Here is a 112,526-nt window from a genome sequence, read left to right on the forward strand (position 1 = left end):
CGGCTTGCTGGCGATGGCGTCGGTGGGATCGCCATCGCCAGCAAGCCGGCTCCTACAGTGAATCGGGTACAGCCACGAGCGATCTTTGCTCTTTGCGTAACAGTCCTTTCATGAATCCGCTCTTTTTCCTTTCTCCCAAGCCCCTTATCTTTGCCCGCACCAAACAGCACTTGCCAAGCAAGAAGGTTTAAAAGATGTCCAACAGTATGGGTATTGCCAGCGCTTTCGTTCTGTCTTCTCTGTTCCTGTCTCCGTTCGCCATGGCCGAAGAGTCGCAGGCCTTCGTCGCGCAAAATGCCGCCCGAGCCGCCGCTTACGAAGAGCACCAGATCGAGATGACCGCCAAAGCCCAGGAGGCCACCCAAGCCCCACAAGCGTCGAGCATTCAGGCCAAGCAGGCTGAAAAAGACAGCTGATTTGCGCGCATCGCTCCAGTTTCCCTCGACACTTTCCATCGGCTCTTCCCAATGAAAAGTTGTCTTCAAAGCCGCTGCCATCAGCGGCTTTTTTTCGTTGTGGTTTTACAACCCGCTGCGTCCTCCCCGCTCCAAAAAAAACCGCTGCAACTGCAAGAACACTGATGTTCCCCCGCTGACCCAGGAGCTTTACCCCCCGTGCGTTTCCCACTCAGTTCCCCTGCGCTGTTCGTTGCAGTCGCTGCAACGATGGCCACAAATACTCACGCTGCCGATGCTGCCCAAGGTTTCACCGAAGACGCCAGCCTCACACTCAACGCACGCAACTACTACATGAACCGCAACCGCCTGCAGCAGGCAGACGACAACATTGAATGGGGCCAGGGTTTTCTCGGCATCTTCGAGTCGGGCTTCACCGAAGGCACGGTCGGGTTCGGCATCGATGCCCATGCCATGCTCGGGCTCAAGCTCGACGGTGGCGGCGGCACGGACAATTCGAGCATCCTCCCGGTCGGCGATGGCAACGGCAAAGCACCGCACTCGTTTTCCACCGCAGGCGGCACCTTGAAAATGCGCGCCTTCGATACCGAATTGAAGGCCGGCGACCTGTTCCTCACCAACCCGGTGATTGCCGGTGGTGAAACCCGCATGCTGCCCCAGACCTTTCGCGGCGTCAGCCTGAGCAACCACAGCCTTGATGGCTGGCTGATTGAAGGGGGTCAGGCGAGCTTCACCAAACCCTATAACCAAAGCGGCCACATCCGCATCGGCACTTCCTATGGCAGCCTGCCGGAGGGTGACGAGAGCCAGCATCTCAATTGGGCCGGCGTGGCCTGGAGCGGTTTTCCAGGCCTGACCAGCAGCCTGTATGCCGCCGAGCTCAAGGACATCTGGAACCAGTACTACTACGACCTCGATTACACCTATGCGCTCAACGAGGTTGTCAGCCTCAACCCGGGCCTGCACTTCTATCACACGCAAGACACCGGCGATGCGCTGCTCGGCCACATCGATAACAACACCTACAGCCTGCATTTCACTGTGGGCGTCGGCAATCACAGCGTCACTGCCGCTTACCAGCGGGTCAACGGCAATACGCCGTTCGACTACATCAGCCAGGGCGACAGCGTCTTTCTCGACAACTCCCAGCAATACTCGGACTTCAACGGCCCGAACGAACGCTCATGGAAACTCAAGTATGCCTATGACTTTGTCGGACTCGGCCTGCCGGGACTGACCTCGGCGCTGTCCTGGTCACGGGGCGAACTGGACCTGACCAAGGTCGATCCGGATAGCCCTGGCTATAGCGCGTGGTACAGCGCCGATGGCAAAAATGCCAGGCACTGGGAGCGCGACATCGAACTCAGGTATGTGGTCCAGGCCGGCCAGGCCAGGAACCTGGCACTGCGCCTGCAATGGGCAACCAACCGCGGCGGCAACGGCTATGGGGCACTGGACCAGGACACCGACGAGTACCGGGTGATTTTCGACTACCCGCTCAATGTCTTCTAAGCTTCTATAAACAAAAAGGCCGGCAGGTTTTGCTGGCCTTTTTTTTATCCGGGTGTCCGGGACGCTGCCCGATTCTTGTCAAAGAATGTCCCCGACGTCTAGACAGCAGAAGCCAGAACCATGAGCGAGCGCGCGACCACTCACCCAACAACCCGATCCAGGCAATCCGAGCGGCTGGTGATTCTCGGCAGCGTGTTGCTGGTGCTTGCGATCCTGAGCATCGTCGCGTTTCTGCTGGTGCGTGAACGCGCCAATGCCGAACTGTCAGCCAGCCGCTCCGCCTCCAACATCGTGCAATTGATCGAAGCCGACGTCCTGCGCAACGTCGAGCTCTACGACGTGTCCCTGCTGGGCTTGATCGCAGCCTCCCGACGTGAAGACCTCATGCAGGTTTCCCCGCAGATCCGTCATCTGGCCTTGTTCGATCGCGCCACCGCGGCCCCCTACAAGGGTGACATTCTGTTGCTCGATCGGGAGGGTAACGTGCTCGCCGACTCGGCTTCACGAGAACCCAGGGCAGGCAACTTTGCCGACCGCGAGTACTTTCAGTCCCACGTGAACAACAGCGACCCGGGCATGTTCATCAGCCGGCCTTTTCGCTCCCGGATGGCCAACAACGAATGGCGCATCAGCTTCAGTCGCCGGATCAGTGGCGCTCAAGGCGAGTTCCTTGGCGTCGCCGAGGCGGCCATGCGCCTGAGCTACTTCGAACAGCTTTTCAACAGCCTGAACATCGGTCCCGACAGCTCGATCAGCCTGATCAACAAGGATGGAATCCTGCTGGCCCAGGTCCCTCGCCTGGGCGAAGACCTGACCGGCACCGACTTCAGTAGCCGTCCCAACTTCCAGCGCATCGTCAAGGAAGGCAACGGCAGCTTCAGCAGTGTCTCCAGTCGTTATCAAGACCAGCGGCTCTACACTTTTTCCCAGGTGGGCAATCTGCCGCTGATTGTCATCGTGGCGCTGTCGGGCGCAGAAGTGTTCGATTCGTGGCAACGCACGGCGTTGGTGGTCAGCCTGGCGACCACTGCCCTGTGTGCGTGCCTGCTGTGGCTCACCTGGCTGCTCTGCCGCGAACTGCGCCTGCGCCACCATGCCGAACTGGAACTGGCGCAACTGGCCGCCACCGACGCGCTGACCGGCCTGGCCAATCGCCGGACGCTGGACCAGACGTTGCGCCATGAATGGTTTCGCGCCCAACGTTCCGGCAAGCCATTGTCGTTACTGATGATCGACGCCGATCACTTCAAGGCCTTCAACGACCGCCATGGCCATCAAGCCGGTGACGAGGCCTTGCGCACGGTGGCCCAGGTGTTGCGCAGCCACGTGCGGCGGCCGACCGACCTGGTCGCGCGCTACGGTGGCGAGGAGTTTTCGGTGGTCCTGGCGGAAACCGACATGGCGGGCGCGCAACTGATCGCCGAGCATATTCGAGAGGCTGTCGAGAAGCTTCCATTGATCGATGGCGCTGACTCGCCGATGACCGTGAGCATTGGCATCAGTACCTGGAACGCCTGCAGCGACATCAACCTGGAGGTGCTGATGTTTGCCGCGGACAAGGCGCTGTACCAGGCCAAGGAGACGGGACGCAATCGGGTGGTGGCGTTGTAGCGAGCGGCGAGCAAGATCGACAGACATAAAAAAAGGCCGCCCGAAGGCAGCCCTTAAAAAACTAGAGAGGTTTTTTACTTACACGGCCGCAACAGGGCGCATGTAAGAGATCGGTGCGGTGCTGGCATCTTCGAACGTCACGACTTCCCAGGCATCTGTCTGCTCAATCAACTTGCGCAGCAGCTGGTTGTTCAGTGCGTGGCCGGACTTGAAGCCCTTGAACTCGCCAATCAGGCTATTGCCCAGCAGGTAGAGGTCACCAATTGCATCGAGGATCTTGTGCTTCACGAACTCGTCTTCATAGCGAAGGCCGTCTTCGTTCAGTACACCATCAGCGTCGACCACAATGGCGTTTTCAACGCTGCCGCCGAGTGCGAGGTTGTGCTTGCGCAGGTACTCGATGTCACTCATGAAACCAAAGGTACGGGCGCGGCTGACTTCTTTTACGAACGAAGTGCTGGAAAAATCCACGCTTGCACTTTGTGTGCGGTCACGGAAAACCGGGTGATCAAAATCGATCTCGAAGCTCACCTTGAAACCTTCGAAAGGGACGAAAGTGGCGCGCTTGTCGCCGTCTTCCACAGTCACTTCGCGCAGGATGCGGATGAACTTCTTCGCGGCGTCCTGTTCTTCCAGGCCAGCCGACTGAATCAGGAATACGAAAGGTCCAGCGCTACCATCCATGATTGGCACTTCGGACGCGGAGAGCTCGACGTAGGCGTTATCGATGCCCAGGCCAGCCATGGCCGAGAGCAAGTGCTCCACCGTGTCCACTTTGACGTCACCGTTGACCAGCGTGGTCGACATGGTGGTTTCGCCAACGTTTTCCGCGCGTGCAGGGATCTGCACCACAGGATCGAGGTCGGCACGACAAAACACAATGCCGGTGTCGATCGGCGCAGGCTTGAGGGTCAGGTATACCTTCTCCCCGGAGTGCAGACCTACACCTGTGGCACGGATAATATTTTTCAGTGTGCGTTGTTTAATCATGGCTTGGGCCGCTTCAGCGCAAATTGCGAACTGGTATCAACAAAGGCTGGCGATGATAGCAGACCACGCCTTTGCTGAACACCAATCAACTTCATAGCCCTGATACATTTCATCAATCGGCCTGACGACGCAGGAAGGCCGGGATGTCCAGGTAGTCCAGATCATCTTGCGGATTCATCTTCGCGGCAGTCGCAGCACCGGCCTGGGCCTGGTTGCGCATGACGGTCGGACGGTCCAGGTCACGGTAGTTCACCGCTGGAGCTTCCTGACGAACAGGGGCCTGTTGTTGCGGCTGGGAAGCCATCGACGTGTGCACGGTATTGTCGATGATCTTCACCGGCTTCTCGATTTTAGCGCCCAAACCGGTCGCAACGACAGTCACGTGCAGCTCGTCGCGCATGTCCGGATCGATAACGGTACCGACCTTGACCATGGCGTGCTCGGAAGCGAAGGCTTCGATGATGCTACCCACGTCGGAGTACTCACCCAGGGACAGGTCAGGACCGGCGGTGATGTTCACCAGGATGCCGCGTGCACCTTGCAGGTTCACGTCTTCGAGCAACGGGTTGCGAATGGCCGCTTCGGTGGCCTCGCGTGCACGGTTCGGACCGCTGGCGCAGCCAGTGCCCATCATCGCCATGCCCATTTCGCTCATCACGGTACGTACGTCGGCAAAGTCGACGTTGATCATGCCCGGACGCTTGATGATGTCGGAGATACCGCGAACGGCACCGGCCAGAACATCGTCAGCCTTGGCGAAAGCCGACAAGAGGCTTGCGTCCTTGCCGAGGATGGTCAGCAGCTTCTCGTTGGGAATGGTGATCAACGAGTCGACGCTTTCCGACAGCAGGCGGATGCCTTCATCGGCGATCTGCATGCGCTTGCGACCTTCGAACGGGAACGGACGAGTCACCACCGCAACGGTGAGGATCCCCATTTCCTTGGCCACTTCGGCAATGATCGGCGCAGCACCGGTACCGGTACCACCGCCCATGCCCGTGGTGATGAACACCATGTTGGTGCCCTGCAGGACTTCGGCAATGCGCTCACGATCTTCGAGAGCGGCCTGACGACCTACTTCAGGGTTGGCGCCAGCGCCCAGACCTTTGGTCACGCCGGTACCCAGTTGCAGGATGGTCCGCGCGCCAATGCTCTTGAGCGCCTGGGCATCAGTGTTGGCGCAGATGAACTCAACGCCTTCAATGTTGCTCTTGACCATGTGATTCACGGCGTTGCCGCCGCCACCGCCAACACCGATAACTTTAATCACCGGGCTTGCGGGGATGTTGTCTACGAGTTCGAACATTTTCCCTCTCCTTTACGTTCTCTAGTTTTTTCGCCTACTGCCTGTATCTACAACGGTGTTGCGGTGTTGCGGTAAATCTTAGAAATTGCCCTGGACCCAGCTCTTGATGCGATCGAGCAAGGCGCCTTTGGGTTCTTCGTTGCTGAAGCTGTCGCGGCTGCCGATACCCGAGAACGAGATGCCGTCGGATTGCTTCTGCAAGCCGTACATCAACAGGCCAACGCCCGTGGAATAAATCGGGTTGCGCACCACGTCATCCAGGCCTTTCACGCCGTGAGGCACGCCCAGGCGCACCGGCATGTGGAAGATTTCCTCGGCCAGCTCGGTGGCGCCTTCCATCTTCGCCGTACCGCCGGTCAGCACGATGCCGGCCGGAATCAGGTCTTCGTAGCCACTGCGACGCAGCTCGGCCTGGATCAGCGTGAACAGCTCGTCGTAACGCGGCTCGACCACTTCGGCCAGGGCCTGGCGGGACAGCTCGCGCGGCGGACGGTCGCCAACACTTGGCACCTTGATGGTTTCACCGGCGCCGGCCAGTTTGGCCAGGGCACACGCGTAGCGGATCTTGATTTCTTCGGCGTACTGGGTCGGGGTGCGCAACGCCATGGCGATGTCGTTGGTCACCTGGTCGCCCGCGATCGGGATCACCGCGGTGTGACGGATCGCGCCTTCGGTAAAGATCGCGATGTCGGTGGTGCCGCCACCGATGTCCACCAGGCACACGCCCAGTTCTTTCTCGTCGTCGGTCAGCACCGAGTACGCGGACGCCAGTTGCTCGAGGATGATGTCGTCGATTTCCAGGCCGCAGCGACGCACGCATTTTTCAATGTTCTGTGCGGCGTTGACGGCGCAGGTGACCACGTGGACCTTGGCTTCCAGGCGTACACCGGACATGCCCAATGGTTCGCGGACGCCTTCCTGGTTATCGATCACGTAATCCTGCGGCAAGGTGTGCAGCACCCGCTGGTCAGCCGGGATCGCCACGGCCTGGGCGGCGTCGAGCACACGCTCGAGGTCGGCCGAGCTGACTTCGCGATCTCGAATCGCCACGATGCCGTGGGAGTTCAGGCTGCGGATGTGGTTGCCGGCCACGCCGACAAATGCCGAGTGGATGCGGCAGCCGGCCATCAGCTGCGCTTCTTCGATGGCGCGCTGGATCGACTGCACGGTGGACTCGATGTTCACCACCACGCCCTTCTTCAGGCCACGGGACGGGTGGGTGCCGATCCCGACGATTTCCAGCGTGCCGTCGTCCGCGACCTCGCCGACCAGCGCCACCACCTTGGAGGTGCCGATATCGAGACCGACGATCATTTTGCCGCTTTGCACGTTTGCCATGGTCCTGCCTCTCTTAATTCTTCGCGACAGCGGGTTGGGCTGTCGTAGGCGCTACTGGTTCCCGCCAGCCAACAGCGAGGCCGTTGGCGTAGCGCAGATCGATGCGCGCAATGTTCGTAATCTGTTCTTTGAGCGTCTTGTCATAGATGGCAATGAAACGGCGCATCTTCTCTACCAGGTTGCCGCGTCCCAGCAGCAGTTCGATCCCGGGCCCGGCACTGCCAGGGCCGGTCGTCAGGAACCAGCTGCCTCGTTCGCGCAACTCCAGGCGCGCAATCGAGAAGCCCAATGGCCTGAGCAGCTGGCTCAGTACCTGGTATTGCTGCATCACTTGCTGCTGGGCCCGCTGCGGACCGAACAACTGCGGCAAGTGTTCGTAATTGGCCAGCTCGCGCGGGGTAAACGCCTGCCCCTGGTTGTTCAATAGCGATTCGTCGCCCCAACGGGCCACCGGCAATTGTTCTTCCAGGCGAATCACCACCTGGTCCGGCCACACCCTGCGCACTTCGGCATGGGCAATCCATGGCATGGTTTCAAGCTCGGTGCGCATGCCCGCCAGGTCGATGGTGAAGAAGCTCGACGCCACGAACGGGGCGATTCTCTGCTGCACCGCTTGCTGGCTGATGTAGCTCAGGTCGCCCTGCACCGCGATTTTGGTGATCGGTCGGTCGGCGTACGGCAACAAACGCTGCGCGCCTTCGTAGGTACCGAACCCCAACGCGACCAGCAGCACCGGCCAGAACAAGGCTTTGAGAACACCGAAGTTGGCTTTCGGCAGGCGCGCGGACATCGGCTCTTTGGCCACCATTCGGCTGGCACCCCGCGGCACCGGCTTGCGGCCGGGTGCGGGTGGCTGATGTCTCAACTGTGCGCCTTGCATGGTCTTAACCTCGCGGCTCTTCGGTGCCGGCAGCGGGAATGCTGGCGGCCAGAATGGCCAGAACCAATTGCTGGAAATCCAGGCCGGCAGCACGGGCCGCCATCGGCACCAGGCTGTGATCGGTCATGCCCGGTGCCGTGTTGACTTCCAGGAACCAGAACTGCCCTTCGGCGTCCTGCATCACGTCCGCCCTGCCCCAACCGGCGATACCCAGCGCTTCACAGGCTTTCGCCGTGAGGTCCATGAGTTCCTTTTCCTTGGCGCTGTCCAGGCCGCACGGAATGCGGTACTGGGTATCGTTGGCGATGTACTTGGCGTCGTAGTCGTAGAAACTGTGCGTCGTGCCCAGGGCGATTGGCGGCAACACCTGGTCACGCAGGATGGCGATGGTGAACTCCGGACCGTGAATCCATTGCTCGACCAACACTTGCGAATCGTAGGTACTGGCCGCTTTCCAGGCGTCGATCAACTCAGACGCGGAACTCACTTTGGCCATCCCGATACTCGAACCTTCATGGGCCGGTTTGACGATCAAAGGGAAGCCCAGTTCCGTCGCCGCCGAAATACAATCGGCTTCGCTGCTCAGCACTGCGTGACGTGGCGTCGGAATGCCCAGGCTGTGCCAGACCTGCTTGGTACGCAGCTTGTCCATGGCCAGTGCCGAGGCGAGGATGCCGCTGCCGGTGTAGGGAATCCCCAGGCACTCGAGCAGGCCCTGCATGCTGCCGTCTTCACCGCCACGGCCGTGGAGGATGATGAAGGCGCGGTCGATCTTTTCGTTGAGCAGACGCTGCAGCAGGTCATCGCCGACGTCGAGGCCAAACGCGTCCACGCCTGCGCTTTGCAGCGCATCCAGAACGGCATTGCCCGACTTCAACGACACTTCGCGTTCGGCACTCTTGCCGCCGAACAGCACGGCGACGCGGCCGAAGTCTTTCGGCGCGACGGTGCTGACGAGGTTGGCGTAGGCAGCAGTCATTTCAACTTCCCCTTCTCCGGCGCAGCAACGGCACCGGCGAACAACTCACTTTTCAACAGTTTCGGTGCAAGACCGCCGATATCACCGGCGCCCTGGCACAGCAGGATGTCGCCGGCACGCAGCAGCGGCTTGACCAGCGGCGCGAGGTCGACTCCGCGCTCGATGTAGATCGGGTCGAGCTGGCCGCGCTGGCGGATGCTGTTGCACAGCTTGCGGCTGTCGGCGCCCGGAATCGGCTCTTCACCGGCCGGGTAGACTTCCATCAGCAGCAGGACGTTGGCGTCGGCCAGTACATTGACGAAATCGTCGTACAGGTCGCGGGTACGGCTGTAACGGTGCGGCTGGTAAACCATCACCAGTCGGCGCTCCGGCCAGCCACCGCGCACGGCCTTGATCACAGCCGCGACTTCGGTCGGGTGGTGACCGTAGTCGTCCACCAGCATCACATTGCCGCCGTCCACCGGCAGTTCGCCGTAGACCTGGAAGCGTCGGCCAACCCCCTGGAACCCGGACAGGCCCTGGACGATGGCTTCATCGCTGACGCCTTCGTCGGTGGCGATGCAGATGGTCGCCAGCGAGTTCAGTACGTTGTGGTTGCCCGGCATGTTCACCGAAACATCCAGCGGCTCGCGGTCGGGGCGCAGCACGGTGAAGAAGGTCTGCATGCCTTGCTGGCGCACATTGATGGCGCGCACGTCGCAGTCTTCGCCGAAGCCGTAGGTGACGGTCGGACGCTTGACCAGCGGCAGGATTTCACGCACCACGGGATCGTCCAGGCACACCACCGCCAAACCATAGAACGGCAGGTTGTGGAGGAACTCGACGAAGGTTTTCTTCAGTTTGTTGAAGTCACCGTCGTAGGTCGCCATGTGGTCGGCGTCGATATTGGTGACCACGGCCACCAGTGGCTGCAGGTGCAGGAAGCTGGCGTCGCTTTCGTCGGCTTCGGCGATCAGGTAGCGGCTGGTGCCGAGCTGGGCATTGGTGCCCGCGGCATTCAGGCGGCCACCGATGACGAACGTCGGGTCCAGGCCACCGGCGGCGAACACCGAGGCGATCAGGCTGGTGGTGGTGGTTTTGCCGTGGGTACCGGCGACGGCGATGCCGTGGCGGTAGCGCATCAGCTCAGCCAGCATTTCTGCACGCGGCACTACTGGAATACGACGCTCCAGCGCGGTGGCGACTTCCGGGTTGGAAACGTTCACGGCACTCGACACCACCAGCACATCGGCGGCGGCAGCGTTCTCGGCGCGGTGACCGATGAAAATCTGCGCACCGAACGATTCCAGGCGCTCGGTGACCGGCGAAGCCTTCAGGTCGGAACCGGACACTTCATAGCCCAGGTTCAGCAACACTTCGGCAATCCCGCACATGCCCACGCCGCCGATCCCGACGAAGTGGATGCGCCGGATGCGGCGCATTTCCGGTTGCGGCATGGCTTTCTGATTCTCAACCATGGGCCACCTCCAGGCAGGTATCGACCACGTTACGGGTGGCATCGGGTTTGGCCAGGCGGCGGGCCGCAGTGGCCATATCGTTGAGTCGTTGTGGTTGCATCAGGACCTCTGTCAGGCGCGCGGCAAGATCCGCTGCACCGGTCGTTCTTTGCGGCATCAGGAAGGCAGCGCCTTCACGGGCCAAATAATCGGCGTTGCGGGTCTGGTGATCGTCGATCGCGTGGGGCAACGGCACCAGCATCGAGGGCAGACCGGCGGCGGCCAGTTCACTGATGGTCAGCGCACCTGCGCGACATACCACCAGGTCGGCCCAGCCATAGGCTTGGGCCATGTCTTTGATGAACGGCTGCACTTGCGCCTCGACGCCAGCCGCGAAGTAGCGCTGCGCAGTCACTTCATCATGGTTTTTACCGGCCTGATGGAACACTTCCGGGCGCAGGTCGACGGCGACTTGCGACAGGGCTTCAGGCAGCAGCTTGTTCAACGGTTCTGCGCCCAGGCTTCCGCCCAGGATCAGCAAACGCGCCTTGCGACCGGCCAGGGCCGGGCGCGGTGTTTCGAGGAACAGCTCGGTGCGCACCGGGTTACCGGTGGTCCGTCGGCTGCTCGACAGGGTAAAGGTGTCGGGGAACGCTTCACAGACTCGGGCGGCCAACGGCACCAGCAACCGATTGGCGGTACCCGCCACGGCGTTCTGTTCGTGAACGATCACCGGCACACCGGCCAGTTTGGCTGCGACACCACCAGGGCCGGTCACATAACCGCCAAAGCCCACCACGCAAGCCGGCTGCAAACGACGAATGATCGCCCGCGCCTGCCAGACCGATTTGAGCAACATGAACGGCGCCTTGAGCAGCGACAGCTTGCCCTTGCCACGCAAACCGCTGGCGTTGATCCGGTGCAGTTCGATACCGGCCATCGGAACCAATTCGTTCTCGATACCGCGTGGCGTCCCGAGCCAGTGCACGGTGTAACCGCGGGCCTGGAATTCGCGGGCACAGGCCAGTGCCGGGAACACGTGGCCCCCGGTGCCGCCGGCCATGATCAATACGTTAGCGCCCATGGTTCGGCTCCTCGGCGAAGTCGCTCTCATGGAACTCCATCTCTTCGCTGCCCAGGTGGGTTCGACTCTCCCACTCGATGCGCAGCAACAAGCCGAGACAGGCACAGCAGATCACCAACGAACTGCCGCCATAGCTGAGGAACGGCAGCGTCAGGCCCTTGGTCGGCAGCAGGCCGACGTTCACACCAATGTTGATCAGGAACTGACCGATCCACAGGAACGACAGGCCGTAGGCGACATAGGCGGCGAAAAACTGCTTGGCCTTCTCGGCCCACAAGCCGATGTACATGCCACGAATACAAACGAAGACGAACAGCGCCACCGTGCACAGGGAACCCACGGCACCCAGCTCTTCGGCCAGGACCGAGAACACGAAGTCAGTGTGGGCTTCCGGCAGGTAGAACTGCTTCTGCACGCTGTTGCCCAGGCCAACGCCCAGCCATTCGCCGCGGCCGAAAGCGATCAATGCCTGGGACAGCTGGTAGCCGGCACCGAACTGGTCGGCCCACGGATCGGCAAAGTTGGTCAGACGCGCCATTCGATACGGCTGCATCTGAATCAGCAACACCACCGCCCCGACCGCCAGGACCACCATCAGGGAAAACCGGAACAGCCCGACCCCGCCGAGGAACAGCATCGCCGCCGCCGCACCCATCATCACCACGGTGGCACCAAAGTCCGGCTCCATCAGCAACAGGCCCGCCATCGGCAGCAGCACGATGAACGGCTTGAAGAAACCCATCCAGCTTTCACGCACTTCTTTCTGGCGACGCACCAGATAACCGGCGAGGTAGATCACCACGAACACCTTGGCGATCTCGGAAGGCTGGACGTTGAAAAAGCTGAAGCCGATCCAGCGCATCGAACCGTTCACTTCACGGCCGATCCCGGGAATGATCACCATCACCAGCAAACCGAATGCCCCCAGCAGCATCAACCAGCCCAGGCGTTGCCAGGTGGCGATCGGGATCATCATGGTGACGATGCAGGCAGCAAGGCCCAGCACCACGTAGATCAGGTGGCGAATCATGTAGTACAGGGCGCTGCCCGACTGCACCGCAGCCACTTCGGTGGAGGCCGATGCAATCATCACCAGCCCCAGGCCGAGCAACGTCAGGCAACCGACGAGCATCGGGAAGTCGAGGTCGATGCCGCGCCCGGTGATGAGCGGCGATGGGTACGGTTTGATGATGCCCCGAAGACTCATGCCAGTTCCTCCACGGCTTGGACGAACTGGTGACCACGGTCTTCGTAGTGCTTGAACATGTCGAAACTGGCGCACGCCGGCGACAGCAGCACCACGTCGCCCGGCTGGGCAGCGGCGCGGCATTGCTCGACGGCTTCGAGCAGGGAGCCTGCACGAATCAGCGGAACGGCATCGCCGATGGCCTGGCCGATCTTGTCGGAGTCGCGACCCATGAGGACCACGGCACGGCAGTTGGCCGCCACCGGATCACGCAGGTCCTTGAACTCGGCACCCTTGCCGTCGCCGCCGGCGATCAGCACGATCTTGCCGTCGATGTCCGCACCCAGGCCTTCGATGGCTGCCAGCGCGGCGCCGACGTTGGTGGCTTTGGAGTCGTTGTAGTAACCCACGCCATCCAGGTCGCGGACCCATTGGCAACGATGCTCGAGCCCGGCGAAGGTGCGCAGCGCCGAGAGCATTGCGTCGAACGGCAAGCCGACGGCGTGACCGAGTGCCAATGCCGCCAGGGCGTTGGATTGGTTATGGGCGCCGCGAACTTTCAATTCGCGCACCGGCATCAGGTTCTGGAATTCGAAGGCCAGGTACTTCTCGCCGCCTTCTTCGCGGATACCGAAGGCCTTGAAATCCGGTTTGGTCAGGCCAAAGGTCCAGCACGGCTGGCCCTCGCCCATCAACGGCCGGCTCAGGGCATCCTGACGGTTGACCACGAACTGTTTGGCCCCACGGAAGATCCGGTGCTTGGCCAGGTGATAGGCCGGCAGGCCGCTGTAGCGGTCCATGTGGTCTTCGCTGATATTGAGCACGGTCGCTACTTCGGCGTTGAGCTGATCGGTGGTTTCCAGCTGGAAACTCGACAACTCCATCACGTACAGCTCGACGTCGTCGCTGAGCAGGTCCAGCGCCGGCGTACCGAGGTTGCCGCCTACAGCGACACGTTTGCCCGCCGCCGCCGCCATCTCGCCGACCAGTGTGGTCACGGTGCTCTTCGCGTTGGAACCGCTGATGGCCACGATCGGCGCCTTCGCGTTACGCGCGAACAGCTCGATGTCGCCGGACAATTTCACGCCACGGGCAGCAGCGGCCTGCAGGGCCGGGGTCGCCAGTGCCAGGCCGGGGCTCACGTAGAGCTCGTCGGCACGGCACAGGAACTCGACGTCCAGCTCGCCGCAACGCACTTCCACCTGCGGGTAGTCACGCTTGAGCGTGGCCAGTTCCGGCGGGTTTTCCCGCGTATCGGCCACCGCAAACGCCACGCCCCGGTTCGCCAGGAAGCGAACCAGGGACATGCCGCTCTTGCCGAGGCCGACAACGATGCGGAAGTGGTCAGACGCGATCAGGGACACGGGTTTCTACCTCAGTTTCAGGGTGGCAAGACCGATCAGCACGAGAATCACGGTGATGATCCAGAAACGGACAATCACGCGTGGCTCGGGCCAGCCCTTGAGTTCAAAGTGGTGGTGAATCGGTGCCATGCGGAACACACGGCGACCGGTCAGCTTAAAGGACGCAACCTGAATGACGACTGACAGGGTTTCCATCACGAACACGCCGCCCATGATGAACAGGACGATTTCCTGACGGACGATCACGGCGATGGTGCCCAGGGCCGCGCCCAGCGCCAGCGCGCCGACGTCGCCCATGAAGACTTGTGCGGGATACGTGTTGAACCAAAGGAAGCCCAGGCCGGCACCGATCAGCGCGCCGCAGAACACGATCAGCTCACCCGCGCCCGGTACATAAGGGATCAGCAGGTATTCGGCGAATTTCACGTTACCCGACAGGTAGCAGAAGATCCCCAGGCCACCACCGACCATCACGGTCGGCATGATCGCCAGGCCGTCGAGGCCGTCGGTCAGGTTGACCGCGTTGCTCGAACCGACGATCACGAAATAGGTCAGGACGATGAAGCCTGCGCCCAGCGCAATGCTGTGATCCTTGAGCATCGGCAGGATCAGGGTGGTTTCCACCGGCGTCGCGGCGGTCATATAAAGGAAGATCGCAGCGCCCAGGCCGAACACCGACTGCCAGAAGTACTTCCAGCGACTCGGCAAGCCGCGGGAGTTCTTCTCGATCACCTTGCGGTAGTCATCGACCCAGCCGATGGCACCGAACAACAGGGTCACCAACAGGACGACCCAGACATAACGGTTGGTCAGGTCAGCCCACAGCAGGGTGCTGACACCGATCGAAGACAGAATCAGCGCACCGCCCATGGTCGGGGTGCCGGATTTGGACAGGTGCGATTGCGGGCCGTCGTTACGGACGGACTGGCCGATCTGACGGTTCTGCAGGGTGCGGATCATCCACGGGCCATAGCACAGCGACAAGACCAGCGCGGTCAGCACACCGAGAATCCCGCGCAGGGTCAGGTACTGGAAGACCGCGAAGCCTTTGTAGAACTGTTGCAGATACTCCGCTAGCAGCAGCAGCATTAATGTTTCTCCAGACTGGTCCCGCACAAAGCGGCAACGATGTTTTCCATCGCAGCGCTGCGCGAGCCCTTGATCAAAATGGTGGTGTTTGTATCCTGCTCGGCCCCCAGGGCCTTGATCAGTTCAGCCTGCGTGCTGAAGTGAAAGGCTTGTGGACCGAAAGCGTCGACGGCGTGAACCATCATCGGCCCGACGGCGTACAGCGCAGAAACCTTGCCACGGGCGTACTCGCCCACGTCGCGGTGCCCCTGCTGCGCCCAGTCGCCCAACTCGCCGATATCCCCGAGCACCAGAACGGTACGACCGGAAAAGCCGGCCAGTATATCAACGGCGGCGCACATGGAGGTGGGGTTTGCGTTGTAAGTGTCATCAATGACGCGCATGCCATTGCTGGCCAGTTGCGCAACGGTACGACCCTTGACCGGTTGCACCGCGCCGAGGCCGGTGGCGATGCCGAACAGCGACACCCCCAGGGCATGGGCGGCAGCCGCGGCAGCCATGGCGTTGGCGACGTTATGGGTGCCGAGCAGGTTCAGTTGAACGCGCTCCACACCTTCAGGACTGTGCAGGTTGAACGCCGGGCAGCCACGGGCATCGGTGGCCAGGTCGCTGGCGTAGAAATCGGCACTGACATTACTCAGGGCGAAGGTCAGCACCTTGCGCTCGCCAGCGCGGGTCTTCCAGATGTCGAACGCCTTGTCGTCGAGATTGAGCACGGCGACGCCATTGGCATCCAGCCCATCAATGATCTCGCCCTTGGCTTCGACGATTTTTTCCGGCCCGCCGAACTCGCCGACATGGGCGGTTCCGGCATTGTTGAGAATGGCCACATGGGGTTTGGTCAGGCCCACGGTGTAGGCAATTTCACCCAGGCGCGAAGCACCGAGCTCGATGACGGCGGCGGTGTGTTCCGGTGCCAGTTCGAGCAGGGTCAACGGCGCGCCGAGGTCGTTGTTCAGGTTGCCGCGGGTGGCCAGCACAGGGCCACGGGTGCGCAGGATGCTCGCGAGCATTTCCTTGACAGTGGTCTTGCCGCTGGAACCGGTGATGGCGGCGACTGGCTGGGTGAATGCCGCACGATTGAGCGCGCCCAGTTGGCCCAGGGCCTGGCGGGTATCGGCCACCAGCAATTGCGGCAGCGCGCTGTCGGCGACTTCACGCTCGACCAAGGCTGCCACGGCACCTTTGGCCGCGACTTCATTGAGGTAGTCATGGCCATCGAAGCGCGGACCGGCCAGGGCAATGAACAACTGGCCCGGCTTGATGGCGCGACTGTCGATGCTGACGCCGTCGAAGCTCGCATCTGCTGCGATCAAGCGTGCATTCAGCGCGCCGGTCAGTTCGCTCAGTTTCAAGGCTTTAAGCATGGGCCACCTCCCACGCGGTCAAGGCATGATCGGCCTCGACCAGATCGGAAAAGGCATGCCGTTCGCCGTTGATTTCCTGATAGTCCTCGTGACCTTTACCGGCCAGGACAATCACGTCATCAGCCGACGCACCGGCGATCAACTGGGCAATTGCCTGGCCACGGCCAGCCACGAAGGTCACTTTATCCACAGCGGTGAAGCCGGCACGGATGTCGTCGAAAATCACCGATGGATCTTCAGTGCGCGGGTTGTCGTCGGTGACCAGTACGCCATCGGCCAGACGCTCGACCACTTCGGCCATCAGCGGACGCTTGCCGCGATCGCGGTCGCCGCCACAGCCGAACAGGCACAGCAGCCGTCCTTTGACGTGAGGGCGCAGGGCCGTCAGGACTTTTTCCAGGGCGTCCGGGGTGTGGGCGTAATCGACCACCACCAACGGCTGGGTACCGCCGCCCAGGCGTTGCATGCGCCCGGCCGGGCCTTCGAGTTTGGGCAGCACCTTGAGAATTTCGTCCAGGGCATAGTCCAGACCGAGCAAGGCGCCGACCGCGGCCAGCACGTTGCTCAGGTTGAAACGACCCAGCAGCGTGCTGCGCAGGTGGTGTTCGCCCTGGGGCGTAACCAGCGTGGCGCGCACGCCGTGATCATCGAACTGCGCTTCGCGGCAATACAGGTAAGCGCTGCTGTCGAGCAGGCTGTAGGTGATCAGACGCGACTCGCGTTTTTCGGCAGCCAGTTGCCGGCCGAAATCATCGTCGAGGTTGACCACGCGGCACTTCAAGTCATTCCAGGCGAACAACCTGGACTTGGCTTCGCCATAGGCCTGCATGGTGCCGTGGTAGTCCAGATGGTCGCGGGACAGGTTGGTCATCACGGCCACATCGAATGCCAGCGCAGTGACCCGGCCCTGATCCAGGCCATGGGACGAGACTTCCATGGCAACCGCCTTGGCACCGGCCTTTTTCAGGTCGCCCAAGGTCGCTTGCACTGCAATCGGGTTTGGCGTGGTGTGCAGGCCGCTTTCCAGCGCGCCATGAAACCCGCTGCCGAGGGTGCCGACAATGCCGCAGTGCTGACCAAGCAGATCCAGTGCCTGGGCCACCAGTTGGGTCACACTGGTCTTGCCGTTGGTGCCAGTCACGCCCACCAGTTTCAGGTGATGGCTCGGCTCGCCATAAAAACGCCCGGCGATGTCCGACAGCTGCGCTGCCAGGCCCTTGACCGGAATCAGCGGCACGTCGGTGATCGGCAGCACGGTAGCGCCTTCCACTTCATAAGCCACGGCCGCAGCGCCTCGCGCAAGCGCATCGGCAATGTGCGCACGGCCATCGAATTTGCCGCCCGGCACCGCGAGGAACAGGTCACCCGCGCGTACGTTGCGACTGTCCAGCGCCAACTCACGGATCAACAGATCGTGGCCGGCGTGGGGGAAAATTTTGTTCAGGCTCAAAGACATCAGCCGCGCCCTCCATTGGCTTTCAGTGGAACGACCGGCGCTGCGTTCGCTTGTTGGGTAGGTGGCAGGTTGTCCGGGGTAACGTTCATCAGGCGCAGGGTGCCGGACATCACACGGCTGAACACCGGCGCAGACACCAGGCCACCGAAGTAACCGGCCTTGGTCGGCTCGTCGATCACCACCACGATGGCGTAGCGCGGATCGCTCATCGGGCCGAAACCGGCGAACAGCGAGCGGTAGGAGTTCTCTGCATAGCCTTTGGTGCCGACCGATGTTTTACGCGCAGTACCGGACTTGCCGCCCACGTGATAAGCCGGCACCTGCGCACGGAATACCCCGCGCGGCGCTTCGATCACCTGCTGCAGCATGCCTTGCATGGTTTTCGCGACGGCTTCCGGCAACACCTGGGTGGTCTGCGGCGCCTTGTCGGTCTTGATCAGTGTCAGCGGCGCCAGGCGACCGTTGTTGGCCAGGGCCGAGAAGGCGTGGACCAACTGGATCGCCGTCACGGAAACACCGTAGCCGTAGGACAGCGTGGCGGTTTCAGCCTTGCGCCATTCGCGGTAGTTCGGCAGGTTGCCGACACGCTCGCCCGGGAAGCCGAGGCCGGTATCCTGGCCGAGACCGACTTTCTGCGCCAGGCGGAAAATCGTCTCACCACCGATATCGAAGGCGATCTTGCTCATGCCGACGTTACTGGAATTGATCAGGATACCGGCAAGGTCAAGCACCGGACCTTCGCTCTTGGAGACGTCCTTGATGGTGTACTTGCCGATCTGCAGGGAGCCCGGGTACACCTCGACGGTGTCGCTCGGCTTCCAGCGTCCGGTTTCGATGGCGGCGCTCATCGAGATCGCCTTCATGGTCGAACCCGGTTCGAACACGTCGATCATCGCGCGGTTACGCATCATTGCCGGCTGCAGGTTGCGGCGGTTGTTCGGGTTGTAGGTCGGCTGGTTGACCATGGCGAGGATTTCGCCGGTCTTCACGTCCATGATCACCAGGCTGCCGGCCTTGGCGCCGTTCTCGATGATCGCGTTGCGCAATTCGCGGTTGGCCAGGTATTGCAGGCGCAGGTCAATGGACAACGCCAAGGGCTTTCCGGCCTTGGCGTTTTTGGTGACCTGGACATCCTTGATCAACCGGCCGCGCCGGTCCTTGATCACTTGCCGTTTGCCGGGGACCCCGGCCAGCCATTCATCGTAGGCGAGCTCGACCCCTTCTCGACCATGGTCGTCGATGTCGGTAAAGCCGACCATATGGGCGGTGACCTCACCGGCCGGGTAGAAACGGCGGAACTCTTCGATGCCGTAGACACCCGGCACTTTCAGGTCGAGTACGGCCTGGCCCTGCTCAGGCGTCAGCCCGCGCACCAGATAAATGAATTCCTTGTTGGCTTGTGCTTCAAGGCGCTCGGCCAGTGCCTTGGGGTCCTGCCCCAGCGCAGCAGCCAGTGCCGGCCACTTTTCCTTGGCCAGCTGCATTTCCTTGGCATTGGCCCACAAGGTGGTGACCGGGGTGCTGACGGCCAGGGGCTCGCCATTACGATCGGTGATCAGGCCTCGGTGAGCCGGAATCGGAATATGCCGAACGCTGCGCGCGTCGCCCTGGCCTTTGAGAAAGGCACGGTCGACCACTTGCAGGTCAATGATGCGCCAGGCGATCGCCGCCACCATGACGCCGAGCAGACCCAGTACCAGGCGGAAACGCCATGGAAAAAGAGCGCCTTCGAGTTTCATCATGGCGCCACCATCTGCACTTCGGCGGCGCCGGGAATGCGCATTTTCAGTTGTTCGGTGGCCAGCACTTCGATACGGCTGTGGGCGGTCCAGGTGCTTTGTTCAAGAATCAGGCGACCCCATTCGGCCTGCGCCTTGTCGCGCACGCTCAACTCGCCGTACAGCGTGTTCAGCAACTGACGGTTCCAGTGGGCGCTGTAGGACACGCCAATGGCCGACACGAGCACGCCCACGAACAACAGCAGCATGAAAAAGCTTCCGCCGGGAAGTGGCTTGGCGAAGAGCTTGCTCACCGCAGCTTCTCCGCCACGCGCATGACAGCACTACGGGAGCGTGGGTTGGCCTTCAGCTCGGCGTCGGAGGCCGTCTGCGCTTTGCCATGGATTTTGATTTTCGGTTCGAAAGCGACGTGCCGAACCGGCAGGTTGCGTGGCAGGTTGTCGGCTTCGCCTTTGACCAGCTTGCGCATGAACAGTTTGACGATGCGATCTTCCAGCGAATGGAAGCTGATCACCACCAGGCGACCGCCCACTTCCAGGCTCTCCAGCGCGGCTTCGAGACCGGCTTCCAGATCGCCCAGTTCGTTATTGACGTGAATGCGCAACCCCTGGAATGCACGGGTAGCCGGGTTCTTGCCCTTTTCCCACGCAGGGTTGGCGACCTTCAGCACTTCAGCCAGATCGGCGGTGCGCTCGAACGGTTTGATATCGCGACGTTCGGCCACGGCACGGGCCATGCGCCCGGAAAAACGCTCTTCGCCGTATTCCTTGAACACCCGGGCGATTTCTTCCACGGGCGCGGTGTTGACGAATTCGGCAGCGCTGATCCCGCGGGACGGGTCCATGCGCATGTCCAGCGGGCCATCGTTGAGGAAGCTGAAACCGCGCTCAGGGTCGTCCAGCTGTGGCGAAGAGACGCCCAGGTCAAGCAGCACGCCGCTGACCTTGCCGTTCATGCCGCGCGCGGCAACTTCCGCACCCAGCTCGGCAAAGCTGCGCTGTACAACGACAAAGCGGCCGTCTTCGGCCGCTAGCGTCTGCCCGGTGGCAATCGCTTGAGGGTCTTTGTCGAACCCGAGCAACCGACCATCGGGACCGAGCTGGCTGAGGATCAACCGGCTGTGTCCGCCCCGTCCGAACGTTCCGTCCAGATAGCAGCCATCAGGACGTACGGCGAGAGCCTCGACGGCTTCGTCAAGCAGTACGGTGATGTGGTTAAAGCCGCTATCTATAGTCACAGGATCAATTCACGCAGGTTATCAGGCATCGCGCCCGGTTCTTGAATAGCAGCCAGGTCAGCGGCAGCAACCGCATCCCAGGCATCTTCGTCCCACAATTGGAACTTGTTCAGTTGGCCTACCAGCATCGCGCGCTTATCCAACTTGGCATATTCACGAAGACGCGGTGGAACCAGAAAACGACCACTGCCATCGAGCTCGAGGTCGACGGCATTGCCAATCAGTAAACGTTGCAGACGGCGGTTCGCTTCGTGAAGCGAAGGCAGTGCGCGCAGTTTGGTTTCAATAATTTCCCACTCATCGAGGGGGTAAACACACAGACACGGATCAACGGCATCAATGGTGACGATCAACTGACCGGAACTACGCGAAACCAGCTCGTCACGGTACCGACTCGGCATAGCGAGACGGCCCTTTGCATCGAGACTGATTGCGTTGGCTCCGCGAAACACGTCAGCGTTTCTCCAAATTCTAGCGTTTTACGTTCAGAAAACCCACTTTACGCCACTTTCCGCCACTTGCGCACACTATAGGAATGCGCCCACCACACCGTCAAGGCGCGGATTACAGGAAAACCCTTACAGAACTGAGATTTAGGAGCATAAAGAGAGGAGCAATCAGAATCAGACGGATGAAACCGCCCAACAACTTGAATCAGCACAGGAGGCTGCGTTCAGAAGTTAAAGTGATTTATTAAGAGTAAGATTTTTTTGATATTACGAAAGTGATAATGAGGACGAATGTGAAAGGAGGGAAATTGCCATCATCGGACCCCTGCTCAATGATTTAAGCAGAGGGGAGAAAAAAGGTGGAGAGTCGATCTGTAAGCCGGGTTCTGTCTTGAACAGTCATTCGTCTACGATGGCCATCACTGGACATCTTTAGCAACCTACCCGGTCCCAGCGCGGGCCACGCCTTGGGACCCTATTTGGTCTTGCTCCAAGTGGGGTTTACCTAGCCACGAACTGTTGCCAGACGTGCGGTGCGCTCTTACCGCACCTTTTCACCCTTACCGGCGCCGAAGCGCTTAGGCGGTTATTTTCTGTGGCACTTTCCGTAGGCTCACGCCTCCCAGGCATTACCTGGCACTTCGCCCTATGGAGCCCGGACTTTCCTCCCCCCCCTAATTTTCATAGAGGGCAGCGACTGTCCGATCGACTCTCCGCCGCGAAGGTTACCGGCAGAGCGCCCGAAGAACAAGCGTTAAGCGCCGTTGCGCACGCCGGTGCGTCGGGTTTTACTCGCCCTTCTGTTTATCCAGCGCAATCTGATACAGCACATTCTTGCGTTCGCCGGTAATTTGCGCCGCCAACGCCGCGGCACGCTTGAGCGGCATTTCTTCGAGCAACAGATCGAGGATACGCATCGCTTCACTGCTGACCGCGCCCTCCTCCTCGGGGGCCGTCCAACCCGCCACCAACACCACGCACTCGCCGCGCTGTTGATTACTGTCCGACTCGACGAACTCGCGCAACTCGGCCAGCGGCAAGCCCTTGAGCGTTTCGAACGTCTTGGTCAGCTCCCGCGCCAGCAACGCCGGGCGCTCGGCACCGAACACCAGCTCCATGTCCTGCAGGCATTCGAGGATACGGTGCGGCGCCTCGTAGAAAATCAGCGTACGCGGCTCTTCCTTGACGAGTTCAAGACGCGCGCGTCGCCCCACCGCCTTGGCCGGCAGGAAGCCTTCGAAGATGAAACGGTCCGACGGCAAACCCGCCGCCGACAGGGCCGCAATCAACGCACAGGCCCCCGGCACAGGCACAACATTGATGCCCGCCGCACGCGCCTGGCGGACCAGGTGATAACCCGGATCGGAGATCAGCGGCGTACCGGCATCGGAAATCAACGCGACATCGTCACCCGCGAGCAGGCGGGTGATAAAGCGGCTACCTTCATCGCGCTCGTTGTGTTCATGACAGGCAGCCAGGGGCGTGGGAATGCCGAAATGCTGCATCAGGCGCTGGGAGTGGCGGGTGTCTTCAGCGGCAATCAAGGCCACCTCACGCAATATTTTCAGCGCCCGGGCACTGATATCGTCCAGGTTGCCGATGGGCGTCGCCACCACATAAAGCGAGCCAGCAGCGGAATTCAAAGCACCTGGAGCAGTCAAAGCGCACACCTCATGATCGATAAAACGGCCATTGTAGCGCGTAGCGACGTTCGCGATACGGGCAAGCAACACCCGCTTTTGCAGGCTTTTGTAGCGCACGGCAACATTTACACCAGCTAAATTGATCGTTTCTTACCAGCAACATCGCGCCCCGGCCAGTGCTTGGGTACAATTCCACGCTAATTTGATCGAGTATCAGGAACACTACATGATCGCTTGCCTGCGGCTGTTCTCTGCCCTATGCCTCGCTGCCTTGCTGGCGGCTTGCGCCAGCTCGCCCTCCTCCAGCCTTGGCGAACTTCCACGGACCCCGGATGCCAGCATCGAGCAACTGCTCGAAAAGGCCGCCCAAAGCAAAACGCCGGAAGACGCGGCACTGCTACGCCTGAGCGCAGCCGACCTGGCCTATCATCAGGGCAATGCCGGCCAGTCCGCGCAGATCCTGCAACAGGTCCCCGTTGAAACACTCAAGCCAGGCCAACAGATCTTCGCCAACACCCTGGCGGCTGAACTGGCCATGACCCGCAACCAGCCGAAAGCCGCGCTGACCGCCTTGAGCCACCCGAGCTTCCAGCGCCTGGGCGAAATGCCGGAAGAGCAACAGGTCCGCACCGGCACCGTTCGCGCCCGCGCCCTTGAAGCCGATGGCCAGACCCTGGCCGCGGCAAAGGAACGCATTTTTATCGCACCGATGCTGAGCGGTGAAGCGGCGAGCAAAAACCACGAGGCCATCTGGACCCTGATCGCTTCGCTGCCGACCGAGCAATTGCAGCCGACCACCGACGACGATCTTGGCGGCTGGATGGCCCTGGCACTGGCGGTAAAAACCGCTGGCACTCTTGAACAGCAGCAGGCGGCCATCGACAACTGGCGCGCCCAGAACCCGAAACACCCGGCCGCCCGCCAGCTGCCACTGCCATTGACCAACCTCAAGGAGCTAGCCAGTCAGCCCTTGGGTAAAATCGCCCTGTTGCTGCCGCAGGACGGCCAGCTGGCTTCAGTCGGCAAAGCATTGCGCGAAGGCTTCATGGCCGCCCACTACCAGGCACAACAGTCCGGACAGAAACCGCCGGCCATCGAGTTCTACGACAGCTCGCGCCTGACCTCGCTCGACGAGTTCTATCGCAAGGCCCAGGCCGATGGCGTGCAACTGGTGGTAGGCCCGCTGGAAAAACCACTGGTCAAACAGCTCAGCGCCCGCCCGCAACTGCCGATCACCACACTGGCCCTGAACTACAGCGAAGGTGCTCAAGGTCCGGCCCAGCTGTTCCAGTTTGGCCTGGCCGCTGAAGACGAAGCCCGCGAAGTCTCCCGCCGCGCTCGCGCCGACGGCCTGCACCGCGCCGCCATCATGGTGCCGAAAGGCGAATGGGGCGACCGCGTACTCAAGGCGTTCAGCCAGGACTGGCAAGCCAATGGCGGCAGCATCGTCGCCACCGAGCGTGTCGACCAGCCGGTGCAACTGGCCCAGCAGATCGCCGACATGTTCCAGCTGCGCCAGAGCGAAGGTCGCGCCAAGAGCCTGCAAAGCACCGTTGGCTCGCAGGTAGCCGCCCAGCCGTCGCGTCGCCAGGACATCGAGTTCATTTTCCTCGCTGCCACGCCGCAACAGGCCCAGCAGATCAAGCCGACCCTGAACTTCCAGTACGCCGGTGACGTTCCGGTCTACGCCACGTCCCACGTCTTCAGCGCCAGCGGCGACGTCAACCAGTACAACGACATGAATGGCGTGCGCTTCTGCGAAACCCCATGGCTGCTGGACGCCAACGATCCGTTGCGCCGCCAGGTCACCGCGCAATGGCCTCAAGCGGGCGGCAGCCTGGGCCGTTTGTACGCCATGGGCGTGGACGCCTACAGCCTGGCACCCCGCCTGGGCCAGCTCAAGGCCCTGCCGGACAGCCGTATCGAAGGTCAATCGGGCAGCCTGAGCATGACCCAGAACCAGCGCGTAGTGCGCGAGCTGCCGTGGGCGCAGTTCGTCAATGGTCAGGTTCAGCGCTTGCCGAACACCCCACGCTGATGCCTCAAAGGTCACGCCAGCAATGCGGTAAAGATGCCGAGCGCCATGCGCTCGAGCATCTTCAGCGACAAGGCCTGCAGCTACTGGCGCAGAACTGGTTGTGTAAACGCGGCGAGCTTGATCTGGTCATGCTGGAGGGCGATACAGTAGTATTCGTTGAAGTTCGCTACAGAAAAAACACTCAATGGGGTGGCGCGCTCGATAGCATCGATGAGCGCAAACGGCAAAAACTGATTTTTGCCGCGCAGTATTTTCTTCAGCGTGAGTCGCGCTGGGCCAACGCCCCTTGCCGCTTCGACGTGGTTGCGATCGACAGCGACCTCGATCAGTTGAACTGGTTGCAAAATGCCTTCGACAGCTGATTGCCTACGCCCCGAACCGGACACCACCACTCAACAATTTTGCTCTTTGCTTTGCGGGCTGCACATTCACGTGCCGGACAGCCGCGCTCATTAAGGTCACACAGATGGACATGCAATCCCGAATTCGCCAGCTTTTTCAGGCCAGTATCGACACCAAGCAACAGGCGATGGAAGTACTTGCACCGCACATCGAGCAAGCCAGCCAGGTGATGGTCAACGCCTTGCTCAACGAGGGCAAGATGCTTTCCTGCGGCAACGGCGGCTCTGCCGGTGACGCACAGCACTTCTCGTCCGAGCTGCTCAACCGCTTCGAACGTGAACGCCCGAGCCTGCCAGCCATTGCGCTGACCACCGACAGCTCGACGATCACCTCGATCGCCAACGACTACAGCTACAACGAAATCTTCTCCAAACAGATCCGCGCACTCGGCCAGCCGGGCGACGTACTGCTGGCGATTTCCACCAGCGGCAACTCGGCCAACATAATTCAAGCGATCCAGGCCGCACATGATCGCGAAATGATTGTCGTAGCATTGACCGGTCGCGATGGCGGCGGCATGGCGTCGCTGCTTTTGCCCGAGGACGTCGAGATTCGCGTTCCGGCCAACGTCACCGCACGTATCCAGGAAGTCCACCTGCTGGCGATCCATTGCCTTTGCGATTTGATCGACAGCCAACTGTTCGGGAGTGAAGAATGACCCCTAATCGCCTCGGCCTACTGGCCCTGACCCTATACCTCGGCATCAGCGGCTGCACCTCGGTGGTCAATGCCAGCCGTGAAGCACCGATTGAAGATGACCGTGGCACCCGCACTTTCGGCAGCAAGATCGACGACTCATTGATCGACACCAAGGTCGGCGTGAACATCGCCAAGGCCGATCCGGCCCTGGACAACGACTCGCACATCGTCGTCACCAGCTTCAACGGCGTCGTACTGCTCGCCGGGCAAACCCCGCGTGCGGACCTCAAGGCCAAGGCCGAACAGGCTGCTGCCGCTGTTCAGCGGGTCAAGACGGTGCATAACGAACTGCAGGTGCTGCCACCTTCCGGCTTCCTTGCCCGCCAGAACGACACCTGGCTGACCTCCAAGATCAAGACCCAGATGCTCACCGACCCGAACATCCCCGGCTCGCGCATCAAGGTGGTGACCGAGAACGGCATCGTTTACCTGCTGGGGTTGTTGACCAAGCAGGAAGCAGCCCAGGCGACCAACCTGGTGCAGGGGGTTTCCGGGGTGCAGAAGATTGTGAAGCTGTTTGAGTACATCGACTGATATTTGTTTGTCGGGGATGGCGACGCTGGAACGCCATCGACCTGTAGGAGCCGGCTTGCCGGCGAAGGCGTCATTGAACATTGCGCTGGTCTTTCGACCGCTTTCGCCGGCAAGCCGGCTCCTACAGTGAAATAAAAAGGGCGATCCTTGCGGATCGCCCTTTTTTTATTTCACCACCTTCAAGCTCGGTCGACCGCTTGGCCGCGGCGGCTCGCTGTCCGGAGGCGGGATATCGTCATCCGGCTCGATCTCTTCCTCGTCCTCCAGGGGCGACTCCAGATCGAACACCATGCCCTGACCATTCTCCCGGGCGTAGATGCCCAAGATCGATGCGATAGGCACGTACAGGGTATGCGGTACCCCACCGAAGCGGCCTTCGAAGCTCACCGCCTCGTTGTCCATGTGCAAATGACGCACGGCCTGGGGCGATACGTTCAGGACGATCTGGCCATCACTGGCAAAACCTTGCGGCACCTGCACCGAGGGATACTCGGAATTGACCAGCATGTGCGGGGTGCAATCGTTATCAACAATCCACTCGTAGAGCGCACGGACCAGATAAGGTCGACTGGAGTTCATAGCGGCTCCTTAAGCCTTAGCGCATGTCGCGTTCGACACCAGACAGACTCGCCTGGAAAGCCTCACGCGCAAACTGGCGCTCCATGTAATCAAGCAGCGGCTTGGCTGGCCGCGGCAGTTCTATACCCAGAATCGGCAATCGCCAGAGTATTGGCAATAGGCAGCAATCCACCAGGCTTTGTTCCTCACTGAGGAAAAATGGCTTGTCGGCAAACAGCGGCGACACGCCTGTCAGGCTTTCACGCAGCTCTTTACGCGCGACGGCGCGCGCTGCTTCCTTGGTCCGCGAATCCAGGATCAGATCCACCAGACCACACCAGTCACGCTGAATACGATGAATCAGCAAACGACTGTTGGCACGCGCCACCGGATAGACCGGCAACAGCGGCGGATGTGGGTAACGCTCATCCAGATATTCCATCACCACCGTAGACTCCCACAACGCCAGGTCACGATCGACCAGCGTCGGCAAGCTGCCGTAAGGGTTCACTTCGATCAGTTTAGGCGGCTGGCGACCAGCCTCAACGTAAATGATCTCAGCGCTGACACCCTTCTCTGCCAGTACGATTCGCACCCGGTGGGAATAGTGGTCGGCGGGGTCGGAGTAACAGGCCAACCGATTGGTCACGCCCATGGCGATCCTCCTCGCTTGTTGAAATTATCGGAAGCGGAAAAACGAGCGCGCCCAGAGGGCGCCTCCCGTAACGCCTGGTTCACCAGGCTCGTTACACCTTCAGAGGCGCCCTTGGGCGCGCGCGATTAACAGCAATTGCTTGAAGCTTTATCAGTGCACATCTTTCCAGTATTCGCGCTTGAGCAGATAAGCGAATACGAAGAAGAACGCCAGGTACAGCAATACGTACGTACCGATGCGCTGATGTTGCAACTTAACCGGGTTAGCCGAGTAAGCCAGGAAGGTTACCAGATTCTTGACCTTCTCATCGAACTGCTCTTCGGTCAGGGCGCCACTCTTCGGCACGATGGTCAGCTGATCGCACGCTTCATGGGTCAGCGGCGTACCGGTCAGCGGATCATATTGCTTCTTGCCGTCCTCGACGATCTGCACCTGCTTGCAACCGACGACCTGACGACCCTGCAGGCCGACCAGTACGTTAGGCATGCCCACGTTCGGGAAGACCTTGTTGTTCACACCCCAAGGGCGCGACGGGTCTTCATAGAACGACTTCAGGTAACCGTAGAGCCAATCGGTGCCACGAACACGAGCGACCAGAGTCAGGTCGGGCGGCGCCGCACCGAACCAGGTCTTGGCGTCAGCCGGCTGCATGCCGATGTTCATGTGATCGCCAATCTTGGCGCCGGTGAACACCAGCTTGTCGAGCATCAACTCGTGCGGAATGCCAAGGTCATCAGCAACACGCTCGTAACGCTGGAACTTGGCGCTGTGGCAGCCCATGCAATAGTTGGCGAACGTACGCGCGCCATCCTGCATCGCCGCCTTGTCAGCCACGTCGATGTCGACTTTTTCCAGCTCGGGACCGCCGTGTGGCGCCGCGAAGGACAACGCCGGCAGGGCAGCAAGCATCAATACAGCAAATAGTTTTTTCATCAGCCAGTCACCCTTTCCGGAACCGGTTTGGTCTTCTCGAGCCTGGTGTAGAACGGCATCAGAATGAAGTAGGCAAAGTACAGGAAGGTACATACCTGCGACAGCAGCGTACGGCCCGGAGTCGGCGCCAGAACACCCAGCACGCCCAGGATCACGAACGAAATGCAGAATACCCAGAGCCAGATCTTGCTCATCCAGCCCTTGTAGCGCATCGACTTGACCGGGCTACGGTCCAGCCACGGCAGGACGAACAGCACGGCGATGGCCGCACCCATGGCGATTACACCCAGGAGCTTGTCCGGAACCGCACGCAAGATCGCGTAGAAGGGCGTGAAGTACCAGACCGGAGCGATGTGCTCTGGGGTCTTGAACGCGTTCGCCACTTCGAAGTTCGGCTTCTCGAGGAAGTAGCCGCCCATTTCCGGGAAGAAGAACACGATCGAGCAGAAGATGAACAGGAACACCACCACGCCGACGATATCTTTCACGGTGTAGTAAGGGTGGAACGCGATACCGTCCAGCGGCACGCCGTTTTCATCCTTGTATTTCTTGATGTCGACGCCGTCCGGGTTGTTCGAACCGACTTCGTGCAAGGCCAGGACGTGCAGCACCACCAGGCCGAGAATCACGATCGGCAAGGCCACCACGTGCAGGGCGAAGAAGCGGTTCAGGGTGATCCCGGAAATCAGGTAGTCACCACGGATCCACTGGGTCAGGTCGTTGCCGATGACCGGGATCGCACCGAACAGCGAGATGATCACCTGGGCGCCCCAGTAGGACATCTGGCCCCAAGGCAGCAGGTAGCCCATGAAGGCCTCGGCCATCAGCGCCAGGTAGATCAGCATGCCGAACACCCACACCAGCTCGCGCGGCTTCTGGTACGAACCGTAGAGCAAGCCACGGAACATGTGCAGATAGACCACGATGAAGAACGCCGAAGCGCCGGTGGAGTGCAGCAGGCGCAGGATCGAGCCGTACTCGACGTCGCGCATGATGTACTCGACGGAAGCAAAGGCCTCTTCCGCCGAAGGGGTGTAGCTCATGGTCAGCCAGACACCGGTAACGATCTGGTTGACCAGGACGAGCAGCGCCAGGGAGCCAAAGAAATAGAAGAAGTTGAAGTTTTTCGGAGCGTAATACTTGCTGAGATGGTCTTCCCACATCTTGGTAGCGGGAAAGCGCGCATCAACCCAATCCATGAACTTGCTCATCACGCTTTCTCCGTATCGACGCCAACGACGATGATGTCATCGGTCTCATAGGAATGCGGGGGAACTGGCAGGTTCAAAGGCGCAGGTTGCGACTTGTAGACGCGGCCAGCCAGGTCGTAGTGGGAGCCGTGGCAAGGACAGAAATAGCCACCTACCCAGTCCTTGCCCAAGTCGGCGGGAGCGACTTCGGGACGGAAGGTCGGCGAGCACCCCAGGTGCGTGCAGATACCGATCAGCAGCAGGACCTCAGGCTTGATCGAACGGGTTTCCGGATCAACATAGGTTGGTTGAGTCGAGTTCTTGGAGGTCGGGTCAGACAACTGGCCCTCGATCTTCTTCAGATTCCCCAGGATTTCCGGCGTACGGCGGACGATGAATACCGGCTGGCCGCGCCACTCAGCAATCATCTGCTGGCCTGGCTCGATCTTGCTGACATTCACTTTCACCGGTGCACCTGCGGCTTTCGCCTTGGCACTGGGAAACCATGACCCCACGAACGGGACCGCAGCCCCCACCGCTCCTGCAGCACCCACCACGGATGTGGCTGCTACCAAGAAGCGACGCCGGCCTGCATTCACGCCGTCATTGCTCATTCAGTCCTCTCCCATCAGCTTTGTGGCCTGTTAAATCAGGCATCTACTAAGTAAAACTCTGTACTTATAAAAATTTTGCCGAATGGTAATGAAAAGCCCCAATTCTGACAAGGTAATTACCCCGGGGCACCACTGCCAAGCCTTGGAGTATAGGGGCTCTGCTGATGTGGCAAGTTGTCACAGCGCAATTCTTTGAGAAAATCACAGGCACAAAAAAACGCCCAGCTCCGTGAGGAAACTGGGCGTTCTTTTTTGAACGTGGAAGCGAATTAACGCTTCGAGTACTGCGGACGCTTACGCGCTTTACGCAGACCAACTTTCTTACGTTCAACTTCACGTGCATCGCGGGTTACGAAGCCGGCTTTACGCAGAGCGCTGCGCAGAGTTTCGTCGTAGTCCATCAGAGCGCGGGTGATGCCGTGGCGGATTGCGCCAGCTTGACCACTCACACCACCGCCGATCACGGTGACGTAGATGTCGAACTTCTCGACAGTCTCAGTCAATTCCAGCGGCTGACGAACTACCATGCGGGCAGTTTCGCGGCCGAAGAAATTATCCAGCGAACGGTTGTTGATGGAGATGTTACCAGTACCCGGACGCAGGAAAACGCGTGCGGTTGCGGTCTTGCGACGGCCAGTGCCGTAATTTTGAGTCGCCGACATAATGAACTATTCCGTTAAATCTTCAGTTCTTGGGGCTGCTGAGCAGTATGAGGGTGTGCAGCGCCCGCATAGACTTTCAGCTTACGGTACATGTCGCGACCCAGCGGGTTCTTAGGCAGCATGCCTTTGACCGCGGTCTCGATCACGCGCTCAGGGGCCTTGGCGATCAGCTTTTCAAAGTTGATCGACTTGATGCCGCCCGGGAAACCGGAGTGGGAGTAGTACATTTTGTCAGTGGTTTTAGCGCCGGTAACACGGATCTGCTCGGCGTTGATTACGACGATGTAGTCGCCGGTGTCAACGTGAGGAGTGTACTCAGGCTTGTGCTTGCCACGCAGACGGCTCGCGATTTCGGTGGCCAGACGACCCAGGGTCTGACCAGCAGCGTCGACGACAAACCAGTCGCGCTTTACTGTTTCCGGTTTAGCAGTAAAAGTTTTCATTCTTTATAGCCTCAGGGGCCGCCCTGTAAATTAGACGGCGGATCTTACTGAATAGTGCGTACTTTGACAAGTCAAAGGCAGCCGGATACAGACGCTTTCGGGGGCTCGGGTCGGCGCGTCCGTTCAACGGCAAGATTCTTCGGCGGCGGCGCATCACTTCCACTGCAGAAAGAGGTGCGCAATTATGCAGATTGCGAAAAATAATTCAACCTGCTTTTATGATTGTTTTGCCCAGGGGAGCACCCGATGGACTATCGCCAGCTAGGCCGAACCAACCTGAACGTGAGCGCAATCTGCCTCGGCACCATGACCTGGGGCGAGCAAAACAGCGAGGCAGACGCCTTCGCCCAAATCGAGCGAGCCAAGGACGCCGGGATCAACTTCATCGATACCGCCGAAATGTACCCGGTGCCGCCCAAGGCCGAAACCTATGCCACCACCGAGCGCTACATCGGCAATTACTTCAAAAGTCGCGGTGACCGTGCCGACTGGATCCTCGCCAGCAAGATCGCCGGCCCGGGCAACACCATCGACTACATCCGCGACAAGAACCTGCGACACAATCGCCAGCACATCACCGAGGCCGTGGATGCCAGCCTCCAGCGCCTGCAGACCGACTACATTGACCTGTACCAGCTGCACTGGCCGGAGCGCAGCACCAATTTCTTCGGGCAGTTGGGCTACAAGCACCAGACCGAAGCCAACCTGACGCCCCTGGAGGACACCCTCGAGGCGCTGGACGAACAGGTCCGGGCCGGCAAGATCCGCCACATCGGCCTGTCCAACGAAACGCCGTGGGGCACCATGCGGTTCCTGGCCCTGGCCGAGCAACGCGGCTGGCCGCGCGCGGTGTCGATCCAGAACCCCTACAACCTGCTCAACCGCAGCTTCGAGGTCGGCCTGGCGGAAATCGCCATCCGCGAACAGTGCGGCCTGCTCGCCTATTCGCCGCTGGCGTTCGGTTTCCTGTCAGGCAAGTACGAAGGTGGGGCGCGCCCGCCAAAAGGCCGTCTGAGCCTCTACAGCCGCTTCAGCCGCTATTTCAACCCACAGTCGGAAGCGGCCTGCAGCCGTTACGTCGCTCTGGCCCGTGAGCACGGCCTGGACCCGGCGCAAATGGCCCTGGCATTTGTGACGCAACAGCCGTTCGTGACCAGCAACATTATCGGCGCCACGACACTGGAGCAACTGGACAGCAACATTGCCAGTTTTGATCTGAAGTTGTCGGAGGAAGTACTGGAAGGGATCGAGGCGATCCACAAGGATCACCCGAATCCTGCGCCATAACCCGCACCTGTAGGAGCGAGCTTGCTCGCGAAAAACCTGAGCACACCGCAGGGTGTCAGGCTTTCAGCGTTATCGTTGACGCCCATCGCGAGCAAGCTCGCTCCTACAATGACCTGGCAATTATCTCCTTCATGATTTCATTGGTCCCCGCATAAATCCGCTGCACCCGCGCATCCGCCCACGCCCGGGCGATCGGGTACTCCCACATGAAACCGTAGCCGCCATGCAACTGCACGCACTCGTCGAGCACCTTGCATTGCAGGTCCGTGCCCCAATACTTGGCCATCGCAGCCGTCGGCACATCGAGCTTGCCTTGCAGGTGCAACTCCAGGCAGCGGTCGACAAAGACCCGGCCGATCTGGATCTCGGTCGCCATCTCGGCGAGCTTGAACCGGGTGTTCTGGAAGTCGGCAATCGCCTTGCCGAACGCCTTGCGCTCGCGGGTGTAGTCCAGTGTCCATTGCAACGCCGCCTCGGCTGAAGCCAGGCCGCCGATGGCGACGGTGAGGCGCTCCTGCGGCAACTCCTGCATCAAATACGCGAAGCCCATCCCGGCCTGACCCAGCAGGTTTTCCTTGGGCACCCGCACATCCTGGAAGAACAGCTCAGAGGTGTCCTGGGCTTTCATGCCGACCTTTTCCAGACGCTTGCCCTTGTCGAAGCCCGGCGTATCGGCCTCCACCAGGAACAGGCTGGTGCCTTTCGCCCCCGCCTTCGGATCGGTCTTGGCGACGACGATCACCAGGTCGGCGAGGAAGCCGTTGGTGATGAAGGTCTTCGAGCCGTTGATTACGTACTCGTCGCCATCGAGCACGGCGGTGGTCTTCACCCCTTGCAGGTCGGAACCGGCGCCGGGCTCGGTCATGGCGATGGCACTGACCATCTCGCCAGACACCAGTTTCGGCAGGTATTTGTGTTTCAGCGTTTCACTGCCGTAATGCAGGATGTAGGGCGCAACGATGTCCGAATGCAGGGAGAAACCGATACCGGTCAGCCCCAGGCGCCCCACCTCTTCGATGACCACCGCGCTGTACAGGAAGTCTGCCCCCAGCCCGCCGTACTGCTCCGGCAGATGCGAGCACAACATCCCCGCCTCCCCTGCCTTGTTCCAGAGTTGACGATCGATATAGCCCTGTTTTTCCCATTGCCCGTGGTACGGCACTGCTTCTTTTTCGAGGAACGTTCGCACACTGTCGCGAAAAAGTTCGTGCTCGGAACTGAACAAGGTTCTGGGAATCATGCGGCACCCTTTTCTTTGTTGTTAGAAGGATTGGACCTTCAGAGACTATGCCTCGTGTCCGATACAGGACACTGGACACATCCGACAAAAAATAAGACGATCCAGCCGTCTGGTGACCACTTTCCCCTATAAGAATAAAGTTGAATTATGTCTAACCAAGCCTCCACGCCTCTACGGCGCGTCAGCATCCTGGCCATTGACCGGGTTTTCGCTTCCACCCTCATGCAGGCCAAGGACTTCTTCCACCTCGCCAGCCTGCGCTACGGCAAACAACTGGGCCACGGCCTGACTCCCGCGTTCGAAACCCGACTGGTCAGCCCCGACGGCAAACCGGTCAACACCTTCAGCGACGTGATGATCCCGGTGGATGGTGGCCTGGAAAATGCCGACATCATCGTCATCCCCGCGTTCTGGGACGATTTCGATACCCTGAGCAAACGTTATCCACAGGTCCTGCCCTGGCTGCGCCAGCAACATGCGCGGGGCGCCGTACTGTGCGGCGAGGCCACCGGCGTGTTCTGGCTTGCCGAAGCCGGCCTGCTCAATGGCAAGGAGGCGACCACCTACTGGCGCTTCTTCAATGCCTTTGCAGAGCGTTTCCCGAAGGTCCAGCTCAATCAGGACAAGCACCTGACCGACGCCGACAACCTGTATTGCGCCGGCGGCACCACCTCGGCATGCGACCTGTACATCTACCTGATCGAACGCTTCTGCGGCGCCAACGTTTCCCAGGCCGTGGCGCGCGACATCCTCTATGAAGTGCAACGCAGCTACTCGCCGGGAAGAATCGGCTTCGGCGGGCAAAAGCTGCACCAGGACGTGATCATCCTGCAGATCCAGCACTGGCTCGAGGAACACTTCGCCGACAAATTCCGCTTCGAAGACGTCGCCCGCGAACACGGCATGAGCATCCGCAACTTCATGCGTCGCTTTCAGACCGCAACCGGCGACAAGCCGCTGCACTACCTGCAGCGACTGCGCATCGAAACCGCCAAAGGCCTGCTGTCCGGCAGCCGCAAGAGCATCAAGACCATCAGTTACGAAGTCGGCTACGACGACGCGAGTTTCTTCGCACGCCTGTTCCGCCAGCACACGGAGTTGTCGCCGAACCAGTATCGGCAGCAGTTTCAGCAAGCAGCTTGAGCCAATGTAGGAGCTGCCGCAGGCTGCGATCTTTTGATTTTCAAGATCAAAAGATCGCAGCCTGCGGCAGCTCCTACAGAGGGATCTTCAGTGCATAAAAAAGGCCTGCATTTGCAGGCCTTTTCAATTTTACGAATCGCCTTACGGCTTGTGCGCGCGCGCGAGGAATTCGTGGGATTGCATTTCCAGCAGGCGACTCAGGGTTCGCTGGAACTCGAAGTTCAGGCGGCCGCCGGTGTACAGATCCTTGAGTTCGACTTCGGCAGAAATGATCAGCTTGACGTTGCGATCGTAGAACTCGTCGACCATGTTGATGAAGCGTCGGGCGATGTCGTCGGTGGTGACGCTCATCTGCTCGACACCGCTGAGCAACACGGCGTGGAAGATCTTGCCCAGTTCGATGTAGTCGTTCTGGCTGCGCGGGCCGTCGCACAGTTCGCGGAAGTCGAACCAGGCCACGTCATCACAAGTACGCAGGGCACGGATCTCGCGATTCTCGATCATCAGCACGTCGTTTTCGATCGCTGCCGTGCATTCCGGCGTCAGTGCGCGGAAGCTCTTGCGCAGGCTTTCGTGGGACGCTTCGTCGAGCGGGAAGTGGAACAGTTCCGCCTGCTCGAGGTGACGCAGGCGATAGTCGACGCCGCTATCGACGTTGACGATCTCGGTGTTCTGCTTGATCAGGGCGATGGCCGGCAGGAAGCGCGCACGTTGCAGGCCATCCTTGTACAGGCCGTCCGGCACGATGTTCGACGTTGCGACCAGGGTCACGCCGTTCTTGAACAGCTCTTCCATCAAGGTGCCGAGAATCATGGCGTCGGTGATGTCGGAGACGAAGAACTCATCGAAGCAGATCACCCGGGCTTCGGTAGAGAAGCGCTTGGCAATGATGGTCAGCGGGTTTTTCTCGCCGCCCAGGGTCTTCATTTCTTCGTGCACGCGCTTCATGAAGCGGTGGAAGTGGGTGCGGGACTTTTCCTTGAACGGCAGCGCTTCGAAGAAGGTGTCGACCAGGTACGTCTTGCCGCGACCCACGCCGCCCCAGAAGTACAGGCCCTTGACCGGTGCCTGATCCTTCTTGCCAAACAGTTTGCCCAGCAGGCCCGGCTTGTTCTGCTCGGCCGCGACCAGATCGTCGTACAGGCGCTGCAGATGGCGCACGGCAGTTTCCTGCGCGGCATCATGGAAGAATTCCGGGCGTTTCAGATCAGCTTGATATCGTTCTAGGGGCGTCATAATTCGTTAGCAAGGCAACAAAAACGGGCCGTCACTGTAGCGATGGCCCGTGGGAATGGCAATCAGCCCTTGGTCGGGCCGAGCCGTTGATTATTCCTGAACTGGCGTCAGCGCGATGCGCAATGCCTCGATCGCCGCATCGCGCGCGGCGCTGTCAGCGAACGCCGGGCTGTCGCCCACGCACTGGCCTTCAAGCCAGACGCTGAAGCCCAGGTCTTCACCGCGCACGTCCAATGGCTGGCCCGATTGCAGCTGCTTGGTCACCTGACCGGCGGTTTTACCATCGGCAAAGTGACGCGACAGCAACAGTTGCTCGCCATCGGCCGCCAGCAGACGGAAGCGGAAACTGCCGTCGTCTTCGCGGAAGCTGACAAAACGTGCAGCCTTCGCCGCTTTCTTCTTCGTGGTCGCTGCCACTTGAGCCTGGGCAACGAAAGAACGCAGACCCACCGCTTCACGCAACTCGTTGAGGAAAGGGGTCGCGACTGCGCGAGCCTTTTTCGCACCGTGCTGCAGGATGTCTTCAAGGTCCGCCGGACGCTCGATCAGCTGGTTGTAACGCTCGCGAGATTCGCCCAATTCGCTGTCCAGCAGTTGGAACAGGCGATTCTTGGCCTCGCCCCAACCCAGGCCCTGCAGCAGATCGTTGCGGAACTCGTCAGCCTGCGCCGGGGTGGCAAAGGCCTGGAACAGGGTGAACAGGTGCGAGTTGTCCGGATCCTTTGCCTCGCCCGGTGCACGGGAGTCGGTGACGATACGGGAAATCGCGTCCTTCATTTCCTTGGCGCTGCTGAACAACGGAATGGTGTTGTCGTAGCTCTTCGACATCTTGCGGCCATCCAGGCCCGGCAGCGTGGCCACGCTTTCCTCGATCAGCGCCTCGGGCATGGTGAAGAATTCCTTGCCCTGGCCAAACAGATGGTTGAAGCGCTGGCCGATGTCCCGGGCCATTTCCACGTGCTGGATCTGGTCGCGGCCGACCGGCACCTTGTGCGCGTTGAACATCAGGATGTCCGCGGCCATCAGCACCGGGTAGCTGTACAGGCCCATGGTGATGCCGGCGTCCGGGTCTTCACCGGTCTCGACGTTCTTGTCCACCGAGGCCTTGTAGGCGTGGGCGCGATTGAGCAGGCCCTTGGCGGCCACGCAGGTCAGCAGCCAGGTCAGCTCAGGGATTTCCGGGATGTCGGACTGACGATAGAAGGTCACGCGGTCCACATCCAGGCCACCGGCCAGCCAGGTCGCGGCGATTTCCAGGCGCGAGCGCTGGATGCGCAGCGGGTCATCGCACTTGATCAGGGCGTGGTAGTCGGCCAGGAAGTAGAACGAATCGGCATTGCTGTCACGGCTGGCAAGGATCGCCGGGCGGATGGCGCCGGCGTAGTTGCCCAGGTGCGGCGTGCCGGTGGTGGTGATGCCGGTGAGGATACGGGTACGAGTCGTCATGGGTAATCGCTTGTCAGACTGCAATCAATTCGAGAGACGCGGCAGGATCAGATCCTTGAGATCGGTCAGCTTGCCATGAAAAAAGTGTCCGCATTCTGCCACTTTCAGCAGCTCATGGGGACGTTCAAGCTGGTCGGACCATTGGTAAACCAGCTGTGGATCGATCACTTCGTCGGTTTCCGGCTGGATCAGGGTCAGTTCGCCGTGTTGCGGCAGTGGGTCCTGAGCACCCAGGCGCATGACCGCCGGTGCGACCATGAACAGATGCTTGAGCTGCTCGCCCTGCGCTTCCAGGCGGCCGCCGAGACTTGCTGCAACAAATCCGCCGAAGGAAAACCCGAACAGGGTCAACGGCAATTCCGGGTGTTTGGCGCGAAACCATTCGGCGACAGATTGGGCATCGTCGACTTCACCGGTGCCCATATCGTGAGAGCCTTCGCTGGCACCGACACCACGGTAATTGAAACGCAAGGTGATCAAACCGGCATCGCGCGCAGTGCGCTGCAGGGTCGAGACCACTTTATTGAGCATGGTGCCGCCCTGCACAGGGTTCGGATGGCAGATAAGCGCCAGGCCGCGCGGCTGCTCATTGTCCAGGTACAGCGCTTCCAGTTGGCCGACCGGGCCATCAATCACTACAGGGGTTTCACGCATAAGCAAGGAAGGAACTCCGTGACCTCGAATCGGGTCGACTCGTCTAGCAAATTGTCTGCAACTGTCTATTGCGAGCGAATCGCGGTATACAGCGCAGGTTCGAGCCGTTAACGTAAAGCAAAGCCGTTTATAGAGGAAGGACTCGTGGAACACTCGCTCTTAGTTTGGTTGTTGCCGACTCTTGCCCTGGTTGTGGGTGTCGCCATTGGTTTCCTGATCGCTCGCCTGGCGCCGAATGCCGCGCCTAGCAGCACGCAACGTCAGCTGGACGATATTCAGGAACGTTTCGACAGTTATCAGAACGAGGTGGTGACCCACTTCAACAGCACTGCAACATTGGTCAAGAAACTGACTGCGAGCTATCAGGAAGTGCAGGATCATCTCGCCGAGGGTGCCAACCGCCTGGCCCTGGACGAGCAGACCCGTCAACGCTTGCTGGCCTCCCTGCACGCCGACGCAACGCAGGCTCCACGGGAACGCCTGACACCGCCGCGCAATCAGGAACCGCCGCGCGACTACGCACCCAAAGCCCCGAACGCGCCGGGCATGCTCGATGAGCATTACGGCCTGAAGAAGTAATCAGGTCACAGGTGTGAAAAAGCCCCTGTAGGAGCTGTCGAGTGCAACGAGGCTGCGATCTTTTGATTTTCAGAAGCAAGATCAAAAGATCGCAGCCTGCGGCAGCTCCTACAAAAAAACCGCCCGACCTGTGAAGATCGGGCGGTTTTTTTTACGCCTGACGCTTATGGGTACTGCTGAACGTTGCCTTGTTGCTGGGCACCATACTGCTGGCCTGGAATCGCCTTCAGGTTGACCTCTACCCGGCGGTTCTGCGCCCGGCCATTGACGTCACCGTTGCTGGCGACCGGGTTATCCGGGCCGGCGCCACGGGCGCTCAGGTTGGCACCGCTGACGCCTTGCGAGGTCAGGTAGGTCGCCACGCTCTGGGCGCGACGCTGGGACAGGTCCATGTTGTGCTGGCGGGCACCAGTGCTGTCGGTGTAGCCGACGATTTCGATCTGGTTCTGGTTGAACTCTTTCAGCGAACCGGCCAGGTTGTTCAGCGGCTGATAGAAGCTCGGTGCGATATTCGCCGAATCGGTGGCGAACGTGATGTTGCCTGGCATGATCAGCTTGATCTGGTCGCCTTGACGTTGCACTTCGACACCGGTGTTGGCCATGCTGGCACGCAGCTTTTTCTCCTGCTGGTCGGCGTAGTAGCCGTAACCGGCGGCGGAAGCACCCACGACGGCAGCACCGATCAGCGCGCCCTTGCCACGGTTGTCGTGGTTGATGGCAGCACCGGCCAGTGCGCCTGCGAGAGCTCCGAGGCCACCGTACTTGGCGGTTTTGCTCATGCCCGTGGAGCCGCTATCGGCCTGGCCCTGGCCCTGGCCGTCGTAGGGGTTGGGCGATGCGCAACCGGCCAACAGTGCCACGGCAGTAGCGACAATAATCAAACGAGGCGTGGTGAACATGTAGAGCTCCTACTTTTTGCATTCTGTGGTGCAACGGACTCAGCATCGGACCCTTGCGGGCGTTGGATCATTTCGACCCGTGAAAATTCCACTTGTTACAAATCAGGCTCGAACAAAAGGGTTCTCGCGCATTTCATCGCCCAACCGGGTGTCCGGACCATGCCCGGTGACCACGGTTGCCGCTTCGTCGAGGGCATAGAGACGCTGTTTGATCGAACGCACGATGGTCGCCTGATCGCCTCCCCACAAATCCGTGCGCCCCACCCCGCGCCGGAACAAGGTGTCCCCGGCAATCAGCAGCTTCGCGTCGGCAAACCAGAAACTCATGGAGCCCGGCGTATGACCCGGTGTGTGCAAGGCCACGCCACAGCCACAGGCCAGCTCTTCATCGTCGGCCAGCCAGCGGTCCGGCGACGGTACCGGCGTGTAGGGCACACCGAACATCTGACATTGCATCTCCAGGTTGTCCCAGAGAAATTGGTCTTCCTTGTGCAAATGCAGGGTGGCGCCAGTTTTTTCCTTCAACTGGCCGGAGGCCAGGAAGTGATCGAGGTGCGCATGGGTGTGAATGATGCTGACCACCTTCAGGCCCAGGGCATCGAGCCGCGCGAGGATCAGTTCGTGATTGCCACCCGGGTCGACCACGATGGCCTTTTTGGTGATCGGGTCGCCGATGATCGTGCAGTTGCACTGCAAGGGACCGACGGGGAAGGTTTCGCGGATCAACGCAGGTTTGGCAGCGTCCATGGGTGTTCCTGGAAAAAATGGATGGCATATTCTCGCACAGCTCGACGACATCGCCGATGCCACCCATTGCCACTGCCTGATTGCGGAAGCGGACTACAACAAACAAGGAAACGTCTGACTTACGTCTGACAGCCCCGTATAGAACCCTGTTCACGGCATTTTGCCACTCCTCCGTTCCATCGGGAGCAGAAGCAATTTGATCGTAAACAAGGAGTTCTAGCAATGGCAAAGGGATATTTCATTCGCAAGGGTGACAAGACCACCTGCGGTGGCGAGGTGCTGGAGACCGATACCCGCATCATGATGTTTGGCTTCGCCCATGCTCGCGCAGGGGATCCGGTGTCCTGCGGCAAAAACGACGAAACCTACGAAATCGAGGGTGGCATCTCGTTCATGGACAGTCACGGCAGGCTAATGGCGGGCTCGTTGGACAGCCGCAGCAGCTGCCCCTGCAAGGCCGGGTTCATCCCCTCGTTTACCACCGCCACCTACGACTCCAGACAGGATGCTGCGCCGCCAGTGGCAAGGAGTGCCACTCAACAGGCGGCCGCGCCCGTTGCACCCAGCAATCCGGTGACGCCACGACAATCCACTTTCACTTCAGCGCGGGCGCCCACACCAACGCTCAGCGAACGGCCAGGGACGGTCTGCGAGAACCTTTGGCGCGGCTACCAGCAGCGGGTCGAAAACGTCGTAGCACCGGGCGGTAAGCTGATCGCCGACCCGAAGGCGCGCAACAAGGCGATCAATGCCGCCTACGCCCAGCTGTGGCGCCATGACCCGCGTTTCCAGTGGGCTGGTCTTGCGGCGTTCGCTTCGAAACAGGTGGGCTGTGGTCTGCTGCACGCGGCTGATTCGGTCGAGAAAATTCAGGCGGAAGAAGAGGCGATACAGCAATTGAGGGACAGTGCCAGACAAGGACTGAGAGGCTTGCTCAGTCCCAGTGAGCGGGAAAAGCGCGCGACCATTCGGGCGTTTGAGCAGCGCCAGCACGAGTACGAAGAGGCCAACCGTGACAACCCGGTATGGGGCTTCACCCACTGGGGTGCCGACCTTCCCTTGTCGCTCTCGCAACGGATGTACCGGTTTGTGTACGAGATGCTGGCGATGGGCAATACCACGCTGTTCCTGGATGTGTATCCGCTGCATGTGTTTTACAAGGAACGGGGGTTGGAGGCGCTGAAGGATTGCCTGGCTGCACGGAAAAACATCTATGGGAGTGGTGAGTACCCGGTGTTGTGGCCGGTCGGGCAGGAAACGCTGAAGTTCGGGACTGACCACAAGGAAATCCTCCTGGCCTTCGAGGCGATCGAGGCGGGCAATATTGCCAAGAGTGTTGAGCATCTAGCCAAGCACGAACAGGTCAACATCCTGCAACCGGCGATGTACGACGACAGCGGTCTGAAATGGTTATTGCGCGGTAACCATGCCTCCTACGTCACTAACATCCCCTCCGGTGCCGCCCAGGCCATCGAGCTGACGCTGGCCAGCCAGTGCCGTCCCATCGAGGACGGACGCACCATTGGTTTTGGCAGTAATCCCTTTGCCAACCTGGCTGACATCGAACGGCGCATGATCTTTGTGCTCAAAGCCGCGGCGCAGTTTGACGATTTGCTGCACAGCGACCAGCGCGACCAAATTGAGCAATCGATTCGGGACATCGCCTGGGGTGGAGGCGTGCGATGAGCCTGCTGCAGCGCATAGGCTGGCGACGCGGTGCGTTGGCACTGGCGATCGCGGCCCTCCTGACGTCCGCCGCGATTCAAGTACTCTCGGAAGAGCCGGAAATCGCCCTGTTGATCGGCGAGCCGTACGAAGCCATGCGCCAGCGCTCCAGCGCAAGCATTGGCCCGGCCGTTCCCGGGCACTCATGGTTCAGTATTCCGAAATCAGATGCACGCCTGCGTTTCATTGATCCCAAGTACGGTTTTGTAACGCCTCTGGCCCGTTTTTTCACGGTGATGTTTGATGATGAACATATCCACGGTGTCCGCATGTCCCCACAAATCGAGCCGCTATTACTCGACGACGCTCTCAAGGTCGTGCTGGATTTGCAGGAGCAATGGCGCAACGCTGGCTGGACCCCAATCAAGGTCGATTACTTCCCTTCATTCGCCGACACTCCTGAGTGGCGAGCCCAATTACGGGACGTTAACAAAGGCGGCACATCCTATTGGCACGCGTCCAACCGGTATCAAGTGATGTTGATTGTGAATCGATTCAAGGACCAGAAACGGCCCACAGAGGAGCGCTATCTCATCACGCTGTCACTGGCCACGCCATGGACGAACCCTTGACCATACTTCATAACGACGAACGTGCGATTTGCACTGGCGACGCGACCACGGCCTAGGACGCCAGCAAGAAAACCCGCGCAACGCTACACCAACACCCCCAACTCCTTCGCCCGCGCCACGGCCTGCGTGCGCCGCTCTACCCCCAGCTTGCTGTTGATATGGCTGGCATGGGTTTTCACCGTGTGCAGGGAAATGAACAGCTGGTCGCTGATTTCCTGATTCGAGCAGCCTTGGGCAATCAGGCGCAGGACGGCCATTTCCCGGGTGCTGAGTTGTTCCGAGGCGGGAGTGGGTTCCGGTGTCGGGCGAGAGGCCACGGCTGGAAGTTTTTCTGAGAGGTCCCGGGAAACCGTGGTCGGCGTGCAGAGTAGAAGTTGTCCGCGCAGCCAGTCCGGGTGCTCGGCCAATAGCCCTTCGAAGGGTTGCAACACGCCCCCGGCGGCGGCATCCAAGGCCTGGACCAGCGCCTTGCGGGCCTCGGGTTCGCGTCCGCTGCCCAGCAACAACGAAATCTTTTGCGTCAGCGCCATGGCACTGAGCATCTGCCGACCGGTTTGCTGACCGTTTTCGAGCAGTGTATTCAAACGCCCTTCGGCCAGCATCGGCTGGTTCTGGATTGCCTCCAGCAACGCTTGCTGCAATTCGATATGCAGCGGCAGTTGCGGATGGAATTCCGGGGGTGCGGCCGGCTGCTCACCGTTGTAGGTCTGGCCCAATCGGGTCAACCAGGCTTGCGCCAGGTCGGTACGCCCCTGGGCCAGCCAGAGTTCGCATTTGACCAGGGTAATCATCGCCAGGTAGTAGATCGGCGGCACGTCCCAGATGTGCATCAGCCGTTCCGCTTCGGCGAGTTCGGCAAAGGCCTTGGCGAACTCGCCGCTGCTGCCCTCAAGCCGGGCGATCACGCAATGACCAATCAGCACGCTGATGTCGCGACAGGCACGGGCCTCGCTCAAGCCGGCCTGCAAGCGCAACCGTGCGGCTTGGGGTTGCAGGCGCACGGCCAACAGAAAACCCTCGTACAGCGTCAGTCGGGCGCGTACTGCGAAGAGCCTCTGCGCAGGCAAGCCCTGCAGGCGTTGCAGCCCTTGGCGGACTTCATCCAGCGAACGCAGCACTTCACCCCGCGCCTGCAATACTCGAGCGCGGTCGTAGTGCGCCAACGCCTCGAACAGCGGATTGCCAACCCGTTGCGCCAGCTCCAGGGACTCGCGGTTCAAATTCCTCGCACGCCACATATCGCCATCGGCAATGGCCAGGTTGGACAGGGTCGAGAGGCACACCAATCGCTGGCCATAGCGCTTGCACGGCAGGCTCTCCAGCGCTTCGGTGCAATATCGTATGGTCAGTTCGCGGTTACCGCGCCCGCGCGCGATGATCCCGCTCAAGGCCAGCCATTGCGCCAGCATCGACTTTTGCGCGGTGGCCGACGGCGCCGGCAGGAAGCGGCTCAGGTGGCTGGCCAGTTCCTCGGCGGCGTCCAGCTGGCAGGCCAGCCCCAACGCCCAGCTGTAGAGCACGATCAAGCGCGGCGTGCTGATCAACAGGCTATCGGGCAAGTCCATTTTCCAGCGCAGCAACATGCCGACGTTCTGTTCGGCCAGCAGTTGTTCTTCGGAAAGGTTCTGCACCAGGTTGGCCGCAACGTCCAAATGTCCTGCCCGCAACGCCTGCTCGACCGCCTCATCGAGCAGGCCCTGGGCATTGAACCAGCGACAGGCGCGCAGGTGCAGGCTCGCGGCCGGCACCATCGACTGCGCGCCGGGCCGGGTGCGCAGCAGATCGGAAAACAGATGGTGGTAACGATACCAGTGGCCGTGCTCGTCCAGCGGCACCAGGAACACCTGGTGGGCGGCCAGGAAGCTGAGGATCGCGGCGCTGTCATGGGCGTCGCGCACGGCGTCGCATAGCTCACTGCAAAAGCGTTCCTGGGGGGCGGTGTCGTAGAGGAAGGCTTGTACTTCGGCCGGCAGGCAATCGATCACCTCTTCGAGCAGGTAGTCGCGGATCAGCCCTTCCCCGCCGTGCAGCGCCTGGGGCAACGCGCCTTGGGTGCCCGCCTCGGAGGCGGCGAGCAACCAGAAGCGCAACCCGGCTACCCAGCCTTCGCTGCGCTGGATCAGGTTTTCCAGCGCCTCGCCACGCAAGGAACTGCTGTGCCGATCGAGCAGGCTCAAGGCTTCATCGTGGGTCAGACGCAGGTCCTGCTCATGCAGTTCCAGCAACTGGCGCGACAGGCGCAATCTCGCCAGGTGCCAGTCGGGACGCTGGCGGCTGGTGACCATCACCAGCAAGCCGTCGGGCAGGTGATTGAGGAAAAACTGCAGGCAGCGATCGAGTACGGGGCCCTGGGCCAGGTGATAGTCATCGAGCACCAGCAAGAGCGGGGTGGCCGTCGACAGGTGCACGGCCAGTTCGTCGAGCAGCCCGTCCAGCCATTCTTCGAAGGCGAACGGCTGATGCCGCTGGCGCATTTTCAACAAGCCGAGGGACTGCCTGCCCAATTGCGGAAAAAAGTCCTGCAGGCCTTCCAGCAATCGCTCGAGGAATCGACCGGGGTCGCTGTCTCGCGGGCTCAACCCCAGCCAGAGGCTTTGCCAGTGACCCGGCAGCGCCTGGCAGAACTCCACCGCCAACGAACTCTTGCCGAACCCGGCCGGTGCGCTGACCAGCAGCAACCTGCCACCCAGACCTGCGCTCAAGCGCTCGCACAGGCGTGGGCGCAACACATGGCCGTCGGGCAATGGCGGTCGGAAAAAGCGCCCGTCCAGCGCGGCGACAGCGACGCTTGCAGGACCGGGTGGTGGGGACAGATCAGTCATGGCCGGCTCTTGTTTGAATTGCGGGTGGCGGCGTTGCAGATGTCCGCAGACTAGCGGTAAACGATGAGGGAATGAAGGTTATTGCTACAAATGGCTACAAAAACTCTAAACACTGTAGGAGCGAGCTTGCTCCGGGCGGCGTTCCGACGAGAAACCAGAGAGCGCCGCGGGCTGCCTGGTTTCAAGCGTTATCGTTGACGACCATCGCGAGCAAGCTCGCTCCTACAGAAAAAAAACGCCCCGAACCAGTCGGGGCGTTTTTCCAGAGGATGCGGCCTCAGGTCAGTGCACGTTAGCGAACACCATCCTGGCGCAACGCCGCCGGGGTGAAGTCGCTGGTGGTGGCGGTGAAGCCGAAGTCATACGCCGACTTCTCTTCGTTCTTCATGCCCAGCGCCAGGTAGCGACCCGATTGCAGGTCGTACAGGGCTTCCAGCGCGTACCACGGCACTTGCTTGTCGTAGTAGTTCTCGGCATGCGCCTCGGCAACGCGCCACAGTTGGTTGCGACCGTCGTAATGGTCGATCACTGCGGCCTGCCAGGTGTCTTCGTCGATGTAGAAGTCACGCTTGGCGTAGATGTGACGCTGGCCTTCCTTCAGGGTTGCAACCACATGCCAGACCCGGCGCAGCTCGTAGCGAGCCAGGTCCTGGTTGATATGGCCGGCCTTGATGATGTCGGTGTACTTGAGCTTCGGATCGTCGAGCTTGTAGGCGTCGGAGGCGATGTACATCTCTTTCTTGCCTTCGAGTTTCCAGTCGTAACGATCCGGCGCACCGTTGTACATGTCCAGGTTGTCGGAGGTACGCAAGCCATCGGCAGCGGTACCCGGCCCGTCATAGGACACTTGTGGCGCACGACGCACACGACGCTGACCGGCGTTGTAGACCCACGCCGAACGCGGTTCCTTGACCTGGTCGAGGGTTTCGTGAACCAGCAGCACACCACCGGCCAGACGTGCCGGCGCGGTCACTTTCTGCTTGAAGTAGAACAGGATGTTGCCCGGGTTCGCCGGATCGTAGTCCTTCATCTTGTCACGGAACACGAACTGGTCCTGGAAGTACACCAGGCTGAACGAGCCGTTCGGCTGTGGCGTGGCCTGGGTCACCAGACGGGTCACGCTGCCGCCGCGATAGCGGGTGATGTGGTTCCAGATCACTTCGACGCCGCTTTTCGGAATCGGGAACGGTATGGCGGTTTCGAAGTTCTCCAGGCCGTTACCACCGGACACCAGGTTGGTCTTGGTGGCGTTGCGCTTGATGGCGGCGAACACGTCATCCGGCACGGTTGCACCGCGATGGGAGGTGTAGACCGGCATCTTGAAGGTTTCCGGGTAGCGCTTGAACATCGCGTACTGACCCGGGGCGAGCTTGTCCTTGTACTGGTCGACGTTCTGCGCCGTGATGGTGAACAACGGTTTTTCGCTGGCGTACGGATTGGACAGGAAACCCTTGCTGTCGACAGTACCGGCGTTTTTCGGCATGGGCTTCCAGGCCGGGATCGAACCATCGGCATTACCGGCCATTTCGGCGCCCATCGGGGTCAGGCTCTTGCCCAGCTTGTCCGCTTCGGCCGCCGGGACCGCTGCCATGACACCGGTCGCCAGCAGCGAAAGCCCCAGGACACCGGCGTGGAACAGACTCTTGGTTATTTTCATGTGTATGTGCTCGTCCTGAAAATAGAGTGCTTAGAAGTTCACGCCGAAGCTGAGCGCAACGAAGTCGCGGTCATCCACGGTGGTGTACTTGCCGTCGAAGAAGTTGGTGTACGCCAGGCTTGCGGTGTAGGTGTTCTGGTACTCGGCATCGACACCCAGGCTGACCGCTTTGCGACCTTCCTCGAAGTTGCCGCCAGGACCAGGCGAGTAACCTTCCACGTCGTGGGACCAGGCCACGTTCGGCTTGAGGTTCACACCGGCGAATACGTCGTTGTATTCCCAGATGGCACGACCGCGGTAACCCCAGGAGTTGGCCGTGGTGAAGCCGTCGTTTTCGCAGTAGCGACTGACGTTGTTTTGCGGGCCGCCTGCCAAGGTACCGCTGTTCAAGGTCACGCACTGGTTGTTTGGCAATGGGCCAGGGCCATAGCTCGGGTCACGGCCGTAACGTGCCTTGGAATTGCTTTCCAGGCCGCCAACGTGGGTCCAGCCGACTTCACCCACCAGGGTCAGACGCTCGGCGCCCATCACCTGGTCGAAGAAGTGGGTCAGGGTCGTTTGCAGCTGGGTCACTTCCTTGCGGCGATAACCTTGCTGATCCTGCCCTGGGGTGCCCTGGAGCACGGACACGTTAGGGTTCAGCGGCGTCAGGCCGGAGAAGAGGATGTCGGTGGTGTTGAGCTGGACCGGAGCGTTCGGACGGTAGCTGAGTTCACCACTCCACGCGGTGCCTGTCGGCAGGGTGGTGGAGAAGCTCAAGCCGTACAGGCGGATATCTTCAGGGTATTCGACGTAGTAGCTGGAGTTACCGGCCACCACCAACGGCAGCAAGGTCGGTGCCAGGCCCGCCGCGACACCCAGGGGTACGCCGTTGCCCACCAGGCCGCCCACCAGGCCTGCGCCACTGTAGGCGCTCGCCGGGGCCCCGTGACCACTGAAAATCGGCGCACGGCTGTGGTAGTTCATGAAGTAGGCACCGAATTCGGTGTCCAGCGGATCGAACATGTACTTGAAGGAAACACCGAATTGACCGCTGTCACGGGCATCGCGATCCGGGCCACGACGCACGATCACGCCTTCATCCGGGTTACCCCAGGTCACGCCCCGGGCGCCGAGGGTGTTGATCGCGGCATTGCGCAATCCGGCTGGCAGCCCAGCCGCCGCCAGGGCGCTGTTGAGGCCGTTCTGGGTGCGCAGTACCGCCAGGTTATTGTCGCAACCATCGGCGATCACGTCCGGTTGCGAGAAGAAGGTGCCGCAGTTGTCGGCGACCGTCTGGTCCCATTCGATCTGGTAGAAGGCTTCGGTGGAGAGGTTCTCGGTCAGGCTCTGGGACACGTAGAACATGTTGACCGGAATCAGGCCTTCCTTGATCTCGGCACCGGGACGACGGAATGCGGACACATCGATCGGGTTGATCGAGTTGATGCCGCCGCCGATGAAGGTACTTTCACCCCAGCTCACCACTTGCTTGCCCAGACGTACCGAACCTGGCTGATCGGCAATGGCGTAGTTGTGGTAGACGAAGGCGTCGAGGATCTGGCCGCCAGATGACTTGGCGCCTTCCTTGCGATTGTCGTCGCTGATGTCCTTGAACGGGCGGCTCTCGTCCTTGAGCTCGAAGTCGTACCAGTATTTGCCACGGACGAAAATGCCGGTGTCGCCATACTTCAACTCAAGGTCATGGATACCCTTGAAGATTTTCGAGAAGGTTTCACCGCTTTTGAAGTTCAGGTGACCGTCATCGGAAGTCTGGGACAGGCCGCGGCCGCCGTTGTTGACGCCGATGAGGTTTTTGTTGGCGCTTTCAGTAGACCAACTCGCGCCGATCGACAGGGAAGAGTCGAACTGACCTTCGATTTCACCGATGTTGAAACTGACGCCGAATGCAGGCCCGGCGAGCGTAGAGGCAAGGCTGACGGCCAGAGGCAGTTTAGCCCGGCGCCAGAACTGGTTTACTGATGTCATCGACGCTACTCCATGTGCATTTTATTGTTATGGCAAATAGCACTTCTAAAAACGCTTGGATAACAGGGAGCCATGGCTTCCCAAAGTCACTCCAAAGTTGCATCGCCCCGGTTTGTGCGTTTGCTCCGTTCTTAAAAATCCTTGAGCGGACTATAGCCAGCAGGTAGTACTGCTTGATCCCTCTAAAGTGTGATTTGAGCCTGCCGACCACTCTGGAACAGTCCTTTGCCAAGCCGACAGGTGTCGGCACGGCAAGAATGGCTGAAAATACGGATTTGACAAGCCAAGCGCTTGCTTGGTGGGGCTGGCGTGCCCTTTTGGGCACGCCAAGGGACGCTTAAAGCGTCGAGAGGAAGGTGCTGTTGTTGGCCTGCCATTCGGTGATGTCGACGCGAATTCGCTTCTTGTCGAGCTTGCCGACACTGGTCTTGGGAATTTCAGTAACAAGGGCGATCTGACTCGGAATCGCCCACTTGCTCAGGTGCCCCAATTCCACGAACGGCTTGAGGTGCTCCTTGAGTTCCCGGGCGCCGATGGCATGGCCCTCGCGCAGCACCAGCAAGGCAAACGGCCGCTCGCCCCACTGCGGATCGGCAATCCCCACCACTGCTACTTCGCGTACCGCCGCGTGGCGACTGATCAGGTCTTCGAGGTCCAGGGAGGAGATCCATTCGCCGCCGGTCTTGATCACGTCCTTGATCCGGTCGCGAATATCGATCACCCCCATGCTGTCCAGCGTCGCCACGTCGCCGGTGTGCAGCCAGCCACCGGCCCAGAGTTCGGCGCCCTTCTGCGGCTCGTTGAAATAGCCCTCGGTCAGCCACGGCGCGCGCAACACCAGTTCGCCTTGGGTTTCGCCATCGGCCGGCAGGAAGTTGCCTTCGGTGTCGACGATCGCCGCTTCCACCAACGGCCCTGGCACACCGGCCTTGATACGGTAGGTAGTGCGTTCGTCCTCGGAACCGGCCATCAGTTCGTCATTGAGGTGCGCGCAGGACACCAGCGGCCCGGTCTCCGACATGCCGTAGGCGGCGGTCAGCTGGATGCCCTTGGCTTTCGCGGCTTCGTACAGCGCACGGTTGAGCGCACTGCCGCCTATGACGATTTTCCAGCCACCGAAGTCGATGTCCTGGGCCGCTTTGGCGTTGAGGACCATTTGCAGGATGGTCGGCACGCAGTGCGAGAAAGTGACCTTTTCCTTGCGCCACAGCTCCACCAGGTACTCCGGATCGTAGCGCCCCGGATACACCTGCTTGAGCCCGAGCATGGTCGCCACATAGGGCAGGCCCCAGGCATGCACGTGGAACATCGGCGTGATGGGCATGTACACGTCGCTGGTACCCAACAGGCGCACGCTGTCGATCGAACCCATGATCGTCGAGACACCCATGGTGTGCAGAACCAGTTGGCGATGGGTGAAGTACACGCCCTTGGGGTTGCCGGTGGTGCCCGTGGTGTAGAACGTGGTCGCCACCGAGTTTTCGTCGAAGTCCTGGAAGTCGTACTGCGGGCTTGCCGCGGCCAGCAATTGCTCGTACTCACCGATGAGGTTCGGCAGGTCGGCGGTCTTTTCCGGCAGGTCGGTCAGGAGCAGGGTTTTCTCGACCGTGGTCAGGTTCCCGGCGATCGCGTTGTACAGGCCGACGAATTCGCTGTTGACCAGGACAAAGCGGTCTTCGGCGTGATTCATGGTGTAGAGGATCTGCTCCGGCGACAGGCGCACGTTGATGGTGTGGATCACCGCGCCGATCATCGGAATGGCAAACATGCATTCCAGGTATCGGTGGCTGTCCCAATCCATCACCGCCACGGTATCCCCGGGCTTGACCCCGGCGGCCGTCAGCACGTTGGCCAGGCGTGCGACCCGTTCGATCAGGGTCGGATAGCTATAGCGCAACTGATCGCGGTAAACGATCTCGCGGGTTTTCTCATAACGCGCGCCGGACATCAGCAGCCGTTTGATCAGCAGCGGAAACTGGTAAGCGCCTTCGGCTGGGGGGATAACGCGAGTCTGCAACATAAGAATCCCTTTTCTGACTACTCGGTCGAGGCTGTAGAGAGTAAGCACTGTAGTGCCCCTGATCGCCAGCCAAATCAGCCAAAGGGATGATTTGCAGAGCCGCACGGATGCTAGCGTTGCGCCAGCATCCATGGGGAATTGTGAACGGTTACGCTCAATGCATTTCGGTAAACGCCAGTTTCACGCCAATGGCGATCAACACCGCGCCCATGGTCCGGTCGAACCAATGCCCCATGCGGGCGAAACCGGCGCGCACGCGCTGCTGGCTGAACAGCATGGCCACCAGGCAGAACCAGATCGCCGTGGCCACCGCCAGGTACACCCCGTAACCGGCCTGCACGGCTAGCGGTGTATGCGGATTGATCACCACGGTGAACAGTGACAGGAAAAACAGCGTGGCTTTCGGGTTCAGGCCATTGGTCACGAACCCCGAAGTGAAGGCGCCGCGCGCGGTGCGCTCGCCGGCTTCCTGGTGCAGATCATCTGTCACGGCCTTGGCCGGTTGCGCCCGCAGTGCCTTGAAGCCGATGTACAGCAGGTAAGCGGCGGCGGCCCACTTCAATGCGTTGAACAAGACGATCGACTGGGACACGATCAGGCCGATGCCCAGCAGCGAGTAGCCAACGTGCAGGAAAATCGCCGAACCGACGCCAAGGGCTGTCCAGGTGCCAGCGCGACGGCCATGGGTCACGCTTTCCCGTACCACCACGGCAAAGTCCGGGCCGGGGCTGGCCACGGCCAGCAGGTGAATCAGCGCAACGGTCAAGAACTCGGTCCAGTACATTGGGGCTCCTTAAGGTCAAGCGTAACTATTTATTTCATCTGGTAGGCTCGGCAGATTACGCCTTCAGTTCATTGCACAAAAGGTACAGTTGATGACGAACATTCACCGCGCTGTTTTCCTCGACCACCCCTCCCTGGACCTGGGCGATCTCGATCTCAGCCCGCTGCGCGAAGCTTTCAGCGAACTGCAGTTGTTCAACCAGACCCTGCCCGACCAAGTGATCGAGCACCTCAAGGGCGCCAGCGTCGCCATCACCAACAAGATCCAGATCAACGCGGCCGCCATCGCTGCCAGCCCCGAGCTGAAACTGATCCTGATCGCCGCCACCGGCACCAACAACGTCGACCTCGCGGCCGCCCGCGCCCACGGGATCACCGTGTGCAACTGCCAGGGGTACGGCACGCCATCGGTGGCGCAACACACGATCATGCTGCTGCTCAACCTGGCCACGCGCCTGGCCGACTACCAGAAAGCCGTCGGTGAAGGGCGCTGGCAACAGGCCAAACAGTTCTGCCTGCTGGATTATCCAATCGTCGAACTGCAAGGCAAAACCCTCGGCCTGCTCGGTCACGGCGAATTGGGCGGCGCCGTCGCGCGCCTGGCCGAGGCGTTTGGCATGCGCGTGCTGCTGGGCCAGATCCCGGGTCGCCCTGCCCGCCCAGACCGCTTGCCGCTGGATCAACTGCTGCCGCAAATCGACGCATTGACCCTGCACTGCCCGCTCAACGAACACACCCGTCACCTCATCGGCGCCCGTGAACTGGCCTCCATGAAGCCCGGCGCGTTCGTGGTCAACACCGCCCGCGGCGGCCTGATCGACGAGCAGGCACTGGCCGATGCCTTGCGCAACGGCCACCTGGGCGGTGCCGCCACCGACGTACTGAGCGTTGAGCCGCCGGTCAACGGCAATCCCCTGCTGGCCCAGGACATCCCACGCCTGATCGTCACCCCGCACAACGCCTGGGGCAGTCGCGAAGCGCGGCAACGAATTGTTGGCCAATTGACCGAAAACGCCCAGGGCTACATCAGCGGTAAGGCGCTGCGGGTCGTCAGTTGATAAACTGCGGCACTTTTTTTCACAGGAGCAGTTATGGATCCGCGCAGTGAAGTACTGCTTCGTCAGGCTGAATTATTCCAGGGCTCGGTGTTGTTGGCCGGCCTGCCCGCCGACGACTTGCTGGGCCGCCTGCCCGACGCCCACGGCTGGAGTTGGCACGCCGGCGATCAGGCCGCGCTGGATGCGCGCTTCGCCGAGCGCAGCCATTTTGGCGTTGACGCGCCTGAGCGCGCGTTCGATAGCGCCGTGGTGTTTCTGCCCAAGTCCAAGGACCTGACCGATTACATCCTCAACGCCCTCGCCTCTCGGCTGGCCGGCCGCGAGTTGTACCTGGTCGGTGAGAAAAAAAGCGGCATCGAAGGCGCCGCCAAGCAGTTGAACCCGTTTGGCAAGCCACGCAAGCTCGACAGCGCGCGGCATTGCCAGCTGTGGCTGGTCACCGTAGCCAACGCGCCAGAGGCCAAATCCCTGGAAAGCCTGGCCCAGACGTACGAGTTGCCGTTGGCCGAGGGCCCGTTGAAAGTCATCAGCCTGCCAGGCGTGTTCAGCCACGGTCGACTGGATCGCGGCAGTGCGCTGTTGCTGGAACACCTGGATAAACTGCCCAGCGGCCACTTGCTGGACTTCGGTTGCGGCGCCGGGGTGTTGGGTGCGGCGGTAAAACGCCGTTATCCGCACAACCAGGTCACCTTGCTCGATGTCGATGCCTTTGCCGCTGCCAGCAGTCGCCTGACCCTGGCGGCCAATGGTCTTGAAGCGGAGGTCATTACCGGTGACGGTATCGACGCGGCACCCATGGGTTTGAGCGCAATCCTGAGCAACCCACCCTTCCATGTCGGTGTGCATACCGATTACTACGCGACGGAAAACCTGCTACGAAAAGCGGCCAAACATCTGAAAAACGGTGGCGAACTACGGCTCGTAGCCAACAGTTTCCTGAAGTACCAACCGCTGATCGAAGAGCACCTCGGGGTCTGCGCGATCAAGGCCGAAGGACAGGGTTTTCGCATCTACCGCGCAAAACGCGGATAGAAATTTGCACTTGCCTAATGGATTTTGCCTAGGCAGAATCCGCTCCGTCCTAGGGGAGTAGTCTCCCACGAGCGCCATGCTCGTCCGGCATGCGTCAACATACTTGGTCCTCAGGCCATGGCGCATGCGACCCAAGCATCCACATCAGATGGATCGCAGGGTTTGACAAGACCTATGACACGAACACCTTACCCGGGGCGGGAAGGCTGTACGTGTCATAGCCGTGTCGACCCGCCCCTTAGGAAAACCCCTGATGCTGGATTCACTACTGGTACCCACCGCAATCGTTGCCTTGGCCGAAATCGGCGACAAGACGCAACTGCTCGCGCTCATTCTCGCTGCCCGCTTTCGCAAACCCTGGCCGATCATCGCCGGCATCGTCGCCGCGACCCTGGCCAACCATGCGGCAGCCGGTGCGGTAGGCGCCTGGGTGGGCAGTTTCTTCTCGGATACGATGCTGCACTGGATCCTCGCGGCGAGCTTCGCCGCCACCGCCCTGTGGACCCTGGTGCCGGACAAGATGGACGATGACGAAGCCAGCACTGCGCGCAAGTTCGGACCGTTCCTGACCACGTTGATCGCGTTCTTCCTCGCCGAAATCGGCGACAAGACCCAGATCGCGACCGTGATGCTCGCCGCGCAATACCCGGAGCTGTGGCTGGTGATCATCGGCACCACCCTGGGCATGCTGATTGCCAACGTGCCGGTGGTTCTGGCGGGTAATTTTGCGGCGGACAAACTGCCATTGACGCTGATCCGTCGACTGGCGGCGTCGGCGTTTTTCATCCTGGCGATTGTCGCGGTGTACAAGGCGATGCAAAGCAGCGGGTGGGTTTGACGCAGTAGGTCGATACACCGCGTTATCGTTCATCGCCAGCAGGCTGGCTCCCACAATTGGAATGCATTCCCCTGTGGGAGCCAGCCTGCTGGCGATGAGGCCCTTACAGACGATGAATCAACATCAGGATTTCTTGGCCTGCTCATAAAGCGGCATGACTTTCGGAATCGCCGCCTGCAACGATGCAATCCGGCTCGAGGACGCCGGGTGAGTGCTCATGAATTCCGGCGGCGAACCTTCCGACGCCTTGGCCATCTTGTTCCACAAGGTGATCGCGGCGTTCGGGTTGTAGCCAGCACGCGCGGCCAGTTCGAGGCCTATCAGGTCCGCCTCGTTTTCATTGGCCCGGCTGTTCGGCAAGGTCATGCCGTAGTTGGCCACGGTATCCGCCAGCGCCAGGCTGTCCTGACCCAGGCCGAACAAGGCACCAGCGCCCTGCTTGGCCATTTCGATGCCATAGGCCTTGGACATCGCTTCACGACCGTGCTCGCGCAGGGCGTGGGCGATTTCGTGGCCGAGGATGGCGGCGATTTCGTCGTCGGTCAGCTTCAGGCTGTCCATCAGGCCGGTGTAGAAAATGATCTTGCCGCCAGGCCCGCAGTTGGCGTTGAGTTCATCGCTCTTGATCAGATTGACTTCCCATTTCCACTGGGCCGAATCCGGGCGGAAGACCGGCGCCTGGGCAATCAGTCGATCGGAAATCACCTGGATGCGCTTGGCATCGCTACTGGTCTTGTCCAGCACGCCCTGGCCGCTCGCCTCACCCACCGTCTTTTGATAGGACTGGGCGTACATCTGATTGACCTCATCCGTGGACAGCATGCTGAACATGTATTGCTTGCGCTCGACACCGACGGCGCCACCGCTGGTGGTGTTGACCGACTGACAGCCGGCGAGCAGCAGCGCTGCGCCCAGTGCACCTACAACGAAAATCTTGCTCATCGAAAAACTCCATGAAAACTGCCGCCTATCCTAGGCGTGGAAATGTATCGACGCCAGATACACAGGAGATAAGACGCCTTTTTCAGGCAAAGCTCTCATCGACTCAGGAAAAAATTCAGAGACGCCCGGGCACCCTCTCTCAACCGGGCGTCAAACACTCCGGCCCATTGAGCTTCGGGTCATTGACCATGTTGGCCAGCACCCGTTCGCGCAACGCCGCCGGCTCGCTGGCGAGCAGGGCTTGCAGGGCATGCAGCGGCGTCTCGGGGTCGAGCCACGCGGCCTGCCCCGCCTCATCGAGAATCAACGGCCGGCGCTGACTGGCCGCCGGTTGCGTGATCACCGCCGTGCTCAGCCACACCTGCTCCTGCACCGGGTACGCCTCCCAGATGGCGGCGAAAAACAGCGACGAACCCTCACCGGGCGTCAGCCAGTACGGACGCTTGCGCGTGGTGCCGCGCCATTCGTAGAAACCGTTGGCCGGCAGCAGGCAACGGCGCTGACGCAGGGCCTCGCGAAACATGGGTTGCTCGGCAACGGTTTCGGCCCGGGCATGGGCCGGGGTGCGGGACAGGTCGGTCAGCCATGGTGGTGTCAGGCCCCAGCGGGCACGGGCCAGCTCACGCTGGCCGTCCTGGCCTGCGCGCAGCATCAGCACCGAATCGTTGGGTGAAATGTTCCACTGGGCCTGTTGATCGGCCGGAAAACCTGGCAGGGTCGCGAAGTCGCGATTCCAGCGAAACAGGGCATAACGTCCACACATGGGGTAGCACGACTCTTGATCAAACGAACGCCAGCCTAACAGACCAGCGTGCCGGGAAAGCTCTCCGGTTCATCGCCGGACAGCGGCAGCGCAGCATTGTACGCGGTGATCAGCTCACGGGCGTATTCGGCCTGGTCATTCTCCACCGCCAGGCCCAGCAGGCCGAAGATCGGCAATTCCCCTGTGGCGCCCACCAGGTCGCGGCCCACCAGATGCGCTTCGACGCCCTCGCTGGCGAGCATGCCTTGCAGCAACTCGCCTTCCATCAGGTTTTCCGGTTCGTAGATGCGCTGCATGGGTGCCCCTCACTCGTTTTCGCTGAAGACTTCCAGAAACCAGTCCTCTCCATGAACCTGCAACACGAACGTGATCGGCCGACAACAGACCTGGCAGTCCTCGATATAGGTCTGATCGCCAGCGGACAAGTCCACAGTCGTCTCGACGGCTTCACCACAATACGGGCATTCATACTGCGCAGTTTCCAGCATCGCGGTCTCCCAGGTGACTTGTGCGTATAATCGCCGGTCTATTTGCAGGGCTATTTTTGTCTGGACTACTTTTTCAGACCGTACCCTGCTGGTTTTCGATCAAAACCTTTACTTACCCTAGCCGTTTCTAACAAGAGAGCATGATGGGCGAATTCGATGCCATCCGACCTTACGACGATAGCGAAGTCCCAGCGGTGCTGGCGCGACTGCTCGGCGACAAGGCGTTTCTAGATATCCTCACCCACTTCCGCTTCCCGCGTTTCGCTGGCGCCTTGGGCTGGGCGCTCAAACCTCTTATAGCTCATCGGCTGCGCCGCGAGTTCGCTGGGATCACCTCGGTGGCCACTTTGCAGGACAAGGTCGAGTACTACGTCGACCACACCATCGAGCGAGCCACGGACGGTGTGACGTACACCGGCGTGGAGCAGTTCAAGTCCGGCAGCGCCTATCTGTTCATCGCCAACCACCGTGACATCGTGATGGACCCGGCCTTCGTCAATTACGCCGTGTACCACGCCGGCCTGCCGACCCCGCGCATCGCCATCGGCGACAATCTGCTGCAAAAGCCCTTTGTCAGCGACCTGATGCGCCTGAACAAGAGCTTTATCGTGCACCGCTCGATCACCGGTCGGCGCGAGAAGATGGCGGCGTACCAACTGCTGTCGGCGTACATCAACCATTCGATCCGCAACGATTGCGCCTCGATCTGGATCGCCCAGGCCGAAGGCCGGGCCAAGGATGGTGACGACCGCACCGAGTCGGCGATCCTCAAGATGTTCCACATGAGCCGCAAGGACGAGCCGTTCGGTGAAGTCATCCGCTCGCTGAACCTGACCCCCGTGTCGATCAGCTACGAGTACGATCCATGCGACCAGGCCAAGGCCCGCGAACTCTACATCCGCGCCACCACCGGCAGCTACACCAAGGCTGCGGGCGAGGATGACGTGAGCATCGCCAAGGGCATCACCGGCTACAAGGGTCGGGTGCACGTGAACTTTGCGGCGCCCATCACTGAGCTGTTCGAAGACACCAAGCAATTGGCGGTCGAGATGGACAAGCAGATCCTCGGCGGTTACCGCCTGTTCCCGGTGCACTACCTGGCCTACGCCCAATGGCAGGATGCCGACCCGCAACTGCAGGTGCCAAGGGCCAGCGAGATATTCCCGGCCGAGGAACTGGCCAAGGCCCAGGAACAATGGCAGCAACGTCTGGACGCCTGCCCCGAGGAGCATCGCCCGTTCCTGGTGCTGCAATACGCGACGCCGGTGCGCAATCAGTATCGGGTCAAGGCTGGATTGCCGCTTTAACCGCGGATACGACAACGGCGCCCTCGGGCGCCGTTTTTTATTGCTTTGACCTGTAGGAGCTGCCGCAGGCTGCGATCTTTTGCTTCTAGACCTGGGTGCTGATCCACGACACCAGCAACGCCAGCCCCATGCAGGCAAAGCCGAAGCGGTAGAAAAACCGGTTCATGCGCAGGGTGGCCCAATCCAGCGTCGGCTCCTGGTTTGGACTGCTCTGGCGCTGCGACTGCAGACTGGCCATCGCGCGCTGTTCGCGGCGGCGGGTGGCGTGCAGCAACCAACTGCCCGGAAAGGCCAGCAGCAAGGCCAACAGATTGATCAATTTGGCGGGATGGGCGGTAAACAGCGTCATCAAATGCAGCGACATCACAAACCTCAAACGTAACCGGGGCGGCAGGCACCGGACAGGTGACCGCGGGCGAATTCTACCGAAAGCCTGGGCGCCTGCCCCTGCCTTTGCGACAAATAACGAATCAAATGACCAATGGCCATGAAAAAGCCCGGGACCATTGCTGGCGCCGGGCTTTCGGCATCAGGCGAACCTTTACTCGCCGAGCACCTGACCCACGGTCGGGTCCTTGAACAAGCGGGTCAAGGCATCGCTCAACACGTCGCTGACCAGCTTGGTGTTGGTTTCCTGGTTCGGCGCCATGCCGAAACGCTGGTCCAGGGAGGCGCCATAACGGCCGCTGTAGCGACGGTTGGCATTTTGCACATCGGAGCGGAAGGTCGCGCCAATGGTTGCCTCGGTCACGTACATGCCTTCTTTGGGCGACTGGTACTTCAACTCGGCCAGGGTCACGGTGATCTGTGGCGCGTTCGCCGCATTGGCGGTCGGGGTGAAGCCCAGCAAGCGCACGGCCGCTTCGGCCTGCGCCTGCAGTTTCGGCAGGATCTGCGCGCCCTGCACGGTAATCGCGCTGGTTTCCGGGTACAGGCCGCCACGGGTACCCAGGGTTGGCGACGGACGTCCGTCGACCACGCGCACCACCACCGGCTGGCCGTGGCCGACCGGCGCCAGTTGCGCCGTCAGCTTGGGTTCCGGGTTCAGTTGTTGCGGGCTGTGGGCGCAGCCGACCAACGTCAAGCTGGTCACAGTGATCAAACCGAACAACAGGCGTTGCAACATACTCTTCTCTCCAGAATCAGGCACTAACAGGCCCGCAGTATAGCGGTGCGCCGCTGCAGCGAACCAGCGCAACCATTGAGGAAAGTTCTGACAAATCTTTCAGAATCGGCTGCCTGTCACGCATCTGTCATCGCCCATACACTTGCGCGTCACGGCTCACTGCCATTCTCCACCGCAGTCACCCACAAGGTACTTCGCCATGCGCTTTCTCGTTTCGCTGTTCGCCCCACGCCCACGGCACCGCAGCTTTGCCCTGCTCGACAGCAACGGCCATTGCCAGGCATTCAAGCAGTGCAGCCTACAGCCCATGGGCGATGGTTGGGTCGAAATCGAGGAAATTCGCCTCAACTGGCTGCAGCAACCCCTGCCCGCCAGTGCCCGCGTCAGCCAGCATCCACCTCGCTCACGGGTGCAACAGTTGCTGGCGACCTGACCAGACGCCTAATAAAAGTCATTAAACACGACCAATTCCCTGCGTTTCTTCGCTACAATCTCCCCCCGATTATAAGGACGTCTCCTGATCGGGCCTCGCAGCATCGTCAATGCTTCGGTTTTGGCACCCCGCACCGCCCACAGAGAGCCGCCCACACAGATCGAGTGAAGCTGGCGCGCTTGCTGTTCCTCAAGCACAACCACCGCTTTTCGCGAATCTGCAGAGCTGTCATTACGCTCGGTCACTGAGCTGTTTGCCCGTATTGCCCGCCATGAATGTCCTGGCGGCAGACGTTCCGGGCACGGTGCCAGGCTGGGACAGCCCTTTTTTGAGGTTCACGTCTTCAAAAGAGCGTGAAAAAAACGGGTTTTCACAACTTCACAAGAGTGTGGCGAGCAAATGAATAGTTTTGCGTCTGAATATGCACCATTAGCGTCCAGTACAGCCCAACGACACAGGACCGAGTACACCTCGAATACCGGAGCCTGAAGCCTGTCCGCTACGGATTTGGTTGCACAAGCGGATGTATCGACCATAAGTCGAATTGCCAGTCGCCCGTTGAAATGAGTTCATAGGACTCTTAGTAGACCCGGCCGGTAGCATCCGTCGAAGTTGCGAAAAATTGCGAAGATTCGGACATGGCGATACTGCCATGAGTTTGAGGGGCATCACTGACTCGCCCCGGAACGCCTGGCAGCCATGCCGACAATTTGGTGCTGCAGATTTTGGAGACGCGTTAAATGGCGCATAACGAAGCAGTCGACGTAGTACTGGTTGGGGCCGGCATCATGAGTGCCACCCTTGCAGTACTGCTCAAAGAGCTCGACCCCGCGATCAAGCTGGAAGTCGTCGAGCTGATGGATTCCGGTGCCGCGGAGAGTTCCAACCCGTGGAACAACGCCGGTACCGGTCACGCCGGCCTGTGCGAGCTGAACTACACGCCGCAGGCTGCCGATGGCACCGTCGACATCAAGAAAGCCGTGCACATCAACACCCAGTTCGAGGTGTCGAAGCAGTTCTGGTCGTACCTGACCAAGAAAGGCACGTTCGGCTCGTGCAAATCGTTTATCAGCCCGGTGCCACACCTGAGTTTCGTGCAGGGCGAGAGCGGCGTGTCCTTCCTTAAGGAACGCTTCAACGTGCTGCATAAGCACCACGCCTTCGCCGACATGGAATACACCGAAGACAAGGCGACAATGGCAGAGTGGATGCCATTGATGATGCCTGGGCGCGACCCTGGCGAAACCCTCGCCGCCACCCGCGTGATCAACGGTACCGACGTCAACTTCGGCGCCCTGACCAACCAGTTGCTCAAGCACCTGACCAGCGCCCCCGATGCCCAGGTCAAGTACTGCAAGCGCGTGACCGGCCTCAAGCGCAACAACGGCGGCTGGACGGTTAGCATCAAGGACGTCAACAGCGGCAATACCCGTGAAGTTGACGCCAAGTTCGTCTTCCTCGGCGCCGGTGGTGCGGCATTGCCGCTGCTGCAGGCTTCGGGCATCGAAGAGAGCAAAGGCTTCGGCGGTTTCCCGATCAGTGGCCAATGGCTGCGCTGCGACAACCCGGAAGTGGTCAAGCACCACCAGGCCAAGGTCTACAGCCAGGCGGCCGTAGGCTCGCCACCGATGTCCGTACCGCACCTGGACACCCGTGTCGTCGATGGCAAGAAATCCCTGCTGTTCGGACCTTACGCCGGCTTCACCACCAAGTTCCTCAAGCACGGCTCTTTCATGGACCTGCCGCTGTCGGTTCGCGCCGGCAACATCGGCCCGATGCTGGCGGTGGCGAAAAACAACATGGACCTGACCAAGTACCTGGTCAGCGAAGTGATGCAGTCGATGGAGCAGCGCCTGGATTCCCTGCGTCGCTTCTACCCTGAAGCGAAAGCCGAAGACTGGCGCCTGGAAGTGGCCGGCCAACGGGTACAGATCATCAAGAAAGACCCGAAAAAAGGCGGCGTCCTGCAATTCGGTACCGAACTGGTCGCGGCCAAGGACGGCTCCCTTGCCGCCCTGCTCGGCGCCTCGCCAGGTGCTTCGGTGACGGTTTCGATCATGCTCGAGCTGATCGAAAAATGCTTCCCGGGCAAAGCCAAGGGTGAGTGGGCTGCCAAATTGGCAGAGATCTTCCCGGCCCGCGAGAAAGTCCTGGAAACCGACGCTGCGCTGTATCGCAAGATCAACTCGCAGAACAACGTTGCCCTGGAACTGGTTGAAGAAAGCAGCGAGACCCCAAGCTTCGCTTGATTCGGCCGCATAAAAAACGCCCCGTCCATCCATGATGGCGGGGCGTTTTTTTATGCCTTTTTGTAGGAGCTGGCTTGCCAGCGAAAGGAGACGCCGCGGTATGCCAGAGACACCGCCTTCGCCGGCAAGCCGGCTCCTACAAGGGGCCCGATGTTTTACAGACGGTCAGCCGCGAGCCTTGTTGATCAACTCGATGTATTCCGGCGCATTGCGCTGATCCTGGATCAAGGCAACGAAATCATTGCCGTGCTCATCCTTGCCATTCACGTCATAACCTGCCTCGACGAAGAACGTCAGGAAACGCTCGAAGTCGTCGATCCGCAGGCCACGATAGGCCTTGATCAGCTTGTGCAGGGACGGAGAAGTCGCGTCGACCGGCTCGAAATCGAGGAACAACTTGATCTGCTCATCGCCGATCTCGTCACCAATCACTTGTTTCTTATCTTTACGCATTGCCGACTCCAGCTCGCAGACATTTCACGGGGCGGGCAGTTTACCCCTGCGCGGGCGCCGGGCTCAACGCGGACGAACAGCCCCGGTGTGCAGATCGGCCCAGATGTGGCCGTTGGCGTAGCTGAGAAACTGGCAATACACCGTGTCGTTGCGCAACAAGTCGATGACCACCCGGTACTGGGCCAGCGGGTAATAAAGCGTCAGGGTCTTGCTCTTGTCGTCGTACAGCGGCTTCTTCAGGCTTTTGCTTTCGCCATCGAAATTGACCAGTACCTGATTGATGGTCGCGCCCTTGTTCAAGGGTTTGCCCTTGAGGCGAATCATCAGCGGCGAGGTGACAGGGATCGGCTGCTGGCTGGACTGGCGCTGACTGCCGACCACCACCGAATATTCGGTGACTTGCAGCAGTTGTTGCTGCTCGGGTTCGGCATCACGCAGGGTCAGGTCGTCCGGCGGTAAAAATTGACTGTGCATCGGTGCCGGGGCGGCGGCCAAGGGCAGGCTGAGGGACAGCAACAGGGCGGCACAGCAGCGGATCGAACGGCTCATGACAGGCTCCGGAATCGGGGCCGTGCACTCTAGCATGGGCGGATGAAAGTGAGTCTGTGAACACAACCCCCTGTGGGAGCGGGCTTGCTCGCGAAGACGGCGTGTCAGTCGACATCAACGCAGCTTACACACCGCTTTCGCGAGCAAGCTCGCTCCTACAGTTGGAGAATCAATCGAATTGCGCGCGCATCCAGGCCTGATACTCGGCAACACCGGGTTCGCCTTCACGCGGTGCCCAGTGCGCCAGCTCACCTTCGCCCACCGGACGATAGGGACCCGCCTTGCACTCGAACATCAGGCTGTCGGCTTCGAGCACCACCAGGCCATGGAACACACCGGTCGGCAAATCGACGCCGACGCACTCACCGCCAGCCTGCAGGATCTGCTTTTTCACCACTGCGCCAGCCTCGTCGAAAATCAACAGCCCAAGCCGTCCCTTAAGGACCAGCAAGGTCTCGGCCTTGTTTTCACCCAGGTGGCGGTGCGGCGGAATATAGGTGCTCGGTTGCAGACCCACCGCCATCCGGTGGCAGGCGTCTTCCATCTGGTGGAAGTTGTGATGCTGGCGCCCACGGGGATTGGCCACGGCTTTCTCGGCCAATTCAGTGAACAGCGTTTGATCAAGAAAGCTCGGTGTGGCCATTACTTACATTCCTTTAACGGCAAAAATCCCGTTGGCGTTACGCCAGTAGCCTTTGTAGTCCATGCCGTAGCCAAAGATGTAACGGTCGATGCACGGCAAACCGACGAAATCGGCCTTCAGGTCCGGACGAGCCTTGCGGTCGTGGTCCTTGTCGATCAGCACGGCGGTGTGCACTTTACGCGCGCCGGCGTGCTTGCAGAAGTCAATGATAGCGCCGAGGGTATGACCTTCGTCGAGGATGTCGTCAATGATCAGCACATCACGGTCGATGAACGAAATTTCCGGCTTGGCTTTCCAGAACAGCTCGCCGCCGCTGGTTTCGTTGCGATAGCGGGTGGCGTGCAGGTAGGACGCTTCCAGCGGAAATTGCAGGTGAGTGAGCAGTTTGCCGGCGAAAATCAGGCCGCCGTTCATCACGCAGAACACCACCGGGTTGCTGTCCGCCAGTTGATCGTTGATGTGTGCACCGACGCGGGCGATGGCTGCCTCGACTTCAGCTTCGGTGTACAGGCAGTCAGCCTCTCGCATGATTTGACGGATATGCTCGAGATCAGCGGACATGGCGCTCTCCTGGGGGGTGGTATCGGGGGGACTAAGTGCGGAAAAGCGGGCAAAGGTACGCATCCTGCGAGGCCAGATCAAGCGTTTGTGGACTAACGTACTTTATGTCTATAGGACATCACCCTCGGATAGATTAATCTAGGCCGGTTTTTTTGCCCGCCGCCGGAGCCTTTCCCATGCCCATCCTCGAGATCCGCCACCCGCTGATCCGCCACAAACTCGGCCTGATGCGCCGCGCAGACATCAGCACCAAGAATTTCCGCGAGCTCGCTCAGGAAGTCGGTGCCCTGCTGACCTATGAAGCCACCAAGGACCTGCCGCTGGAAACCTACGACATCGAAGGTTGGTGCGGCACTGTGTCGGTGGAGAAAATCGCCGGCAAGAAGATTACCGTCGTACCGATCCTGCGCGCCGGTATCGGCATGCTCGAAGGCGTGCTCAGCCTGATCCCGGGCGCCAAGGTCAGCGCCGTGGGCGTGGCCCGCAACGAGGAAACCCTCGAAGCCCACACCTACCTCGAGAAACTGGTGCCGGAAATCGACGAACGCCTGGCCATGATCATCGACCCGATGCTCGCCACCGGCGGCTCGATGGTTGCCACCATCGACCTGTTGAAAAAGGCCGGCTGCAAGGACATCCGCGCCATGGTGCTGGTCGCTGCACCCGAAGGTATCGCCGTGGTCGAGAAAGCTCACCCGGACGTGATCATCTACACCGCTTCGATCGACCAGAAACTCAACGAACACGGTTACATCATCCCGGGCCTGGGCGATGCTGGCGACAAGATCTTCGGCACCAAGCAGAAGGACGCGTAAGCATGCAGCAAGAGTTCAACGATCCGCTCTGGCGCACGGTGCTGTCTGGCGCCCAGATGCTGTTCGTGGCCTTCGGCGCCCTGGTGTTGATGCCGCTGATCACGGGGCTCGACCCCAACGTGGCACTGTTTACCGCAGGCCTGGGGACAATTCTGTTCCAGGTCGTCACCGGGCGCCAGGTGCCGGTATTCCTGGCGTCGAGCTTCGCCTTCATCACCCCGATCATTCTCGCCAAGGGCCAGTTCGGCCTCGCCGCGACCATGGGCGGCGTGATGGCAGCCGGTTTTGTCTATACCTTCCTCGGCCTGGCCGTGAAAATCAAAGGCACCGGCTTCATCGACCGCCTGCTGCCGCCGGTGGTGATTGGCCCGGTGATCATCTCCATTGGCCTGGCCATGGCGCCGATCGCCGCCAACATGGCGATGGGCAAGGCCGGTGACGGCAGTGAACTGATTCATTACCAGACGGCAATGCTGATCTCGATGCCAGCCTTGCTGACCACCCTGATCGTCGCGGTGTTCGGCAAAGGCATTTTCCGCCTGGTGCCGATCATCTCCGGCGTGCTGGTGGGCTTTGGCATGGCGTTCTACTTTGGCGTGGTTGATACCGCAAAGATTGCGGCGGCCCCCTGGTTCGCCATTCCGCACTTCACCGCTCCGGAATTCAACTGGCAGGCGATCCTGTTCATCGTTCCGGTGGCCCTGGCCCCGGCCATCGAGCATATCGGCGGCGTGATCGCCGTGGGTAGCGTGACCGGTCGCGATTACCTGAAAAAACCCGGCCTGCACCGCACCCTGCTGGGCGATGGCATTGCCACCACTGCCGCGGGCCTGTTCGGCGGTCCACCCAACACCACGTACGCCGAAGTCACCGGCGCGGTGATGCTGACCAAGAACTACAACCCGAAAATCATGACCTGGGCAGCGATCTTCGCCATCAGCCTGGCGTTCATCGGCAAATTCGGTGCGCTGCTGCAAAGCATTCCGGTGCCGGTGATGGGCGGGATTCTCTGCCTGTTGTTCGGCTCGATCGCGGCCGTGGGGATGAACACGCTGATTCGTCACAAGATCGACCTGGGCGAAGCGCGCAACCTGGTGATCGTCTCGGTGACCCTGGTGTTCGGTATTGGCGGCGTACTGGTCGGTACGGGCACAGGCCCGGACGACTTCGGCCTCAAAGGCATCGCGCTGTGCGCGGTTGTGGCGATTGCGCTGAACCTGATCCTGCCGGGCAATGACAGCTGGAAGCACAAGAAGGCGGATGAGCCGCTGATCTAAGGCAGCCTTGAGGACGCCATCGCGGGCAAGCCACGCTCCTACAAGAGCGTGGCTTGCTGGCGATGGATGCTTTTAAAGCACCAACGGCGCCCTTTCGCACAACGCACTCAACGCCTTCGCCCACTGCGGGTCATCGTTGAGGCACGGCACCAGCACCAACTCCTCTCCCCCCGCTTCGCGGAACTGCTCCAGCCCGCGATCGCCGATCTCTTCCAGGGTCTCGATGCAATCGGCCACGAAGGCCGGGCACATCACCAGCACTTTCTTCACGCCGCTTTTGCCGAGCTCGTCCAGGCGCGCTTCGGTATAGGGCTCGATCCATTTGGCTCGCCCCAGGCGCGACTGGAACGACACCGACCATTTGCCATCCGGCAACCCCAGGCGCTTGGCGAACTCGGATGCCGTGCGCAGGCATTGGGCGCGGTAGCAGGTCATCAATACTGCTGGCGAAGCGTTCAGGCAGCAATTCTCGCCTCGCAAGCAATGGTGACCGGTAGGGTCGATCTTGGTCAGGTGCCGCTCCGGTAAACCGTGGAAACTCAACAGCAGGTGATCGTAATCCTGCAGCAAATACGGCTTGGCGCTGGCCACCAGGGCATCGAGGTATTCCGGTTGATCGTAGAACGGCTGGAGCACCGACAGTTGCACGTCGAGGTTTTTCTCACGCAGCACGCGCTTGGCTTCCTCGATCACCGTGGTGGTGGTGCTGTCGGCGAACTGTGGATAAAGCGGTGCCAGGGTGATCCGCTTATGCCCTTGGGCTGCCAGGCGCACCAGTGCCGACTCGATCGACGGCTCACCGTAACGCATCGCCAACTCCACCGGGCCATGGTGCCACTGCGCAGTCATTGCCTGTTGCAGGCGACGGCTTAGCACCACCAGCGGCGAACCCTCGTCCCACCAGATCGACGCGTAGGCATGCGCCGACTGCTCGGGACGCTTGATCAGGATCAGCGACACCAGCAAGCGCCGCAGCGGCCACGGCAGGTCGATGACGTACGGGTCCATCAGAAACTGATTGAGGTAGCGGCGCACGTCCGCCACCGAAGTGGAGGCCGGTGAGCCCAGGTTGACCAGAAGCAACGGGTGATCGGTCATGCAACGTCCTATTTCAAAGGCGGCTGGATAAATCGTCCAGGGCCGCGCGCAAATCAGTGAACTGGAAAGTGAAACCCGCTTCCAGCAAGCGAGCCGGTACGGCCTTCTGGCCGCCCAGCAAAAGCAATGACAACTCGCCCAGGCACACCTTCAACGCCAGGGTTGGCAAGGGCATGAACGACGGGCGATTCAGCACGCTGCCCAATGTCTTGGCAAACTCGCGATTGCGCACCGGGTTCGGCGCACAGGCATTATAAGGACCACTGGCGCTTTGCCGATGCAGAAGAAAATCAATCAGGGCGATTTGGTCGTTGATATGAATCCACGGCATCCACTGCCGGCCGCTGCCGATAGGCCCGCCCAGCCCCAGTTTGAAGGGCAGCAACAGGCGCGACAAAAAGCCGCCGTCCGCCGACAACACCAGCCCGGTGCGAATGAAGATCACGCGAATGCCCAAACCCTCGGCACGCTGGGCGGTTTCCTCCCAGGCGATGCATAACTGGCTGGCGAAGTCATCGATGACCGGCGGCGAATCCTCGCTCAGTTCACGCTCACCCCCATCGCCGTACCAGCCGACCGCGGACCCCGAAATCAATACCTGCGGTTTCTGTTCACGGCTTTCGAGCCAGGCGAGCAGGGCTTCAGTCAGGGTGATGCGGCTACTCCACAGCAGGGCCTTGCGCTTGTGGGTCCACGGGCGATCGGCAATCGGCGCGCCGGCCAGATTGACGATGGCGTCCACCGGCTCTTGCCCGAGCTCTTCAAGCCGTGCGATACCACGCACCTGGGCACCGCAGATTTTCGCGACTTTTGCAGGGGTCCGACTCCAGACGGTAAGGCGGTGTCCCTGGCTCAACCAGTGTCGGCAGAGCTGACGTCCTATCAAACCAGTACCGCCGGTCAGCAATATGTGCATGACTTCTTCCTCGCGTGGCGTTTTACCCTGATCACTAGTCTATTTTTATAAGCAAGGGATCTTTTGGTATCGGGCAGGCTCTGTGTTTAACAATAGGCCAAGCTGTCAGAACGAGAACGCTGAAAGTTATACCAAAAAACAATATTGTACAGGTTTCAACCCCGGCGTAGTCTGTACAGACAGGTAAACGAGGCCCTTATGACTGTACCTATCGCAATCATCGGCACCGGCATTGCCGGACTCTCAGCCGCACAAGCCCTGACCGACCTGGGGCATGTCGTGCAACTTTTCGATAAAAGCCGCGGCAGTGGCGGACGCATGTCGAGCAAGCGCAGCGATGCGGGTGCCCTGGACATGGGCGCGCAATATTTCACCGCCCGCGACCGCCGTTTTGTCACCGAAGTCCAGCGCTGGCAAGCCAATGGCTGGGTCGCGGAATGGACGCCGCAGCTGTATACCTACCATGGCGGCCGGCTCGATCTGTCGCCGGACGAACAGACACGCTGGGTCGGCACCCCGCGCATGAGCGCCATCACCCGTGCCCTGCTGGGCGACCTGGAAGTGCATTTCGCCTGCCGGATCACCGAGGTGTATCGCGGCGAAGAACACTGGCATCTGCAGGATGCCGAAGGTTTCACCCACGGCCCGTTCAGTCACGTGATCATCGCCACTCCGGCACCCCAGGCCACCGCGCTGCTGGCCTCCGCGCCGAAGCTCGCGGGCGCCGCCGCCGGTGTAAAAATGGACCCTACCTGGGCCGTTGCCCTGGCCTTCGAGACACCGCTGGAAACGCCCATCGAGGGCTGCTTCGTGCAAGACAGTCCGCTTGACTGGCTGGCTCGCAACCGCAGCAAACCGGGGCGCGACAACACCCTCGACACCTGGGTGCTGCACGCCACCAGTGCCTGGAGCCGCCAGCATATCGACCTGCCGAAAGAAGCGGTGATCGAGCAATTGCATGGCGCGTTCGCCGAGCTGTTGCACGACGCCATGCCCGCACCCAGCTTCAGCCTGGCCCACCGCTGGCTCTACGCCCGCCCCGCCAGCAGTCATGAATGGGCCACCCTGGCCGATGCCGACCTGGGCCTGTATGCGTGTGGCGACTGGTGCCTGTCCGGCCGCGTGGAAGGTGCATGGCTCAGCGGCCAGGAAGCCGCCCGCCGCCTGCATGCACACTTGCAATAACGCAACACCGCGACACTGGCTTGCCAGCGATGAACGATAACGTGGTGTGCTGAACACCGCCGTACCTGGATCGCTGGCAACGTCGCTGAGACCAAGCCACGCAAAAACCTATACAAGAAATTTGACTTGTACACCTTTGAATCTATGATGAACCTATGTTGTACAGCCTTTTAGCTCTGTACAGGTTTAGATTCCGAGGTACTCGATGCCCCTGCCCTCCGCCAAACCAAAAATTGCCATCAGCGCCTGCCTGATGGGTTTTGACGTGCGCTACAACGGCGGCCACAAGGCATCACCGCTGTGCCGCCAGGCCCTCGGCGAATACTTCGATTTTGTCCCCATCTGCCCGGAAGTCGCCATCGGCCTGGGCATTCCGCGCCAGCCCATCCGGCTGGTGGGCGATGCTCAGGCTCCCCAGGCCGTCGGCACGGTCGATCGCGACCTCGATGTCACCCAGCCGCTGGCGGACTATGGCCGCCATATGGCGGCGGAGCTAGGCGATATCTGCGGTTACATCTTCATGCAGCAATCCCCTTCCTGCGGCCTGGAGCGGGTCAAGGTCTACCACGCCAACGGCGCCCCGGTGACTGGCGGTGGCCGGGGCATCTACGCCCGGGCGTTCTGCGCCCTGCAAGCGGATCTGCCGGTGGAAGAGGACGGTCGGCTCAACGACCCGGTGCTGCGCGAAAACTTTCTCACCCGCGTATTCGCCTACAGCGCCTGGCAACAATTGTTACAGGAGGGCCTGAGCCGCCGCGGCCTGACAACATTTCACTCACGCTACAAATACCTGCTGATGGCCCACAACCCGATGCAATACAAAATCCTCGGCAATCTGCTGGGCAACATGGGCCAGACCGACCCGCAGGAACTCGGGCCGCGCTACTTCAGCCAACTGATGGCCGCCCTGAAGAAATGTGCCACCCGCCGCACCCACACCAATGTGTTGCATCACCTGAGCGGTTACCTGAAAAAAACCCTCAGCGCCGAGGACAAGCAGGAAATGCAACACCTCATCGGTCAATACCGCCAAGGCATCGTGCCGCTGGTGGTCCCGCTGACGTTGCTCAAGCATCACTTTCGCCAACACCCGGACCCGTACATCGACCAGCAGGTGTACCTGCAACCCCATCCGGAAAATCTCAGCCTGCGAAACGCCATCTGATGAAACCCCTACTCGACAGCAGCGCCAGCGAAGACCTCGGTGCCGACTTCAAGAAGGCCCTGGACGAAGGCTGGCTGCCGATCCGCGAAGTCGCCCGGCAGACCGGGGTGAATGCCGTGACGCTGCGAGCCTGGGAACGTCGCTATGGCTTGATCGTGCCGCAACGCACACCCAAGGGGCACCGGCTGTTCTCGGCTGAACATGTACAGCGCATTTTGGCGATACTCACCTGGATCAACCGCGGCGTGGCCGTCAGCCAGGTCAAGCAATTGCTCGACACCCCACAGGCCTTCAGCGGGTTCGTTGAAAACGATTGGCAGGTGTTGCGCCATACCTTGCTGCACGCCGTCTCGCAGCTGAGCGAACGAACCCTGGACGACACCGTCAACCAGGCCATGGCGCTGTACCCTCCGCGCACCCTGTGCGAGCAGTTGCTCCTGCCCCTGCTGGCGGAACTTGAACAGCGCTGGCAAGGGCAGTTCGGCACGCAGATGGAACGGGTATTTTTTTACTCCTGGCTGCGTAGCAAGTTTGGCGCGCGCATCTACCATGACAATCGTCAGTTACACAGCGCGCCACTGCTGTTGATCAACCACTCGGACCTGCCACTTGAACCTCACCTGTGGCTCACCGCGTGGTTGATCAGCAGCGCCGATTGCCCGGTGCAAGTGTTTGACTGGCCACTCCCGGCCAGCGAACTGGCAATGGCTGTCGATCTACTGCAACCACGGGGCGTCTTGCTGTATTCCAGCAAAGCGATAAACCTTTCACAGGTGGTGAAACTTTTAAACGGCACCAGTTGCCCAAAAATGATCGCCGGACCCACGGTGTGCATTCACAACACCGAGTTGTCCGCAATAACGTCAGGGATCGCTGATCTGTACCTGGCCGACAATCCGTTGGCGGCGCACCAGGTACTGGTTCAATGCGGGCTCGTTTAATGGCATTTCAACGGTTCGAGCGGACACCCACATGCAATTGATCTGGCTGCGCAGCGACCTGCGCCTGCATGACAACACCGCCCTCGCGGCCGCGGCAACCCGTGGCCCGACTGTGGCGGTGTTTTTGCTGAGTCCGGAGCAATGGCGTGAACATGACGACGCCGCCTGCAAAGTGGACTTCTGGCTGCGCAACCTGCAGGCGTTGAGTCGTGTGTTGGGCCAGTTGAACATTCCCCTGCTGATCCGCAATGCTCCCCGCTGGGATGACGCTCCGACCGTGCTGCTCGAGCTGTGCCGGCAATTGCAGATCGACACGGTGCATCTCAACGAGGAATACGGCATCCATGAAACCCGTCGCGATGCCGCGGTGGCCCGGGCCCTGAAGACCGAAGGCATCGAGGTCCGCCGCTACCTCGATCAGTTGCTGTTCAAGCCCGGCAGTGTGCTGAGCAAAACCGGTACTTACTTTCAGGTCTTCAGTCAGTTCCGCAAGGTCTGTCATGAACGGCTGCGTCACTCGCTGCCGGGCCTGCTACCTGCACCGGTGGCGCAAGCGCCGCTGAATATAGCCAGCGACGCCATCGCGACGCAGGTCGAAGGCTTCGACGTGCCCCCTGACCGCCTGCGCGCCCTGTGGCCGGCCGGTGAAGACGAAGCCCGGCGCCGTCTCGACAGCTTTGCCGAGGTGCAGATCGACTACTACCAGAGCGAGCGCGACTTTCCGGCAAAACCCGGCACCAGCCAACTCTCGGCCTATCTGGCCGCCGGGGTGATTTCGCCCCGCCAGTGCCTGCATGCCGCGCTGCAAAGCAATCAAGGCGAGCTCGAAAGCGGCAAGGTCGGCGCCGTCACCTGGATCAATGAACTGCTGTGGCGCGAGTTCTACAAACACATTCTGGTGGGCTACCCGCGAGTCTCCCGTCACCGTGCCTTTCGCCCGGAAACCGAAGCCTTGGCGTGGCGCAATGCTCCCGAGGAGCTCGCCGCCTGGCAGCAAGGCCGTACCGGCTTTCCGATCATCGACGCGGCCATGCGCCAGTTGCTGGAAACCGGCTGGATGCACAATCGCCTGCGTATGGTGGTGGCGATGTTCCTGACCAAGAACCTGTTGATCGACTGGCGCGAGGGCGAACGTTTTTTCATGCGCCACCTGATCGATGGCGACCTGGCAGCGAACAACGGCGGCTGGCAGTGGAGTTCGTCCACCGGCACCGACTCGGCGCCTTACTTCCGGATTTTCAACCCGCTGAGCCAGTCGCTAAAATTCGACGCCGATGGCCGGTTCATCAAGCACTGGCTACCCCAGTTGTCGGAGCTCGATAACAAGGCTGTGCACAACCCGGCGCAACTTGGCGGACTGTTCGGTGTGACCGGTTATCCTGCTCCGATCGTCGACTTGAACACCTCCCGTGCTCGCGCCTTGGCCGCGTTCAAGAATCTGCCGTCGCGGCAAACTGCCGGGAGCCACCATGAATAGCCGAATGCTACGTTTTTATGAACATCTACCGGTATGGGGCCGGGCGATTGCCTGGCTGCAAAGGAGAACGGGATGAGCCTTACACCTCCACGTCGATACTGGTTGACCGGTGCGAGCAGCGGCATTGGCGCCGCGCTGGCCGAAGAAATACTCAAGACCGGCGCCCACCTGGCCGTCAGCTCCCGCTCGCTGGCGCCGCTGAGAGTCCTGTCCCTGCGCTATCCCGGGCAGGTATTGGTGGTGGCTGGCGACTTGACCAACAGCCAGACGGTACGTGAAATCGGCGAGCAGATTGCCCAGGACTGGGGATATCTGGACACCGTGATCCTCAACGCCGGCACCTGCGAATACGTGGATGCCAAGCAGTTCGACGCCTCGATCATCGAGCATGTGGTGCGCACCAACCTGCTCGCCAGCAGCTACTGCATCGAAGCGGCGCTGCCACTGCTGCGCGCTGGCACGGCGCCGCACCTGGTAGGCCTGGCCAGTTCGGTGACTTACCTGCCACTGCCCCGCGCAGAGGCCTATAGCGCCTCGAAAGCCGGGATGCGTCACCTGTTCGAATCCCTGCGCATTGACCTGGCACCGGAAGGGATCGAAGTCACGGTGGTCAGCCCCGGCTTCGTCGAGACCTCACTGACATCGAAAAACGCCTGGCCAACGGGGAAAGCTGCCCAGCACATTTTCCACGAAATGAAGAACCGGCCTGTGGATATCCCGTTGCCGGGAACGCTCATGGCAACCCTCTGGCCGCTGTCGAAAACGACCGACCGGACCCGGTTGGCGATTGGCAAACGCATGGTTCGCAGCAGCCCGCCGATCATGGATCAGTTGTGATCAACAAACTTGCAGTGCACGCCAGCCACTGAGCGTCCGTCAGAGCTTTCACACGGCGCCGGCTGACTGCCTTACACTGCGCGCCATGAAAACCATCCCTCACACACAAATCGCCACGCCGACGGTGACCTGCTCGACCTGTGCAGCCTGCTGCTGCCAGCTCGAAGTCATGCTGATCACCGATACCGGCGTGCCCGAGCGATTCATCGACACCGATGATTGGGGTGGGGAAGTCATGCTGCGCCTGGATGACGGCTGGTGCGCCGCGCTGGATCGCAACACGATGATGTGCACCATCTACGAAAAACGCCCGCTGATCTGCCGGGAATTCGAGATGGGGGCACCGGAATGCATTGAGGAACGCCAAGGCATTTCGACGGCGTATCGCTGAAACTCATTGTGGGAGCCAGCCTGCTGGCGATGGCGGTGTTTCAGTCAACACTAATGTTGAACCTGAAATCGCAATCGCCAGCAGGCTGGCTCCCACAGGGTATGTTGCTCAGGCAGTGATCCTTACAACGGCATCGTGTAATGCAGCGCGTAACTTTCTACGCCTTGGTTGGGACTGGCGATCCCGGCATTGGAATAGTGCGTGGCGCGAACTCCGACTTCATGCCCGCCAGCAAAACGCAGGCCGACACCTAAACGGTCTTCGAACTGAAACGCGCTGCCCAGGTCGTTGTTTTCCACTTCGGTAGTGGCGAACACCGCCACGCCAACCCCGAGTTCCACATAGGGTTTAACGCTCTCACCGGCGAACTCATAAACAAACACTGGGGAGAACGAAAGGCTGTGGTTGCTGGATTTCTCGTCGCCATCCCAGTAGGTGTAGGCGCCGCTCCAGTAACCGGTCAAACGACCGACGTCGCTTTGCCACCAGCTCTTGTCCCAATCGAATTGCATGCCCAGCCGATAAGTCATGGTCGACTCGGGGGTCTGGCCGATCCCGAACTCCACGCCTGCCGCCTGTGCAGTGAAACTGTGCCCCATCAGTGCAGCCGCAATCGCGGCCAAGCAAAATAGTCGCTTCATAGAAACATCCTTTTCCGAACGATTACGTTTGGTGTTTTTTTTGCTCTACGTACCCAGCTATAGAAGTCGACGGTTATTCAGAAGTTCCACCCCAATTGTGCCCCTGCCCCACAACTTGTTTACCCTTCGAAGCTTCGCACAACCCCAGCGTTATTCCACAAGATTGGCAATATATTTGTGAAATGAACAGGATCGGCACTGGTCCAGAACTGCGCAGCACGCGCAGGCCCGGCGGCGAGTAGTTCGCGCTCGGCCAGCAGGCGTTGAAGCTGGCGCGCGACCGCCGCGCCGGTGTCGATCAGGCTGATGTCATCGGGGATCATCTGCTTGAGCAGCGGCTTGAGAAACGGGTAATGGGTGCAGCCCAGGATGATGGTGTCGGCGCCTTCGGCAAGCAGCGGCTCGACGTAACCCTGCAGCAACTGACGCAGGGTGGGGCTGTGCAGATCGCCTTGTTCGATCAAATCGACCAACCCGGGGCAGGGCTGGGTGATCACTCGAACGTCGGTGGCGAATCGGTCGAGCAGCGCGGCGAACTTGGCGCTCTGCAGGGTGCCCGTGGTGGCCAGCACGCCGACCACGCCGCTGCGGGTCGCGGCGGCCGCCGGCTTGACGGCAGGTTCCATGCCGACGATGGGCCACTGCGGGTAATCGCGACGCAGGTCGGCGACCCCCGCGACCGTCGCGGTGTTACAGGCCAATACCAGGGCCTTGGCGCCCTGGCCTTGAAAAAACTCGGCCATGACGCTGCAACGCTGGCGGATGAATTCCGGGGTTTTCTCGCCGTAGGGAATGTTCCCACAGTCGCCGAAGTACAACAGGGATTCGTCAGGCAACAAACGCTGGATCTCGGCCAGCACCGAAAGCCCACCGACGCCGGAGTCGAACACGCCGATCGGCGCCTCACGCATGCTTGGGCCCACAGACGCTGCACCCCGGATCACGCTTGACCCGCAATTCGCGAAAGCGCGTACCCAAGGCGTCGATCAACAACAGGCGCCCCACCAGCGGCTCGCCAAAGCCGGCCAGCAACTTCAGCGCTTCGAGGGCTTGCAGGCTGCCGACCAGCCCCACCAGCGGACCGACCACCCCGGCCTCGCTGCAGGTCAATTCGGCTTCGCTGCCGTGCCCATACAAACAGTGATAGCAAGGGCTTTCTGCGCGACGCGGGTCGAACACCGACAATTGCCCTTCCAGGCGAATCGCCGCACCGCTGACCAGCGGCTTGCCGGCGCTCACGCAAGCGGCGTTGACCGCTTCACGGGTGGAAAAATTATCGGAGCAGTCGAGGACCAGATCCACACCGGCCACGACCGCCGCCAGCGAGTCTTCATCCAGCGCCGCGCGATGGGCGACCAGCGCGATCTGCGGGTTGATGGCCGTCAGGCGCTTGATCGCCGAGTCGACCTTGCTCATGCCGACGCTGTCGGTGTCGTGAATGATCTGGCGTTGCAGGTTGGTCAGGTCGACCGTATCGAAGTCCGCCAGATGCAACTCACCCACGCCGGCCGCCGCCAGGTACAGCGCCACCGGCGCGCCAAGCCCGCCGAGGCCGACGATCAGCACGCGGCTTTCCTTGAGCCGCAACTGGCCGTCGATATCAATGTGCTGCAACAGAATCTGCCGGCTGTAACGCAGCAATTCCTGATCATTCAGCATGGCAGGCACCCCAGGCTTATGCGTTGATGACCGCCCAGGTCGGTGCGGCTGTGCACCTGTTCGAAACCATGGGTCAGCAGTAGATCGCGCACCGCCTCGGCCTGATCGTAACCGTGCTCGAGCATCAGCCAGCCGCCCGCGTCCAGATGGTCCGGCGCCTGGGCAATGATCAAGCGCAAATCGTCGAGCCCGTCGACACCGGCCACCAGGGCGCTGGCCGGTTCGAAACGCACGTCGCCTTCCACCAGGTGCGGATCGGCGGACGCAATATAGGGCGGATTGCTGATGATCAGTTGAAAACGTTGACCTTGCAGGGCGCTGAACCAATGACTGCTCAGCACCGTGGCATTGCTCAGGTGCAAGCGCTGGCGATTGCGCTCGGCCAGGGCCACGGCTTCCAGCACACGATCCACAGCGGTGACCTTCCATGCCGGACGTTCGCTGGCCAAGGCCAGGGCAATCGCGCCGCTGCCAGTGCCCAGATCGAGAACTTTGGCGGGCGTGGCGGGCAACAGTTCCAGCGCGGCTTCCACCAGCAACTCAGTGTCCGGGCGCGGAATCAGGGTGTGCGGTGCGACTTCCAGGTCGAGTTTCCAGAAACCTTGCTGGCCAAGAATGTACGCCACCGGCTCACCGCTGCGGCGACGCTGCAAATACTCCGCAAACGTTAACGCCGCTTCGCTCGGCACGATACGTTCCGGCCAGGTGTGCAGGAAGCTGCGGGACTTGCCCAGCGCCGCCGCCAGCAACAACTCGGCATCCAGGCGCGCCGTGGGCGAGTCGGGCAGATCGGCCGCGCGCAACAGACTGGCAATGATCGTCATTTACTCACCTATGGCGGCCAGTTGATCGGCCTGGTACTCGGCCAGCAACGGCTCGATCACTGCATCGACGCCCCCGGCGAGGATTTCGTCGAGGGAATACAGGGTCAGGTTGACCCGGTGGTCGGTGACCCGGCCCTGGGCGAAGTTGTAGGTGCGGATGCGTTCCGAGCGATCCCCCGAACCCACCAGCAATTTACGCTCGCTGGCGATGGCATTGGCGGCGGCACTGGTCTGCTGGTCGTTGAGCTTGGCCGACAGCCAGGACATCGCCCGGGCGCGGTTCTTGTGCTGCGAACGTTCTTCCTGGCACTCGACCACGATGCCGGACGGCAAGTGGGTGATGCGAATCGCCGAATCGGTCTTGTTCACGTGCTGACCGCCCGCACCGGAGGAGCGATAGGTATCGATGCGCAAGTCCGCCGGGTTGATCTCGATCGCTTCCTGTTCGTCCGGCTCGGGCAATACCGCCACGGTGCAGGCCGAGGTGTGGATGCGTCCCTGGGACTCGGTCGCCGGTACGCGTTGCACGCGGTGGGCGCCGGACTCGAACTTCAGCTTGCCGTAGACGTTGTCGCCCTCTACTCGCGCGATGACTTCCTTGTAGCCGCCGTGTTCACCCTCGTTTTCCGAGAGGATCTCCACCCGCCAGCCGCGCCGCTCGGCGTAACGCGAATACATGCGGAACAGGTCGCCGGAGAAAATCGCCGCTTCGTCACCGCCGGTGCCCGCGCGGATTTCGAGGAACACGTTGCGCCCGTCGTTCGGGTCCTTGGGCAGCAACATGCGTTGCAGATTGGCTTCCAGTTCGACCAGGCGTTCCTTGGCCTCGCGGACTTCTTCCACGGCCATTTCGCGCATGTCCGGGTCGCTGTCCTTGAGCAAGGCCTGGGCGCCTTCGAGGTCGCCCTGCACTTTAAGCAGCTGTTTATAGGTTTCGACGATCGGCTCGACTTCCGCGTACTCCTTGGAATAGGCGCGGAACTTGTTCTGATCGGAAATGACCTCGCCATCGCCAAGCAAGGCGGTCAATTCCTCGAAACGGTCCTGGAGGATGTCCAGCTTATTGAGCAGTGACGCTTTCATTGCGGTTTCTTATCCGAAAAGCTATCCGATGAGCCCTCACCGAGGGCAAAGAGTTCCTGGGCCATCGCCAGCGCATCGAGGCGACCTTCGGCAGAGAGCTTTTTCAACTGCACGCTCGGTGCGTGCAAGAGTTTATTGGTCAAGCCGCGTGCCAATTGCACCAGCACCTCTTCGGCGCTGCTGCCGTTGGCCAGCAGGCGCTGGGCCTTTTGCAATTCTTCGTCGCGCAGGCGTTCGCTCTGTTGACGATAGGCCTTGAGCACGTCGACCGCCGCCAGTTCGCGCAGGCGTACCATGAAATCTTCGGCGCCGACCGAGACCATCTCTTCCGCGGCCTGGGCTGCACCCTGGCGACTCTTGAGGTTCTCGGCGACCACTTCGTGGAGATCGTCGACGCTATACAGGTAGACGTCGTCCAATTCGCCGACTTCTGGCTCGATATCACGCGGTACGGCGATATCGACCATGAAGATCGGCTTGTGCTTGCGCAGCTTCAGGGCGCTTTCGACAGCGCCCTTGCCAAGGATCGGCAACTGGCTGGCGGTGGAACTGATGACGATGTCGCTGCGCACCAGCTCCGCCGGGATGTCCGACAGCAGCACCGCATGGGCGCCGAACTGCTCGGCCAGGATGCTCGCGCGCTCCAGTGTACGGTTGGCGACCACGATACGCTTTACGCCCAGGTCATGCAGGTGGCGGGCGACCAGGGTGATGGTCTCGCCGGCGCCGATCAGCAAGGCCTGGCTGCGTTGCAGGTCACTGAAAATCTGTTTGGCCAGGCTGACCGCGGCAAACGCCACGGACACCGGGTTCTCGCCAATGGCGGTGTCGGTGCGCACTTGCTTGGCCGCATTGAACGTGGCCTGGAACAGGCGCCCGAGCAACGGTCCGATGGTCCCGGCCTCCCGCGCGACGGCGTAGGCGGATTTCATCTGGCCGAGGATCTGCGGTTCGCCCAACACCAGCGAATCGAGCCCGGAGGCGACCCGCATCATGTGACGAACTGCCGCATCGTCTTCGTGCACATAAGCGCTCGCGCGCAGCTCATCCAGGCTCAAATGATGATATTCGGCCAGCCAGCGCAGCACGGTATCGGCCGACAGGTGATCCTGTTCTATATAGAGTTCACTGCGATTGCAGGTGGAGAGGATCGCAGCTTCGCGGCTGTCGGTGAGTCGGCAGAGCTGCTGCAAGGCCTCAACCAGCTGCTCAGGGGTAAAGGCCACGCGCTCGCGGACGTCTACTGAAGCAGTCTTGTGGTTAATACCGAGTGCAAGGAAGGCCATTCAAGGTCGCTGGTGGTGACGTGAAGCCGGCAATTGTCCTACTTCGACACATGGAGAACAACTACTCGATATCTATTGACCTGGTAGGTGATGCCGCGAATTGCGAGCGGTTCTCGTTTACACAGATTTTGATCCGCACACCGCTCGCTGCAGGCGCCGGCTTGCTGGCGATGGACTTGCAGGCGCCGCGTCCTTTCCAGAATAAATGCGTCATCGTTCACCACCATCGCCAGCAAGCCGGCTCCTACAGGGGAGCGCGCTCACTTGAAATCAGTTCGGCGGTTATGTTTGACGTAAGGCTTGTGTCATGATGATCCGACCGCAGGTTAGTCGTCCTCTTCCTATATGAATAGATCTTCCGCGTTGCTCCTTGCCCTTGTCTTTCTCAGCGGCTGCCAGGCCCTGGCCCCCGCGTCGACGGACGACCCGTCGCCGGTCGAAGACACCACGGTGGCCCCTGAAAAGCCCAAGGTCTACAGCTCGTTCAGCGAAGACACCGTCTTCAGTCTGTTGAGCGCGGAACTGGCTGGCCAGCGCAATCGTTTCGACATCGCCCTGGACAACTACGTGACCCAGGCCATCAACACCCAGGATCCGGGCATCTCCGAGCGGGCCTTCCGCATTGCCGAGTACCTGGGCGCCGACCAGGCCGCCCTGGACACGGCACTGATCTGGGCGAAAAACGCGCCGGACGACCTTGAGGCCCAGCGGGCCGCCGCCGTGCAACTGGCGCGCGCCGGGCGCTATGACGACTCCATGGTCTATATGGAGAAGGTGCTGCAGGGCAAGGGCGATACCCATTTCGACTTCCTCGCGCTGTCCGCGGCCGATACCGACCAGGACACGCGCAACGGCCTGATGAAAAGTTTCGACCGCTTGTTGCAGCGCCACCCGAACAACGGCCAGCTGATTTTCGGCAAGGCCTTGCTGCTGCAACAGGATGGCGACACAAAAGGCGCGCTGACCCTGCTGGAAGACAATCCACCGGACGACGGCGAAATCGCCCCGATCCTGCTGCGTGCGCGCCTGCTGCAATCCCTGGATCGCGGTGACGAAGCTTTGCCGCTGCTGCAAAAAAGCATCAGGAAATACCCGGACGACAAGCGCCTGCGCCTGACCTACGCGCGCATGCTGGTCGAACAGGACCGCATGGATGACGCCAAGGCCGAGTTCTCCAGCCTGGTGCAGCAATACCCGGATGACGACGACCTGCGTTATTCGCTGGCGCTGGTGTGCCTTGAGGCCAAGGCCTGGGACGAGGCCAAGGGCTACCTGGAAGACCTGATCGCCCGTGACAGCCACGTCGACTCGGCGCACCTGAACCTGGGGCGCATCGCCGAAGAACGCAACGATCCACAAGGTGCGCTGATCGAGTACGCCAAGGTCGGGCCGGGTAACGACTACCTGCCAGCGCAACTGCGCCAGGCCGATATCCTGATGGGCAACGGCAGGACCGCCGAAGCGCAAAAACGCCTCGCTGCCCAACGCGACGAGCAACCGGACTACGTGATCCAGTTGTATCTGATCGAAGCCGAAACCTTGTCCGCCAACAAACAGGGGGACAAGGCCTGGAAAGTCCTGGAACAGGCGCTGCAGCAATACCCGGATGACCTGAATCTGCTGTACACCCGGGCCATGCAGGCGGAAAAACGCAATGACCTGGCCCAGATGGAAAAAGACCTGCGCCTGATTATCAAGCGCGACCCGGACAACGCCATGGCATTGAACGCCCTCGGCTATACCCTGTCTGACCGCACGACGCGCTACGCCGAAGCCAAGGCGCTGATCGAGCAAGCGCACCAGATCAGTCCGGAAGACCCGGCGGTGCTCGACAGCCTCGGCTGGGTGAATTACCGCATGGGCAATCTCGACGAAGCCGAGCGCCTGCTGCGCCAGGCCCTGGAGCGTTTCCCCGACCAGGAAGTCGCCGCCCACCTGGGCGAAGTCCTGTGGGCCAATGGCAAGCAAACCGAAGCCCGGCAAATCTGGGGCAAATTCCTCAAGGAACAACCCGACAGCCCTACCCTGCGCAGTACCATCAAGCGCCTGACCGGATCAGAGACTCTTTAAGATTATGTTTTTGCGCCACTTCATCGTTTTCAGTTTCATTGCCCTGCTCGCCGGTTGTGCGGGCTTCGGTGCCCGCGAATCGGTCGAGGGCCACGGAGACCCCGCCCAATGGCGCCAGCACAAACAGCAGCTGGCGAGCCTTGATGGCTGGCAGATCGACGGCAAGATAGGCATCCGTGCGCCGAAAGATTCCGGCAGCGGCACGCTGTTCTGGCTGCAACGCCAGGATTACTACGACATTCGTCTCTCCGGCCCCTTGGGTCGCGGGGCGGCGCGCCTGACCGGGCGCCCGGGCAAGGTTTCCCTGGAAGTCGCCAACCAGGGTCGCTACGAAGCGGCGTCCCCGGATGCCCTGCTCGAAGAGCAGCTTGGCTGGAAGCTGCCGGTTTCCAACCTGGCCTGGTGGGTCCGCGGACTGCCGGCGCCGGACAGCAAAAGCCGCTTGACCCTCGATGGCAATAGCCGCCTGGCCAGTCTCGAACAGGACGGCTGGCAGGTCGAATACACCGCCTACACCGAGCAAAACGGCTACTGGCTGCCTGAGCGGATCAAATTGCACGGCACCGACCTGGATGTCACGCTGGTGATCAAGGCCTGGCAACCGCGCAAGTTGGGGCAATGAAATGCCAGCCAAGCAACTGACCCTGCCCTCCCCGGCCAAGCTCAATTTGATGCTGCATATTCTGGGTCGCCGTGAAGACGGCTACCACGAGCTGCAGACGCTGTTTCAATTTCTCGACTACGGCGACGAAATCACCTTCGCCGTGCGCGACGACGGCGTCATTCGCCTGCACACCGAGTTCGAAGGCGTCCCTCACGACAGCAACCTGATCGTCAAGGCGGCGAAAAAACTCCAGGCGCAATCCGGCTGTTCGCTCGGCATCGATATCTGGATCGACAAGGTCCTGCCCATGGGCGGCGGCATCGGCGGCGGCAGTTCGAATGCCGCCACCACCCTGCTCGGCCTCAATCATCTGTGGCAATTGGGTTGGGATGAAGACCGGCTGGCTGCACTGGGCCTGACGCTGGGCGCTGACGTCCCGGTTTTCGTGCGCGGGCATGCGGCGTTCGCCGAGGGCGTGGGGGAAAAACTGACCCCTGTCGACCCGGAAGAACCCTGGTATCTCGTGCTCGTACCGCAAGTCTCTGTAAGTACGGCAGAAATTTTTTCAGATCCGTTGTTGACACGTAACACGCCGCCCATTAAAGTGCGCCCCGTTCCCAAGGGAAACAGTCGAAATGACTGCTTGCCGGTGGTAGCAAGGCGTTATCCAGAGGTACGTAACGCATTGAATTTGTTAGGTAAATTTACCGAAGCAAAACTCACCGGAACTGGAAGTTGTGTGTTTGGGGGCTTCCCAAGCAAAGCTGAAGCTGATAAAGTCTCGGCCCTTCTTACAGAGACCCTTCCAGGGTTTGTAGCAAAAGGAAGCAACATTTCGATGTTGCATCGCAAGCTGCAAGGTCTGCTCTAAAAGAACCGATTACTGGGTAATCGTTGCAACAGATACAGGGGCGTCGCCAAGCGGTAAGGCAGCAGGTTTTGATCCTGCCATGCGTTGGTTCGAATCCAGCCGCCCCTGCCATTTTCAATACTCATCCAGGTTACCCTCAGCCTCTAGGTACTGCGCGTGTCCAAGATGATGGTCTTTACGGGGAATGCTAACCCCGATCTGGCTCGGCGTGTCGTACGTCAGCTGCATATCCCTCTCGGTGACATCTCTGTCGGTAAATTTTCCGACGGCGAAATTACAGCCGAGATCAATGAAAACGTCCGCGGTAAAGATGTCTTCATTATTCAGCCGACTTGCGCTCCGACCAACGATAACCTGATGGAACTGGTAGTGATGGCTGATGCCTTCCGCCGCTCCTCGGCTACTCGTATCACTGCTGTTATTCCTTACTTTGGTTATGCCCGTCAGGATCGCCGTCCGCGTTCCGCACGTGTGGCTATCAGCGCGAAAGTCGTTGCTGACATGCTTACCGTAGTCGGCATCGACCGTGTTCTCACGGTTGATCTGCATGCTGACCAAATCCAGGGTTTCTTCGATATTCCGGTAGATAACATCTACGGCTCCCCGGTTCTGGTGGATGACATTGAAGATCAGCGCTTCGAAAACCTGATGATCGTGTCCCCGGACATTGGTGGCGTCGTGCGTGCACGTGCCGTTGCCAAATCCCTGGGCGTGGATCTCGGGATCATCGACAAACGCCGTGAGAAAGCCAATCACTCTGAAGTGATGCATATCATCGGTGATGTCGAAGGGCGTACCTGTATTCTGGTCGATGACATGGTCGATACCGCCGGCACCCTGTGCCACGCGGCCAAGGCCTTGAAAGAGCATGGCGCTGCCAAGGTTTTCGCCTACTGCACGCACCCTGTGCTGTCGGGTCGGGCGATCGAAAACATTGAAAATTCCGTGCTGGACGAGCTGGTGGTGACCAACACCATCCCGCTGTCCGCTGCAGCACAAGCCTGTGCGCGTATCCGTCAACTGGATATCGCACCGGTTGTTGCCGAGGCGGTCCGCCGCATCAGCAATGAAGAATCGATCAGCGCGATGTTCCGCTAAGGGCCCTGCCCTTCTCGAAATGTCTCGTTGACGAAAAGCGCCCCGCCCCGGCATTCCTGTCGGGGCGGGGCTTTTTTGCCCATATCGCCTTTAGCGCTGGTCGCAAACGCTGGGGCGAGTGTGGTTATTTTGGAGATACAACATGAACGATTTTACTCTGAATGCTGAAGTGCGTTCCGACCTGGGGAAAGGTGCGAGCCGCCGCCTGCGTCGTCTCGCAAGCCTGGTTCCAGCTGTAGTTTACGGTGGCGAAAAAGCCCCTGAATCCATCAGCATGCTGGCCAAAGAAGTTGCCAAACTGCTCGAAAACGAAGCGGCTTACAGCCACATCATCGAGCTGAACGTTGGTGGCACCAAGCAAAACGTAATCATCAAGGCTCTGCAGCGTCACCCGGCCAAAGGCCACGTGATGCACGCCGACTTCGTACGCGTTGTAGCTGGCCAGAAACTGACCGCTATCGTGCCTGTACACTTCGTTGGCGAAGAAGCTCCGACCAAGAAAGGCGGCGAAATTTCGCACGTTGTTTCGGAAATCGAAGTGACCTGCCTGCCGAAAGACCTGCCTGAATTCATCGAAGTCGACCTGGCTAACGCCGAAATCGGTTCGATCATTCACCTGTCCGACCTCAAAGCTCCTAAAGGCGTTGAGTTCGTTGCTCTGGCACACGGTGATGACAAGGCTGTTGCCAACGTCCACGCTCCACGTGTTGCTCCAGAAGCTACCGAAGAAGGCGCTGCAGAGTAATTCACTCTGTGATGCCGGAGTGATCAAGTAACATCGCGGACTGGAACGTAGCGAGAAAGCGGGCGAGAACGCGGAGTTTACATCATGGTAAATGAGCAATTTTCGTCCACTTTCGCCGCTCTCCCGGATTGCGGCGATGTTATCCACCACTCCAAGGAAGGGCCCCTATCGTGACTGCCATCAAACTGATCGTTGGCCTGGGTAATCCAGGCGCTGAATACGAACAGACCCGGCATAACGCAGGGGCCCTTTTTGTTGAGCGCATCGCGAACGCACAAGGTGTGAACCTTGTGGCGGACCGCAAATATTTCGGCCTGACCGGGCGCTATTCGCACCAGGGTCAGGATGTTCGTCTGCTGATTCCCACCACGTACATGAACCGCAGCGGCCAGGCCGTGGCGGCCCTTGCCGGATTCTTCCGCATCAAGCCTGAAGAAATCCTCGTGGCGCATGACGAACTCGACCTGCCACCCGGCGTTGCCAAGCTCAAGCAGGGCGGCGGCCATGGCGGTCACAACGGGTTGCGCGACATCATCGCGCAACTGGGCAATCAGAATACTTTCTACCGCCTGCGACTTGGCATCGGCCACCCGGGCGTCGCCAGTATGGTTTCAAATTTCGTCCTGGGTCGTGCGCCACGCGCCGAACAGGAAAAACTCGATGCCAGCATCGACTTTGCCCTCGGCGTGCTGCCGGATATCCTCGCCGGTGAATGGAACCGCGCGATGAAAAACCTGCACAGCCAGAAGGCCTGACTCTTATCCGAGGGGAAACACCATGGGATTCAATTGCGGCATCGTCGGCCTGCCTAACGTCGGCAAGTCCACCCTGTTCAACGCCCTGACCAAATCCGGTATCGCGGCCGAGAACTTCCCCTTCTGCACCATCGAACCGAACAGCGGTATCGTGCCGATGCCGGATCCACGCCTGCAAGCCCTGGCGGAAATCGTCAATCCAAAGCGCATCCTGCCGACCACCATGGAATTCGTCGACATCGCAGGCCTGGTGGCCGGCGCGTCGAAAGGTGAAGGCCTGGGCAACAAGTTTTTGGCCAATATCCGTGAAACCGATGCCATCGCCCACGTGGTCCGCTGCTTCGAAGACGAGAACGTGATTCACGTCTCCAACAGCGTCGACCCGAAACGCGACATCGAAATCATCGACCTGGAACTGATCTTCGCCGACCTCGACAGCTGCGAGAAACAATTGCAGAAAGTCGCGCGTAACGCCAAGGGCGGTGACAAGGACGCCGTGGTCCAGAAAGGCCTGCTGGAGCAACTGATCGCTCACTTCACCGAAGGCAAGCCGGCGCGCAGCCTGATGAAGAACATGAGCACCGACGAAAAAGCGGTGATCAAGGGCTTCCACCTGCTGACCACCAAGCCTGTGATGTACATCGCCAACGTCGCTGAAGACGGTTTCGAGAACAACCCGCACCTGGACGTGGTCAGGGCCATCGCCGAAGAAGAAGGCGCCATGGTTGTTCCGGTCTGCAACAAGATCGAAGCGGAAATCGCCGAGCTCGACGACGGCGAAGAGAAAGACATGTTCCTCGAAGCCCTGGGCCTCGAAGAGCCTGGCCTGAACCGCGTGATCCGCGCCGGCTACGAAATGCTGCACCTGCAGACCTACTTCACCGCCGGTGTCGAAGAAGTCCGCGCCTGGACCGTACGCGTTGGTGCCACCGCACCACAAGCCGCTGGCGTGATCCACACCGACTTCGAAAAAGGCTTCATCCGCGCCGAAGTGATCGCCTACAACGACTTCATCCAGTACAAGGGCGAAGCCGGTACCAAGGAAGCCGGTAAATGGCGCCTGGAAGGCAAGGATTACATCGTCAAGGACGGCGACGTGATGCACTTCCGCTTCAACGTCTGACGTTCGCAGCCTTCAACAAAAAAAGCACCCTCGGGTGCTTTTTTTGTGAGCGCTATGAAAGTGGATCAGATCGCCACTTTCGCGCGGGCCGAGTGCAGTTTCTTGTAGCTGTCGATCAGGCGCAGGTGCCGGTCGAGCCCCTCCAGCTTCATGCTGGTCGGCGTCAAGCCGAAGAAGCGCACGCTGCCGTTCACGGAGCCGATCGCGGCGTCCATGCGCTCGTTGCCGAACATACGGCGGAAGTTGGCCTCGTAATCGACCAACTCCAGGTCCTCGTCCAGCTCCATTTCCAGCACCACGTTCACGGCCTGGTAGAACAAGCCGCGCTCGACCGTGTTGTCGTTGTACTGCAGGAACATTTCCACCGCCTCTTTCGCCTCTTCGAACTTCTGCAAGGCGAGATAGATCAGCAACTTCAACTCCAGGATCGTCAACTGACCCCAGGCGGTGTTGTCGTCGAACTCGATGCCGATCAAGGTGGTGATGTCGGTGTAGTCGTCCAGCTCGCTGTCTTCCAGACGCTTGACCAGCGACTTCAGGCCGGCCTTGTCCAGGCTGTGCAGATTGAGGATGTCCTCGCGGAAGAACAGCGCCTTGTTGGTGTTGTCCCAGATCAGGTCGTCCACCGGATAAATTTCCGAGTAGTCCGGCACCAGGATTCGGCAGGCCGTTGCACCGATGTGCTCATACACCGCCATGTACACTTCCTTGCCCATGCCTTCGAGAATGCCGAACAAGGTTGCGGCTTCCTCGGCATTGGAGTCTTCACCCTGGCCGGAGAAGTCCCACTCGACGAATTCGTAGTCCGACTGGGCACTGAAGAAGCGCCACGACACCACGCCGCTGGAATCGATGAAGTGCTCGACGAAGTTGTTCGGCTCGGTCACCGCATGGCCTTCAAAGGTCGGCAGTGGCAGGTCATTGAGGCCTTCGAAGCTGCGGCCCTGCAACAATTCCGTCAGGCTGCGCTCCAGCGCCACTTCCAGGCTCGGGTGCGCGCCGAACGAGGCGAATACACCGCCGGTGCGCGGGTTCATCAAGGTGACGCACATCACCGGGAATTCGCCACCCAGGGACGCATCCTTGACCAGCACAGGGAACCCCTGCTCTTCCAGCGCCTGGATACCCGCGAGAATCCCAGGGTACTTCGCCAGCACTTCGGCGGGCACATCCGGCAGGGCGAATTCGCCCTCGATGATTTCGCGCTTCACCGCGCGCTCGAAGATTTCCGACAGGCACTGTACCTGCGCTTCGGCCAGCGTATTGCCGGCGCTCATGCCGTTGCTCAGGTACAGGTTTTCGATCAGGTTGGAAGGGAAATACACCACCTCGCCGTCCGACTGGCGCACGTACGGCAGCGAACAGATGCCGCGTTCTTCGTTGCCCGAGTTAGTGTCGAACAGATGCGAGCCACGCAACTCGCCATCGCGGTTGAAGATCCGCAGGCAGTACTCGTCGAGAATCTCCGCCGGCAGTTCGTCTTTAGGGCCAGGCTGGAACCAGCGCTCGTTCGGGTAATGCACAAACGCCGCGTTGGCGATGTCTTCTCCCCAGAACTGATCATTATAGAAAAAGTTGCAGTTCAGCCGCTCGATGAACTCGCCCAAGGCCGACGCCAGCGCGCCTTCCTTGGTGGCGCCCTTGCCATTGGTGAAACACATCGGCGAGTGCGCATCGCGGATATGCAGCGACCACACATTGGGTACGATATTGCGCCACGAGGCGATTTCGATCTTCATGCCCAGGCCGGCGAGAATGCCCGACATGTTGGCAATGGTCTGCTCCAGCGGGAGGTCCTTGCCGACAATGTAGGTGCCCGCATCCGAACCTGAAGTGGAAGCCGGCATCAGCAATGCCTGGGCGTCGGCATCGAGGTTTTCCACCTCTTCAATCACGAACTCCGGCCCGGCCTGCACCACTTTTTTCACGGTGCAACGGTCGATGGAACGCAGGATGCCCTGGCGGTCCTTGTCGGAGATATCGGCCGGCAATTCGACCTGGATCTTGAAGATCTGGTTGTAGCGGTTTTCCGGGTCGACAATGTTGTTCTGCGACAGGCGGATGTTATCGGTGGGAATGTTGCGGGTGTCGCAGTACAACTTCACGAAGTACGCCGCACACAACGCCGACGAAGCCAGGAAGTAGTCGAACGGACCGGGTGCCGAACCATCGCCCTTGTAGCGGATAGGTTGATCGGCCACCACGGTGAAGTCATCGAACTTGGCTTCAAGTCGAAGGTTGTCGAGAAAATTGACCTTGATTTCCATGCGGGGTACCAGAATAACGAGCAAACGAATGGTCGCCATTATCCGGCTTTTCAGCCGGAAGTCTCGTGCAAGCTCGAGCTTCCGGCCATGTGGTGGGTGATCAGGCCTTTTTGGTACGCGGCAGGAAAATCGCCAATACGCCCAATAACGGCAGGAACGAACACAGGTAGTACACGTATTCGATGCCGTGGATGTCCGCCAGGTGCCCCAGCAGCGCCGCGCCAATCCCGCCGAAACCGAACATCAGGCCGAAGAACACCCCGGCAATCATCCCGACATTGCCCGGCACCAGTTCCTGGGCATACACCACGATGGCCGAGAAGGCCGAGGCGAGGATGAAGCCGATGACCACGCTGAGGACGGTGGTCCAGAACAGGTCCACATGGGGCAGCAGCAAGGTGAAGGGGGCAACGCCAAGGATCGAGAACCAGATCACCGCCTTGCGCCCGATCTTGTCGCCGATGGGCCCGCCAAAGAAGGTCCCCGCGGCCACCGCGCCGAGAAACAGGAACAGGTGCAGTTGCGAACTGGCCACCGACAGGTCGAACTTCTCGATCAGGTAGAACGTGAAGTAACTGGTGAGGCTGGACATGTAGAAATACTTGGAGAACACCAGCAACCCGAGCACCACCAGCGCGCTGGTCACCCGCCCCTTGGACAGGCCGTGAGTCGCTGCCTGGCCCTGCTTGAGCTTGAACAGGTTCAAGTGGTTGGCGTACCAGCGACTGATCCGGTAAAGCACGAACAGCGCAAACACCGCGAACAGGCCGAACCAGGCCACATGCCCTTGCCCGTAAGGAATGATGATCGCCGCCGCCAGCAACGGACCGAACGCCGAGCCCGCGTTGCCGCCGACCTGGAAGGTCGATTGCGCCAGGCCGAATCGCCCTCCCGAGGCCAGTCGTGCCACGCGAGAAGCTTCCGGGTGGAAGGTCGAGGAGCCAATGCCGATCAAGCCCGCCGCCAGCAGGATCAGCGGGAAGCTGCCGACCACCGACATCATGACTATGCCGATCAAGGTGCAGACCGTGCCAGCCGGCAACAGCCATGGCTTGGGATGGCGGTCCGTGTGGTAGCCGACCCAAGGTTGCAGCAGTGATGCGGTCAGTTGAAACGTCAGGGTGATCAGGCCGACCTGGGTGAACGTCAGGCCATAGTTGGCCTTGAGCATCGGGTAGATCGACGGCAGCACCGATTGAATCAGGTCGTTGATCAGGTGCGCCAGCGCCACTGCGCCAATGATGCGCATGACCAACGGACTGCTTTGTGAAGACGCGGGCGCCGCCGCAGTGGCGGACTGAACGTTGCTGATAGCCATGAAATTTCCGAAAAACAGAGGGATGCGCACGGGCAGGTGCATCAATGTGCCATTTTTCGCTGCGGCAGCGCCATCCCCTTAGCTTGCTAACGACCTCGCAATTTCGCAGATTTCGGCTTAATCGATGCCCTCCTCCGCTCCGGTTTTTCGGCTCGGGAAGATAAGCGGTTGAAAGTGTAGAGAAATATTTTAAATTTACGCTTGACGCATCTCCATTACCGGTGAATAATGCGCGCCATCTTGGCTACATAGCTCAGTTGGTTAGAGCATAGCATTCATAATGCTGGGGTCCGGGGTTCAAGTCCCTGTGTAGCCACCAAGTGCTAAAAACGGTTTACCGAAAGGTAGGCCGTTTTTTTTTGCCTCGCGAAAATGGCTGCACCCTTATTGTGGGAGCGAGCTTGCTCGCGATGGTCTCAAGGGCACCGCGCTTAATCAGTCAGCACGCGTCATCGTTGACGACCATCGCGAGCAAGCTCGCTCCTACAGGCCTCAGGCCCGAAGCGTCGGCAAGACGGTCAATCCCCGCTCCCAGATCTGCCAGGTCCGCAACCAGACCATGGCCTGCCAATCGCTGTCGGCGGGATAGAACTGTTCAAGCAGGTTCAACTTGATCTCGCGCCCTACCCCACCGTGGACATCACCGTGCAGATGCAACCAATGGTCATCGCGCAGATGCCGATGAACCTCCGGCCCCGGATAGGTCCCGCACTCGATGACGAAGGGCATCAACCGCACCTGCGGTAGTGCATCGATCAAGGCTTGCGAGGTGTAGCCGGTGGCCGTCGCCGCCACACCGGTTTCGCTGAGGGTGTCGGCACCGGTGTGCAGGGTGTAGAGCCATGGACCATAAATCGCCTGCGCATCGGCCAATGCCGGATACGGCGCCTGGGTGATCGTCAGCAACATCGGATGACCATACTCCCCGGCACCGGTGTGCAAGTCGAAACACAGGGCGACGTCCGCATGGGCCACGTGCTTTTGCAGGATCTGCTGCAAGGTGCGGTTCGACCAGCTGGGGGCTACCCCGCCATAGAACAGGCCATCCGCATGCGCATGCTGGCCACCCTCGACTATCGACATGACCGCAGGCCAGCCATGCAGACGGATCTGCTCGTCGAGCAAGGCATCCGCGCGGTCACGCTCGGGCCCGCGCAACTGGGTGCAGGCGTAAATCTCATGTATGGCGTCATAGGCCTGGTTATCCGGTAACGCAGCCGCGAAATCCAGGTGATTGCGGTTCAGGTCGATGTTGTCTTCGTTGACCCTGCGCAGCCACGCCATGCCCCAGGGATTGATCGCATGAACCATCACCACCGCGACATCGGCCGGCAATGTGCGCTTGCCGAGCTCCTGCAGCCACTTGATCTGGCACCCCGAGCCATAGAACCCCTCGACCCCGTGCGTGCCGCTCAGCGCGATCAGCAGGCGCTTGGCGCCAGGATCGCCGAGTACCGCCACATCGGTGCCCAGGGCCTCGCCTGAAGGCCCCTTGAGGGGATGGGGATACTCAGTCAGCGTCGCGCCGGCCGCGGTTGCCGCCGCCAGGAATTGTTCGCGCTGGGAACGGTAGCTTGGCTGGGTGGGAAACTCGCTCTGCATGGCTGCCTCTTGTGGTTTTTCTGACGTGATCGCTGGCAACGACCCTACCGAAAATCCGTCGATTGATGAAGGGCAACCGCGCCTTCTGGTTTGCGCCACTGCGAGGTCGCCGATACAGTCGCCGATACATTTATCCAACGGACGGAGTGCCCCATGTTCTCAGCCTCCCACTCGAGTCGCGTTCGCCTGTCAGCCCTCACGCTGATCATTACCGCGCTGACCCTTGGCGCCTGCCACAACACGTCGGCCCCGACGCTGCCGGCTGCACCGGAAAGCGCGTCCGGTTATCGCACCGACCTGCAGACTCGACATGCCTCCAGGCACATGGCGGCCGCGGCCAACCCCTTGGCGGCCGAAGCCGGGCGGGAGATGCTGCGTCGGGGCGGCTCGGCCATCGATGCCGCCATTGCGATGCAAGCGGTACTGACACTGGTCGAGCCGCAGTCCTCAGGGATAGGCGGCGGCGCGTTGATCGTGCTCTGGGACGGCCAATCCGTGCGCACTTACGACGGGCGCGAAACCGCACCGGCCGGCGCCAGCGAAAAACTGTTCCTGCAGGCCGATGGCCAACCGATGACGTTCACCCAGGCGGTGATCGGAGGGCGCTCGGTGGGCACCCCGGGGGTGTTGCGAGCCTTGGAGCTTGCCCATCAAAAACACGGTCGCCTGCCATGGGCGCAGCTGTTCGAACCCGCCATCACGCTCGCGGAGCAAGGCTTTGTCATATCGCCCCGCCTGCACCGGCTGATCGCCGCGGATTCATCCCTGAGGCGCTCTGCGGAGATGTCAGCGTATTTCCTCAATGCCGATGGCAGCCCGAAAGCCGCCGGCACGCTGTTGAAAAATCCACCCTTGGCCGCCGTGTTGCAACGCATCGCCAAGGAAGGGCCAGATGCCTTCTACAAAGGGCCCGTTGCGCAAGAGATCGTGGCCAAGGTCCAGGGGCACGCCAACCCTGGCAGCCTGTCGCTGAGCGACCTGGCCAACTACAGCGCCAAGGAGCGCGCGCCCCTGTGTACCGACTACAAACGCTGGCAGGTCTGTGGCATGCCGCCGCCGTCGTCGGGCGGGATTGCCATGGCGCAGATCCTCGGCACCCTGCAGGCCCTGGAAACGCGCGACAAGCGCTGGGCCCTGGCGCCCATGCAACCGGTGAAAACCAACACCACCGCCGGCTTTGAACCGCCCGCCGAGGCCGTGCACCTGATCAGCGAAGCCGAGCGCCTGGCCTATGCCGATCGCGCGCAGTACGTGGCCGACTCGGACTTCGTGCCGGTGCCCGTCAAGGGCCTGATCGACCCGGCCTATCTGGCCAGCCGGGCTGCACTGATCGGCGAGCACAGCATGGGCACGGCCAAACCGGGCACTCCGCCGGGCATCCAGGTCGCTTTCGCGCCAGACCGCTCGCCCTTGCGCATCTCCACCTCGCAAGTGGTGGCGGTCGATGACGCAGGCGGCGCGGTGTCCATGACCACCACCATCGAATCCGCCTTCGGCTCGCACCTGATGGTCCAGGGTTTCCTGCTCAACAACGAGATGACCGACTTCTCGTTCATTCCCGAGGAGAACGGACAGAAAGTCGCCAACCGCGTCGAGCCCGGCAAGCGTCCGCGCTCCTCCATGGCCCCGACGCTGATCTTCGACCGCCACAGCGGTGAGTTCCTCGCCAGTCTTGGATCGCCCGGTGGTTCGCAGATCATCGAGTACGTGGCCAAGACCACCATCGGCCTGCTCGACTGGCAGCTCGATCCGCAAGCGGCAATCAACCTGCCCAACTTCGGCAGCCGAAATGGCCCGACCGAACTGGAGAACGGGCAGTTCAGCGCGAAGTTGATCCAGGGACTCAAGGACAAGGGCCACGCCGTCAATGAAATAGACATGACCAGCGGCACCCAGGCAATTGTCCGGGTCAAGGATGCGCAGGGTAAGGCTTCGCTGGCCGGCGGGGCCGATCCTCGGCGTGAGGGGGAAGCATTGGGGGATTGAGTCGCTAACGGCGTGAACGGGTCTGCCTGGGCGTTGGCAGGCCCGCGCCCCCTCAACGACTGATTTTCAACGCCTGCCGGGCCTGGTGTTTCGCCAGTGCCAGGTCGATCAAGCGCGTGACCAGTTCACTGTAGGTCATGCCGGCTGCCTGCCACAATTTCGGGTACATGCTGATGCGGGTGAACCCCGGCAGCGAATTGATTTCGTTGATCAGCACTTCGCCGCTCTCGGTCAGGAAGACATCGACCCGCGCCAGACCGGAGCAGCCCAGCACCTGGAACGCCTCGACGGCCATGGCGCGGATGCGCTCGCTGGCTTCGACGCTGATCTGGGCCGGAACCACCACCTGCGCGGCCTTTTCGTCGATGTACTTGCTGTCGTAGGAGTAAAACCCGCTGTGCACCACGATCTCGCCACAGCCGCTGGCGATGGCCTCCTCGTTGCCAAGGACCGCGCATTCGATCTCGCGCCCCTTGACCGCCGACTCGATCAGCACTTTTTCATCGAAGCTCAATGCCAGCTCGACCGCCGCCGCATATTCGGCTTCGTCAGTCACCTTGCTTACACCAACGGAAGATCCCTGGTTGGCCGGCTTGACGAACAGCGGCAGGCCGAGCTTGCCGCTGACCTCGGCGAAACCCGTGCGCGCGGCGCTGGCGCGGGTCAGGGTGACGAACGGCGTGACGGCAAGGCCAGCATCACGCAACAGGCGCTTGCTGATGTCCTTGTCCATGCAGACCGCCGACCCCAGCACATCGGAACCGACAAACGGCAAATCGGCCATGCGCAGCAAGCCCTGCAGGCAACCGTCTTCGCCCAGGGTGCCGTGGACGATCGGGAAGATCACGTCGACATGGCCCAGCAATTCGGGCCCCGCCGTTTCCACCAGTTGCTGACGGGCCTTGCCCGGCACCACGGCCAATTCGCGATTGGATTGATTGAGCGCGATCAGGGCCGGGTTTTCCTGGTTCAGCAGGAAATTCGAGGGATCGTTGAGGTGCCAGTGGCCTTGCTTGTCGATGCCGATCAGCACCGGCTCGAAGCGCGAACGGTCCAGTGCATCGACAATGTTTTTCGCCGACTGCAACGACACCTCGTGCTCAGCCGACCGCCCGCCAAAAATAACGCCCACACGCAGTTTACTCATTGTCTGGCCCCATGGTGGATGTGCTTGCAACCCGGATAGCCGTCACGTTACGGCTGCAAGGTCTTGGCGTCCAGCGGCTCTCCGATGGTCTGCAGGAGCGAGCTTGCTCGCGAAGGTTTTGAAAGCGCTGCGTTCATTCAGGAAGCACGCGTAATCCTTAGCCTCCATCGCGAGCAAGCTCGCTCCTACAGTGAAGAGCGCTTGAAAATTGTCCTGCAAATATAAGGAAAAGCGCGCCAGTCACCCTTGCCCCTCACGCCGCACCGGCGGCCGGACACCCGGCGATGCTCTGCATCCGTGTGCCGAAATACGCCGCGCTGAGCACGCCCACCGCGCCCATCACTGCGCAGAAGATCACGCAGATCCAGGGGCTCCACGGCATCAGGCCGATCAATAGCAAAGGCGTGATGCTCGCCCAGGCGGCGTAGGCAATGTTGTAGGTGAAGGAAATACCCGAGACGCGAATCCGCGCCGGGAACAGGCTGACCATCACCGACGGCACCGCGCCCACCACCCCGCAACTCAGGCCGGCCACCGCGTAAGCCAGGCCGACCCAGTTGCCACCGCTGATCAGGCAGCTATAGAGCACGCCGATGCCCAGGGGCAGCAGCAGGCTATAGAGCATCACGGTGCGCCAGGCGCCGATGCGATCGACCAGCAAACCGGCGAGCACGCAGCCGATGTTCAGGAAAACGATGCCCAGTGCGCTCAGGGCGAAGGTGTGGCTGGCGGTCATGCCGAAGGTTTTCTGCATCATGGTCGGGGTAATGACCACGAACACCACTACCGCGGAGGTCAGCACGCAGGTGAGGATCATCGCCGGCAGCAGGGCCAGGCGATGTTCGCGCAGGACCGCCCGCAGCGGCAACTCGACAGCCGCCTCACGCCGTGCCTGCATGGCCATGAACACCGGGGTTTCGCTGAGCCAGCGCCGCAGCCAGACGCCAATCACGCCAAACACCCCGCCCAGCAGGAATGGGTAACGCCACGCGTAGTCGAGGATTTCAGCCGGGGTGAAGGCCTGCGCCAGGAACGTCGCCGTCAGGGCGCCGAGCAAGTAACCGAAGGTCAGCCCCGCCTGCAGGAAGCCCAGGGCGTAGCCGCGATGGCCGGCCGGCGCGTGTTCGGCCACGAATACCCAGGCGCTCGGCACTTCGCCCCCCACCGCCGCGCCCTGGAGCACGCGCAGGGCCAGCAGCAGCAGCGGCGCGAAATAGCCGATCTGCGCATAGGTCGGCATGATCCCGATCAGCAGGCACGGCAGCGCCATCATCAGGATGCTCAGGCTGAACACCTTCTTGCGCCCCAGGCTGTCGGCGAAATGCGCCATCAGGATTCCGCCCAGGGGCCGCGCCAGGTACCCGGTGACGAAGATGCCGAAGCTTTGCAGCAGGCGCAGCCACTCGGGCATTTCCGGCGGGAAAAACAACTGGCTCAAGGTCAGGGCGAAAAATACGAAGATGATGAAGTCGTAGATTTCCAGCGCGCCGCCGAGGGCCGCGAGCCCCAGGGTCTTGTAGTCCGAGCGGCTGAACGGCAGCGGACGTGGATCGGTATTGGCAGTCATGTAAAGAACTCTGGCACAGGCAAAAACCAAGGCGCCCATGGTCTACGCAAACGCGCCGGCGGACAACCCGTTAGACCAAAGTCCCATAGGCGCAAAAACAGCGCCGCAAAAAGCATGCGCTTGAATTAATGTTGGCGTCTGTCCAGTGGGGCCCCTGCGGCCCCGAAGACCACAACAAACATAAAAATTCGAGGTAGTCCCGTGGCCGCTGATATCGAAGATACCCGCTCCGCCCGCTTTGCCCTGCGCTGTTCAAGTTTTGCCGAACGCTGGTTCCCCGACTCCTGGGTGTTTGCCGCCCTGGCGGTGATCATCGTCGCTGTGGCCACCATGGCAATGGGCGCCAAGCCGACTGACGCGGCCATGGCCTTTGGTGACGGCTTCTGGAGCCTGATCCCGTTCACCATGCAAATGGCGTTCGTGGTGATTGGCGGTTATGTGGTCGCCAGTTCGCCACCGGCGGTAAAGCTGATCGACCGCCTGGCGAAGTTGCCGAAAAACGGTCGCTCCGCCGTGGCCTGGGTGGCGCTGATCTCCATGGTCGCGTCGCTGCTCAACTGGGGTCTGTCGCTGGTGTTCGGCGGTCTGCTGGTGCGTGCGCTGGCGCGCCGTACGGACCTGAAGATGGACTACCGCGCCGCGGGTGCGGCGGCGTACCTGGGGTTGGGCGCGGTGTGGGCCCTGGGCCTGTCGTCGTCGGCTGCGCAGTTGCAGGCCAACCCGGCCAGCCTGCCGCCGTCGATCCTGTCGATCACCGGGGTGATTCCTTTCACCCAAACGATCTTCCTCTGGCAATCGGGGGTCATGTTGCTGGCCTTGATCGTCATCTCGCTGATCATCGCCTACGCCACCGCCCCCGGCCCGAACACGGCGCGAGACGCCGAGGCCTGTGGCGTCGACCCGAGCTTCAACCTGCCACCGCTGCAACCGCGCACCCGTCCCGGCGAATGGCTGGAACACAGCCCGCTGCTGACCATCCTGCTGGTGCTGCTGGCGGCTGGATGGCTGTTCCATGAGTTTTCCACCAAACCTGCGATCAGTGCGATCTCCGGCCTGAACACCTACAACTTCCTGTTCATCATGCTCGGTGCCCTCCTGCACTGGCGCCCGCGCAGCTTCCTCGACGCGGTGTCCCGCGCAGTGCCAACCACCACCGGCGTGCTGATCCAGTTCCCGCTGTACGGTTCGATCGCCGCGCTGATGACCACGGTCAAGGGCGCCGATGCGCAGACCCTGGCCCACCACATCTCGACTTTCTTCGTCAGCATTGCCTCCCACGACACCTATGCCCTGCTGATGGGCGTGTACTCGGCGATCCTGGGGTTCTTCATTCCGTCCGGCGGCGGCAAGTGGATCATCGAAGCGCCGTATGTGATGCAAGTGGCCAACGACCTGAACTACCACCTGGGCTGGGCCGTGCAGATCTACAACGCCGCCGAGGCCCTGCCCAACCTGATCAACCCGTTCTACATGCTGCCACTGCTGGGCGTGCTGGGGTTGAAGGCGCGGGACTTGATCGGATTCTCGTTCGTTCAGTTGCTGGTGCACACGCCGTTGGTGCTGCTGTTGCTGTGGGCACTGGGGACGACGCTGGCGTATACGCCACCAGTGATGCCGTAAGGGCACGGCTAGTTTTTCCTGGTTCTCCCGTATCAGCGGGTCGGACCAGGGAGAACAATGTGACGGCCTTTCAGAAAGCGATGGATGTCGCCATGCAGTTACTGCAGAGCGCCGTCATCGATGCCAAGAAAGCCAGGCTGAGCGATACCGGTGAGGCCATCGTCAAGGATGCGGTGACCGCACAGGTTGAATACTTGCGCGCCGGCAGCCAATTGGCGCTGCGGCTATTGTGATTGCCTGACCTCTCGCCAGCCCGCAAACACTGATCGCGGGCTGGATCGCAGGCTTGAAAAAAAAATGCGGGAGGCCTGTTTTTCTGCATCATTGTGTTGATCCAGTATGACGTGCGATCTTGGTATCGCGACCCCGCTGAAAAGGATCTGAGCATGCTTAAACTCGCCGGACTCACCCTCGCTGCCCTCACCCTGAGTACCGCTGCCCACGCCGATGTCGCCCTGAAACTGGGCAGTACCGAACGCGTTACCCGCCTCTTCGCCTACCCCAACAACTGCAACGTGATCTGCTATCGCAACTGGACGCTGGAGCAGACCGTCGAGCATTACCTGACTCAAAGCGTGCAGCGCGATGGCTATGGCGAAGCGAAGGTGCTGGTGAAAACCGATAACGGTCAGCTGCATGCCGAAATAACCGGTGTCCCCAATGGCTATGAAAAGCCCTTGGCAGCACTGCTGGACGCCGGCGACCTGGCCTACAACGGCGCCAGCAAACTGAACGCCGACGGCAAGTGGGGCTACAGCTGGTATTTTTTCCTGCCGCTGGGCATGGCGCTGGAGAACCGCAGAAGCGTCGAACTGTTGCACTTCCCGCCCGATTATTCGCTGACCCAGGCCCAGGATTACCTGAAATCGGCCACCTCGGACCGCTGGGCCACGCTGCTGACCGTCAATGGCATTCCGGCCGAGCAGACACCGGGCTACCAGACGATCATCGATATCGCCCCGATTGCTGCGCCGTCGAACGCCGGCAAGGACCTGGCAGGCGTCTACGACTACTTCAAGGACTACCAGACCACCATGGTCAAGCAGGTCACCCAGCACGCCAGCGGCATGGCATTGCCCATGGTGGCCTTCGGTGTACCGGTGCGTAACTGGGTCAAGCAGCAATACGGGCCAACCATGAACGTGTTGAGCCTGGTGACGATCAGCCCGGTCGACGGGGTCAAGGTACCGGTCTTGGGCGCCAACCATCCGAGCTACATCTGGTACGCCGCCGATCCGGCCAGCTACACCGGCAAGGATGCCCAGGGCCAGGCCGATACTGCGGGCCTGAAGGTCATGGCCCAGGATTTGAGTGTCGCGTGCTGGCAGGCCGCCATGGGCCGTGAACCGGACAGCAATCCTGATGTGGAGCTAAAAAGCTGCACCCAGACCTGGCAAGTGGCCCAGGCCGACAAGACCTGTGCGCTTTTCTACACCTCGATCCGCAAGCTGACGACCGCACAGGCCGCGGGCAAATGTGCCACCGCCTCGATCAAGGCCCAGCTCAAACTGCTCAAGGCACCAGCGCCAGCCCCGGCGATCCCGGCTCCGGCGCTGTAACCCGATGAACGGCAGTCGCCGACGGCCAGGTGTTTTGCAACACCGGCGTCGGCGCACGCTGTGCTGAAGGGCTTTACTGGGTCTCGACCGGACGCAGTCGGTACTGCGGCGGCAACTGCTCGAAACCGCTGATGGTGGTGTTCAGGCTTTTCCAGCGACCGTCCTTGATGCCATAGATGCAACCATGGATCGACAGGCTCTGCCCGCGGTGCCAGGCGTTTTGCACAATGCTGGTATGGGCGACGTTGGCCACCTGCTGGATCACGTTGAGTTCGCAGAGGCGGTCGACCTGCTCCTCTTCGGTGGCCAGTTTGGCCAGCTCTTCGCGCTTCTCGTAGTAGAGATCGCGAATCGACCGCAGCCAGCCGTCGATCAGGCCGAACTGGCGATCCTGCATCGAGGCGCGCACGCCGCCACAACCATAGTGACCGGTCACGAGGATGTGTTTGACCTTGAGCACGTCCACCGCGTACTGGATCACCGACAGGCAATTGAGGTCCGTGTGCAACACCACGTTGGCCACGTTGCGGTGCACGAACAGGTCGCCCGGCAGCATGCCGACGATCTCGTTGGCCGGCACCCGCGCATCGGAACAGCCGATCCACAGGTACTCCGGGGTTTGTTGACGAGCCAGCTTGGCGAAGAAGTCAGGATCTTCTTTGGTGATCGCGTCGGCCCAGCGCTCGTTGTTATCGATCAGATCTTGTAATTCGTTCATGCAATGAAGCCTCGGTAATGGTGCGCAGGTTTGACAGACAACCGCCCGTCGGGGTCACGCGCGTTATGCAGTTGCCACGCTGATACCTGCCCATGGCACTCCATGCCGGTTGAATTCTCTGCAACCCAGTGGGTCCACCCTAGTAAGGCTAACAGTATGAGGAATTGCCATGACTGATTCACGACGTCCGTACGATGCGGTGCAACCGGAACCCATCGATGATAACGAAGACCGCATGGGCTCGGTACATGAGCTGGATTTTGACGCGGACGAACCCAGCGCAAAAATCGGCGATGAATTGCCGCAAAAGGAACGCGAAAACCTGATGCCCGAGGAGCGCGTGCGTGAAGCCGGCATGACGGGCGCATCGACCGATGACCATGAACCCACCGATGACGACATGAGCCCGGAAACGCTTATTCGTGAAGACGGTGCCCGGGATGCCCAGGAAGCGGGTGACGGTGACCAGGCCGATTGGGACTTGAGCATTGTCGATGAAGACGACATTGGTGGGGGCAATGGGTTGGATGAGGCGGAGATGGCGCAGCGCGATCCGCTGGACAGAAAACGCTGATCTGCGGATTAACCTGTAGGAGCTGCCGAAGGCTGCGATCTTTTGCTCTTAAAAAATCAAGATCAAAAGAACGCAGCCTGCGGCAGCTCCTACAAGGGCATCTACGGTGATCAATCGACGAGGGTGCAGGCCATCACCACCGCATCTTCACGCCCGCCGACCGCCGGGTAGTAATCCCGTCGCCGCCCAATCTCATTGAAGCCATAGCGCTCATACAACTTGAATGCCGCGGTATTGCTGTCGCGCACTTCCAGGAAGCATTCCCGGGCATCAGCCTTGTAGGCGATCGCCATCAAGTGCTCCAGCAACGTCAAACCCAGGCCGCGGCCCTGGTTTTCCGGCTTGACGGTGATGTTGAGCAGATGCGCCTCGTCCAGAATGATCTGCACCACCCCATGGCCCACCTGCTGCTGGCCTTCGAACATCAGCCAGATCTGGTACTTGCCCAGGCCATCGAGAAAAATCCCGCGGGTCCAGGGATGGCTGTAGGCCGCGTACTCGATCTTCAGAACAGTTTCCAGGTCCGCCTCGGTCATCGGGCGGAACGATACAGCGTCACTCATTCGATTCATTCCAGCGCGCCATCAGCCGACGCATGGCTTGCCACACGGCGGCCTTGCGCTGTGGCTCTTCCATTAACAATTCCAGGCCCGGTACTGCCCAGGCCGAGCCCAGACCTTCGATCTGCAGTTCGCGGTTGAAAGCATCGGCGTCCGCCTCACCGGCAAACCGCACCGCGGGCAGGCCGATCAGCCAGAGGCAGGCGCATGGCGCTTCTTCCATGCGCACCGAGAGGAAACCCTGGACAAAATCACGGGCCGCCTCCGGGCCCTGGTCCATCGTCCCGCGCACCAGCAGCGGCCAGCGTACCGGCTCGCCGACGATCTGCGGGCTGTCCGGTAGACCGGCGGCGCGCAGCATGTCCTTGAGCAGCAGATAAGCGGGATCGCGGGCCTGGAACGCTTCGCCTGTGGGTAACTCCACCAGCAGCAGGCAGCGGCCGGCTCGCAGCAGTTGCAGGGCGAAGCGCGGTGGCGGCACGGGCGCGACCCTGGCGACAACCGGGGCTTCCTCGACCTCAGGTTTGGCGCCGGTGCGCGTGCTCGCCAACGATGGCCGCGGCACCTCGATCTTCACTCGTTCGGCCGGTTTTACCGCAGGCGCAGCGGGCGCTTCGACCACAGGTAAAGGTGCTACGGGCGCAGCGACCAGCGGCTCGACCGGTTCCAGCAGCTCGGGCCGCGACGGGGCGGCAAAGGGCAATTCGGTGCGCGGCAGCCAGTTGACCACCTGCATGGCGTTCAAATAAGCGCGACGACGGGACTCGATAAGCAAAGGTCGGCCACTTGTGGATAACTAAAAGTGCGCCGATTCTACCGCCCTTCGCACAAGATCGCCCGCTGTTGATCGATAGACTTCTCATATAGAAAAAGCGACAGCCCGTCCCGAGAGTGAATCGATACGCCTTCGATGCAGTACAATCGCGGCTTTTAATCGCCAACCAGCCGGCCATTCCGATGATCGAACCCAAGCGCGTCTTGCGCGCCCTCGCTGAACACTGGGCACTTCTGGAGCCACTGTGTGAGCATTTCGACCAAGGCACCCTGAGCCTCAACGAATTGCGCATGCAACTGGCCGCCCAGCAACTCGACAGTTCTCCGCAGGACATCACCAGCCTGCTGGACGTGTGGATTCGCCTCGATATCCTGGTTCCCGTGGCGAAAAGCCCGAACCGTTTCGAGCTCAACGCGCAAATCCACGACTTTCTCGCCTACCTGCGCCGTGAACACCGTTTGGGCCTATGCCTGGAAATCGAAGCCTATCTGCGCCATCTCGAGCGTCTGGCCGGCTACATCCAGGACGCCTTCGACATCCGCGACGGCAACGACCTGGCCCGCCAGCTACGCCTGCTCGACATGCGGGTTCGCGATGTACTGAAAAAACTCGATAACGACGAACAGGCACTGGTGGCCGTCGCCGAAAGGGCGAAAACCAGCGACCGACAGATTCCGCTGCGCCAGCGTTACGCCGAGGTGTTGGCGACCTGGGACGAATACGTCGAGCCGATGATCGATCTGGTGAACGCCGACGGCGCCTTCGAACAAGGCGTGCGCAAGGTCGAAACCGTGCTGCTGAAGATGCTCTCCGAGCAGCAACGCCTCGGCCATCTGGTCGACGACGACATGCTGCTGCGCACCCACGCGCGCATCCTCGAAATGCAGACCAGTGCCCAGCTGACCCTGCGTTACGCCCGCGAACTGTTGCTACCGCTGCGGGAAGAGGCACGGCGCCACAACGCCGTCACCCGCGGCGCAGCACTGGCCCTGGCGGCCATTCGTCGCAAAGGCATCGATGCCGTGCCGCAGGCAGCCATGCCGTTGTTCACCCGGCCGCAAAGCACCTTCCTCGGCAGCGCCAGCCAGGTCGAGGCCTACGTGTACGCCCTGGCCCGATTCGAACCGAAACCGGCGCGCTTCCCCAAGGCCCACAAGACCCAGAAAGGCGAAGCCCCGCGTGCGCCACGCACGGTTCGCGAAATGCTCGAACGCTGCGAAGACGCCCTGCCGATGCCGGACCTGATGACCTGGCTGCTGGAGCAGGAACCGGACGGCGCCACCGACGAATTGCTGTACTGGTTCTCGCGCCTGTCCCGGGAAAAACGCTTCAAGCGCGAACGCCTGGAACGTCGCGAGTACCACACACACGAGCACCAGGTCAGCCTGCGCTCCTTCGCCCTGCTCTCGGTCGGCGACGACGCCATCGAGAATTCTGCGAGCACCCCCAATGCATCTTGATCTTTCCGAACTGTCCCAGCTGGCACCGATCTTTCGCGAGCTGTTCAAGGGTTACCACGTCAGCCGCCGCGATCCTGAGCTGTATGCGCAGCTGTCGAACTTCCAGGACCAGTACCGCACGCTGTTCAAGGCCCTGGGCTTTGAACTGGTCTGCGACACCCGTGGTTTCTACTACTTCGTGCCGGACGGGGCTGCGGCGACGGTGAACAAGACCGCCCAGCGCCTGGCGCTGTTCACTTTCATCCTCGTCGAGCACCTGGCCGACCAGGGCCGCGACCCGATCGCCGTACTCGACGGTGGCAGCCTCGGTCGCGATGAACTGCCCTCGCTGCTGGAAAAATACCGCGACCTGTTCATCCAGGCTGAAGTGCAGACCCAGGATGAGCTGGAAGAAAAGATTATGCGGCGCATGACCCAGCTTGGCTTCGCCGGCGAAGAAAACGGCGTGTACCGCTTCCTGCCGCCGATGCACCGCTTCCTCGATGTGTGCCTGTCGGTGCAGCAGGACCGTGACCTGGCGGCCAGCCTGCACAGCGTATTGCCACTGCCGGTACCCGTGCTGATCGACGAAGACAGTGACGAAAAACTGCTGCAGACCGACGACCCGCTCGACCTCGCCGAATTTTCCGATGAAAGCGAAGAAGACGCCCTGGCCCGCGCCATTGCCGAAGAACAGGAGCTCGACGCATGAGCAAGGAACGCTACGGCATCCGCCGCTTTGCCCTTTTGAACACCGCCGGCTACAGCCTCGGCCTGTTCCCGCTGGAAGAGCCACTGTCGGTCTACGGCGCGAACAACCTCGGTAAATCCGCTTCGATCAATGCGTTGCAGTTCCCGATCCTGGCGCGCATGTCGGACATGAGCTTCGGCAAGTACAGCCTGGAACAATCCCGGCGTTTCTACTTCGCCTCCGACACCAGCTACATCCTGGTGGAAGTGAACCTGCCCCACGGTCCTCACGTGATCGGCGTGGTCGGACGTGGCCCGGGTGGCGGCTTCGGTCACCAGTTCTTCGCCTATGCCGGTCAGCTGGACCTGGCGCACTATCAGAAAAACGACACCTGCCTGCGCCAGAAAGAGCTGTTCAGCAACCTGGAGCGCGAAGGCCTGAAAGCCTACGAACTCAAGCCCGATGAACTGCGGCGCCTGCTGGTCGGTGGCCACACCTCGATTCCGCTGGACCTGACCCTGATCCCGCTGCGCTCCACCAGCGAACAGAGCCTGAAGACCTTCCGCGCCCTGTTCATCAACCTGCTGCACATGCGCGAAATCACCGCGGCCAAGCTCAAGCAACTGTTCCTCGATGCCTTCGAGCACAGCTTGCGCTCCGGTAGCGTCGACTACATCGCTGCGTGCGAAGAAGCCTTCCGTGATGTACGACGCATGGAACAGGACTACCACTCGCTGGTGGCCGCCGGCCCATTGGTCGAAGCCCTGGCCAACGGCGTGAAGCAGCGCGACATCCTGCGCGGCAAGCTGCACCGGATCTCGCCGCTGCTCGACTCCCTGCTCGGCACCTGGTCGGACTACGCCAGTGCCCGCAAGGAAGAGCTGACCCTCCAGGCCGAGCACTATCGCCACGAGCAGGACGCCCTGCAGAACGATCAACGTGGCGGCACCCAGGAGCTGATGCGCCTGGAGCGGGAAATCACCGGCATCCAGCGCTGGCTCGGCGAGCTGTCGGTGCTCAAGCATCGCTTCGCGCTGATCGATGACGTCAAGGTGCTCGAGCAACAATTGCTCGCAGCGAAAGATGCTCACGACGAGCTGGCAGGTGCCCTGGCGCAATCGCGTCAGTTCAGCGCCGAGGACCTGGAAGAACGCCTGCGCGACCTGGAAAAACGCCTGAAGTCGGTCAAGCAGCAACTCGACCACGCCGACAACAACAGCTACGCCCGCCTGCGCGAGGAATTCTCGCAGCAGGACGTCGAGCGCCTGATGCGCCTGTTCAACAGCGCACTGTTCAGCCTGCCACTGGGTGAACACGGCATCAGCCTGGACGAGAATGGCGACTGGGTGAAATCCGTGGAACTGATCCTCGATGGTTTCAAGGGCGAGCGCTTCGAAGTGCCGGGCCTGTCCATCGACATCTCGCACATCGAGCCACCGGCTCTGCAAGCCCTGGCCGACCGCGCGGCGTTGCGCGACCAGAAAGAGCGCCTGGAAAAAGAACTCAAGCAACTGAAAACCCAGCAAGCCGTGGCCGCCGACCGCGCCGCGAGCAAGACCCAGACCGAAGCGCTGTACCAGCAAGTGCTGGATGCACAGAAAGCCCTGGAAGATTTCCGTCGCGCGCAAACCCTGAGCGCCGAGGAAGGCGACAAGCTCGAACAGCTGGCGCAGATGGAAGCCGCCCAGGACGAATTGAAGCGTTCCAGCGATGCCTTCACCGAGCGTGTCCAGCAACTGTCGGCCAAGCTGCAACTGGTCGGCCGCCAGATCGGCGACATGGAAGCCAAGCAGCGCACCCTCGACGACGCCCTGCGCCGCCGTCAGTTGTTGCCGGCGGACCTGCCGTTCGGCACGCCGTTCATGGACCCGGTCGACGACTCCATGGATAACCTGCTGCCACTGCTCAACGACTATCAGGACAGCTGGCAGGGCCTGCTGCGCGCCGACGGGCAGATCGAGGCGCTGTACGCCCAGGTGCGCCTCAAGGGCGTGGCCAAGTTCGACAGCGAAGACGATATGGAACGTCGCCTGTCACTGTTGATCAACGCGTACGCACACCGCACTGACGAAGCCCTGACCCTGGGCAAGGCCCGTCGAGCGGCCGTGACCGACATCGCCCGGACCCTGCGCAACATCCGCAGCGACTACGACAGCCTCGAGCACCAACTGGCGCTGTTCAACCGCGAGATCAACAAGCGCCAGGTGTCCAACCTGCAAAGCTTCCGCATCGTGCTGGCGCCGAACAAGGAAGCACTCAAGCACATCGACCAGATCATCCACAGCGCCGGCCAGTATGAAGAAGGCGAGACGCTGTCGGTCTTCGACCTCAGCCAGAGCGCCGAGCAGGACAACAAGAACGAAGAGGCCAAGGAATACCTGGCGCGGCTGGTGGCGGCAAACCACAACCAGCTCGGCCTCAAGGACTTGTTCGAGCTGGCGTTCGAGATCACCAAGGTCAACGGATCGCCGGTGATCCACACCGACATCGACGGCGCCGCGTCCAACGGCACCACCATGACCATCAAGGCGCTGACCAACATGTATTTGTTGCTGCACTTGATGGACCGCGACCTGGCCGGGCGTGTGCGCTTGCCGTACTACCTCGACGAGGCCGCGGACATCGACGAGAAGAACCAGGCGGCCTTGCTGGAAACCAGCCTGCAACTGGGCTTCGTGCCGATCCTGGCGAGTGTGAAGCCGCAGGTTTGCGCCAGTGTCGCCATCGACCTGGAAGGCGGCAGCGGCCCGGCGGGCATCTACATCGATGAGGAGGACTGGAAGTACATCCGTCGCCACGAACCGGTGAAGGCGTCAGTGAATGTCGAAGCGGATGAGCCGGAGCTGGATGCGGTTTGAGTTGAACCGCTAGATGCGAAAAGGCCGCTATCCAATGGATCGCGGCCTTTTTTGTGGTTCTTGCAGTGCTCTTCAGGGCCTCTTCGCGAGCAAGCCCGCTCCCACAGTGGTCAGCGTCGTTCACAAATTTTGTATACGCCACGGACTAATGTGGGAGCGGGCTTGCCCGCGAAGGCGGCATTACAACCGCCAATAAACTACTTGCCGAGCGGAATCTTCGGCGCCCAGGTCAGCCATTCCTCTTCGAACTTGTCGAACAGCGCAAACGTCTGCTCCGGCCGCGCCGGGTTGCCCATGCGCTCGCCGTCTGGCGTAGCGAAGGCAACACCGCCCTGGATCATCGTCTCCAGCGACTCGGTGCGCACCGTTGCCCCTCTGAACAGGCCAACATCGAAATCAAAACCGCTGGTGTTCCAGAAGCGTGTGCCGCTGCGTACCAATGGCGCGTACTTCGGCTCGATCAGGATGCGGATCAACACTCGATCAGCCGTCTGCCCCAGCTCGTAACCCGTGACCTTGCCCACGGTGATTTCGCGATAAGTCACCGGTACCCCGGGTTTCAGCGAACCACGGCGAGGAGCGCTCAACACCAGGCTCAAGCCGGCTTCCTGCCTGGCGGTTTCCGGTGGACTGGCCAGCGCCACGAAGTTTTTCTGCGGCCCCAGGTTCTTCGCAGCCGGTTGCACCTCGATGTACTGCCCAGTGACCAATGTTTCCAGGTTGGACGTCTTGATCAACCCCAGCTCGGGCTTGACCACCCAGAACTGACTGCCGACGCGCGCGATGCGCTCCGGCACTTCATCGATCCGCGCCGTCAGCAGCACCGACTGCAGGTCGTCACTCAGATCGACGTCTTCGATCTTGCCGACATCCAGCCCCTTGAAGCGGATCGGTGTGCCGGTATGCAGGCCATCGGCACGGTCGACCTTGAGGGTGATCACCGTGCCTTTCTGGTTGGCTAGCTCATGGCTGGCGAACAGGCGGAAACGCGGGATGCGCTTCTGCAAGGGCGCCTTGGCCTCCGGTGTTTCAAAGGCGATGCCGCCCGCCATCAGGCTTTGCAGCGATTCGCTCTTGACCTGGATCCCGCCGGTCAGCCCCCCGGTCAACGTGATGCCACTGGCATTCCAGAATCGAGTGGAGGCGTTGACCAGGTCTTCGTATTCCTTCTCGATATGGACGCCAATTACCAGCTGTTTCTTCTTGCGCGAAAACTGATAACTCTGGACCGAGCCCACCTTGACCTGCTTGTAGAGTACCGGGCTACCCACTTCCAGCGAGCCGAGGTTATCGGTGAACAACACCAGGTGCAGACCCGGGGCACGCAAATCCAGCGGCGGCGCCTTGGGCCGTGCGACAAACTCGCGTTGCGGCGCGGCGCCTTTGTCCCCCGGACGCACGGCGATGTAGTTACCCTTGACCAGTGCTTCAAGGCCGGTGATGCCCGCCAGGGAGATCGACGGCTTGACCACCCAGAACTGGGTGCCATCGACCAGGTAATCCTCGGCCAGTGGGTCCAGCGTCAACTCGGCGCTGGCGCCGGACAAATCGGGATCGACCTTGAGCGCCTTGAGGGTGCCGACCTGGATGCCTTTGTACATCACCGGCGTACGGCCAGCCTGCAAGCCTTCGAAGTCAGTCAGCTTGACCTTGACCTTGATACCGGCAGCGGCCGCGTCGAAGTCCTCATACAGACGGAACGGCAGGCTCGGATCGGTCGGCGGGCTGTCCTTGCGGTTTTCAGGCGTGGCAAACGCAATACCGCCAGCCACAATACTGGCCAGGGACTCACTGCGTACTTTCACCCCGGACAGGTTGGCGTCGATGCTGATGCCGCTGGCGTTCCAGAAGCGCGTGTGTTTGCGCACCAGCTTGGCGTAGGTCGGCTCGATGAAGACCTTGAGTTCAACCGTACTCTGGTCTTCTGATAGCACGTAGCTTTTGATCTGCCCGACCTTGATCTGCTTGTAGAACACCGGGCTGCCACGGTTCAGCGAACCCAGGCGATCGGCCTTGATCGTCAGGTGCAGGCCTGGCTGGGCGTCGGACAGCGGCGGCTCCTCGGCCAGGGCCTTGAACTTGCGGGTAGGCTCGCCCTCACCCGGACTGACTGCGACATAGTTACCCGAAACAAGCGTCTCCAGGCCGGTGATACCGGCCAGCGTTACGCTCGGCTTGACCAGCCAGAAGCGCGTGCTGGTGCGCAGGTAGGGCTCCACGTCCTTGTTCATTTCGACGGTCGCGATCACACCTTTGGAGCTGCCTTCGTCATCAAGCTTGAGGGTTTTCACCTTGCCGACCGACATGCCCTTATAAACGACTTCGGTCTTGTTGGCCTGGATACCTTCACCGCTTTCGAAACGTACCTGAATCTCGATACCGGTTTCGTTGTAGGCACGCCAGCCAAGCCAGCCGCCGATGATCAAGGCGATCAGGGGCAGAATCCAGATGGCAGACCAGTTCGAGGCCGGTCGGGTTTTCGCTACGGGCAAATCAGTCATGGTCGTCGTCCGACTCCGTGTTATCCCAAATCAGTCGGGGATCGAAAGTTACTGCGGCAAGCATCGTCAGAATCACTACGCTGGCGAACGCGATAGCGCCAAGATTGGCTTCGATGCTGGCAAGCCGTCCAAAATTCACGAGCGCCACCAGGATGGCGATCACAAAGATATCGAGCATCGACCAGCGGCCGATGAACTCGATAAAGCGGTACATCCATATTCGCTGGCGGGCCGAGAGTGGCTGGTGGCGCTGCACGGAAAACAGCAACAGTGCGATACCCACCAGCTTGAACGTGGGCACCATGATGCTGGCGATAAACACCACCGCGGCGATGGGAATCATGCCGTGCCGAACCAGTTCGATCACTCCGGACATGATGGTGCTCGGATCACCCTTGCCCAGGGAGCTCACGGTCATGATCGGCAGCAGATTGGCCGGTATGTAAAGAATGGCGGCGGTGATCAGCAACGCCCAGGTCCGCGTCAAACTGTTCGGGCGGCGGGCATGCACCAGCGCGCCGCAGCGAGTGCAGACCTGTTCGTCGGTATCAGCTTCCTGCTTGTTCAATTCATGGCATTCCGCGCAAATCAGAATGCCTGCATCAATCGCCCGCATGGGCATCCTCTCCTGATAAAGCCTGCCAGATCTGGTGAGGAGACATCACAACCTCCAGCCAGACCTGAACCAACAACAATCCAATGAAGCATGCCAGGCCCAGGCCGATGGTCATTGCTGCCATATCTGCCAGCTTGACGATCGCCACCAGTACGCCCATGAGGTAAACCTCGAGCATCCCCCAGTCCCGCAAATGGTGGTAAATCCGGTAGAGCAGCAAGCCGTAGCTACGCCCGACGTCAAAACGGATGCTCAGCAACACCATCAGTTGGCAGAGCAGCTTGAGCAGCGGAATCGCCATGCTGCACAGGAACACAATGACTGAAACGCTTTGCATGCCTGTATCGAACAGCGCGACAACCCCGCTCCAGACCGTGTCTTGCGATGATTGCCCGAGCAGGTTGAGTTGCATGATGGGTAAAAAGTTCGCCGGGATATACAACAGCAGTGCCGCAATCACCAGGGCGAGACTACGCTGCACGACGTTGTATCGATGGGCATAGAGTTCGTAACCACATCGCGGGCACAGGGCTTTCTCGCCATGGGCGAGCTCGGGCTTGCGCAACAGCAAGTCGCACTCATGGCATGCCACCAAATCGCTTAGCGGTAATTCTGACAGCTTTGAGGTGTCAACCGGATCTGGCATATGACGCTCTGACTCCGAAAAAGTTGGGCCTATTCTAGTGCCATGAATCAAAAATAACTGTGCCAATTTGTGCACGAGTCTTTCTCGCGGACAAAGACAAAACCCCTACCTGCATGCGCAGATAGGGGTTTCGGAATTTAATCTTGACGATGACCTACTCTCACATGGGGAAACCCCACACTACCATCGGC

The 112,526-nt window shown here is 60.8% G+C and carries 104 protein-coding genes, 2 tRNA genes, 1 other RNA gene, 2 pseudogenes and 1 riboswitch; of the genes and pseudogenes, 44 read left to right on the top strand and 65 right to left on the bottom strand.

Annotated features, from left to right (window positions below):
• From SOP85_RS11955 to SOP85_RS11970, 4 genes and pseudogenes are all read left to right on the top strand, one after another.
• A pseudogene (locus tag SOP85_RS11955) lies at positions 1-191 on the top strand (hypothetical protein); the annotation flags it as partial.
• A 3-nt stretch (positions 192-194) separates the two neighbouring features.
• Entirely contained in the window at positions 195-416 is a 222-nt protein-coding gene (locus SOP85_RS11960; RefSeq protein ID WP_323627047.1) for a hypothetical protein, read from the top strand.
• A 249-nt stretch (positions 417-665) separates the two neighbouring features.
• A complete protein-coding gene (locus tag SOP85_RS11965) occupies positions 666-1,928 on the top strand; it encodes an OprD family porin (RefSeq protein WP_442967904.1) in 1,263 nt (420 codons plus the stop codon).
• 120 nt (positions 1,929-2,048) lie between these two features.
• Entirely contained in the window at positions 2,049-3,539 is a 1,491-nt protein-coding gene (locus SOP85_RS11970; protein WP_323627049.1) for a GGDEF domain-containing protein, read from the top strand.
• Between the two features lie 78 nt (positions 3,540-3,617).
• Here SOP85_RS11970 and lpxC read toward each other — a convergent pair whose 3' ends face one another.
• The 18 genes from lpxC to rsmI all read right to left on the bottom strand — a co-directional run bounded on the left by lpxC (position 3,618) and on the right by rsmI (position 23,100).
• Positions 3,618-4,529 (bottom strand): UDP-3-O-acyl-N-acetylglucosamine deacetylase, encoded by a 912-nt coding sequence (gene lpxC, locus SOP85_RS11975; protein ID WP_008060300.1) that lies wholly within the window; start codon positions 4,527-4,529, stop codon positions 3,618-3,620.
• Positions 4,530-4,641: 112 nt separating this feature from the next.
• The gene (ftsZ, locus tag SOP85_RS11980; RefSeq protein ID WP_046819017.1) at positions 4,642-5,835 is read right to left on the bottom strand and encodes a cell division protein FtsZ; all 1,194 of its coding nucleotides are present in this window, start codon (positions 5,833-5,835) and stop codon (positions 4,642-4,644) included.
• Between the two features lie 78 nt (positions 5,836-5,913).
• The gene (ftsA, locus tag SOP85_RS11985) at positions 5,914-7,173 is read right to left on the bottom strand and encodes a cell division protein FtsA (protein ID WP_008060298.1); all 1,260 of its coding nucleotides are present in this window, start codon (positions 7,171-7,173) and stop codon (positions 5,914-5,916) included.
• Between the two features lie 13 nt (positions 7,174-7,186).
• Complete coding sequence (locus tag SOP85_RS11990) at positions 7,187-8,053, bottom strand: cell division protein FtsQ/DivIB (RefSeq protein ID WP_323606942.1); 867 nt, start codon at positions 8,051-8,053, stop codon at positions 7,187-7,189.
• Between the two features lie 4 nt (positions 8,054-8,057).
• Positions 8,058-9,032, bottom strand: a complete 975-nt coding sequence (locus SOP85_RS11995; protein ID WP_323627051.1) for a D-alanine--D-alanine ligase — start codon at positions 9,030-9,032, stop codon at positions 8,058-8,060.
• Positions 9,029-10,489: a UDP-N-acetylmuramate--L-alanine ligase gene (gene murC / locus SOP85_RS12000; protein WP_323627052.1), complete on the bottom strand. Its 1,461-nt coding sequence runs from the start codon at positions 10,487-10,489 to the stop codon at positions 9,029-9,031. The genes SOP85_RS11995 and murC overlap by 4 nt, the downstream gene beginning before the upstream one ends.
• Positions 10,482-11,552: an undecaprenyldiphospho-muramoylpentapeptide beta-N-acetylglucosaminyltransferase gene (murG, locus tag SOP85_RS12005; RefSeq protein ID WP_274074209.1), complete on the bottom strand. Its 1,071-nt coding sequence runs from the start codon at positions 11,550-11,552 to the stop codon at positions 10,482-10,484. Before murG ends, murC begins: the two co-directional genes overlap by 8 nt.
• The gene (ftsW, locus tag SOP85_RS12010) at positions 11,542-12,759 is read right to left on the bottom strand and encodes a putative lipid II flippase FtsW (RefSeq protein WP_274074208.1); all 1,218 of its coding nucleotides are present in this window, start codon (positions 12,757-12,759) and stop codon (positions 11,542-11,544) included. Before ftsW ends, murG begins: the two co-directional genes overlap by 11 nt.
• Positions 12,756-14,102: a UDP-N-acetylmuramoyl-L-alanine--D-glutamate ligase gene (gene murD, locus SOP85_RS12015; RefSeq protein WP_323627053.1), complete on the bottom strand. Its 1,347-nt coding sequence runs from the start codon at positions 14,100-14,102 to the stop codon at positions 12,756-12,758. The genes ftsW and murD overlap by 4 nt, the downstream gene beginning before the upstream one ends.
• Before the next feature lie 6 nt (positions 14,103-14,108).
• Positions 14,109-15,191, bottom strand: a complete 1,083-nt coding sequence (mraY, locus tag SOP85_RS12020; protein ID WP_008060275.1) for a phospho-N-acetylmuramoyl-pentapeptide-transferase — start codon at positions 15,189-15,191, stop codon at positions 14,109-14,111.
• Positions 15,191-16,558, bottom strand: coding sequence for a UDP-N-acetylmuramoyl-tripeptide--D-alanyl-D-alanine ligase (locus SOP85_RS12025; RefSeq protein ID WP_274074206.1), 1,368 nt, complete (start codon positions 16,556-16,558; stop codon positions 15,191-15,193). The genes mraY and SOP85_RS12025 overlap by 1 nt, the downstream gene beginning before the upstream one ends.
• Complete coding sequence (locus SOP85_RS12030; RefSeq protein WP_274074205.1) at positions 16,551-18,014, bottom strand: UDP-N-acetylmuramoyl-L-alanyl-D-glutamate--2,6-diaminopimelate ligase; 1,464 nt, start codon at positions 18,012-18,014, stop codon at positions 16,551-16,553. Before SOP85_RS12030 ends, SOP85_RS12025 begins: the two co-directional genes overlap by 8 nt.
• Positions 18,014-19,753, bottom strand: a complete 1,740-nt coding sequence (locus tag SOP85_RS12035; RefSeq protein ID WP_178134366.1) for a peptidoglycan D,D-transpeptidase FtsI family protein — start codon at positions 19,751-19,753, stop codon at positions 18,014-18,016. The genes SOP85_RS12030 and SOP85_RS12035 overlap by 1 nt, the downstream gene beginning before the upstream one ends.
• Positions 19,753-20,046, bottom strand: coding sequence for a cell division protein FtsL (gene ftsL / locus SOP85_RS12040; protein WP_032834661.1), 294 nt, complete (start codon positions 20,044-20,046; stop codon positions 19,753-19,755). The genes SOP85_RS12035 and ftsL overlap by 1 nt, the downstream gene beginning before the upstream one ends.
• Entirely contained in the window at positions 20,043-20,990 is a 948-nt protein-coding gene (rsmH, locus tag SOP85_RS12045; protein ID WP_046819006.1) for a 16S rRNA (cytosine(1402)-N(4))-methyltransferase RsmH, read from the bottom strand. Before rsmH ends, ftsL begins: the two co-directional genes overlap by 4 nt.
• Positions 20,987-21,442, bottom strand: a complete 456-nt coding sequence (mraZ, locus tag SOP85_RS12050) for a division/cell wall cluster transcriptional repressor MraZ (RefSeq protein ID WP_274074204.1) — start codon at positions 21,440-21,442, stop codon at positions 20,987-20,989. Before mraZ ends, rsmH begins: the two co-directional genes overlap by 4 nt.
• A gap of 356 nt (positions 21,443-21,798) precedes the next feature.
• Positions 21,799-22,152: RNase P RNA component class A (rnpB, locus tag SOP85_RS12055), an RNA gene on the bottom strand.
• A 75-nt stretch (positions 22,153-22,227) separates the two neighbouring features.
• Entirely contained in the window at positions 22,228-23,100 is an 873-nt protein-coding gene (rsmI, locus tag SOP85_RS12060) for a 16S rRNA (cytidine(1402)-2'-O)-methyltransferase (protein ID WP_274643041.1), read from the bottom strand.
• 208 nt (positions 23,101-23,308) lie between these two features.
• Here rsmI and SOP85_RS12065 point away from each other — a divergent pair, with 208 nt between their 5' ends.
• From SOP85_RS12065 to SOP85_RS12080, 4 genes are all read left to right on the top strand, one after another.
• Positions 23,309-25,120, top strand: a complete 1,812-nt coding sequence (locus SOP85_RS12065) for a penicillin-binding protein activator (protein ID WP_323627054.1) — start codon at positions 23,309-23,311, stop codon at positions 25,118-25,120.
• Positions 25,120-25,482, top strand: a complete 363-nt coding sequence (locus SOP85_RS12070) for a YraN family protein (protein ID WP_323627088.1) — start codon at positions 25,120-25,122, stop codon at positions 25,480-25,482. The genes SOP85_RS12065 and SOP85_RS12070 overlap by 1 nt, the downstream gene beginning before the upstream one ends.
• Before the next feature lie 104 nt (positions 25,483-25,586).
• Entirely contained in the window at positions 25,587-26,180 is a 594-nt protein-coding gene (locus SOP85_RS12075) for a phosphoheptose isomerase (protein ID WP_007972584.1), read from the top strand.
• Positions 26,177-26,755, top strand: a complete 579-nt coding sequence (locus SOP85_RS12080; protein ID WP_323627055.1) for a BON domain-containing protein — start codon at positions 26,177-26,179, stop codon at positions 26,753-26,755. Before SOP85_RS12075 ends, SOP85_RS12080 begins: the two co-directional genes overlap by 4 nt.
• A gap of 165 nt (positions 26,756-26,920) precedes the next feature.
• Here the strand turns inward: SOP85_RS12080 and SOP85_RS12085 are convergent, their stop codons facing one another.
• From SOP85_RS12085 to rplM, 7 genes are all read right to left on the bottom strand, one after another.
• Complete coding sequence (locus SOP85_RS12085; RefSeq protein ID WP_046819002.1) at positions 26,921-27,334, bottom strand: ClpXP protease specificity-enhancing factor; 414 nt, start codon at positions 27,332-27,334, stop codon at positions 26,921-26,923.
• Between the two features lie 16 nt (positions 27,335-27,350).
• Entirely contained in the window at positions 27,351-27,968 is a 618-nt protein-coding gene (locus tag SOP85_RS12090) for a glutathione S-transferase N-terminal domain-containing protein (protein ID WP_007972581.1), read from the bottom strand.
• A 150-nt stretch (positions 27,969-28,118) separates the two neighbouring features.
• Entirely contained in the window at positions 28,119-28,901 is a 783-nt protein-coding gene (locus SOP85_RS12095) for a cytochrome c1 (RefSeq protein WP_323627056.1), read from the bottom strand.
• Positions 28,901-30,112 carry a cytochrome b gene (locus SOP85_RS12100; RefSeq protein WP_008060256.1) on the bottom strand — a complete coding sequence of 404 codons (1,212 nt, stop codon included), beginning with the start codon at positions 30,110-30,112 and terminating at the stop codon, positions 28,901-28,903. Before SOP85_RS12100 ends, SOP85_RS12095 begins: the two co-directional genes overlap by 1 nt.
• Positions 30,112-30,705 carry a ubiquinol-cytochrome c reductase iron-sulfur subunit gene (gene petA / locus SOP85_RS12105; RefSeq protein ID WP_274074201.1) on the bottom strand — a complete coding sequence of 198 codons (594 nt, stop codon included), beginning with the start codon at positions 30,703-30,705 and terminating at the stop codon, positions 30,112-30,114. The genes SOP85_RS12100 and petA overlap by 1 nt, the downstream gene beginning before the upstream one ends.
• Positions 30,706-30,974: 269 nt before the next feature.
• On the bottom strand, positions 30,975-31,367 hold the full coding sequence (rpsI, locus tag SOP85_RS12110) for a 30S ribosomal protein S9 (RefSeq protein WP_003228056.1): 393 nt from the start codon (positions 31,365-31,367) through the stop codon (positions 30,975-30,977).
• A gap of 14 nt (positions 31,368-31,381) precedes the next feature.
• Complete coding sequence (rplM, locus tag SOP85_RS12115; protein ID WP_003228062.1) at positions 31,382-31,810, bottom strand: 50S ribosomal protein L13; 429 nt, start codon at positions 31,808-31,810, stop codon at positions 31,382-31,384.
• A gap of 246 nt (positions 31,811-32,056) precedes the next feature.
• On the opposite strand from rplM, the gene SOP85_RS12120 reads away from it, so the two are divergent.
• Positions 32,057-33,097 (top strand): NADP(H)-dependent aldo-keto reductase, encoded by a 1,041-nt coding sequence (locus tag SOP85_RS12120; protein ID WP_323627057.1) that lies wholly within the window; start codon positions 32,057-32,059, stop codon positions 33,095-33,097.
• A 103-nt stretch (positions 33,098-33,200) separates the two neighbouring features.
• On the opposite strand, the gene SOP85_RS12130 is transcribed toward SOP85_RS12120, so the two are convergent.
• Positions 33,201-34,337 (bottom strand): acyl-CoA dehydrogenase family protein, encoded by a 1,137-nt coding sequence (locus SOP85_RS12130; RefSeq protein ID WP_274074199.1) that lies wholly within the window; start codon positions 34,335-34,337, stop codon positions 33,201-33,203.
• A 222-nt stretch (positions 34,338-34,559) separates the two neighbouring features.
• Here SOP85_RS12130 and SOP85_RS12135 point away from each other — a divergent pair, with 222 nt between their 5' ends.
• Positions 34,560-35,480 carry a GlxA family transcriptional regulator gene (locus tag SOP85_RS12135; protein WP_274074376.1) on the top strand — a complete coding sequence of 307 codons (921 nt, stop codon included), beginning with the start codon at positions 34,560-34,562 and terminating at the stop codon, positions 35,478-35,480.
• 141 nt (positions 35,481-35,621) lie between these two features.
• On the opposite strand, the gene zapE is transcribed toward SOP85_RS12135, so the two are convergent.
• The 3 genes from zapE to SOP85_RS12150 all read right to left on the bottom strand — a co-directional run bounded on the left by zapE (position 35,622) and on the right by SOP85_RS12150 (position 38,816).
• The gene (gene zapE / locus SOP85_RS12140; protein ID WP_274074198.1) at positions 35,622-36,716 is read right to left on the bottom strand and encodes a cell division protein ZapE; all 1,095 of its coding nucleotides are present in this window, start codon (positions 36,714-36,716) and stop codon (positions 35,622-35,624) included.
• Between the two features lie 90 nt (positions 36,717-36,806).
• Entirely contained in the window at positions 36,807-38,162 is a 1,356-nt protein-coding gene (locus SOP85_RS12145; RefSeq protein WP_323627059.1) for a tryptophan--tRNA ligase, read from the bottom strand.
• Positions 38,163-38,186: 24 nt separating this feature from the next.
• Positions 38,187-38,816 (bottom strand): alpha/beta hydrolase, encoded by a 630-nt coding sequence (locus SOP85_RS12150; RefSeq protein ID WP_274074375.1) that lies wholly within the window; start codon positions 38,814-38,816, stop codon positions 38,187-38,189.
• 144 nt (positions 38,817-38,960) lie between these two features.
• On the opposite strand from SOP85_RS12150, the gene SOP85_RS12155 reads away from it, so the two are divergent.
• Positions 38,961-39,395: a YhcB family protein gene (locus tag SOP85_RS12155; RefSeq protein ID WP_008060245.1), complete on the top strand. Its 435-nt coding sequence runs from the start codon at positions 38,961-38,963 to the stop codon at positions 39,393-39,395.
• A 164-nt stretch (positions 39,396-39,559) separates the two neighbouring features.
• Here the strand turns inward: SOP85_RS12155 and SOP85_RS12160 are convergent, their stop codons facing one another.
• Together SOP85_RS12160 and SOP85_RS12165 are read right to left on the bottom strand one after the other, a co-directional pair.
• Positions 39,560-40,294, bottom strand: coding sequence for an OmpA family protein (locus SOP85_RS12160; RefSeq protein WP_323627060.1), 735 nt, complete (start codon positions 40,292-40,294; stop codon positions 39,560-39,562).
• Positions 40,295-40,396: 102 nt separating this feature from the next.
• The gene (locus SOP85_RS12165) at positions 40,397-41,041 is read right to left on the bottom strand and encodes an MBL fold metallo-hydrolase (protein ID WP_323627061.1); all 645 of its coding nucleotides are present in this window, start codon (positions 41,039-41,041) and stop codon (positions 40,397-40,399) included.
• Between the two features lie 222 nt (positions 41,042-41,263).
• Between SOP85_RS12165 and SOP85_RS12170 the strand changes: the two genes are divergently transcribed.
• Both SOP85_RS12170 and SOP85_RS12175 read left to right on the top strand, forming a co-directional pair.
• Positions 41,264-42,727 carry a PAAR domain-containing protein gene (locus SOP85_RS12170; RefSeq protein WP_323627062.1) on the top strand — a complete coding sequence of 488 codons (1,464 nt, stop codon included), beginning with the start codon at positions 41,264-41,266 and terminating at the stop codon, positions 42,725-42,727.
• Positions 42,724-43,338 carry a hypothetical protein gene (locus SOP85_RS12175; RefSeq protein WP_323627063.1) on the top strand — a complete coding sequence of 205 codons (615 nt, stop codon included), beginning with the start codon at positions 42,724-42,726 and terminating at the stop codon, positions 43,336-43,338. The genes SOP85_RS12170 and SOP85_RS12175 overlap by 4 nt, the downstream gene beginning before the upstream one ends.
• Positions 43,339-43,421: 83 nt before the next feature.
• Here SOP85_RS12175 and SOP85_RS12180 read toward each other — a convergent pair whose 3' ends face one another.
• The 5 genes from SOP85_RS12180 to SOP85_RS12200 all read right to left on the bottom strand — a co-directional run bounded on the left by SOP85_RS12180 (position 43,422) and on the right by SOP85_RS12200 (position 52,589).
• Positions 43,422-46,160 carry a LuxR C-terminal-related transcriptional regulator gene (locus SOP85_RS12180; RefSeq protein WP_323627065.1) on the bottom strand — a complete coding sequence of 913 codons (2,739 nt, stop codon included), beginning with the start codon at positions 46,158-46,160 and terminating at the stop codon, positions 43,422-43,424.
• 292 nt (positions 46,161-46,452) lie between these two features.
• Positions 46,453-47,817 carry a DUF1329 domain-containing protein gene (locus SOP85_RS12185; protein WP_323627066.1) on the bottom strand — a complete coding sequence of 455 codons (1,365 nt, stop codon included), beginning with the start codon at positions 47,815-47,817 and terminating at the stop codon, positions 46,453-46,455.
• Between the two features lie 30 nt (positions 47,818-47,847).
• On the bottom strand, positions 47,848-49,785 hold the full coding sequence (locus SOP85_RS12190; protein ID WP_274074191.1) for a DUF1302 domain-containing protein: 1,938 nt from the start codon (positions 49,783-49,785) through the stop codon (positions 47,848-47,850).
• 337 nt (positions 49,786-50,122) lie between these two features.
• A complete protein-coding gene (locus SOP85_RS12195) occupies positions 50,123-51,805 on the bottom strand; it encodes a fatty acid--CoA ligase (protein ID WP_274074190.1) in 1,683 nt (560 codons plus the stop codon).
• 154 nt (positions 51,806-51,959) lie between these two features.
• Positions 51,960-52,589, bottom strand: coding sequence for a LysE family translocator (locus SOP85_RS12200; RefSeq protein ID WP_323606972.1), 630 nt, complete (start codon positions 52,587-52,589; stop codon positions 51,960-51,962).
• Positions 52,590-52,680: 91 nt separating this feature from the next.
• Between SOP85_RS12200 and SOP85_RS12205 the strand changes: the two genes are divergently transcribed.
• The 3 genes from SOP85_RS12205 to SOP85_RS12215 all read left to right on the top strand — a co-directional run bounded on the left by SOP85_RS12205 (position 52,681) and on the right by SOP85_RS12215 (position 55,516).
• Positions 52,681-53,646, top strand: coding sequence for a 2-hydroxyacid dehydrogenase (locus SOP85_RS12205; RefSeq protein ID WP_323627067.1), 966 nt, complete (start codon positions 52,681-52,683; stop codon positions 53,644-53,646).
• 33 nt (positions 53,647-53,679) lie between these two features.
• Entirely contained in the window at positions 53,680-54,678 is a 999-nt protein-coding gene (locus SOP85_RS12210) for a class I SAM-dependent methyltransferase (protein ID WP_274074187.1), read from the top strand.
• A gap of 39 nt (positions 54,679-54,717) precedes the next feature.
• Positions 54,718-54,842: riboswitch (yybP-ykoY riboswitch) on the top strand.
• Positions 54,843-54,931: 89 nt separating this feature from the next.
• Positions 54,932-55,516 carry a TMEM165/GDT1 family protein gene (locus SOP85_RS12215; protein WP_008016665.1) on the top strand — a complete coding sequence of 195 codons (585 nt, stop codon included), beginning with the start codon at positions 54,932-54,934 and terminating at the stop codon, positions 55,514-55,516.
• Between the two features lie 123 nt (positions 55,517-55,639).
• On the opposite strand, the gene SOP85_RS12220 is transcribed toward SOP85_RS12215, so the two are convergent.
• From SOP85_RS12220 to SOP85_RS12235, 4 genes are all read right to left on the bottom strand, one after another.
• Complete coding sequence (locus tag SOP85_RS12220) at positions 55,640-56,458, bottom strand: M48 family metallopeptidase (protein WP_323627069.1); 819 nt, start codon at positions 56,456-56,458, stop codon at positions 55,640-55,642.
• Positions 56,459-56,597: 139 nt separating this feature from the next.
• Positions 56,598-57,221, bottom strand: a complete 624-nt coding sequence (locus SOP85_RS12225; protein WP_046818982.1) for an SOS response-associated peptidase — start codon at positions 57,219-57,221, stop codon at positions 56,598-56,600.
• A 35-nt stretch (positions 57,222-57,256) separates the two neighbouring features.
• On the bottom strand, positions 57,257-57,517 hold the full coding sequence (locus tag SOP85_RS12230) for a putative signal transducing protein (RefSeq protein ID WP_274074185.1): 261 nt from the start codon (positions 57,515-57,517) through the stop codon (positions 57,257-57,259).
• Between the two features lie 9 nt (positions 57,518-57,526).
• Positions 57,527-57,709, bottom strand: a complete 183-nt coding sequence (locus tag SOP85_RS12235; protein ID WP_323627070.1) for a CPXCG motif-containing cysteine-rich protein — start codon at positions 57,707-57,709, stop codon at positions 57,527-57,529.
• Between the two features lie 140 nt (positions 57,710-57,849).
• On the opposite strand from SOP85_RS12235, the gene SOP85_RS12240 reads away from it, so the two are divergent.
• On the top strand, positions 57,850-59,016 hold the full coding sequence (locus SOP85_RS12240; RefSeq protein ID WP_323606978.1) for a 1-acyl-sn-glycerol-3-phosphate acyltransferase: 1,167 nt from the start codon (positions 57,850-57,852) through the stop codon (positions 59,014-59,016).
• 85 nt (positions 59,017-59,101) lie between these two features.
• On the opposite strand, the gene SOP85_RS12245 is transcribed toward SOP85_RS12240, so the two are convergent.
• Together SOP85_RS12245 and SOP85_RS12250 are read right to left on the bottom strand one after the other, a co-directional pair.
• On the bottom strand, positions 59,102-59,380 hold the full coding sequence (locus tag SOP85_RS12245) for a hypothetical protein (RefSeq protein ID WP_323606981.1): 279 nt from the start codon (positions 59,378-59,380) through the stop codon (positions 59,102-59,104).
• A 177-nt stretch (positions 59,381-59,557) separates the two neighbouring features.
• The gene (locus tag SOP85_RS12250) at positions 59,558-60,142 is read right to left on the bottom strand and encodes a YajG family lipoprotein (protein WP_056726255.1); all 585 of its coding nucleotides are present in this window, start codon (positions 60,140-60,142) and stop codon (positions 59,558-59,560) included.
• A gap of 199 nt (positions 60,143-60,341) precedes the next feature.
• On the opposite strand from SOP85_RS12250, the gene SOP85_RS12255 reads away from it, so the two are divergent.
• Both SOP85_RS12255 and mqo read left to right on the top strand, forming a co-directional pair.
• Complete coding sequence (locus SOP85_RS12255) at positions 60,342-60,575, top strand: hypothetical protein (RefSeq protein ID WP_274074181.1); 234 nt, start codon at positions 60,342-60,344, stop codon at positions 60,573-60,575.
• A gap of 740 nt (positions 60,576-61,315) precedes the next feature.
• Complete coding sequence (gene mqo, locus SOP85_RS12260) at positions 61,316-62,824, top strand: malate dehydrogenase (quinone) (RefSeq protein WP_323627071.1); 1,509 nt, start codon at positions 61,316-61,318, stop codon at positions 62,822-62,824.
• Between the two features lie 165 nt (positions 62,825-62,989).
• On the opposite strand, the gene SOP85_RS12265 is transcribed toward mqo, so the two are convergent.
• From SOP85_RS12265 to SOP85_RS12280, 4 genes are all read right to left on the bottom strand, one after another.
• Positions 62,990-63,277 carry a PA4642 family protein gene (locus SOP85_RS12265; RefSeq protein WP_274074179.1) on the bottom strand — a complete coding sequence of 96 codons (288 nt, stop codon included), beginning with the start codon at positions 63,275-63,277 and terminating at the stop codon, positions 62,990-62,992.
• Positions 63,278-63,340: 63 nt separating this feature from the next.
• A complete protein-coding gene (locus SOP85_RS12270; RefSeq protein ID WP_274074178.1) occupies positions 63,341-63,826 on the bottom strand; it encodes a hypothetical protein in 486 nt (161 codons plus the stop codon).
• 169 nt (positions 63,827-63,995) lie between these two features.
• Positions 63,996-64,469: a WbuC family cupin fold metalloprotein gene (locus SOP85_RS12275; protein WP_274074177.1), complete on the bottom strand. Its 474-nt coding sequence runs from the start codon at positions 64,467-64,469 to the stop codon at positions 63,996-63,998.
• A gap of 3 nt (positions 64,470-64,472) precedes the next feature.
• Positions 64,473-65,030 carry a hypoxanthine-guanine phosphoribosyltransferase gene (locus SOP85_RS12280; protein ID WP_274074176.1) on the bottom strand — a complete coding sequence of 186 codons (558 nt, stop codon included), beginning with the start codon at positions 65,028-65,030 and terminating at the stop codon, positions 64,473-64,475.
• 176 nt (positions 65,031-65,206) lie between these two features.
• Between SOP85_RS12280 and upp the strand changes: the two genes are divergently transcribed.
• Together upp and SOP85_RS12290 are read left to right on the top strand one after the other, a co-directional pair.
• Positions 65,207-65,845 carry a uracil phosphoribosyltransferase gene (gene upp, locus SOP85_RS12285; protein ID WP_008060213.1) on the top strand — a complete coding sequence of 213 codons (639 nt, stop codon included), beginning with the start codon at positions 65,207-65,209 and terminating at the stop codon, positions 65,843-65,845.
• Positions 65,846-65,847: 2 nt separating this feature from the next.
• Complete coding sequence (locus SOP85_RS12290; protein WP_274074175.1) at positions 65,848-67,122, top strand: uracil-xanthine permease family protein; 1,275 nt, start codon at positions 65,848-65,850, stop codon at positions 67,120-67,122.
• 72 nt (positions 67,123-67,194) lie between these two features.
• Here the strand turns inward: SOP85_RS12290 and hemH are convergent, their stop codons facing one another.
• Positions 67,195-68,220: a ferrochelatase gene (hemH, locus tag SOP85_RS12295; protein ID WP_323627072.1), complete on the bottom strand. Its 1,026-nt coding sequence runs from the start codon at positions 68,218-68,220 to the stop codon at positions 67,195-67,197.
• Positions 68,221-68,233: 13 nt separating this feature from the next.
• Complete coding sequence (locus tag SOP85_RS12300) at positions 68,234-69,136, bottom strand: TIGR01777 family oxidoreductase (RefSeq protein WP_323606990.1); 903 nt, start codon at positions 69,134-69,136, stop codon at positions 68,234-68,236.
• A 198-nt stretch (positions 69,137-69,334) separates the two neighbouring features.
• Between SOP85_RS12300 and SOP85_RS12305 the strand changes: the two genes are divergently transcribed.
• From SOP85_RS12305 to SOP85_RS12330, 6 genes are all read left to right on the top strand, one after another.
• Positions 69,335-70,321: an NAD(P)/FAD-dependent oxidoreductase gene (locus SOP85_RS12305; RefSeq protein ID WP_274074172.1), complete on the top strand. Its 987-nt coding sequence runs from the start codon at positions 69,335-69,337 to the stop codon at positions 70,319-70,321.
• 205 nt (positions 70,322-70,526) lie between these two features.
• Positions 70,527-71,486: a YbgA family protein gene (locus SOP85_RS12310; protein WP_323627074.1), complete on the top strand. Its 960-nt coding sequence runs from the start codon at positions 70,527-70,529 to the stop codon at positions 71,484-71,486.
• Positions 71,486-72,427, top strand: coding sequence for a MerR family transcriptional regulator (locus SOP85_RS12315; RefSeq protein ID WP_323627075.1), 942 nt, complete (start codon positions 71,486-71,488; stop codon positions 72,425-72,427). Before SOP85_RS12310 ends, SOP85_RS12315 begins: the two co-directional genes overlap by 1 nt.
• Positions 72,428-72,458: 31 nt before the next feature.
• Positions 72,459-73,904: a deoxyribodipyrimidine photo-lyase gene (gene phrB / locus SOP85_RS12320; RefSeq protein WP_323627076.1), complete on the top strand. Its 1,446-nt coding sequence runs from the start codon at positions 72,459-72,461 to the stop codon at positions 73,902-73,904.
• Between the two features lie 72 nt (positions 73,905-73,976).
• Positions 73,977-74,741, top strand: coding sequence for an SDR family NAD(P)-dependent oxidoreductase (locus SOP85_RS12325; protein ID WP_323627077.1), 765 nt, complete (start codon positions 73,977-73,979; stop codon positions 74,739-74,741).
• 85 nt (positions 74,742-74,826) lie between these two features.
• On the top strand, positions 74,827-75,132 hold the full coding sequence (locus SOP85_RS12330; protein ID WP_274074167.1) for a YkgJ family cysteine cluster protein: 306 nt from the start codon (positions 74,827-74,829) through the stop codon (positions 75,130-75,132).
• A gap of 122 nt (positions 75,133-75,254) precedes the next feature.
• Here the strand turns inward: SOP85_RS12330 and SOP85_RS12335 are convergent, their stop codons facing one another.
• The 6 genes from SOP85_RS12335 to hemA all read right to left on the bottom strand — a co-directional run bounded on the left by SOP85_RS12335 (position 75,255) and on the right by hemA (position 80,625).
• Positions 75,255-75,773, bottom strand: a complete 519-nt coding sequence (locus SOP85_RS12335; protein ID WP_274074166.1) for an acyloxyacyl hydrolase — start codon at positions 75,771-75,773, stop codon at positions 75,255-75,257.
• A gap of 119 nt (positions 75,774-75,892) precedes the next feature.
• Positions 75,893-76,684, bottom strand: a complete 792-nt coding sequence (gene murI, locus SOP85_RS12340) for a glutamate racemase (RefSeq protein ID WP_323606996.1) — start codon at positions 76,682-76,684, stop codon at positions 75,893-75,895.
• Positions 76,677-77,432, bottom strand: coding sequence for a molybdopterin-synthase adenylyltransferase MoeB (locus SOP85_RS12345; protein WP_274074164.1), 756 nt, complete (start codon positions 77,430-77,432; stop codon positions 76,677-76,679). Before SOP85_RS12345 ends, murI begins: the two co-directional genes overlap by 8 nt.
• Entirely contained in the window at positions 77,426-78,256 is an 831-nt protein-coding gene (gene prmC, locus SOP85_RS12350; protein WP_323627078.1) for a peptide chain release factor N(5)-glutamine methyltransferase, read from the bottom strand. Before prmC ends, SOP85_RS12345 begins: the two co-directional genes overlap by 7 nt.
• Entirely contained in the window at positions 78,257-79,339 is a 1,083-nt protein-coding gene (prfA, locus tag SOP85_RS12355; RefSeq protein WP_020799741.1) for a peptide chain release factor 1, read from the bottom strand.
• Positions 79,336-80,625: a glutamyl-tRNA reductase gene (gene hemA, locus SOP85_RS12360; protein WP_274074162.1), complete on the bottom strand. Its 1,290-nt coding sequence runs from the start codon at positions 80,623-80,625 to the stop codon at positions 79,336-79,338. The genes prfA and hemA overlap by 4 nt, the downstream gene beginning before the upstream one ends.
• 345 nt (positions 80,626-80,970) lie before the next feature.
• On the opposite strand from hemA, the gene SOP85_RS12365 reads away from it, so the two are divergent.
• The 8 genes from SOP85_RS12365 (at position 80,971) to ychF (ending at position 87,891) form a co-directional block, all read left to right on the top strand.
• Positions 80,971-82,695: a tetratricopeptide repeat protein gene (locus SOP85_RS12365; protein WP_274074161.1), complete on the top strand. Its 1,725-nt coding sequence runs from the start codon at positions 80,971-80,973 to the stop codon at positions 82,693-82,695.
• A 4-nt stretch (positions 82,696-82,699) separates the two neighbouring features.
• Positions 82,700-83,317 carry a lipoprotein insertase outer membrane protein LolB gene (lolB, locus tag SOP85_RS12370; RefSeq protein ID WP_323607000.1) on the top strand — a complete coding sequence of 206 codons (618 nt, stop codon included), beginning with the start codon at positions 82,700-82,702 and terminating at the stop codon, positions 83,315-83,317.
• A 1-nt stretch (position 83,318) separates the two neighbouring features.
• Positions 83,319-84,170 carry a 4-(cytidine 5'-diphospho)-2-C-methyl-D-erythritol kinase gene (gene ispE, locus SOP85_RS12375; RefSeq protein ID WP_323627079.1) on the top strand — a complete coding sequence of 284 codons (852 nt, stop codon included), beginning with the start codon at positions 83,319-83,321 and terminating at the stop codon, positions 84,168-84,170.
• 36 nt (positions 84,171-84,206) lie between these two features.
• Positions 84,207-84,281, top strand: a tRNA-Gln gene (locus SOP85_RS12380).
• A gap of 45 nt (positions 84,282-84,326) precedes the next feature.
• Positions 84,327-85,268, top strand: a complete 942-nt coding sequence (locus SOP85_RS12385) for a ribose-phosphate pyrophosphokinase (RefSeq protein ID WP_003171603.1) — start codon at positions 84,327-84,329, stop codon at positions 85,266-85,268.
• Between the two features lie 142 nt (positions 85,269-85,410).
• Positions 85,411-86,013 carry a 50S ribosomal protein L25/general stress protein Ctc gene (locus SOP85_RS12390; protein WP_274074158.1) on the top strand — a complete coding sequence of 201 codons (603 nt, stop codon included), beginning with the start codon at positions 85,411-85,413 and terminating at the stop codon, positions 86,011-86,013.
• Between the two features lie 170 nt (positions 86,014-86,183).
• A complete protein-coding gene (pth, locus tag SOP85_RS12395; protein ID WP_008037207.1) occupies positions 86,184-86,768 on the top strand; it encodes an aminoacyl-tRNA hydrolase in 585 nt (194 codons plus the stop codon).
• A gap of 22 nt (positions 86,769-86,790) precedes the next feature.
• On the top strand, positions 86,791-87,891 hold the full coding sequence (gene ychF / locus SOP85_RS12400; RefSeq protein ID WP_274074157.1) for a redox-regulated ATPase YchF: 1,101 nt from the start codon (positions 86,791-86,793) through the stop codon (positions 87,889-87,891).
• A 65-nt stretch (positions 87,892-87,956) separates the two neighbouring features.
• On the opposite strand, the gene SOP85_RS12405 is transcribed toward ychF, so the two are convergent.
• Positions 87,957-90,158, bottom strand: coding sequence for an OsmC domain/YcaO domain-containing protein (locus SOP85_RS12405; RefSeq protein WP_323627089.1), 2,202 nt, complete (start codon positions 90,156-90,158; stop codon positions 87,957-87,959).
• A gap of 100 nt (positions 90,159-90,258) precedes the next feature.
• Complete coding sequence (locus tag SOP85_RS12410; protein ID WP_274074155.1) at positions 90,259-91,476, bottom strand: MFS transporter; 1,218 nt, start codon at positions 91,474-91,476, stop codon at positions 90,259-90,261.
• 242 nt (positions 91,477-91,718) lie between these two features.
• Between SOP85_RS12410 and SOP85_RS12415 the strand changes: the two genes are divergently transcribed.
• Positions 91,719-91,795 (top strand) — tRNA-Met (locus tag SOP85_RS12415).
• Positions 91,796-91,968: 173 nt separating this feature from the next.
• Here SOP85_RS12415 and SOP85_RS12420 read toward each other — a convergent pair.
• Positions 91,969-93,078, bottom strand: coding sequence for a DUF2817 domain-containing protein (locus SOP85_RS12420; protein WP_323627080.1), 1,110 nt, complete (start codon positions 93,076-93,078; stop codon positions 91,969-91,971).
• A gap of 153 nt (positions 93,079-93,231) precedes the next feature.
• Here SOP85_RS12420 and ggt point away from each other — a divergent pair, with 153 nt between their 5' ends.
• Positions 93,232-95,064, top strand: coding sequence for a gamma-glutamyltransferase (ggt, locus tag SOP85_RS12425; RefSeq protein ID WP_323627081.1), 1,833 nt, complete (start codon positions 93,232-93,234; stop codon positions 95,062-95,064).
• A 52-nt stretch (positions 95,065-95,116) separates the two neighbouring features.
• Here the strand turns inward: ggt and ddlA are convergent, their stop codons facing one another.
• Together ddlA and SOP85_RS12435 are read right to left on the bottom strand one after the other, a co-directional pair.
• A complete protein-coding gene (gene ddlA / locus SOP85_RS12430) occupies positions 95,117-96,211 on the bottom strand; it encodes a D-alanine--D-alanine ligase (protein ID WP_323627082.1) in 1,095 nt (364 codons plus the stop codon).
• A 253-nt stretch (positions 96,212-96,464) separates the two neighbouring features.
• A complete protein-coding gene (locus tag SOP85_RS12435; RefSeq protein ID WP_274074151.1) occupies positions 96,465-97,778 on the bottom strand; it encodes an MFS transporter in 1,314 nt (437 codons plus the stop codon).
• A gap of 201 nt (positions 97,779-97,979) precedes the next feature.
• Between SOP85_RS12435 and SOP85_RS12440 the strand changes: the two genes are divergently transcribed.
• The 3 genes and pseudogenes from SOP85_RS12440 (at position 97,980) to SOP85_RS12450 (ending at position 100,957) form a co-directional block, all read left to right on the top strand.
• The gene (locus SOP85_RS12440; protein ID WP_056853286.1) at positions 97,980-99,398 is read left to right on the top strand and encodes a short-chain fatty acid transporter; all 1,419 of its coding nucleotides are present in this window, start codon (positions 97,980-97,982) and stop codon (positions 99,396-99,398) included.
• Between the two features lie 53 nt (positions 99,399-99,451).
• Positions 99,452-99,631: pseudogene (locus SOP85_RS12445) on the top strand (hypothetical protein); the annotation flags it as partial.
• Between the two features lie 153 nt (positions 99,632-99,784).
• Positions 99,785-100,957, top strand: a complete 1,173-nt coding sequence (locus SOP85_RS12450; protein WP_274074150.1) for a hypothetical protein — start codon at positions 99,785-99,787, stop codon at positions 100,955-100,957.
• Positions 100,958-101,030: 73 nt separating this feature from the next.
• On the opposite strand, the gene can is transcribed toward SOP85_RS12450, so the two are convergent.
• Entirely contained in the window at positions 101,031-101,675 is a 645-nt protein-coding gene (can, locus tag SOP85_RS12455; protein WP_274074149.1) for a carbonate dehydratase, read from the bottom strand.
• A 169-nt stretch (positions 101,676-101,844) separates the two neighbouring features.
• Here can and SOP85_RS12460 point away from each other — a divergent pair, with 169 nt between their 5' ends.
• Positions 101,845-102,249, top strand: a complete 405-nt coding sequence (locus SOP85_RS12460) for a serine kinase/phosphatase (RefSeq protein WP_323627083.1) — start codon at positions 101,845-101,847, stop codon at positions 102,247-102,249.
• Between the two features lie 110 nt (positions 102,250-102,359).
• On the opposite strand, the gene rimI is transcribed toward SOP85_RS12460, so the two are convergent.
• On the bottom strand, positions 102,360-102,812 hold the full coding sequence (gene rimI, locus SOP85_RS12465) for a ribosomal protein S18-alanine N-acetyltransferase (protein ID WP_274074147.1): 453 nt from the start codon (positions 102,810-102,812) through the stop codon (positions 102,360-102,362).
• Positions 102,805-103,545 carry an energy transducer TonB gene (locus SOP85_RS12470; protein ID WP_323627091.1) on the bottom strand — a complete coding sequence of 247 codons (741 nt, stop codon included), beginning with the start codon at positions 103,543-103,545 and terminating at the stop codon, positions 102,805-102,807. Before SOP85_RS12470 ends, rimI begins: the two co-directional genes overlap by 8 nt.
• A gap of 221 nt (positions 103,546-103,766) precedes the next feature.
• Here SOP85_RS12470 and mksB point away from each other — a divergent pair, with 221 nt between their 5' ends.
• Genes mksB through mksF form a run of 3 tightly spaced genes read left to right on the top strand, consistent with a single transcriptional unit; the run spans position 103,767 to position 108,572 of the window.
• Complete coding sequence (gene mksB / locus SOP85_RS12475; RefSeq protein ID WP_323627085.1) at positions 103,767-105,044, top strand: Mks condensin complex protein MksB; 1,278 nt, start codon at positions 103,767-103,769, stop codon at positions 105,042-105,044.
• A complete protein-coding gene (mksE, locus tag SOP85_RS12480; RefSeq protein ID WP_274074145.1) occupies positions 105,034-105,735 on the top strand; it encodes an Mks condensin complex protein MksE in 702 nt (233 codons plus the stop codon). Before mksB ends, mksE begins: the two co-directional genes overlap by 11 nt.
• Entirely contained in the window at positions 105,732-108,572 is a 2,841-nt protein-coding gene (gene mksF, locus SOP85_RS12485; RefSeq protein ID WP_274074144.1) for an Mks condensin complex protein MksF, read from the top strand. Before mksE ends, mksF begins: the two co-directional genes overlap by 4 nt.
• A 197-nt stretch (positions 108,573-108,769) precedes the next feature.
• Here mksF and SOP85_RS12490 read toward each other — a convergent pair whose 3' ends face one another.
• The 3 genes from SOP85_RS12490 to SOP85_RS12500 are packed head-to-tail and all read right to left on the bottom strand — an operon-like array spanning position 108,770 to position 112,335.
• The gene (locus SOP85_RS12490) at positions 108,770-111,073 is read right to left on the bottom strand and encodes a PqiB family protein (RefSeq protein WP_274074143.1); all 2,304 of its coding nucleotides are present in this window, start codon (positions 111,071-111,073) and stop codon (positions 108,770-108,772) included.
• Positions 111,066-111,689 (bottom strand): paraquat-inducible protein A, encoded by a 624-nt coding sequence (locus SOP85_RS12495; RefSeq protein WP_323627086.1) that lies wholly within the window; start codon positions 111,687-111,689, stop codon positions 111,066-111,068. Before SOP85_RS12495 ends, SOP85_RS12490 begins: the two co-directional genes overlap by 8 nt.
• Positions 111,676-112,335: a paraquat-inducible protein A gene (locus SOP85_RS12500; RefSeq protein ID WP_323627087.1), complete on the bottom strand. Its 660-nt coding sequence runs from the start codon at positions 112,333-112,335 to the stop codon at positions 111,676-111,678. Before SOP85_RS12500 ends, SOP85_RS12495 begins: the two co-directional genes overlap by 14 nt.
• Positions 112,336-112,526: the final 191 nt, after the last annotated feature.

Source organism: Pseudomonas sp. YuFO20 (genome assembly GCF_035064975.1).
Taxonomy (GTDB): domain Bacteria; phylum Pseudomonadota; class Gammaproteobacteria; order Pseudomonadales; family Pseudomonadaceae; genus Aquipseudomonas; species Aquipseudomonas putida_AE.

Bases quoted from the DNA above. Each gene is read 5' to 3' on its own strand.
- mksB (WP_323627085.1), top strand. From the start codon at position 103,767: ATGATCGAACCCAAGCGCGTCTTGCGCGCCCTCGCTGAACACTGGGCA.
- SOP85_RS12145 (WP_323627059.1), bottom strand. From the start codon at position 38,162: ATGACGACTCGTACCCGTATCCTCACCGGCATCACCACCACCGGCACG.
- SOP85_RS12195 (WP_274074190.1), bottom strand. From the start codon at position 51,805: ATGTTGCAGACTCGCGTTATCCCCCCAGCCGAAGGCGCTTACCAGTTT.
- can (WP_274074149.1), bottom strand. From the start codon at position 101,675: ATGAACGAATTACAAGATCTGATCGATAACAACGAGCGCTGGGCCGAC.
- rpsI (WP_003228056.1), bottom strand. From the start codon at position 31,367: ATGTCGGCGACTCAAAATTACGGCACTGGCCGTCGCAAGACCGCAACC.
- SOP85_RS12310 (WP_323627074.1), top strand. From the start codon at position 70,527: ATGCCCCTGCCCTCCGCCAAACCAAAAATTGCCATCAGCGCCTGCCTG.
- SOP85_RS12190 (WP_274074191.1), bottom strand. From the start codon at position 49,785: ATGACATCAGTAAACCAGTTCTGGCGCCGGGCTAAACTGCCTCTGGCC.
- SOP85_RS12120 (WP_323627057.1), top strand. From the start codon at position 32,057: ATGGACTATCGCCAGCTAGGCCGAACCAACCTGAACGTGAGCGCAATC.
- SOP85_RS12070 (WP_323627088.1), top strand. From the start codon at position 25,120: ATGCCTCAAAGGTCACGCCAGCAATGCGGTAAAGATGCCGAGCGCCAT.
- SOP85_RS12500 (WP_323627087.1), bottom strand. From the start codon at position 112,335: ATGCCAGATCCGGTTGACACCTCAAAGCTGTCAGAATTACCGCTAAGC.
- SOP85_RS12335 (WP_274074166.1), bottom strand. From the start codon at position 75,773: ATGAAGCGACTATTTTGCTTGGCCGCGATTGCGGCTGCACTGATGGGG.
- SOP85_RS11995 (WP_323627051.1), bottom strand. From the start codon at position 9,032: ATGACTGCTGCCTACGCCAACCTCGTCAGCACCGTCGCGCCGAAAGAC.
- SOP85_RS12160 (WP_323627060.1), bottom strand. From the start codon at position 40,294: ATGTTCACCACGCCTCGTTTGATTATTGTCGCTACTGCCGTGGCACTG.
- SOP85_RS12080 (WP_323627055.1), top strand. From the start codon at position 26,177: ATGACCCCTAATCGCCTCGGCCTACTGGCCCTGACCCTATACCTCGGC.
- mraY (WP_008060275.1), bottom strand. From the start codon at position 15,191: ATGCTGCTGCTGCTAGCGGAGTATCTGCAACAGTTCTACAAAGGCTTC.
- SOP85_RS12230 (WP_274074185.1), bottom strand. From the start codon at position 57,517: ATGCAGCGCATCTACGAACCGGAAAACCTGATGGAAGGCGAGTTGCTG.
- SOP85_RS12220 (WP_323627069.1), bottom strand. From the start codon at position 56,458: ATGAGCAAGATTTTCGTTGTAGGTGCACTGGGCGCAGCGCTGCTGCTC.
- murI (WP_323606996.1), bottom strand. From the start codon at position 76,684: ATGCGTGAGGCGCCGATCGGCGTGTTCGACTCCGGCGTCGGTGGGCTT.
- SOP85_RS12150 (WP_274074375.1), bottom strand. From the start codon at position 38,816: ATGCGTGAAACCCCTGTAGTGATTGATGGCCCGGTCGGCCAACTGGAA.
- SOP85_RS12460 (WP_323627083.1), top strand. From the start codon at position 101,845: ATGACTGATTCACGACGTCCGTACGATGCGGTGCAACCGGAACCCATC.
- ggt (WP_323627081.1), top strand. From the start codon at position 93,232: ATGTTCTCAGCCTCCCACTCGAGTCGCGTTCGCCTGTCAGCCCTCACG.
- lpxC (WP_008060300.1), bottom strand. From the start codon at position 4,529: ATGATTAAACAACGCACACTGAAAAATATTATCCGTGCCACAGGTGTA.
- SOP85_RS12390 (WP_274074158.1), top strand. From the start codon at position 85,411: ATGAACGATTTTACTCTGAATGCTGAAGTGCGTTCCGACCTGGGGAAA.
- SOP85_RS12255 (WP_274074181.1), top strand. From the start codon at position 60,342: ATGCGCTTTCTCGTTTCGCTGTTCGCCCCACGCCCACGGCACCGCAGC.
- SOP85_RS12180 (WP_323627065.1), bottom strand. From the start codon at position 46,160: ATGACTGATCTGTCCCCACCACCCGGTCCTGCAAGCGTCGCTGTCGCC.
- rplM (WP_003228062.1), bottom strand. From the start codon at position 31,810: ATGAAAACTTTTACTGCTAAACCGGAAACAGTAAAGCGCGACTGGTTT.
- SOP85_RS12410 (WP_274074155.1), bottom strand. From the start codon at position 91,476: ATGGCTATCAGCAACGTTCAGTCCGCCACTGCGGCGGCGCCCGCGTCT.
- SOP85_RS12215 (WP_008016665.1), top strand. From the start codon at position 54,932: ATGCTGGATTCACTACTGGTACCCACCGCAATCGTTGCCTTGGCCGAA.
- upp (WP_008060213.1), top strand. From the start codon at position 65,207: ATGCCCATCCTCGAGATCCGCCACCCGCTGATCCGCCACAAACTCGGC.
- SOP85_RS12300 (WP_323606990.1), bottom strand. From the start codon at position 69,136: ATGCACATATTGCTGACCGGCGGTACTGGTTTGATAGGACGTCAGCTC.
- SOP85_RS12470 (WP_323627091.1), bottom strand. From the start codon at position 103,545: ATGCAGGTGGTCAACTGGCTGCCGCGCACCGAATTGCCCTTTGCCGCC.
- SOP85_RS12085 (WP_046819002.1), bottom strand. From the start codon at position 27,334: ATGAACTCCAGTCGACCTTATCTGGTCCGTGCGCTCTACGAGTGGATT.
- SOP85_RS12090 (WP_007972581.1), bottom strand. From the start codon at position 27,968: ATGGGCGTGACCAATCGGTTGGCCTGTTACTCCGACCCCGCCGACCAC.
- SOP85_RS12165 (WP_323627061.1), bottom strand. From the start codon at position 41,041: ATGGACGCTGCCAAACCTGCGTTGATCCGCGAAACCTTCCCCGTCGGT.
- SOP85_RS12265 (WP_274074179.1), bottom strand. From the start codon at position 63,277: ATGCGTAAAGATAAGAAACAAGTGATTGGTGACGAGATCGGCGATGAG.
- SOP85_RS12200 (WP_323606972.1), bottom strand. From the start codon at position 52,589: ATGTACTGGACCGAGTTCTTGACCGTTGCGCTGATTCACCTGCTGGCC.
- SOP85_RS12130 (WP_274074199.1), bottom strand. From the start codon at position 34,337: ATGATTCCCAGAACCTTGTTCAGTTCCGAGCACGAACTTTTTCGCGAC.
- ddlA (WP_323627082.1), bottom strand. From the start codon at position 96,211: ATGAGTAAACTGCGTGTGGGCGTTATTTTTGGCGGGCGGTCGGCTGAG.
- SOP85_RS12025 (WP_274074206.1), bottom strand. From the start codon at position 16,558: ATGCTTAAAGCCTTGAAACTGAGCGAACTGACCGGCGCGCTGAATGCA.
- prmC (WP_323627078.1), bottom strand. From the start codon at position 78,256: ATGACGATCATTGCCAGTCTGTTGCGCGCGGCCGATCTGCCCGACTCG.
- SOP85_RS12405 (WP_323627089.1), bottom strand. From the start codon at position 90,158: ATGGAAATCAAGGTCAATTTTCTCGACAACCTTCGACTTGAAGCCAAG.
- SOP85_RS12245 (WP_323606981.1), bottom strand. From the start codon at position 59,380: ATGTCGCTGCATTTGATGACGCTGTTTACCGCCCATCCCGCCAAATTG.
- SOP85_RS12185 (WP_323627066.1), bottom strand. From the start codon at position 47,817: ATGAAAATAACCAAGAGTCTGTTCCACGCCGGTGTCCTGGGGCTTTCG.
- SOP85_RS12250 (WP_056726255.1), bottom strand. From the start codon at position 60,142: ATGTTGCAACGCCTGTTGTTCGGTTTGATCACTGTGACCAGCTTGACG.
- SOP85_RS12435 (WP_274074151.1), bottom strand. From the start codon at position 97,778: ATGACTGCCAATACCGATCCACGTCCGCTGCCGTTCAGCCGCTCGGAC.
- SOP85_RS12345 (WP_274074164.1), bottom strand. From the start codon at position 77,432: ATGCTGAATGATCAGGAATTGCTGCGTTACAGCCGGCAGATTCTGTTG.
- SOP85_RS12135 (WP_274074376.1), top strand. From the start codon at position 34,560: ATGCAGGCCAAGGACTTCTTCCACCTCGCCAGCCTGCGCTACGGCAAA.
- SOP85_RS11960 (WP_323627047.1), top strand. From the start codon at position 195: ATGTCCAACAGTATGGGTATTGCCAGCGCTTTCGTTCTGTCTTCTCTG.
- phrB (WP_323627076.1), top strand. From the start codon at position 72,459: ATGCAATTGATCTGGCTGCGCAGCGACCTGCGCCTGCATGACAACACC.
- SOP85_RS12365 (WP_274074161.1), top strand. From the start codon at position 80,971: ATGAATAGATCTTCCGCGTTGCTCCTTGCCCTTGTCTTTCTCAGCGGC.
- SOP85_RS12280 (WP_274074176.1), bottom strand. From the start codon at position 65,030: ATGTCCGCTGATCTCGAGCATATCCGTCAAATCATGCGAGAGGCTGAC.
- murC (WP_323627052.1), bottom strand. From the start codon at position 10,489: ATGGTTGAGAATCAGAAAGCCATGCCGCAACCGGAAATGCGCCGCATC.
- SOP85_RS12235 (WP_323627070.1), bottom strand. From the start codon at position 57,709: ATGCTGGAAACTGCGCAGTATGAATGCCCGTATTGTGGTGAAGCCGTC.
- petA (WP_274074201.1), bottom strand. From the start codon at position 30,705: ATGAGCAATGACGGCGTGAATGCAGGCCGGCGTCGCTTCTTGGTAGCA.
- SOP85_RS12075 (WP_007972584.1), top strand. From the start codon at position 25,587: ATGGACATGCAATCCCGAATTCGCCAGCTTTTTCAGGCCAGTATCGAC.
- SOP85_RS12225 (WP_046818982.1), bottom strand. From the start codon at position 57,221: ATGTGTGGACGTTATGCCCTGTTTCGCTGGAATCGCGACTTCGCGACC.
- SOP85_RS12205 (WP_323627067.1), top strand. From the start codon at position 52,681: ATGACGAACATTCACCGCGCTGTTTTCCTCGACCACCCCTCCCTGGAC.
- SOP85_RS12275 (WP_274074177.1), bottom strand. From the start codon at position 64,469: ATGGCCACACCGAGCTTTCTTGATCAAACGCTGTTCACTGAATTGGCC.
- SOP85_RS12175 (WP_323627063.1), top strand. From the start codon at position 42,724: ATGAGCCTGCTGCAGCGCATAGGCTGGCGACGCGGTGCGTTGGCACTG.
- mqo (WP_323627071.1), top strand. From the start codon at position 61,316: ATGGCGCATAACGAAGCAGTCGACGTAGTACTGGTTGGGGCCGGCATC.
- SOP85_RS12030 (WP_274074205.1), bottom strand. From the start codon at position 18,014: ATGTCTTTGAGCCTGAACAAAATTTTCCCCCACGCCGGCCACGATCTG.
- SOP85_RS12290 (WP_274074175.1), top strand. From the start codon at position 65,848: ATGCAGCAAGAGTTCAACGATCCGCTCTGGCGCACGGTGCTGTCTGGC.
- SOP85_RS12035 (WP_178134366.1), bottom strand. From the start codon at position 19,753: ATGAAACTCGAAGGCGCTCTTTTTCCATGGCGTTTCCGCCTGGTACTG.
- SOP85_RS12100 (WP_008060256.1), bottom strand. From the start codon at position 30,112: ATGAGCAAGTTCATGGATTGGGTTGATGCGCGCTTTCCCGCTACCAAG.
- SOP85_RS12270 (WP_274074178.1), bottom strand. From the start codon at position 63,826: ATGAGCCGTTCGATCCGCTGCTGTGCCGCCCTGTTGCTGTCCCTCAGC.
- murG (WP_274074209.1), bottom strand. From the start codon at position 11,552: ATGGGCGCTAACGTATTGATCATGGCCGGCGGCACCGGGGGCCACGTG.
- SOP85_RS12240 (WP_323606978.1), top strand. From the start codon at position 57,850: ATGATGGGCGAATTCGATGCCATCCGACCTTACGACGATAGCGAAGTC.
- hemA (WP_274074162.1), bottom strand. From the start codon at position 80,625: ATGGCCTTCCTTGCACTCGGTATTAACCACAAGACTGCTTCAGTAGAC.
- rimI (WP_274074147.1), bottom strand. From the start codon at position 102,812: ATGAGTGACGCTGTATCGTTCCGCCCGATGACCGAGGCGGACCTGGAA.
- ispE (WP_323627079.1), top strand. From the start codon at position 83,319: ATGCCAGCCAAGCAACTGACCCTGCCCTCCCCGGCCAAGCTCAATTTG.
- SOP85_RS12305 (WP_274074172.1), top strand. From the start codon at position 69,335: ATGACTGTACCTATCGCAATCATCGGCACCGGCATTGCCGGACTCTCA.
- SOP85_RS11990 (WP_323606942.1), bottom strand. From the start codon at position 8,053: ATGCAAGGCGCACAGTTGAGACATCAGCCACCCGCACCCGGCCGCAAG.
- SOP85_RS12325 (WP_323627077.1), top strand. From the start codon at position 73,977: ATGAGCCTTACACCTCCACGTCGATACTGGTTGACCGGTGCGAGCAGC.
- zapE (WP_274074198.1), bottom strand. From the start codon at position 36,716: ATGACGCCCCTAGAACGATATCAAGCTGATCTGAAACGCCCGGAATTC.
- SOP85_RS12495 (WP_323627086.1), bottom strand. From the start codon at position 111,689: ATGCGGGCGATTGATGCAGGCATTCTGATTTGCGCGGAATGCCATGAA.
- SOP85_RS12450 (WP_274074150.1), top strand. From the start codon at position 99,785: ATGCTTAAACTCGCCGGACTCACCCTCGCTGCCCTCACCCTGAGTACC.
- SOP85_RS12330 (WP_274074167.1), top strand. From the start codon at position 74,827: ATGAAAACCATCCCTCACACACAAATCGCCACGCCGACGGTGACCTGC.
- ftsW (WP_274074208.1), bottom strand. From the start codon at position 12,759: ATGAGTCTTCGGGGCATCATCAAACCGTACCCATCGCCGCTCATCACC.
- ftsA (WP_008060298.1), bottom strand. From the start codon at position 7,173: ATGGCAAACGTGCAAAGCGGCAAAATGATCGTCGGTCTCGATATCGGC.
- SOP85_RS12095 (WP_323627056.1), bottom strand. From the start codon at position 28,901: ATGAAAAAACTATTTGCTGTATTGATGCTTGCTGCCCTGCCGGCGTTG.
- SOP85_RS12490 (WP_274074143.1), bottom strand. From the start codon at position 111,073: ATGACTGATTTGCCCGTAGCGAAAACCCGACCGGCCTCGAACTGGTCT.
- SOP85_RS12065 (WP_323627054.1), top strand. From the start codon at position 23,309: ATGATCGCTTGCCTGCGGCTGTTCTCTGCCCTATGCCTCGCTGCCTTG.
- SOP85_RS11965 (WP_442967904.1), top strand. From the start codon at position 666: ATGGCCACAAATACTCACGCTGCCGATGCTGCCCAAGGTTTCACCGAA.
- ftsZ (WP_046819017.1), bottom strand. From the start codon at position 5,835: ATGTTCGAACTCGTAGACAACATCCCCGCAAGCCCGGTGATTAAAGTT.
- prfA (WP_020799741.1), bottom strand. From the start codon at position 79,339: ATGAAAGCGTCACTGCTCAATAAGCTGGACATCCTCCAGGACCGTTTC.
- hemH (WP_323627072.1), bottom strand. From the start codon at position 68,220: ATGACCGATCACCCGTTGCTTCTGGTCAACCTGGGCTCACCGGCCTCC.
- ychF (WP_274074157.1), top strand. From the start codon at position 86,791: ATGGGATTCAATTGCGGCATCGTCGGCCTGCCTAACGTCGGCAAGTCC.
- SOP85_RS11970 (WP_323627049.1), top strand. From the start codon at position 2,049: ATGAGCGAGCGCGCGACCACTCACCCAACAACCCGATCCAGGCAATCC.
- lolB (WP_323607000.1), top strand. From the start codon at position 82,700: ATGTTTTTGCGCCACTTCATCGTTTTCAGTTTCATTGCCCTGCTCGCC.
- mksE (WP_274074145.1), top strand. From the start codon at position 105,034: ATGCATCTTGATCTTTCCGAACTGTCCCAGCTGGCACCGATCTTTCGC.
- SOP85_RS12420 (WP_323627080.1), bottom strand. From the start codon at position 93,078: ATGCAGAGCGAGTTTCCCACCCAGCCAAGCTACCGTTCCCAGCGCGAA.
- mksF (WP_274074144.1), top strand. From the start codon at position 105,732: ATGAGCAAGGAACGCTACGGCATCCGCCGCTTTGCCCTTTTGAACACC.
- SOP85_RS12315 (WP_323627075.1), top strand. From the start codon at position 71,486: ATGAAACCCCTACTCGACAGCAGCGCCAGCGAAGACCTCGGTGCCGAC.
- SOP85_RS12170 (WP_323627062.1), top strand. From the start codon at position 41,264: ATGGCAAAGGGATATTTCATTCGCAAGGGTGACAAGACCACCTGCGGT.
- SOP85_RS12210 (WP_274074187.1), top strand. From the start codon at position 53,680: ATGGATCCGCGCAGTGAAGTACTGCTTCGTCAGGCTGAATTATTCCAG.